Below are 98,049 nucleotides of genomic sequence, written 5' to 3'. Positions count from 1 at the left end.
ATTCTTGGACATCAGAAAGGTGCTTCTTTCTGCCAGGGGGTTAGTGCGTCAACAACACTATTTTCCCAGCTCAGAAGCACCTTTCGTCGTTTAACACGCCCCCAGACAGCCAACCCTCATGAAATCGCCGGGCTAGTCCTCCCCGCTTAAAGCAACGCGGGGTCACTTCCGGCCCATAAATCCCCTCGGGATGGGCCATAAGTGACCCCGCGTTGCTCTTTTAAGCGGGCCAGGTCTGTTGCCGGGAGAGCTGGTCCGTGAATTCCGGTCCGGGAAGAGGGCGTCCGAAGTAATAGCCCTGTCCACTCGTGCACCCGATGCTCCGCAGCGCTTCGGCTTGTTCCGCCGTTTCGATCCCCTCCCAGATACCCTTCAGTCCACACGAGCGGATTACCTGTTGGATCGCGGCGAGGAAGCCCAGCTGCGTACTGTCTTTGCTCAGTTCCTGGACGAATTGCCGGTCCACTTTCACACAGTCCACGGGGAGTTTTCGCAGGTATCCCATGGATGAGTAGCCCGTGCCGAAGTCGTCGATCTCCAGCCCGACGCCCAAACGGTGCAGGCTCGCCAAGGTGTAACGGTCCAGCTCGTTGTTCTGGATAATTGCACTCTCCGTGAGCTCCAAAACCAGTGATTCCGGAGGCAGCCCCGTTTTGGCCAAGGCGTCCCGCACGTCGTCCACGAACTCCAGGCTTTGCAGATCTGCAGCCGAGACATTGATTCGCATCGTGAAATCGTGTTGTGCCGTGACGGGGTTGTCCCGCCACTGGCGCAGTTGCTCCACGGCCGCCCGGAGGACCCAGCGGCCCAGCTCGGCGATCAAGCCTGTGGCCTCTGCGACGGGAATGAAGTGGTCCGGCATGATGAGCCCACGCACAGGGTGGTTCCAGCGGACCAAGGCCTCGCTGCCCTCAATCCGGCCGGTAGCCAGGTCAACGATCGGCTGGTAGAAGAGGACCAACTGATCCGAGCGGATGGCTTCCCGGAGTTCCCCCACGATCTGGCGCTGGAGTTGCCGGGCATGAAGCGTGGAGGGATCGAACAACTTGAGCTTGTTCCGGCCCTCGCTCTTGGACTCCTCCATCGCCATATCGGCCTCCTGGAGAAGGTCCTCGACGCTATGGTGCGGCTCGGCAATCCGAAGGCCCATGCTTGCACCACAGCGGACACTGCTGTTCCCGAGGTCGATGTTGGGTTCCAGCGCCGCAAGGATACGGTTTCCGACGGCGGCCGCCCGGTTTTGCGGCGTGGCGGGCAACAGCACGGCGAATTCGTCGCCGCCAAGGCGGGTAACGACGTCGTTCTCCCTCACCGCCGAGCGGATCCGCATCCCGACAATGACCAGAATCTGGTCCGCCGACGCGTAGCCGGCGGACTTCTTGAGTCCCTTGAAGCCATCCAAGGTGACGAGGAGGAGTGCGGCTGGGAGGGCGCCGCGCGCAGCAGCCTCCTGCGCTTCAATGAAGGCATCCACCAAAGCCAGTCGGTTGCCAAGCCCCGTGAGGGCATCCGTGAAGACTTCCCGCCGCTGTTCGTGGCGTGCTTGGTGGAGCTCCTCCATCAACGCGGTGATATGCCGCTCCAGTTTCCCGATCCGAGCGTCAATGTCAGAGGGAAAGGCGCGGCTGGGCTGGATTCGGCTGGGCTGTGTCGCGCTGGGTGGTGTCCCGCTGGGTGGTGTCCCGCTGGGTGGTGTTCCCCTGGGCTGGGCCCCGCTCACGACGCTTCCATGCGCCGCAGGCTACTGTCCGCTACCGCACTAGGTTTGGCGACAGGATTGCGGCGTTCGTCGAGGAAAAGGCGGTACGAGGCGACATCGAGCCTGCCGTCTCCTTCAATCGGGGTCCCGGCGCGGTACACGTGGGTAATCCAGGACCCTCCCAGGATGGCTTCGATCCACGCATCGCATTCGGCCAATGGAAGGGGTACACGTGTTCCGGTGTTCCGCCGATGCCCGGCGATGGAGACCGTAATGCAACTGCCCAGGAGTCCCTTATCGGCGGTGAACCATGCAAGGCCCTCGACATCGGCCACAATGGTCAGGTTTGCGCTGTCATCACCTACGGACTGGACGGGTTGCATGCGCACGGAACGCCGGGCCACATTCAAGGCTGACGGTGTTCCAGCCTGGTACGGGGCACTGGTGATGTCCTGGCGGAAGGCATTCAGTTCCTGGTTGTGCTGGATCTGGATGCGGGTGGTGAGTGCATTGATGGTCATGATCGTGCCTCGTCAGCGATAGTGGCCGCCTGGAGGCGGTCGGCTCCTACAATCCGGTTTCTTCCCTGTGCTTTGGCGCTGTACAGCGCTGCGTCTGCCACCTCGATCATCGAGGTGAGATCTGAGGCAGCGGGGGTGCTGGCCGTGACTCCGTAACTGATGGTGGGGAAGGCGACGCCCTCCGGAACCTCAGTGGATGCCAGGCGGCGGCTGATCTCGGCTGCGATGTTTTGGGCCCGCTCCTGCGTGGCTCCGGGGAGGAAAAGAACAAATTCTTCCCCACCGTACCTGCCGATGAGGTCCGTTGATCTGACCGATGACGTGCAGGCGTCGGCGAAAGCTTTCAGGGCGACGTCCCCGGCGCGGTGCCCGTGGGCGTCGTTGACCAGCTTGAAGTGGTCCAGATCTGCCAGGACAATCGCAGCACCGGACTCGTTGGCCCGCAGTCGTTTGAGTTCGGTGGATGCCAGGTCCAGGAAGGCTCCCCGGTTGAGCAGGCCTGTCAGATGATCCTTGGTGGCCCGTTCCTTCAGGCCCTTGATCAGTTGGTCGGCACTCAACGTGGTCATGCTGAAGGACACCGTAACCAGGAGGACCAAGGACACCAGGCCCGAGGGCGCAGGACCAAAATAGGTGCGGAATGTGGCACTGTCGGGGCCTTCCAATGCGTAAACTACCCACCGGCCCAGGTAGTAGATCGCCAGGAGTCCGGCAGCCAGGGAAAGGGCTTTGTGCACTTGCGAGTGGGTCGCCTTGATGAACCACAAGTCACGGGCCGCCAATGCGATGCCAAGGGTCATCATTGCCAGGTACACGAAGCCGCCGGACCACACATTGGAGCCGGGACTTTCCAGGACGGAGGCGACCGCCGTGATGACAGGAGCAACGGCGAGCTGCCATGGTGCCGCTTTAAGGTCCCGCAGAGTACGGGCGCCGGCCCAAACGCTGAACGCTCCGGCCACCACCAGAACGTTGCCGAAAGGGTTGGCCCAGTGCTGCGCGGGTGTGCCATTCAGGAGGAACGCCGTGTTTCCCAGCATGAACTGCAGCAAGGCCAGACTCCACCAGCCCGCGTACGGTGACCTCGTGCGGCGGTACGAGGCGAGGAACAGCGCAAAGAGCGTCAACGTGACCACTCCGAGGGCAATCCTCACCGAAAACGAGTCGAGCACCATTGTTCGCTCCTGCCGATTGGTCCCACGCCAATTTCTAACATGTCAGGGTTCCTGTCAACGCGGAACCTCTCCACATGTTGGCCGTGCCGGGAACCTTGTAATACCCGCGGATCTCATAGGTCCAGTTGCCCACGGTTTGGATTCCCGATTTATAGGACTTTCCGGCATTTTTGCTGAGGTCGCCTGTGAATTCCAGGGTCCCCAAAGGGTTGTACAGCTTGATCTCGTGATAGTTCGCGCCCGAAACTTCCGAGAACGAATTCACATCAACGGCAACCTTGGCACCATTCGCCGAACACGTCATGATCACGTCGGCACTCGCAGGGGCAAGGAGACGCATGGCCGAGTACTGCGGGGTGGCATTCCCGGTGTCAGAGAAAGCGGCAAGTGCGGCGGCGGGTCCGGCCATCATGGAAGCAGCGACGGCGGTTACGCCCGCGAGTGCGCGCCAGGTATGGTTCTTGCTCATGCCGCCCGCCCCCTTAGCTGCTTCTGGCCTTGCTGTGGTTCCAGTCTGACCGCGCTGGATCAACCCCGGTGCGACATTTCCTCAAGATTGGCTCAGGATTGGGGGCCGGAGACGTGCTCATAATGAACCATGTGGATCGGTTGGATTGAATTCGATGTGCTCCTGGGCGATGTCCATAGCCTGAAGGAGAAACGCTCGCTCGTGCGCCCCGTCATTGCTGAACTCAAACGCCGCTTCGAGGTGTCCGCAGCCGAGACCGGGTTGCAGGACCAATATCGCCGGACCTTGCTGGGCGCGGCACTGGTGGCGCCTGACCGCGCGCACCTTAAGGAAGTGCTCGACGCCGTTGAACGGTTCGTTGCCGCCCGGCCCGAGCTTGAGCTTCTCAGCGCAAGGCAACGCGAGATGCACAGTGAAGATTAAGTACAGTGAAGATTAAGTACAGCGAAGACTAGGTGTACACAAACCCGGGTTAGTAGCCGATGACCGCGAGCCGGGTTGAATCCAGGTGGGCATCGATCGCTTGGTGTGCAGCGTCCAGGCTCCGGCTGCGCAGGGCATCGACAATCAGCTGATGCTCGCGGAGAACGTCCCCGGCACGGTCTGTCCCCTGCGTGACAGCACGGACACCAATCCTGAGTTGCCGCTGCCGAAGGGAAGCGTAGAAATCGGCCAGGATTGGATTTCCTCCCGCACGGACCACGAGCGTGTGGAATTCGGTGTCCAACTCAATGAACCGAGCGGGGTCGTCCTTCGCTTCGTGCTGCTGGTCGATGATGCGTTGGAACGCGTCGATCTGCCCATCCGGCATGCTGTCCAGTGCTGAGACGGCCCACTTCTCCACCACGGAGCGGGCCTGCAGGATGGCTCGGACATCGGGGTCCGAGATTGGCGGAACGTAAGCGCCTTTGTGTGGGATCCGTTTGACGAAACCCTCGGCTTCGAGGCGCAACAATGCCTCACGGACTGGTGTGCGCGAGGTGCCGGTGGACTTGGCGAGGACCGCCTCGTTGAGGAAGGTCTCCTCGTCTCGCGGCAGGGCAGCGATATAGCTTTTCATCCACTGATAGGCCACTTCGGGCTGGGATTGAGCAGTGGGAGTCATCTGGATCATGAAGAGCCTTTCTCGCGAAGCCCAGTATACGAGTTGCATTCAGGACGGACCCGGACACGCACGAAAAACTTCTTCACTGAATGTAGACGGGTTGTATACAACTAGTCTACAGTGTTGTTCAGTGACTCCGCTCACGCATTTGGAACCCCTCAATTTCCTGGGATCGCTTCGCTTCACCGAAGCCTCCCAACCGCAAAAGGATCCCCACCATGACCGATTTGAAGAAAGCAGAACTGAGGCAGCAGAAGCATTCCAGCCTGCCCGTTGTCGCTGCATCGAGCCTTGCCGGCACGGCCGTCGAATGGTACGACTTCTTTCTCTACGGCACCGCTGCCGCATTGGTTTTCAACAAGCTCTTTTTCCCAACCTCTGACCCGCTTGTGGGCACCATGCTGGCCCTCGGAACATTTGCCGCCGGCTTCCTTGCCCGTCCTTTGGGCGCCATCGTCCTGGGGCACCTCGGCGATAAACATGGCCGTCGCGCCACACTTGTAGCCAGCCTCATGCTCATGGGCGTGGCCACCACACTTATTGCGTTCATCCCTTCCTATGCAGCCATCGGCGTCGCAGCACCGTTGCTGCTCTTGCTGCTGCGCCTGATCCAGGGATTCGCACTGGGTGGCGAATGGGGCGGGGCCGTTCTCCTCGTCTCCGAGCACAGCAATGACAGTGCACGGCGGGCGTTCTGGGCATCCTGGCCCAACATCGGTCCGCCGCTGGGCAACCTCATGGCCGCAGGTGTGCTGGCAATCCTCGCCGCGACCATGCCCGAAAGTGAATTCCTTGCCTGGGGCTGGCGTCTCGCGTTCGGGCTCTCCGCCCTGCTGGTGATCATTGGCCTCGTCCTGCGTCTCTACGTTCAGGAGACTCCCCTGTTCAAGGAAGCACAGCTGAAGCGCGAGGCAGAAGCCATCAAGGAACGGAAATTGCCTCTGGCCATTCTGTTCCGCCGCAACTGGCGCCAACTGCTCATCGCCACCGGCAGCCGCATGGGTGAGAACGCAGGCTTCTACATCTACTCGCTGTTCATCATCACCTACGTCACCCAGATCATGGGCTTGCAGCGGCAGACCGGCCTCACCGCCGTCATGATCGGCCAGGGCGTCGCCGTCGTCGCTATCCCCATCCTGGCGCTTTATGCGGACAAAGTGGGCCGCAAGCCCATCATGATCGGCGCTTCCATCGCCACCGTCATCTGGGCGTTCGCGTTCTTCGCCCTGCTGAACACTGGCCAGGTGTGGGGCATCATTGCTGCCGCCGTCGGTGGCCTGTTGATCTTCGCCGCCTACAGCTCCGTGATCGGTGCGTTCTTCTCCGAACTCTTCCCCACCGATGTCCGGTACAGCGGCACCTCGGTTGCCTACAACCTCGCCTCACTGATCGCCGGCTCGCTGTCCCCCATCATTGCCCTGGCTCTCTACAGCGCCTTCGGCACCGGCTACGCGATCGGCATCTACCTCGCCGCGATGGGCCTGATCTCCATGGTCTCGGTCATGTTCGCCAAGGAGACCAAGGGCCTGCGGCTCAGCGACCTGGACGAACCCGTCAAGTAAGCACCCGCGAGATGGCACTTCACACCCATATTTGCCCCAAACACGGGCGCGAAGTGCCGTCTCGGAACCACCGAAAGTAAGGAAACAACCATGAAAGTCGCACTCGTCCAGGTGGCCAGCCCGGATTCGGAAACCCGTGGTCAGCGGATAGATCGCGTTGAAGCAATTCTTCGCGGCATCGAGGGTGCCGAGCTGATCGTCCTCCCCGAACTGTGGAGTGCCGGATACTTCCACTTCGATGAGTACCAGGCCCTGGCCGAGACCCTCACTGGCCCCACGATGTCCATGTGCTCACGCATGGCGGCAGACCTTGGTGTGTACCTTCACGTCGGGAGCATCATCGAGGCCGGCGAGGACGGACGCCTCAGCAACACGTCCATCCTGCTGGGACCGGACGGGAAAATCCTGCACTCGTACCAGAAGATCCACGTCTTTGGTTACAAGTCCAAGGAAGCCAGCCTCCTCACGGCGGGATCCTCACTGCCGGTGGTGGAACTGCCGTTCGGAGCTACGGCGGGGATCACCTGCTATGACCTCCGGTTCCCGGGATTGTGGATGGAGCTGAGCACCCGGGGCGCAGAAATCGTTATCGTCCCGGCAGCCTGGCCCGGAGCGCGCCGCGAACACTGGCGGCTTCTCACAACCGCCAGGGCACTGGAGCACCAGATCTTCGTCATTGCCTGCAACGCCGCAGGCAGCCAGGAAGGCGTGGAACTTGGCGGACACAGCCGGGTGGTGGACCCGGCCGGCAACGTACTCGCCGAAGCCGGTGCAGGGGAATCCGTGCTCATGGTGGACATCGATCCCGACCAGGTCAATGCAGTGCGTACCGAATTCCCCGTCATTGGCGATCGGCTCGCGGACTACGACGCACTTGCCGTTTGAGGAATCCGGCCGTTTGACCAGTTTGGCGAGACTGACCCACAACGATTTAGGCAGCATTCAAGGAGACGGAATGGAAACAACAAGGCAAGTCCCACTCACCTTCAGGGTGGCGGGCACCGACAAGACCATTGTGGTCTCGGACTTCCACGCAGTAGTGGCCGGCTATACCGGCAGGGATCCGAAGGCCGTGCAGCATCACATCGATGAGCTGGCAGCCATTGGCGTAGCTCCACCGCCGGAAGTGCCCATGTTCTACCGGATGGACTCGCACCTGTTCGATACATCAGGCGAACACGACACCAGCAACAACCTGACCTCCGGCGAGATCGAGCCTCTCTATATTCGCCACAACGGCAAGTTCTACCTCGGCATCGGTTCCGACCACACGGACAGGGATATCGAGGCCCAGGATATTGGCGATTCCAAAAGGGCATGCCCCAAGCCCATCGCAACCGAGGTCATCGAAGTCCCCTCACTCGAGGACCTGGACCTTGACCAGTGCACCGCCCGCTCGTGGGTGGACGGCGAACTGTACCAAGAGGGCTCGTTGGCGGGCCTGCGCAAGCCGGCGGACGTCGTCGAAAAGCTCCTGGCGCGGACAGACATTGGTGACGCCGACTTCATGTGCCTGGGTGGCACTCTTCCACTCCTCAAGGGGAATTTCGTTGACGGAACTTCCTGGAAAGTAGAGCTCTCGTTCCCCGATGGGACGAGAATCGAACACAACTACAAAATCAAGAAAGGCTCACTTCGATGAGAACCGGAAAGCAATACCTGAAGTCCCTGAACGATGGCCGGACGGTGATCCTCGATGGCGAGGTAGTTGGCAACGTGCTGGAACACCCGGCGTTCGCGAAGGTCGCCCAGACCATGGCTGAGCTGTTCGACATCGCAGCCGATCCCAGCAACGGCATGCAGTTCCATTCAGAAGAGATTGATGGACCCGCGAACCGCACCTTCGCTGCTCCGCGCACCCAGGAAGAGCTCGTCCTCCGGCGCCACGCCATTGAAAAGTGGGCCAAGCACACCCATGGCTGGGTAGGCCGCAGCCCCGACCACGTTGGTACCTTCTTCGCCGCTTTCGGCTCCCACGCGGACGTGTTCAAGAATGACGAGCGCGACTTCGCCGGCAACGTGGAGCGGTACTACAAGAAGATCCTTTCCGAGAACCTGTACCTTTCCTACGCGATCATTCCGCCACAGGTTTCCCGCGCAACCACGGCGTCCGGCTGGGAAGGCGAATACCTGCAGGTCGGCGTCGTGCGTGAAACCGAGGAAGGCATCATCGTCCGCGGTTCGCAGATGCTTGCCACGGGCGCAGCGATTGCGGACGAAGTGTTCGTCACCTGCATCAAGCCGCTTGGCCCGGATGATGTGGACTTTGCCGTCAGCTTCGCCGTTCCCGTGGCGACCGACGGGTTGAAGCTGTACTGCCGCCGTCCGTTCGCGCCGGCAGCCACCAGCGACTTCGACTACCCGCTGACCAGCCACTACGACGAGCCCGACGCGTTGGTAGTTTTCGATGACGTGCTCATCCCCTGGGACCGCGTTTTCATCAACCGGAACATCGATACGCTCCGCCGCCAGTTCTTCGATACCGGTGCCCACGCGCTGGGAAACTGGCAGGCGCAGATCAGGTTCTCCACCAAGCTGAAGTTCATTGCTTCTGTTGCCCGCAAGGTCACCCAGGTGAACGGCACGGACAAGATCCCCGGAGTCCAGGAGAAGCTTGGCGAGCTCGCCGCGATCGTCCAGTCTGTTGAATCGGCGGTTCTTGCGGCCGAATACACAGCAACGGTTGACGACGCCGGCATGGTGGTTCCCGGGAAGAGCGCCCTTTACGGGGCCATGGGTCTTCAGTCCGAGACGTACCCGCGCGTGATTTCGATCCTTCGTGACCTGGTGGGTGGTGGCGTGCTTCAGCTGCCCTCCAGCGTTGCCGACATGACCAGCAGTGTGACCCGTCCGGACATGGAACGCTACGTGCAGTCCCCCGGTGTTGCCAGCGAAGAGCGCGTGAAGCTGTTCAAGTTGGCCTGGGACATCATCGGCTCCGAATTCGCCGGCCGCCACCAGCAGTACGAAATGTTCTACGCTGGTGCCCCGTTCGTGGTCCGTGGGGCGTACACCTACCGGAACTACGGCTACGACGCCCTGGTTGCTGAGCTGGACAAGTACCTTGGTTCGTACAGCATCAACGGCCCAGTAGACGGCAGCGTCAACGGCATGGAAGGAGAATAGCCATGGCAAAGCCCGAATTCGAGTTCACCCCCACCTCATCGGTGGACTTCGCACCCTGCAACCCGCACATTGAAGGCCTGTCCGAGGCCATCCTTGCCCGGGATTCAGACAATGACAGTGTCACGCGCATCCTCAAGTTCGAGCCCGGCACCGACACCTCGCCAAACGGCGTCCTGACCCACGATTTCTGGGAAGAGGTCTTCATCTTCGAGGGCTCGTTCGTGGACCAGCGCCTGGGCAAGACCTTCAAAGCCGGCGACTGGGCAACCCGTCCGCCGGGCATGGAACACGGTCCATGGGTTTCCGAAACGGGGGCCAAGATGTTCGAGGTCCGGTACTACGCCGATCCAGTACAAGCCGAACGGAGCAACTGACATGAGCCTCGCACCGCTCTTCACTGTTCCCGATGCCATGGGAATGCGCCGCGCCATGGGCCGCTTCCTCACCGGTGTCGCCGTGGTCACCACCAAGCACGAGGATGAGCTGTACGGGATGACCATCAGCTCGCTGACCTCCATCAGCCTGGAACCGCCCATCCTCATGATCTCGCTGAACTTCGGAACGCGGACGGGTGAGGCATTGATCGAGAGCGGCAAGTTCGCCGTCTCGATCCTTGGGGCCAAGCAAGAGTCGATGGCACGACGCTTTGCGGTGCGAGGCGGCGACCGTTTCGGCGACGGCGAATTCGACATGACCGAGAACGGGCTTCCCGTCATCAAGGGAGCCCTCGCCCAGGCGGATTGCACCGTTGTGCAGCAGTACGACGTCGGAGATCACCAGGTCTTCTTCGGCCAGGTCACCACGTGCCGCGACCGGGACGGCGAAGTGCTCGCGTTCAAGGCGGGCCGCTTCGGCTCATTCTCCGACTTCGGCCACGCGGAGATCCCCTGGATGTTCTAACCCCCTTTTAAAGCAACGCGGGGTCACCTACGGCCCATAAATCCCCTTGGGATGGGCCGTAGGTGACCCCGCGTTGCGTTTACTTGGAGGTGCCCTGCGAGACCGAACCCTGCAGCTGGCGCTGGAAGATGATGTAGACGATCAGGACCGGAACCACCGTGACAGTGACTGCCGCGAAGAGTGCCCCAAAGTCCACGGCGTACCCCATCTGGCCCGCGAAGGCGGCAAGACCCTGGGAAAGAACACGCGGCCCGGCAGCGTTGATGGATACCGGGATGAGGAACTGGTTCCACAGGCCCAGGAAGTTGAAGATGGCAACCGAGGCGAGGCCCGGCTTGGCCATCGGCAGCATGACCTGGAAGAACGTCCGCCACTCCCCTGCGCCGTCAAGTGCTGCTGCTTCAGTGATTTCGTGCGGCAGCGACTTGAAGAAGGAGAACAGGAAGAACACTGTGAACGGTAGCGCGAACCCCACGTACACGATGATCAGGCCTGGCAGGGTGTTCAGCAGTCCGATGTTCTTCAGCACGAAGAACAGCGGGACCATGGCGAGGAAGATCGGGAACGTCAGGCCAGCCAGCATGAGGTAGTAGATCGCCCGGCTGCCCGGGAACGTGTACCTGGCCAGGACGTAGGCGCACATTGCACCGAGCACCATAACGATCACCAGTGCCGAACCAACCACAACCACCGAGTTCAGGAAGTAGTTCCCGATCCCGGCCTCACTCCAGGCCTTCACATAGTTGTCGAACCGCCAAACCGAAGGCAACGCGAACGGCGAGGCAAAGATCTCGCTGGACGTCTTGAAGGACGACATGAACGTCCACAACAACGGCAGGATCACGATGAGCGACCAAATGGTCAGTGCCGTGTGGGAGACAGCCCCCACGAGTTTGTCCCCGGGCGTAGTGGCGGGTTTGCGCGGCTGGAAATGCAGCGACTTCATTTCAGGGGTTGAGACTTTTGTTGTCATTAGATGCTCACGTCCTTGTCGCCACCAGTGAGCCGGTTAATCACGAACACCAGGCCGGAGAAGATCAGCGTGGCCACAGCCAGGACAACGCCCATGGCGCTGGCCAGGCCGAATTGGCCCTTGCTGAACGCCGTGAAGAACAACTGCTGTGCCATCACAAGCGTTGAGTTGTCCGGACCACCGCCGGAGTTCAGTGCCGCCATGTAAACGAACGCATCGAGCGCCAGGATACCCATGTAGATGTAAGCGGTCTGGATGTTGTCCCTGATGAGCGGGATGGTAATGGAGACGGCGGTACGGAGCCTTCCGGCGCCGTCGATCCTTGCGGCCTCGAACAGCTCAGCAGGAATGCCCTTGATACCGGCCACGAAAAGGACCATGTAGAAGCCAACGAAGCCCCACACAATCACGAACATGGTGGCGGTCATGGCCGTGTTCTTATCGCCCAGCCACGCGAAGCTCTTGAACTGGTCAAGGCCCAGGCTGGTGAGGATCCCGTTGAGCAAGCCACCTGAAGGATCGTAGATCTGGCCCCACATGATGCCGATTGCGATGGCGGGGATGGTGTAAGGGAAGAAGGACACAACGCGGTAGAAGCTGGAATTGCGCAGGCCTTTGATCTGGCCCTTGCTGCTCCCGCCAACGGTCACCATGGTGGCCAGCACCAGGCTCAGGATGATGGTGACGATTGGCAGCACGATGACCAGGAGGATGTTGTTCCCCATGGCCTTCATGAAGATGTCGTCCGAGAAGATCCTGGCGTAGTTCTCAAAGCCGATGAAGTTCTGTGTGGGCGAAAAACCCGACCAGTCCGTCAACGAATACCCGAAGGCCTGGATGAACGGCCAGATCACGAACAAGAGATAGATCGCCAACGGCAGGCCAAGGAACACCGCGAAAAAGCTGACTTTGTCCCACGTCAGCGGCTTGCGCCGGCGCCTCACCACAACCGGTGGGGCCATGGCCGGAACGACGGCGGCCAGGCCGTCGTCGTTCCGGCTCTGCTTGGTTTTCACTACGGTCACTTCACTTCAATCTTCTTGACCGAGCTGTCGTTGCGGACCTTGTCGGTGATGTTCTGCAGGGCCGAGGTCAGCGTGGCGACGTCCGACTTGCCATCGAGGAAGGTGTTCCAGACGACGAGCTGGTCCTTGTTGGTGCCGTAAAGGTCGATGAAGTTCCAGGTATAGATGTTCTCGCCTGCGTCGCTGAGCAGCTTTGTCTGCGAGACCAACGCCGTGGAACCGAAGCCATCGGCCGGGACGGTGTCCTTGACGATGGTGGGAGCAAGCTTGGTCTTGGCGAAGTTGGTAGCAGCTTCCTTGGAGAGCATGACGCGGAGCAACTCCTTGCCGCCGGCAACGTTCTTGCCCTGGGAGGGAACCACGTAAGGCTCGCCCGCTGCACTGTGCAGCGATGCGTACGGCTTCTTGGGGCTGGCGCTCACTGAGGGCACGGGGGCGCCCGTCATCTTGAAGTCCGCCTTCGTCTGGTCCTTCATCTCGTTTTCGATCCACGAACCGGACGGGTAGAACACCGCTTCCTGGGCGTTGCTCCACTGGGCCTGGGCTGCGGTGAACTGCGTTCCGGAACCGCCAGGCTTGAAGTACCCCGCCTTGACGATCTTGTCCAAAGCTGTGAAGACGGACTGTATGGCCGGGTGCGACCAGCAGTCTGCCTTGAGGTTCTCCAAAGCCAACCGGACGTCGTCGCCACCTTCCTTGATAGCGGAAGCGACCGCCATTTCCTGGTAATACGTGGCAGCTTCCTTGCCCCAGAGGAACAGGTACTTGCCCTTGGCCTTGGCCTGCTCGCCCAGCGCATACATTTCGTCCCAGGTCTTGGGAACGGTCCAGCCATTTGCCTTGAGCAGGGAGTCCGAGTACCACATGGCGTAGACGGTGAGCACGTAGTTCAGGGCGGCGAGCTTGCCCTCGAACGTCCCGGGAGCGAGCACGCCGGTGTACAGGGTGTCCTTAATAACCTTGCCCTCGAGGTTCTTGGCTTCCACCACGCTGGTGAGGTCCTCGAGCTGGGCAAGGATGGTGCTGAAGCCAATGGCTTTCGCACCGGAGTTGTCGATCAGGTCCGGTGGGTTGCCACCGACGAAGCGCGGCTGGAGCTCCTGCGCGATATCCGTGGACGGGGCAATCTTGGCGGTGGAACCGGAGTGGGCCTTTTCGAAGGCCTTGCCTGCGAAATCGACGTAGTCGATGCCATAGCCACCCTTGAAGATCACGGCATCAACGGTGGACTTGTCCGCCATGCCAAAGGGGTTGGTGTCGGAGACGGCGCCCGTGGGGCCGGCAGTGGTACCGCCACCACCTGCTGCACAGGACGCAATGGTTCCCCCCATGGGGACGAGCACCGCAGCTGCGAGTGCCCCGCGGAGGAATCCGCGGCGGCCAAGGGACTGGTGCTGAACGTTCATTTTCGTAACCCTCCAGTGACTCGTAATGTCGACTGTTGCGGCAGGCGGCCGGAAAGTCGGACAGTCTGGGTTGGCCACTCTGCAGCGCCAACCTTCGTGTGACATACTTCACCACGAATGATCGAAAATCAATATTTCTCGGCAGTTTCGATCAACATTTGTCAAAGTGTGATCTTCCTACGGACCTTCCGCAAGGGCTTTTCCACACTCGGTAATCGCTTCCCGCGCGAGCAGCTTTTGCCGCTCAGTTCCCAGTCGTTCCGCCCATTGTTCGGCCAACTGGAACTCCACCAAGGCCTCGGTGAAGCGCCCGTTACCGTGCAGAAACCACCCGAGACTTGCGTGCAAAGCAATCATCCATCGCTTGGTTCGCTCATGGCGGGCCGTGGAGGCATATTCGAGGGCACTGCGCATCCAGGATTCCGCGTTGGCGACGTCCGCGATGGAGAGCATGTGCAGTGCGTCCACGGCCAGGAATTCCTCACCAAGGTGGTCAGCCAACTCCGCAGCCTGCTCGAGGAGCGGCACTGCCATCTCAGGGTGCCCGCCGGCGTTCAAAACCCGGCCGCGCTCCACGAGCACGCGCACGCCAACGGTGGGTTCGTCGCCGTCGATTCCGTCCAGGAGGGCATCGGCTTCCTCCAACCGGCCCTGCAGACCGATGGCCCGCCCAAGCTGGGTTGCCAGCTCGGCCCGCTCATCGGCGTCGTAAATTTCCTCCAGCATGGCTGCACGAAACCTGGCTTCGGACGCTGCCGGATCGCCAAAGTTCCATAAGTGGTCCAAAGTTCCCTGATCCAGCATCAACCCGCTCCTGACCAGCCCTTAGCTGCGCCCGTTGGCTTGCACTATCAATCTAGCCCCATGTCAGCGGCGTGGGGAGAGGGTGCGGTGCCGTGTCAGAGCCGGGGCAGGCCGGGTTCAGATGCCAGTGCGGTTGACGAGCCGCGCCCAGCCGAGCTGTTCCTGCTGCTTCCGGCTTAGCGAAGCAACCACCAGATCATAGGAGTCCTCCACCATGTCCCGGATCATGTCATCGGGAAGGGCTCCATCCAACCGGACGCCGTTCCAATGGGTCTTGTTCATGTGCCAGGCACCAGTGATCTCGGGATTCGCTGCGCGGAGTTGCTCGGCCAAGGCGGGCTCGCACTTCAGACTCACGGACCAGTTGTCAGGATCCATGGCGGAAAGCGCGAACAACTTGGCCTCGTGCCGTGCTCCACCCGCGACGGCGGCCCGCACCTTGAACACGGAGGTTTCAGGTCCGAACGGGAAGTCTTCAAAGGCCCCGGGAAAGCCCAGGCAGATCTGGCGGAGCTGGGAAACATCCATGGAGGTGAGCTTACCCGGCCCTCCTTTTCGGCGCCCGCTTCGTCCCCGTTTCGATGGACCGCTGCGCACTCGATGGTAGGCGTCGTCTAACGCGCAGCGGATCATCTAAATGGGCCCACGGCAGGCGGCCACGGCAGCCCTACGCCACGCCCAGGAAGTCCTCCAGCAGCACCACTTCCAGGCCCGCGGCCAACTGTGCAGCGCGGAACGCAGCGAAGTCTGCGGCGAACTCGGCGCGGAAATGCATCAGCACGATGTCGCCGGGACGCAGTGAGTTACCGACCTGATAGTCCATCTTCCCGGCGTTCGCCTTAGCCTCCCATGTGATGATCGCCTTCATTCCGGCAGCGGCAACCGCCTGGCGCATGGCGTTGGAGTAGGCTCCGCCCGGGGGCCTAAACAGCGTGGGACGTCGGCCGTAATGCTGAAATGCGTAGTCCTGCATGCCCACGATGTCGTTCAACTGCTGCTGGTATCCCCACTGCTGCACCATGTTGATGTTGTGCGTGACGGTGTGGTTCTCCACGAGGCTGCCTTGCGCCTTGAAGGCGTTGAAGAAGGCGGGGTTGTCCGCGATCGTGTTCTTGGTCAGGAACAGGGAGGCCGGGTAGTCGTAGTCGGTCATGAGCTTGACCGATTCCGGGGTCTTGATATTCCCGTCATCAATCGTCAGGAACACTACCGGGTGTTTGGTCTCGATCTTGGTGATCACCGGCGCCAGCCCGCCAACGATCGGCGGCAGTTGGTAGTCCGGAATGAACGTACGCCGGATCCGTTTCGTTGCGGTGGGCGTGGGCGTTGGTGTTGAAGTGTACGACGGCGGCACCTCACCCCCGGCCGACAGCCCACCGTTCGGGCCCGGCACCTCGGGCGAGGCAGACGCGGAACCAGGCGGCAGCTCCGACGTCGTGCTTTTAGGCGCTGTGCTTTCAGGTGCAGCACAGGCACTCAAACCGGCAACGAGCGAAGCTCCAAATACGCCTAAGATGGCCCGCCGGGCTGGCGTGGAAGCTGGCGTGGCAATGGGCACCGCTGAATGGTCGCCACACATGGCCGTCCCCTATGGCTAAAAGAATGAGTCAGCTGCAGATTAGCAAAGGAATCGACCTGGTGATTACAGGCCGTAATGCCAGCCTTCGCGCGCCGGGCAGGAATTGACCACGACGTCCAAACCTGCATCCCTGGCGCGCTGGACGGCGTCGTCATCAAAGACGCCCAGCTGCAGCCACACAGCCTTGGCACCGATGGCGATTGCCTGATCAATAACAGCGCCCACTCGTTGGGAGTTAACGAAGCAGTCGACCACGTCGATGGGGTGTTTCTCCGCAGGAATATCCATCAGGGACTTGTATCCCTTTTCGCCATGGACGTCCTCGCCCTTGAGGTTTATGGGGATAATCTCCATACCCATGCGGTCTCGAACGTACAGGGAGACGTCGTATGCGGAGCGCCACTCATTGTTGCTGAGGCCAACGATTGCCCAGCATCCTTTTGTTCGCATCAATCGTTCCACCACGGCCGGATCGTTGACATGCATCATGAAGCAAGCTTAGTGTCCCGCGCCCCTCAACCATTGCTTCAGCTTGTCCATGAAGGACTGGAAAGGTTCGTGAGCCGGCTTCTCGTTCAGCAGTGGGAGTGCTTGGCTTGGCTTATTTCCGTGGGCGGGGGCGGGTTTGGCCGTTGTAGTCGGTTCTGCGGTTGGTTTAACAACGTCGGGGAGCGTTGGCTCAAGTCCGGACTGTCCAAGTTTTGCCTCAAGCTTTGCCTCCCGAGGCTCGGCAAGCTTCGCCTGGTCGGTACGGGGAGGCTCGCCGACCGCGCCTGAAGCCGGGACGTTTCCGACGTCGGCCGCCTCAGGCTCTGACTGGTGCTCCGGTGCCTTGACATGCGGCATGGCAGTGCCAGAAGCCTCATCGTCGTGCCCGCCCTGCGCCGTAGGGGATTCGGTAACCAGCGGTACTGCTGCGGGATCCACGGCAGGTGCCGGTTGCGTACTGACCTTCGGAGCATCGGGCGTGGGCAGCGCGGGCGCTGCGGATGAAGGTTGCGGAGCGAAATTTCCCAGCAGTTCATCGACGAACGTGGGCGTACGGGTGAAACCGGAACTGGCAGCAGCCACACCACTCACGCCGAGTCCCATGGCCGCCACCACGGCAACGCTCACCACAGCCGTACGGTGCTTGTGTCGCCAACGACGCTTGCTGAGTTCATCGTGAGGTCCAGCGAACATCGCGGCCAGCGCCTCGCTCGGAGCAGGTGCCGGGCGGTCCGCGAAGGAACGCAGGGAGAGCAGTGCCTGCCGAAGGCCGGGCGCGTCAGTGGGCCCGGCGTCGAGCAGGAGCTCGTCGACGATATCTTCGCGTTCCATATCCCTGTATGTCATGAGGACACGTATTCCTTTACTGCCGAATGCTCACGGAGCGTCATCAAAGCCCTGCGCTGCAGTTGCTTTACTGCGCCGGCGGATTTCCCCATGATGTCGGCTGCCTGCTCCACGGTCAGGCCTGCCACGATCCGGAGTGCCAGGACCTCTCGTTGATCGTCCCCGAGGTAATCCAGGAGCTTCATGACCTCATGGGGAGCCAGCAGGCCCATTGCCTCTGATTCTGCAGAACCTGATTCGCGGGGATCGCGCTCGGGCTCGAACTCGTGGTGTTCCGGGGCCCTGCTTTGCTTCCGGTGCTCGTCTACCATGCGGGCATGGGCGACCGAAAAAACAAAGGTCCGTAATCCGCCCGCTCCTCCCTGGATGTCATCCAATCGGGGCAGGACAGCAAGGAAAACGTCCTGTGTTATGGCCTCGGGATCTGATACGCCTTTAGCCGTCAGGTAGCCAAGAACCGGTCCAGCCCATGCCTGGTAGACGGCGCTGAACAGTTCCGCGTTATTGCCCTTGAGTGCATGAAGCGCTTCGTCGGTCAATGCGTCGGTCACAGTTAAGAGACTTTCGATCGGCGGCAGGTCCGGGCTTGGAGCCAGGTCGTCCGCCTTTGCTCGACGGGCAACCCACCAAGGGTATCTGCTCGACCGGGCGGCCCCAAGGAAGGCCCATCATGTCCCTCAAAATCTCTTCAGGAAAGAGAAGAGCCGAGCTGGAACATGATGGGGGACAAATTCCAGCTCGGCCCTTTCAAAGACGTAATCGTCGGGGTACGCCAAAGGGTTACGCAACGCACGAACTTTTTTTGAAACTTTTTTCGGGAGCCGGTTTCTGGGTGATCCGAGTCGTCACTGTCATCTTCCGAAGCTATCCAAGGGCTACGTCAACACGTACGACTGGACCCAGAATGCGTCTGCGCGCGATGCGGGTACCGTCACCCTCGGCGATCTGCGCTCTATCGGGCAGCATGAGAGAGACGCAGTGATGAGTGCCGACGTTGTCCTAATCCTGCTTCCAGGCGGGAAGGGCACACATGTTGAGCTTGGCATCGCGATTGCTCAAGGCAGAAGGACAATCCTGCATTCGCAGGACGAAGTCATCAACAACGTCGAGATCACCAGCACGTTCTACCACCTGCCGGAGTTGGAGAAGTGCCACGGAAGTCTAGACGACCTTTTAGCTATGATCGTCGCCAAGAAGTGACCGGTGCCGCTGTCTGACTCGACTCGTATCGCAGTGAGGGATCCTTTTACGGGCTGCCCCAAAGGGCTAGCTCGCCTCCGGGCATGGACACGATCCTTAGTCCGTCTGGCCCCGTGAGGTTCCATGATTCGTACGCCGACTCGGGATCCGGCACCACAGTCAGCCGGCAGCCATCCTGCATGACGACTTCAAGACGTCCGTCGTCGAATGCTCTTCCCTCAGCAACAATCTTGGAGCGTGAGAGCGGAAGAACGGGGGCGAGCTGGTCGAAATCGCCGCCGGGTTCGACTACATGTGTAGTGCCATCGGGGTGCTCGAGAACGAAGCTCTCTTCGATGGTGATTCTGAAGTGTTCGAGAACCAGAGTTACTTGGAAATCCAAGACGAGTTGCAGGATGAGTTGGGCGCTCACATCGAGAAGCCAGTAACCCTCGAATCTCTGAGCTCCGCTCAGGGATGCCGGAACATCTACCACTGCCCACCTTCCTCCTGCGTTCAACCCTAGACGTGCCCCAACGGCCATTGCCCGCAGAACGGACCTCTAGCCATACATCTGCCGGTCGCCGCTCAACTGGGTCACGCCAGCACACTGCCTCCGCTGGGGATTACGATTCCGTTCAGAACCGTGCCATTAGGGGATCCTTTACCGAACGGGCGTCTTGTTATTGCTTCCCCTCAGTCTCGGGACCGAAGTCAGTCATCTTCCATGTCGAAGATTGTCACGGAGTAGGCATCGACTGCTTGGGATTCGGTCGAAGTTAGCTTTCGTTGCCCATCAGGTTCCGCGCGAAGGCAAGAAGCTCCGCGGTAGTTTGCTCGCGGCGCTGGGGCATTTCGTCCCAGAGGTCCAAGAGGTATACGAGCTCATTCAGCTCCGCCGGCTGCCTCAGAGGGAACCAGCCGACCCGGTTCATGAGCCTCGACCGGCGAGGATGTCGATCCGTCCTTCGACAGTCTCCTGAGCCCAGTACTTCAGGAGAAACCTCGCCGCTTCCGCTTGGTCTTCGTGCCGGACGCTGAGTTCATCGCGGACTGCATTCCACATATCTGCCGAGTCGGCCCGGTCACCTGTCGGGAGCCCTGCCAGTTCACGAAGTGAAGGGGTGTCATAGCCCAGGACGAGAAGTTCAGTGGCGAAGTCAGGCAGCTCGTGGGGCGGAATCAGCCCCGTCTGCTCGCAAAGGAAGATTGCTCGCGCACTTTCGTTACTATTCACGAGGGAAATATATCCCGGCGGGACACACCTTGTTCCGTGTCCCGGTGAGCCGTCCCCATACGGGCGCTTGAACGCACGTACCGGCTTACGGGCGGCCGTAGACACGAGTGTGACCTTAAGGGGAGTTCCGTCAGAACTTTCCGGTAGATTCTGCATTGCGGCTTATCGTGCCGCCCAAGCAGAGGTAGACATGGGAATTTTTCGGCGCAAGCTCACTCCGGCCCCAGTACATCCGATTAGCGCTTTCTGGGAATGGTGGACCGCTGAGGGAAAAGACCGCATCGGCACCGCAGTGCAGACCGGAGAGTGGGACGACCTTCCCAGCGTCATGACCCAGCAACTCGCCAAGGTGCATCCTGACTTGGCGTGGGACACCGGTCGCGGTCATCGCTCGGACCATCTTCTGGTCGTCAGTGCTGAGGGTGATGCTGCGTTACGCAGAGTCGCAGAACAATGGCTGCGCGCAGCCCCTTCCGCTGACGAGGTTTGGGACTTCGCCTCGGCCCGTCAGCCGGTGCCCGGCGTTATCGAGAATGTCTTGGACATCGAGGGCACTAAGTTCCCACTCCGGGATATCCGGTTCGGCCTCAGCGTGGATGACCTGCGTGAAAGTATCGACGTCGAGGTTTACCACCCTCTGTTCGGTCAAATGCCCGGGAATGAACCTCTTCGGGTCTCCTTCTTGTTTCTTGACTGGCTTCTGGGCGAAGACGGCGTCGAACGGTGGGTGGGAGCTATCAACACAACCACCAGCGCCGATGTAGCCAAGGCTTCAGCAACTGATCTCGTCGAAGCCATCAACAGGATGACTGCACAAGCACAACCGGACAACTGGGCCCTTCTGCAGGGCACGACACCGGCTGGAGAGCGGATGGTTGTCCTGGCCCGTAGGCCGCTACGGTGGATCGATTACCCGGTCTTCGACCTCCATACTGAGGTGAGCCTCGGGTATGCAGACCAACGGGACGATGGTTTGCCAACCGAAACCGCTTTGAACCGTCTCCGCCAAATCGAGGACAACATCACTGCGGCACTCGGGCCGCGAGGGATCCTCGTGGCCCATGAAACAGCGGCTGGAACCAGAGTGCTCCACTATTACACTGATTCCGACGACCAGAACGGACATGCGTCTATCGAAGCAGCTGCCCGCTTAGTTGACGCTGCCACTACCCAAGTACCCGATCCTGGATGGACGGATCTGCGCCAATTCTCATAGGAGCCAGGGTGCTCCGTCCAACAGACCCAGCCCTGCACTTCCTTTGCCGCAGAGCGCCTCGCAAAGTACAGGTTTTCGGGGCACCTGCCCACAGTCGAAATTGTTTGTGGAACGCCGCGCTTGGGGCCTTTAGAGATGAATGTGGTGTTTTCACAGCGCTATTTGGCACACCCCTCAGCCCGGTAAGGGATCGGCTTACGGCCGCTCTGAAGGGACCTGAACGAAGCCTGTGGCAGACCCGCACGTCGCTCTCGGCCGCTGGTTACCGGATGACAGACTGCACGTATGGACCGGATGAACCGCACAGCGCTCCACCACGCAGCCCCTGGAAAATGATGTTGCCACCGCAGAGGCGCACTTGGCTGACGGTGCTTCGCCCGATGCCCAGGACAAGGCCGGATTCACGCCACTACATTTTGCTGCGCAGGAATATGCTGTCGCCGCAGCTGCTGCTTTGCTCCGTGCCGGCGCCACTGTTGACCTGCAAAACGGCTGGGGCAACACTGCGCTCTTTACTGCTGTCGGTAATTCAAACGGCCGTGGCGAACTGATCAAACTCCTGCTTTCGTACGGAGCTGATCCATTCTGCATCAACGGAGGTGGCAAGACCCCCGTTGGGTTTGCACGACTGATCGGCAATTACGACGTCGCACAGTACTTCGCGGACGTAGCTGAATGACCCTCTCGGTGCCACCTTTATCCTGATGCCATGGAAAGAGTGCTGCTCGACCAAGTCATCATGACCGACTACGGCCAGTTCGACCTGCATTGGGCCGGCTATGGCTTCGATGGAATCTTTGAACGCTTCTTCGACGACCAGGTCAATGGCCTGGTCGGGGCGTCCAATGCGGATGGGATCTATCTCCACTTCGGCCGACGGTCGGGAGGGTCTAACGTGCGCATCATGCTCCTGGATGAGGCACCTGAGCTGAACCCCGATTCCCCGTGGGAGGACATCGTCGAGGTGTCCTTCACTCTTCCCGAGGGACATTTCATACGGTGGACTTCCTGGGGCGACGAGGACAGCGGCGAACTACGCGATGTGACGCTCGGCAGCTACCGATTGCGGACCAGTGCCCGAGGCCGCGACGAAGGCCACGACGGGGAATTTTCCGACGAGGTGGTCGATCATTACCTGCTGGAGATGTGGCCAGCTTCGCCGCAGCGGGCGCCATCCTATCCTCCAGCAGCAAGGACGCTGAGTACTGGCACAAGACGTGGGGAAGTCGCCGCTGAACACAGGAGTTGATTCTTCATAAGCGCTGTCCACGCCCACGCTTTGTGGGCGCGCCGATGAGGTGGCCGTTGCCCTCAGGCTGCGGCTGACCTAACAACGACGCTCTCAGAGGAGAGGACCAGAGCGTTCGATAGAGGATCCTTCACCGAACGCCCATGACTTACCTTCCTCCGCCTCCCTGGCTGCGGCTCGGTAGCAATGGGATGGCTAGGATTACTTCACGTCTTCGTAGCCGAAGTTTTGGAAGTGAACTATGCAGCTGGAATTTGATCCTGAGGTACCTGTCGCGGAAGTCAGGCTGACGCTGTCCGCAGATGAGCTTGAAATTTTTTGGTCGTCTCTGCGTGAGACATTGGAAGGTCTCGACGAAAATGAGTTTCATACTCGTGTCGGCTTTCATCGGCAGGAGGTGCGCCGACTGCAGGGTGATCTAGCACTAGCGATGAACACTCTTCCCTATGTGCCAGAGTAAAGGACCCTGGCCATTTCGAGAGCATGGATAGGGGCGGCTTGTCTGGCCGGGGTCTCCCGATTCCCACTGGGTCAAAGCCAACTCCATAATCCGGTGGACCTGCGTCCGTAAGCCGATCCCTTACCGGGCGCTGCGCTTTCAGGTTCCCTCTGCGGTGAGTGTTCGGGCTTTTCCATTGAGGGAAAGGATTGTGCCGGCGATGAGTACTGGTGCAGCGGCTGCGAGGAATCCCCATTGCAGTGAACCGGCGAGGACCAGGCCGAGCAAGGCTATGGATACGGGTTCCAGAATGACTCTGGGCAGTTCAAGGACGGAGCTTACCCGCCCTAGTAGGTGGCTTGGGGTGCGGGTCTGAATGAACGTTGGGAGGGCCACATCTGTGCTGTAGGCGACGCCTACCCCGACCAGGGCCAGGATGGAGGCTGCTACCCATGGTTCGGTGGTCAGGCCTAGGAGGGCAAAGGCGATGCCTTCCACCAGTGTCATGGAAATGATGAGTAGCCCCCAACGCCGGGGCAGGCCGGTCACGGCCGCCGCCACGGTTCCGAGCAGCTGCCCCGCGCCCCAACCGGAGACGAGGATGCTAAGGGCCATCGGCGAGTCACTAAGGGAGGTGGCCAACAGCGGCAGCCCGATGGCGAAGAGCCCGCTGTAGCTCAGCGTGGCAGCACTGATAACCAGAAGGACGATGCGGGTCTCGTGGGACCGTGCCGCGTGCTGAAGACCCAGGCCAATCTCGCGGATGACTTCAGTGGCGCTGCCTGATCCACTCCCGATGGGTCCACGGGGGATGTTCAGTGATGTGAAGGCTGCAACCGTTAGCGTTAGGGCGTTGACGGCAATGGCCAGTCCGGCGCCGCCCAAGCCGGTTAGGACGCCCCCAGCCATGGGGCCGGCGATGAAAGCAGCCTGTGCGACGGCTCCTTGAACTGCGTTTCCTTGCGGTAGGTCCTTTCCGGGGAGCAGGCGTGGGAGCACAGCTTCACTGGCAGGGGCAAAGAACGCCGAAGCAGTTCCCGTGATAGCGGCCAGGACGTACAGTTGCCACAGTTGCACCGTCCCGGTGAAGCTAAGGGTCGACACTAATGCCATCGCACCGGCACGCACCAGGTGACACACGAGCATGACGCGGCCCGGCGAGAACCGGTCCGTCAGCGCACCACCCAGTAGTAGCAGCGCTCCTCGGGGTATCGCTTGTGCCAGCAGCACACCAGCAAGGGCAACAATCGACCCGGTTTCACTAATCACCAGCCAAGCCAGTGCAATGGAGAACGCAGCTTCGCCTGCCATGGCCAAGCCCTCACCGAACAGAACACGACGGAACTTTGGGTACTGGTTCAAAAGGGTAAGAGGGCTGCGCACGTCACTCCTGTCGGTCGAAGGCCGGGGTCACAAGAGCCACTAGCCCGGCCCTGGGTCCCCAGCCCATTCCCGGTTGCAACCCGTCACATAACCCGACGATTGCTGTCCGCAGCGCTGCCAAGCTACCACGAGCTGAAGAGAACCGCCCGAATGTCCCACTCAGGGCAGAGGCACCTGTTGGCCCTAAGTCGATCCTTCAAGGCAACGCTCCTGAAATCAGAAGATCGGAGTGTCAGGCCCGCGCTCCGAATCCCAGAAAGGCACAAGGCGCTCTTTCCAGTGGGCCATCAGGGCGTCCATCCCGTGACGACGCTTATATAGCAGTTCGGATTCGTGCAGGGGCACAGCTTGGAGGAAGTGGACGTGCGACCCATCGGATAGTTGGACAGTTGGAATTATCGCTTCCTGTTCACGGATCAGGAACGCCATCATTTCTGTGCCAGGCCAGAGTGGACCGTCCGACGGGACGGTGTGTCCGTCCGCTACTGTGACTCCGTTCCGTCCGCCGTAGAGCGCCAAAGCCGCGAATGAGCGAGCCACTGCGTCCTGCCCCGGCCGCAAACCCAACAGGAATTCTGCGCGATGCTCTACTGTGCCTGGATCGCCCACAGGTCCACTTGCAGCTCCGACAGTCGCATATATATCGACACCTTCTCCCGTGACCGCAGCATCCCATTTCCATACTTGGATGGAGAATCCTTCGCCTTCGAAATTAGCCTTCCTCGTAGGATCGCCCCATCGGGAGAGCAGGTGCTCTTCGACTGAATCATGCATTATTTATGGACCTCCACATGACCACCATATGTCCCTTGGCCTTGGGCTCTGGCCTTCGATACCACTCCGCCGAGCGCTACTCTCAATGGCTAAGCAGCCAGGCATACGAGTCCGCCATTGCTTAGCCGTTGCCGTAATCCACGACCCAGGGCCGCGTCCGTAAGACGGTAGCTCTCCGAACGCTTCAAAGTGCCCGTTCAGGGATCGGTTTACGGGCGGGTGATTCATGAAGTTGGCTGTAGTTCACCACAAGGCGCACTTGGTTCGGACTTCGTTGCCGGCCCGGCTCAGTCACCTACGGGATTATCAGCGGGAAGTTGACGCCGCGCCGTCATGCGGCTGCGGCCTCACGTAGTGGAGAATGTCGATTATGGGCGTTCTTTTTGACTACTTCTCTGCTGCCTCCGATGAGGAAGCAGCCTCAGTGATCGATCATGTCGGCGGTCCTGGATCCCCGGCGACGATCGCTCCGCCAGCCGAGCCCCGGCGAGGCATCTTCGGCCGCAAACGCCAAGCGGCGGCACCGGCGATCGTGGCTTACCCCGATGGGGCAGTTTTTGACACGGTATCCGGCAACGGTATTGATCCCGTCGTGCAGCTGGGAACACTAGAAGAGCTGCTCACCGGACGGTCCTTTGACGATGTCATGGACGATCCCCGCAGCGGGCACGCCCTCGCGGATCGGGATGGTGGGGAGCGTCTTGTGCTGACCCTAACGGAGCCCCTTTCCACAGCATTGGCCACCGCTTCCGACGAAGCCCTTGAGCAGGTGGCGATCCCATGGTCGGAGACTGAGGAGTTCTGGAACGCAGCTGATTCGGCGCTTCTTGGCGGTTTCCTAAAGGATTTGGCCGGCCTGGCCCGACGATCCAAAGCTTCCGGGCAAGGGCTCTACTGCTGGGTGTGCGTATAGACGGCGCGCCACGCATTTTTCTCCGGGCAGCAACGGAAACTACAGACAACTCCCGTTCGTGTTGGCCAGGAAAGCTTGGCGACCGGTAAAGGATCCACTTGCGTACACGGTTATCAGAGCGCGAGCGGAATCCAACCGTCACCCCTGGTGTGGGTTGATAGAGGCGACTTAGCGGGATTGGAAGGGCTCGGATGCAGAAGGAATTCAGGGGAGGGCTTGCTCTCCCGGGAAAGTTCCGGGCCGGTACCCCGTGGATCCTTCTCGTCCCGACAAAGGAGCGGCTGGAGTTCCGGGCGCGGCATGGATTGGGCAGGTTTTTCGGCCCATGGAGGCTGGAACGGAGTGAGGTCAGGCTCGTATACCGGACGATGAGGGGCCTCGATACATCTCACGGTTTAGGCTTCCTCCGCACGGACGGAACCTGGTGGACATTCTGGACTTACCATCCCAACCAGGTACTTGATTTCCTTGAGGAGCTTGGCTACCCAATTGATCCCAAAACGCGTCACGGGCAAGGTCGATTTGTTGCCCGTTAAGTCACCGACACTGGACCCATAAGGGATCGGCCTACGGGCGGGTGCTAGGGGTAGGGGCCTTGAGGGGCGACGCATGCAGGCCAGCGGTTTGGCCAGTTTCGCGGCCGGCTCAACGGTGGCGGGGGTGGTGCAGCGGGGGTTAGAGGACAATGTTTTGATACCTTGGGTTCGCCGCGACGTTGCTGGCCCCAGAGTGGACAGGCGCGGGAGCTGGCCAGGCTCGGTTGCCACCGGCGTTCGTCGGCGATAGCGCTTGGTGCTGCCCCTTTCCGGCGTATCCTGTTCCACCCCGTAGTGGGCGCGTCCGAAAGAAGAGTACAGGCAAGTGTTGCCCGCGGGTGCGGCTGCATGCGAGCGTAAATGCACCAAAGCAAGGCCACATTTTAGATTGGGGGCAGCTCGTGGAGGAGCAGCACAGCGGGCAGCAAATGAGCGACTACACCCCGGGGCCGAAGGCCCCTTGGCAGCCTCCGTTGCCGCCCTACCCGCCCGCACCCATAGATGAGGCCCCGGCGATGCCGCGGACCCAGCGCAAGCCACGACGGACCCTTGCGATAGTGCTGGCATCTCTCGCGCTGGTCGCCCTGGGAACGGCTGCTGGGACGACCGTTGGTTACAACAACGGGTACGGCACGGCCTCCTCCGAGGCGTCGGCCAGGCCGATTCCGACCGTGACGGCGACCGAGACCGTCACCCAGACCAAGACGGTGGCCCAGACTCCCTACCCATGTACTCAGGCCCTCCAGTATGCCGACCAAATCATGGACTTGGCTATCCAGACCATCAACGCGCTCTCCGATACCAGCAAGGCGCTGAGCACCGGGGACACTGCAGGCATTGTGACCGCCACTGCCCGCATGCAGTCTCTCCAGACTAAGCTCAACGGGCTGGAGGGGCTCCAAACCAGCTATCTGTTAGCCAAGGCCCAGTGCCACTGACGATCCCTTACCGGGCGCATGGGGGGCGCCGGTATTAGAGACTTCTGCGCACCCAGGCAGTAACTTTTGGTGAAACCACTCAGCCAACTCGGGGGATGATGCAGGCCTATGAAGCCTTATCGCATAAATGTCGGCATCGAGTACCGGAAAATCCGCGCCACGACGCCGCTCGTCGAACTAACCGCAACGGAGGAGGATCTCAACTTTCGCTTTCGGTTCGGTCTTGGGCGCATCTTCGGGCCATGGCCCTTCCGCAGGGAACAGGTAATCGAGGTCTTCACTACTCGTGGATTGTTCTCTAAGCGGATCCACATCCGCGGCGGTGGCTTTGAACTCTTCGTCTTTGCGGTTCCTCCCGAACCACTGCTTCTAACTCTCGAGGAACTCGGCTACCCCGTGGACTGGATCTTGCGAGGATGACCGGGGCGAAGTCTGCATGGGGTCGGCTGCCCGCAAGGGCATCCTCGTTGGGCGTCCGGCATCGCCCAGGACCACCTACGGGCGTGGCACGATGAGAGCTGGAGACTGCTTGGGCGAATATGGAGCTGCGACTTGGTAGGCACGGGATCTCGTAGTGGTTTGATCACTGGCAGAACTGCTTTTCAAGTGACACGGTGGCGCCACCGCGCCACGGCCGTCTTAGTAGTCGTTAGTTTGTCGATTGCTTATCTAAGCGCTGCTGGTGTCCCCCAGTCTTTGTTTACTGATCTGCTGATAGGTCTGCTGCTCGTCTCAGGATTTGTCTTGGTCGTTCTTATCAACTGGGCGGGATTCAGGGAGGATGCTGAGAAAAGGGCTGGCTACACAACCATCCGCCTTGGCAATGGTGGTCCACCGGGAGCCTCACTGGCCCGAATGGGGATCCCTCATCGGACGGCCAGTTCGAAAGGACTCTCGTGTTGCCAGATAGCTCGGTGCAGCTCGCGGGCTCAGCATGGAGCCCTGGGCTCACTCAGACCTGGTCCAGCGCTATTTCCAAGGACTTGGGCTGCTCGTTTGTACCAAGCGCCCATTCCCATCCGGGTAGCAGGGCAGCGTTCCTGAAGAAGTCTTCGAGAGCAAAGTCGAAGGACCACAGGCTGCCGCTGCCCATTGCAAGGGTCTCAGGCGTCGGATCCCAGTAGAACGTGCATGACAGCTGCCACGTCAGAGCATCGTCGTCGCCGGCTTCAATGAACTGACGTGTGAGATCCACGTTGAATTCTTGGATGCCCCGCGCCCCATAAGTCCCGAACTGGGCAAGAACGCCATCGCCATCTTCGTCCATCGGGGCGCAGTCGTTGGCCGGCATAGCCGCGAAACGCTCGAAGACGTTCATCACGGCACCGGGATTCCGAGCCCCGATGCGTTCGTCGGCCCCTATCACCGCAAGCAATCTGCTCCAATTGGGCCTTGGACTCTCGAATCAGCATGCCCTGATTATCCAGCAGGAAACCGTCATGGCTGGAAACGGCACCCAGCACCACGTCACCCGACACAGCCGCCACGAATCGCTGAAAGTCACAGTTGCGGCTCAATCCGATCCTGTGTCCCGGTGAAGGATCCCTCACCGGACATCGCTCACTCGTCCTTCTCAGCCTCCGCATGACTCTTAAGTGAGGGGGTCGGCCCGCCCGTCTGCTCCGGCACGTCGCTTCGGGCTTGACCGTCCTGAACGAAAGTAATCCTAATTTGGCTCCCCCGCTCAAGGACCGACCCGGCGGACGGATCTTGGGATGTCACCCAGAACAGCCCTGGCCACGTACGCGAACGGAGCCCCGGCCCGTCAGGGTCCCCGGCGGCGAGACCAAACCCAATGTTCGCCGCCATCTCTTGGGCAATGTGCACAGGCTGCCCAACCAGATCGGGAACAGTCAGCTTCTGACGTTCATCCATCTCGGCAACTCCTTTGAGCCTGACCAGCTAGAACGGTGAAACCAACCTTCTTCCGTCACCAAAATACCGCCGGTTGGTCAGCCGGGCCTGGCCAACCCGATTTGTTGGTTCGAAAAGCGCGCTTTAGTTAGGCCAGCTGGGTGCCCTTTGGAGGATCCCGAACCGGACGCGTGTCTGCAATTGCTCTCGGCTTAAAGGAGCCCCTGCTGAAGCGTCATTCACCGATTTCGATCCCGCTTATCCGCGTGCCAGGAGCGAGATTCATCGTAGCGAGACGGAGCTCACCCATCACTGACCAGTAGGCTTCCATGTCGCTGACCTCAAGGTTGTGGACGTAGTCTTCGCCGCCTAGAAAAAGAGGTACTTTGTAGCCGACGCACTGATCGAAAGCCAAGTCTGCAGGGTTCTCAGACTTCCATTCATTGAAGAAGCTCACGCAGAGGCTTGGTTCCGGATCCCGTACTAACTCGTCGTCGTGATAGGTCGAGAACTTCCTTGGGATCTCTAGCGCCTCACCCGTTCCCGGTTCCAGGAGAAGGATCTCGGGATCAACGTCACCACTTCGCAGGTCAAGGACAAACTGACGGCCCAACCAATCGAACCCGAAAGGAATTAGTGGAAAGCCGAACTCGGGATAGGCCTCGGCACCATTGTCGACGCTTTGCGAAATGATTCCGTTGAATGCACCCGGTACAGGCCGCCATTGAAGGTGCAGCCGCCATAGCGGCTGAATAAGTAGGCGACGTTGTTCCCCACGCTCTCAGGAGATCCGGGGATTCCATGGGTGACGTCGAACCTCTTACCGAAGATCTCAAGCATGGCAACATCATGCCTCACAAATTCAGTGAACGGTCCAGCCCCGGGCCCCATTAGGACAACGTCCTAAGGCGATCCCCTTCCGTGCGGGCTGAAGTCTGCTCGGGGCCCGACTTCTAAGGGGCGTTTTGCATCTAACTTATTGAAAACAGGTCTGTTGCAGTGGAGTAGCGAATGACTGGGGCGCCGCTCGAACCTTCGTCTCTAAGCTCGACATCTCGACGAAGCGTTGTTCCGAGCTTTCGCATCAAATGGGCTAGGCCGTCCATTGCGGCTTGGTTGACGAGCTGCCTTAAGTCGACGTCGAAAAATACGCCATGCGGTCCAGGGAAGAAGTTGACGTGTACTCCGTCGACGGGCCAAACGGCGAAGGTCTCAAATTCGGCAAGACCGTGTCTATCGGGCGGGAGCGACAAATCGCCATCACTGGTTGTCAGTTTCCAGCCGCTGTGGTGCAGCATCGCAAACAGGGCATCCCAGTCGTGTTCTGCGCTCCCGGCCACCTCGCCATCAGGAAGCACGCCGGGGTCCTCCCCGAAAGCCTCATGGAAGCGCGCCCAATCAAGATCCGATGTCATGGGCATAATCATGGCGCAGATTATTTACGGGCAGTTAGTCTCTGCATTGAGACGCTCATTAGCCGCGCGCGAATAGCCAGCGGCTAGGGGCGCCGGCTAGGTGGACTCAAGCAGAAGATTCACGGCAGCGAGTTCCTCAGATGTGAACGCATCCTTGTTCTCAGGAAGTAGGTCGGCGGGTGTGCGTCCCGTACGGCCTCGAGCGGCCCAATTGGCGCCGCCGTGGCAGAGAGCTTCAATGGCTGAGACATTCCCGCGGACGATCGCTTCGTGTAGCGGTGTGGCCCCGTCGTCAGCAGCGGCGTTCACGTCCGCACCGGCCGCGAGAAGAACCTCGACCGCCATAACACCAGCCCCAACGGCGTAGTGCAAAGCCGTGCGTCCGGTGTTGTCGCGCCTCCCTACGTCAGCGCCCGCCGACAGGAGAAGCTGCGTCACAAGGAGTCTGGAATCGTCATAGAACGGCTCAAGCTCGTCGACTGACTCCATCAAGGGCGTGATGTCGGCTGCGGTGTCGGATCCGTAATGGTCAACAGGGGCGCCGGCGTCCAGTAGCTCGCGGACAAGGGCGACGTTGTCGCTCCATACAGCGAATCCCAAGGTGCGTGGGGTGCTCGGCTTAGGGGGCATGTTCTAAGCATCCACCAAGAGTCACGGCTCGTTCGGAGGTGCGCCCCCAATCCGGCAAATAGATCTTGTTCAGATCGTCGGGGAGTTCCGGAAAGGATCCTCCACTGGGCATTCCGCGTCTGTGGCTTCAAAACTCAAACATAATGTGGTGGTCGTCACAGTCTGTCGCACACCCACAACTAGCCGCCCCACGAAGTCCAGAAAATCAACAGGCCCAACCCCAGGATCGATATGACGCCAAAGACGACGGCAAAGGTGAGACCGCGACGTTTACGACGGAAGTTTTGATCAATGCGGTAGTTGTTTATGTCTCTGCCGCCGTCGCGGTACTTCGGCAAGCCGGTCATTCATCCCACCACGTTGTGACTTGGAGATCCGAGATTAGGTGCGAAATGTCAGGAGCTGTCATGACTGGATCCTAAGGTGCTTTGACCGGCTTCTTGGTCCTTGGGCCAACTCCGTAATCCGGTGGACCTGCGTCCGTAAGCCGATCCCTGACCGGACACTTGGAGCGTCCGCTGGACTGCGGCAAACGGGCGTTGGTTCGCGGAAGACGGAGAGGCGAGCCTTCACGCCATCATCGGTTAAACGCTGGGAATAAGGTCGATGCGTAGCTCGTCTGGCGAACTACCACGAACAGCGGCATCGGACGCGACCGTCACAACGAGCTCGTTCCAACCGCGGTGAGCCGGAGTTTCGACGTCACTGTCGGCGTCACCGACTGTGATTCTGCCATTGGCTGACTTTAGCCTTCCACGGAATACTTCGCTTCTGTCCACGCTGGGGAGGTCCGCTTCGGTTAGAAGCCGGACTACCACTTCAGTTTCAGCCCAGTCGAATTCGTCCTCAAATGAGTCGATGTCCTGGGCATGACGGACCAACGCAATAATGCCGTGTTCATTGGACGAGACAGCCTTGTCAGGTTCCACTTCCGGAATTTTGCCGCGAGACTCAGCATCGGCGACGATGACGATTCCCCAGTGAAATGGCCGTCGGATGGACGTGGTCAAGAGTGGCTGCATAGCCAGAATGCTACCGCCAGAATTCCTGAGTCCGTCGATGATTGCAGCTAGCGGTGACAAGTTGGGCGCGGCCGTGTCTCTAAAGGTACGGGTGCCCCGCTGGAGGATCCTTGAACGGGCACTCTCTTGCGAGCGTTGAGAATGTTGGAAAAGTCGCGCTTCGTGGAGAGCAGTAAACTTTCGGGCACACTGCTCATATGGCAATTGAGTACTACCGGAGGCGCTGGATCGAATCCAGGGGTGACGAGTTTTCCTCCTGGGGTCCTGCAATGTATTACTTTGAAGTCGATGGCGATGGCTGGCCGATTCGACAGATGGAGGTTTACGACTCCGGCCCAGCTCTTCGTTATGGTCCTGGGCACGATGAGGACGAATTCGGCTTGTTGGGACAAGCGCTGCTTGATCAGCCGAGAGACTGGCAGCCGTGGGTTATCTCGGAGGCGGAGTTCGAACGGGCATGGCAGGATAAGCGATAGCGCGTGAAGTCGTTCGCTCAACGCTGTCGGGGTCGTTAGATTGCGTATTGGAAGCGAAGCGTTCTGTGCAGATAGCAAGGGTTCCGCGCGACAGGATGGATAGAATTCTGATGAGCGAGACACTTCTGACCGCCGAAGAGTTGCCCGTCGGTTTCGAGTATCCATCGGACTTCATCCGGTTTATGGCCATGGAAATCATTTATCTCGAGCCGTGGTTCGTTCTGACTGGTGAGCGGTTGCGGACGCACTACCGGGGGCTGAAGGGCCGTTATCCAGACCGCAGAATCGTGCCGCTCGCCCGGCGAGAGGACAACGATGACGTGGCGTGCTGGGATCTCTCAACGGGCAAGATCTCGATCGTGCATGACTTCGCCGACCCAGGATGGGAATCACGCGGGGACCGAGGATTTCCTGATTTCGCAGCATGGCTTCATTCAGCCATCGACGACATGCTTGAATTTCGCTGACCGCCCGCCCGATCGCTTAGGAAGTAACTGCAGAAAGCACGAGGCAAATGACTGACTACCCGAAGCTCAGCCGGGCTGTATCGCATGCTTTGCGCCACGAGCCGTGGCTTTACGAACTGGAGCTGGATGACGAAGGGTGGACGTCTGTGGAGGACCTTCTTCGGGCGCTCCGGCGGGAGTCCCCTGATTGGGTGAACCTTGAAGTCACCGATCTCGAGGGTATGCTCCTGTCCTCGCCTAAGCGACGTCATGAACTGAGCGGGGACCGTATTCGAGCTTTCTACGGTCACAGTGTCCCGGCCCGCATAGTGCGGGCACAAGAAAGTCCACCTCAAATACTGTTTCATGGGACGTCCAGGGAAAGCCTTGAAGCTATTCAGTCTGAGGGTTTGCGACCCATGCGACGCCAGTACGTTCACCTATCCGAGGACGTCGAAATGGCCAAGCAGGTAGGACAACGAAAGGATACTGATCCCGTTGTCCTTGTCATTGACAGCGCGGCCGCTCACGGAGAGCACGTCAGCTTTTATCACGGCGGCGATAAGGTATGGCTGGTGGACAGCGTTCCCGCCAGGTACATCTCGGTCCTCCCGGCAGAGAAAGACCGATAGCTTCACTAAGCTTTAGCCCTAGCAAGAGAGACCTGAACGCAACGTGCCGGTCAAGCCTGATACTACAGAGATTACCTGGACAGAGGCGATCAAATGAGAAGCGTCCGATTAAGGGCGGTGGGAATTGCAACTGCATGTGCATCGATTTTCGTCCTCTCAGGATGCAGCACTCAGATGCCCGAAGCCCATCGCGACGACGTGATCGGAACTTGGTCGCACTCTACCGCTGAAAGCACCGTGTGGGGTCCCGATGCCGAGATCGAGCTTCACTCGGACAATTCCGTCGTGGTCAAAGACTTCCCCCTGGATGCTTTGAGTGAATCAGACTTGTACCATGTCCCCATTTCCGGTGCCGGGACATGGGAATTCATTCCGCAGCTACCGGCCGGCGAAGCCATGTATGAGGATCAGTCCGGCATTGAAGTAGTACTGCCAAGCCCGGGGTCGACCGGTGGAACAAAGGTCCTGCGGCGGCTTGTAATTGAGAAGAAAGACGATATACGGCTCCGCTTGGTTATATATGTTGGCTTTCCTCATCTTCTGGATAAGAACTATGTGTTGACTAAACGACAGTAGGGGGAGACAACGCCCGGTAAAGGATCCTTCACCGCGACACTCCTGTACTTAGAACATCGGGGCGTCAGGTCCACGCTCAGAATCCCAGAAAGGCACAAGTCGCTCTTCCCAATGGGCCATCAGGGCATCCATCCCGTGACGGCGCTTGTATAGCAGTTCAGATTCATGCAGTGGCACAGCTTGGTGGAAGTGGACGTGCGACCTATCCGATAGTTGGACAGTCGGAATTATCGCTTCCTGTTCACGGATCCGGAACGCCATCATTTCTGTTCCAGGCCAGAGTGGGCCATCCGACGGGACGGTGTGTCCGTCCGATATGGTGACTCCGTTCCGATGTCCATAGAGCCCTAATGCGGCGAATGGACTGGCCACTGCGTCTTGTCCCGGCCGCAGGCCTAACAGGAACTCGGCACGATGATCTACCGTGCCCGGACTGTGGGTAGGAGCGCCGCCGGCGGCGCCTATGGTCACGTATACGTCGACTCCCTCCCCTGTGGCCGCGGCATCCCATTTCCACACCTGGATGAAAAGCCCTTCGACGTCGAACCTGATTCGCCCAGCTGGGTCACCCCAGCGGGAGAGCAGATACGCTGCGACTGATTCATACATTAATTGTTGACTCCATTGGACCACCGTAGTCGGACGCCGTCTTCATTGCGGTTGTCTGTTTGTAAGTGGATCCCCCAGCGGACGGGCCGCTGCATGCCGTCTGGCAGGATAATTGCAGCTACTATCACCCAGGTCCTACAGGACTTACATCGTGCACTTCGTAAGCGAGCTACAACAACAGAACGGAACTCCCGGCGATGAAGCGACGAAGCAGTGTGGAATTGTCGGCTTTGGCGCTTTCGTTTGCAGTTGCTACCTCCGCGGCATCGTGCTCAGCGCCGATTGCTCCCGTTCCGCGTCATGACCAGGTGGTAGGGACATGGATATTTTCGTCGTCGGAAAGTGACCAGCTGAGAGAGTCCGACCCATCCTCTGCCGTCGTGGATCTTCGGCCCGACGGCACAGCGACCGTCAAGGATTATCCCAATCCTGGCTTTCCTGACTCCGTGATCTTTGGCGAAGGGCGCTCCACTACCGGAAGGTGGGATATAGTCCCGCAGCTGGACAAGTACAGCGGCGCCCAGGGTCGTCCCGGGATCCATTTGAGCCTGATCAATCCCGCCTCGCCAACGAATACTCGCACAGGAGTGGCGTTGGTGGTTGTTGGGGATGAGAAAGACATCCGCATTATGACCAAGCTGAGTGACGGTTCGGATGTGGGCATTCGGTATGTCCTGCGGCGAGACTGACAGCGGGACCAGAATGCCGGGCCGCGGATTTGACCGAACCGTTGGCGGCAGCGTGTGCTCACTTGGTTTCGCGTGCGCCGTTTAGTCGGTGGATCATCCCTCCGGCGTCCGATGGGGGATCCATCACCGTGCACAGCATTATCAGGGTGGGCGTCGCGGCCTATCGACCTGTTGCATGGAAGATGGCCGCTTTGAGGGGTTGGAGCCAAAACTAGACTAGGACCTTATGACCACTTCTGGAGCGGCAACAATGAGAACTGATGCCTGGGGAATCGCTATACCGGGCCTGACCCGCGACAAGGCTATCGAGGTTCGGGAGAAATTCCTTCCAGAGTCTAGATACGGTGTCGTCCTGTTTGACCCAAAAAAGTTCATGATTGATGCTTTTGATAGGTCAACAGTCGAAGTCATGATCAAGTGCATGCAGGCGGGCCTCGCTGCAGGCACATTAGGGCCTGAGGAAAGCTCTGGTGTTCAGAGCCTGCTTGAGGACTACCAAGACTGGCTCGAGCATGCTGACCCCCAGAGTGAGTAACTGAAAGGGACTCCTGTTGCGGATCCGGTAATTTGGACCGCTCAAATCTGGCAAACCGGCATTCCGCTAACTAGTCAACAGACCCCTGAGCGCCTCCACCGCAGCCGTTAGCTCTTCGCCGGGATCCAGATCGAAGTCACCTTTCGTCGTCCAAGGATCCAGCCGCTCGAAGTCGTTCAGCTCGATGGAGAAACGAACGTGCCCGACGTGCTTCGCGACGAGTCGGAATTCTCCTTCCAAAGAGGCGAACAGTTTGTCGCCATCCCAACCCCGCCAACAGGCTTCGAGCTCCTCGAAAAAGGAAAGAAGAAGCGACCACCCATTGAGGTCGTAGACCCTTTTGCGGGCGCAGAGCCCATCGAAGTTCGCTGTGATCAAGAGGTAATCGGAAGTCGCGCCAGGACTACGTTCCCCTGGCTCTGTACGGAGGCGGAGTGTTCCCTTGTGACCGATGAGTACCTCATTCATAGAAAGGTCGCTGGTTGGGAAGTGATCCGAAGGACAGGCTGCTCGAAGCCCGCCAAGTCGCCGACCCAGAGGTCGTCTGCCCTGTAGGTCACGAAGCGGAAGGCAGCCGAGGGGTACTCTTCGTCGGGACCGTAATCCACGGACATCCAGACGTCGACCGGCTTGCCCGCTAGATCAGCGGCAGCTGAAGCGACGCCGCGCCCCAGCAATATGCCCTGGGTCAGACAGCGGGCAGCCCATTCGCTCGTGCCCACGAAGGCCGGCCAAGTAGCCGACCTATCGGCGCGGTCGATCAGGCAATCTAGCGGAAGCTTGTTAATGTAGCCCTCGAATCCGGTGGGCCCACCGAGACTTGCCACACTCGACTGCCGGATGTTGTGCAGTTGCGATACGAGAAGTAGGCACCCGTCCTGAATCATCAGTCCTTTATCGAGTTCAGCCTGTATGTGGGGATCCAGCCTGCCGGACTCAACGAAGGGCTGCGCCAAAAGACGAAGGGGTCGCATGGACTCATTCATCGACTCGATTATCACAAAGACATAGTGCCATGGTCCGAAGCAGAAGCGGGCATGGGTCTGGACGCCAAATGAGACCGTTGTCGCGCGTCCGTTAGCCGGTCCCACACCGGGCAGATCTAACGGGCATCGAGGCCTCCGCCGTTCAAGGGCTACTGGATTCCCGTAAGACCCGCCGGCAAAAATGCCCGGTGAAGGTGCCCTAAACGCTACATTCGGCGTCATGCTTATCGGGGCTACGCCAGTGTCTCCGCCAACACTCAAGACCTAGCCCAACGCGACGCTCTCGCGCCCGCCGGTGTGGATCCCAACGCTATCTACATCGATCACGGATTCACCGGCGCCCAACGCGAAAGGCCCGGCCTTGGCAAGGCCCTCGCCGCCTGCCAGAACGAGAACACCCTCGTTGTGACCAAGCTCGATCGCTCCCCCGCCCACTGCCAGACGCCAGGAACATCCCGGATGAGCTCACCCGCAAAGGCATCGCTTTGAAGTTGGGTGGCAGCATCCACGACCCCCACGCCCTGTGGGAAAACTGCTGCTCAACCAAAGTAGCCCTCTGTACAGAGGACTTCGGACACCAGTGTGTCCATACCCGGCTGCACTAATCCCGCAACCGCAGAGATCTCAATGCAGTCAGCTTCTGACAACGACAGTCACCCACGGCCCCCCAACGATCTTGTCCCGGGTGGGGCACCGCCTTGAAGTGCCGCAAGGAACAGCGCCTCGGCCAGGATCGCGTTCCTCAGTTCCCCAAGATGGACGGACTCGTTTGCCCCGTGAGCCCGGGAATCCGGATCCTCCGCGCCGGTGATGATGATGGGACACTGCGGCTGGGCAGCGGCGAGTGCGGCAACGAACGGGATGGAACCACCAACGCCCATGGACACTGGTTGCGCTCCCCATGCCTGTGCCAGGGACCAGAGTGCCGCCTGAACCACCGGGTGGTTGGAGTCAGCCATGAATGGCACGCTTTTGGACCCGGGGGTGAACGTGACCTCCGCCCCGAAAGGAACGTGTTTCAATGCATGGCGCCGCACGGCTTCCATTGCCTGATTGGGGTGGTTCCCCGGCGGCAAGCGAAGGCTGAACTTCACGGTGGCCTCGGGCAGCAACACGTTCCCGGCTGTGGCGATGCGTTGGGAATCCAGGCCCACGAAGGAGAGTGCAGGCTTGCTCCATAAACGTGAAGCGAGTGATCCGGTTCCAGCCAGCTCAACGCTTTCCGGCACACCCGCGTCCCGCCGGAATGTCTCCTCGTCCATATCAAGGCCCTCGGCCAGGCCCTCAACCAGCCCCTCCACAGCAACGGAACCGTCAGCATTGTGGAAGGTTGCCATCAGGCGCGCCAAGACTGTCAGTGCATCAAGGACCGGGCCCCCGTAGGTCCCGGAATGCAGTGCATGGTCTAGGACGCGGACACGAATTGTCCCGTCCACCAGGCCGCGGAGGCTGGTAGTCAGGCCCGGGATCCCGATCTTCCAGCTGCCCGAATCCGCAACAACGGCAGCGTCGGCAAGGAGTTCTTGTCCGTAATCCTTCATGAAGCCCTGAAGGCTGGGTGAGCCAGCTTCTTCCTCGCCCTCAACGAACACAGTGAGGCCCAGCCCGTGATCCGGCCCAAGAACCGAATCGACGGCGTGGATGGCAGCGAGGTGCATGACGATTCCGGCCTTGTCATCGGCAGCGCCACGTCCCCAAAGACGTCCGTCCTTCTCCATTGCGGAGAAGGGCTCCGAATCCCAGGCGTCCAGCGCCCCTGCTGGCTGAACATCGTGATGAGCGTAGAGCAGGACAGTGGGAAATTCCGGCGCGGCAGGCCTTTTCGCCACCACTCCCGGTGCGCCTTCTACCCCGGTTGGATCCGCAGCCCGGATGATTGATACTTCGGGGAAACCGCGTGCCAGGAACAGATCACGAACGCGGAGAGCACTGAGGTCCAATGCATGGGCATCAAATCCGGCCCAGGCGATGCCGGGAACGCTGACTAAATCGGTCAGGACGGTCACGTAGTGGGCCATGTTTGCATCCACCGCGGCGGCAAGTGCCTCAAGGGTGGCCGGTGGGAGGTGGGCTTGTGGAAGATACTCATTGAACTTCACGCGTGATTCACCTTGCGCCTTGACGGGTACATGGAAGACGAGATCGATGTAAGGAATTGTAAGTTTACTTACCCATCTAGGAGAGCCTCGTGGATCAAAATGAAGCGCCGTTGCTCGATGCGTTGGCCGAGTACCACCGACTGAACCGCTACGGGTACACGCCTCCGGGGCATCGCCAAGGGAGGGGTGCCGACGCGCGAACCCTTGAGGTGCTGGGTGCGGACACGTTCCGCTCCGATGTGCTCTCCACGGCAGGACTGGATGACAGAAAGTCCTCCGGCGGCTTTCTCAGCAAGGCCGAGGAGCTCATGGCCGAAGCCGTCGGAGCTGATAAGGCATTCTTTTCGACCTGCGGCAGCTCACTCTCCGTCAAGGCATCCATCCTTGCCGTCACCCGTGGAAGTGGCGATTTGCTGATTGGCCGGGATGCACACAAATCCGTGGTGGCTGGCATCATCCTTTCCGGACTCCAGCCCAGATGGATCTCCCCGCAGTGGGATCGGGACCTGCACATTGCCCACCCGCCGAGCCCTGAAGAAGTGGAGAAGATGTGGCAAAGGTACCCTGATGCTGCCGCAGCCCTGATCACCAGCCCAACGCCCTATGGCACGTGTGCAGATATCGAGAAAATCGCCGAGATCTGCCACTCCAGGGGCAAGCCGCTGATCATCGACGAAGCATGGGGCGCGCATCTGCCGTTCAATAAGCGGTTGCCTACGTGGGCCATGGATGCGGGTGCAGACATTTGCGTGGTCAGTGTCCACAAGATGGGAATGGGATTCGAGCAAGGATCCATCTACCATCTCCAGGGCAGCCTGGTGGATCCGGTCCGGCTAAGCCAGTGCGCCGATCTGCTCTCCACCACCAGTGCCAACGTCATGATCTATGCGGCGATCGACGGCTGGCGGCGACACATGGTCCAGGATGGCGAGATGCTGCTGGAAAAGACCTTGAACCTGGCCGAGAGCGTCCGCAGCGATATCGATTCCATGACCGGACTCCACGTCCTTGGGCCGGAGCTGGTCCATGCCGAGGCCTCCCATGATTTGGATCCCCTCCACGTGCTGATCGACGTCGCGGGTTTGGGCATCAGTGGCTACCAGGCAGCGGACTGGTTGCGGGCCAACTGTCACCTTGACGTTGGGCTCAATGATCACCGGAGGATAGAAGCCACGTTGTCCCAATCGGACGATGAGGAAACAACCGAACGCTTGCTGACAAGCCTGCAGCAGCTGATCGAAGCCGCGCCCCAGATGCCGGAACCGACGCCCGTTCAGCTCCCGGATCCGGAGGACCTGGAAATGGCAACGGTGATGTTGCCCCGGGATGCCTTCTTCGGACCCGTGGAAAACGTCGCTGCAGAAGAAGCTGCAGGTCGGGTCGCAGCCGAGCAGATCACGCCGTATCCGCCCGGCATCCCGGCAATCCTTCCGGGCGAACGGATCAACCAGGCCGTCGTCGAATATCTCCGCACCGGAGTAGCCGCCGGAATGGTTTTACCGGATCCGGCGGACCCGTCAATGAAAACCATCAGGGTAGTGGCACATCAGCGCGACCAATGAGCTCTGGACTCTCCCCACATAATCACTAGGCTGAGAAAGACCAATTCCGAGTTCCAAAGGAGAGATGATGACGCTTCCTCCGACTCACGAACCTGAGCCGTTCCCGCCGGAACCGGGACCGGTCCAGCCACCACCGGATCCCACTACCCCGTTCCCGCCCAGTCCTATTCCATCTCCAAATCCGACGCCCGGCCCGCTTCCGGTTCCGGATCCTGGTCCCGTTCCACCACATCCACGCTCACCTAACAAGGTGAGCGCCGCCGTCGTTGCCGGTTCCGATCCGCTAACCGACCGCCCTCTTGATCAGCTCGACGATCCTGTCTTCAAGCTCCGGGGTGAGCTCAGTCAGGGCATACGATGTTGGCCACATGCTGCCGTCATCGAGCATCGCATTCTCTTCGAAGCCGAGGGTGGCATACCTGCTCTTGAACTTGTCGGCACTCTTGAAGAACACGATGTTCTTCCCGTCTTTGGCATATGCCGGCATTCCGTACCAAGTCTTCGGGGAAAGCTCCGGCGCATGCTCCCTGATCAGCGCATGGAGTCGCTGCGCAATGGCCTTGTCCGCCGGCGGCATCTCCGCGATCTTCGCCAGGACATCGCTCTCGCCGTCGGCTTGGGAAGCCTTCTTGGTCCTTTTGAGCTCCTGCGAACGCTCCTTCATGGCGGCGCGTTCGTCCTCGGTGAATCCCTCGTAGGACTTGGTAGCTCCGGTCTCAGTCATGGCAGGCCCCTCTCGCTGCTGGAAATCTTTCGGATGTTTCAACGATAGATCCGGGCTGATCGCCGAGCTTCTTCAATACTGCTCAATCAGCAGCTAGGAGAAACGTCCGGGCCGGAACGTTGCCAGCATGGGGTGCTTCTTGCCGGTAAGGATCTCTCCGGATAGCAGTTCACCTGCGATGAGTCCCAACGTGGCACCCGAGTGCGTGAACGCTACGAAGCAGCCAGGCACTTGGCCCAGTTCACCGAAGACCGGCTCTCCATCGCCGGGGATGGGCTTGTAGCCGATCTTCCAGGAGGCCGGCTTGAGTTCGGGGTTGCCTGCAATCAGCTTGGAGGATTCATCGGCCAGTTCCTGGACAACGTCATCAGGAATGCTGAAGGAACCATCTGGGTGTTCGGTAATCCGGTCCTCATACCAGTCGTGGTCCAGCGCGAAAGTGTTACCCGGGTTGGGACGAACGGCGGCACGTGGCGTATTCATCACTGCCTTCACCTGGTGCTCCACAGGCTTGGTGACCACCAGCATGGAAACCGGGGAACCATTGGGGATTTCCACCCCGAGCGGCTTCACGACGGCGGGCGTCGCCGCGCCGCAAGCGACGAGGACGGCGTCGGCTGAATAGGTCTCGCCGGAGGCAGTCTCGACGCCGTTGGCCCGGCCGCCGTCGAGCGTCACTTGGACTTTGCCCGCGTTGAGGACGAGCTGACCGCCGAGGGCATGGAACTCCTCCATGAGGAAGTTGACCAGGTCCGGCAGGCTGACCCAGCCCTCGCCGGGGTTGAAGATGGCGTTCTCGGGAACAGCGCTGGCGTCGATGCCGGGCGTCACCGATGCGATCTCCTCAGGGGCGAGAAGCTTGGAGTCGTAGCCAATCGACTGCTCGTAAGCATGACGGGCCTCGGTCACCTCGCGCTGGCCGGCAGCGTTCCACATGAGGCCTCCGCCGAACTGCAGCCATTCGCGGCTGGGATCCGCAGCGAACAGTGTCCGGTACCGATCAACGCCGGCCAGCCGCAGCTGGTGGTAAGGGGTGGACCTTTCGCCGGCTGAGTTAAGCCAGGAAAGTGAACGGCCCGTGGCCTCGCTGGCCAGGCCTTGCTCGGTCAGCAAGGTCACGGATGCTCCCCCGCGGAGCAGGTGAACGGCGGTGGAAACGCCCAGGATGCCGCCCCCGATGACGGCGACGTGCTTGGTGGAGGACATAGCTCTCCCTTTCTTTCGTGCTTGTGGATGCTTGGGACGCTCTTGCGCTTACGCGAAGGCGTGGATGCTTTCGATGATTTTGAGGGTTTCAAGCGCCTCGGCCGGCGCTACGGGAAGCCGCCCTTGGCCACGAAGCCAGGCTGCCAGTTCTGCGTAGAACTGCGGGTAGGCGCCCTTTTCTGCAGGTACGGGTGTGGTTGAACCGTCAACTCCCAGAAGCCCCCAAGACTCCTGGGGTTCGATGCCATAAGAAGCGTCCGACGGCGTGACACCGGCTGCGAGCGCAGGTTCCTGACCGTCGAGTCCCCACTTGGTATACCCGGCTTTTGATCCGAGGACGTGGAACCGCGGCCCAACCTGGGCCGCCATTCCGTTCATCCATAGCCGGGACCGTACGCCTGACGCGTGGAGCAGGGACACGAAGGCCTCCGTGTCTGCCGCGCCGGGATGCGGGCCATGATTTGCGGTTTCGCCGTAGCTTTCCTCCACAGGTCCGAACAGCTGGATGGCTTGGTCGATCAGGTGGGCGCCCAGGTCGTGAAGGATTCCGCCGCCCTCGGCCAGCGTGGATGTATCGCGCCAGTTCCCGAAGCCTTCGGGCCGCCACCATTCAAAACGCGACTCAAAAGTCCGTACTTCGCCCAGTGCCCCTTCCTGCAGCAGTTTGCGCAGCGTCAGGAAGTCGGCGTCCCACCGGCGGTTCTGGAAGACCGTGAGCTGCACACCGGCGTCGGACGCGCGTGCGGCCAGCTCCTCACCGTGGGCGACGCTGGTGACGAAAGGTTTGTCCACCACAACGTTCAGGCCGCAGGCAATTGCCGTGGCACCGAGTTCGAGGTGAGTGAGGGGCGGCGTTCCCAGCACCACGAGATCGAGGTCGCTGGCACGGGCGAACATTTCCTCCGGAGTGGCCACGATGCCCGCTTGCGGGTAGAGCCGCGCTGCCTCGCTGGCCCGCTCCGGGTCCGCCGTCACGATGACGTCCAGAGAATAGTTCGGATCCGCTGCGATCAGCGGGGCATGGAAGACCTTGCCCGAGACGCCAAACCCGACGACGGCGGTCCGGATGGGTGCCGCTGTTACCTGACCCATTACAGGACCTCCGAAAGGAAGCGCTGCAGGCGTTCGCTGCGCGGGTTGTCGAAGAGCTCGGCAGGGGTGCCGACCTCCACCACTTCGCCTTCATCCATGAAGACCACTTGATCAGCAACTTTGCGGGCAAAGCCCATCTCGTGTGTGACCACCAGCATGGTCATCCCCCGGCGTCCGAGGCCTGCCATGAGGTTCAGGACACCCTTGACGAGCTCCGGGTCCAGCGCGCTGGTGGCTTCATCGAAGAGCATGACTTCCGGTTCCATGGCGAGCGCCCGGGCGATAGCGACGCGCTGCTGCTGACCGCCGGAGAGGTCGCGCGGCCGGTGGTCGGCGCGTTCGGCGAGGCCCACTTCGGCGAGCCGACGCTGAGCGCGTTCCCGGGCCTCCTTCTTGGACATTCCCTTGACGCTCCACAGAGCGAGGGCCACGTTCTCCAGGGCTGTGTGGTCCGGGAAGAGGTTGAAGTGCTGGAACACCATGCCGATGCGGGCGCGGAGGATGTCCGGCTTGACCTTAAGGGCGCTTTCGCCGGCCAGAAGCACGTCGCCGCTCTTGGGTTCGTGCAGGCGGTTGACGCCGCGCAGGAGGGTGGACTTGCCGGAACCGGACGGGCCGATGATGCACGTGGTTGTGCCCGGAGCCACGTTCAGGCTGACGTTGCGGAGTACCTCTACGTCGCCATAGGCCATGGTCAGGTCCCGCAGTTCCAGGCTGGAGCCGTGGAACGTCTGGACGTCGGCTGCGGCTGACTTGTCCTTGGCGGTTGACTTGGCCGCTGACATGTTGGCGCTGGTGCTGCTGCTGGCAGTGTTGCTGCTGCTTGTGAGGTTCACGTGTTGCTCCCGGTGATGAGCGGCGATGCCGCGTCGAGTTCCTTGACTTCCTTCAGCCCGCTGGTTGGGGCTGTTGGACGGCGGCGACCGGTGCGGAACTTGTTGTCGAAGTAGTTGACCAGGTGGGTCAGTGGCACGGTGATCACCAGGTAGAAGATGCCTGCCATGACCAGCGGTGAGAGGTTGCCTGAGAGCACTGCGGCGTCCTGGCCCACACGGAACAGTTCACGCTCGCTGACCAGCAGGCCCAGGAAGTAGACCAATGAAGAGTCTTTGACGATTGCAATGAACTGGTTCACCAGGGCAGGCAGCACCCGGCGTACGCCTTGCGGTACCACCACCAGGGCCATGGACTTTGAGTAGCTCATACCGAGGGCACGGCATGCCTCGCCTTGGCCTTTGTCCACGCTCTGAATGCCGGCACGGAAGATTTCTCCGATGTAGGCGCTGGCGATCAGGCTCAGCGCGATGATGCCCAGCGGGTAGGGCGAGGGTCCAAACACCGACTGGCTGAACCGGGCAAAGCCCTGGCCGATCAGGAGGATGGTGAGGATTGCGGGCAGGCCCCGGAAGAGGTCCGTGTAGATCCGCGCCGGGATACGCAGCCACTTGGACCGCGAGATCCCCATGACGGCCACCACCATGCCCATCACTATACCGAGGATGGTTGCTGCGATGGAGATGATCAGGGTGTTGAGGAGTCCAACTCCCAGGAGTTGGGGCAGTACTTCGATCATCGAATCGAGATCGAAGAACGTGCGGCTGATGGTATTGAGCCAATCCATTTGGTGCTCTCAGACGTTTGTTGGTTTTTCGGGATGGCCGGGCGGGCTACGGGATGTGGCCCGCCCGGCGGTGTTGTTGATTAGGCGGTGTGGCCCGCCCGGCGGTGTTGTTGAGTAGGCGGTGTGGAGTAGGCGGTTGCGCTACTTGGCAGCCGCTACTTGGCAGCCGTTGGCGAAGGGCTGGAGGTCTGCTCCGCCTTGGGCAGGTACTGCTCGGGCATCGGCGAGCCCGGGAACCACTTCTGGTAGAGCTTCTTCCAGGTGCCGTCTTCCATGGCCGCGGCAAGGCCCTTGTTCAAGGCTTCCTTGAAGGCGGGCTTGTTCTTGGCAATGGCAAACCCTGCCGGGGCGTCGAAGGACGGGATGTCAGCTGCACTGACCAGTCCGAACTGCTCCTGGTACGCCTTGGCTGCCTCGTAGTCCAGGAAGTGGGCGTCCACTGCGCCGCTGTTGACGGCGGAGATTGCGGTGTTGTTGTCCGGGAAGCGGACCAGCTGGGCGGAGGTGAAGTTCTTGACCGCGTAGGCTTCCTGGAGCGTGCCTTGGACAACGCCCAGGCGCTTGCCGGACAGTCCGTTGACGTCCTTGATGCCTGACGTCTTGGTGGTGATGACCGTCAAGTAGCCAGCCAGGTAGCCGTCGGAGAAGTCGACGGTTTCCTTGCGCTTGTCCGTGATGCCAATGGCCGCAACGCCGACGTCGAACTGGCCATTGGCCACGGCTGCGAGCAGGCCGGAGAAGTCCTGTCCGGTGAAGACAACCTTGTCCACACCTGCACGGTGTGCCACGTCCTTGAAGAGCTCCACATCGAAGCCGGTGAAGTTGCCCGAGCCGTCCGTGAAGGTGTAGGGCTTCGAGTCGCCAAGGCTGGCGACGCGGATGGTGCCGGGTTCGATCAGGCCGTAAGGATTCTCAGCCGAGCTTGAGGTCCCGGCAGAGGATCCACCACAGCCGGAGAGGGCGAGGATGGCCGCCAGGGCTGCTGCTGCGAGCGCTGCCGGGCGGAAGTTCAGTTTGATCACAGCGTTGTCCAATCGTGGGGAGGGCCAGCGGTGCTGTCTGGGCCGCTTTTGGGGTCTTACTCGATGCGGGGTCTTGTTGAGTCCGGTCTCAGCCCCTAGGATTGAGACCGGACTCACATCGATTGATTGAAAATGTAGCGGAAGTCACAAGCCGCGTCAACACCACTTCTGAAAGGTGAACATGAGTACTGATGGATCCCGACGGCGGGACGTGACAGTTGCCGACGTCGCCAAAGCCGCGCAAGTCTCCAAGGCCCAAGCCGCCCGGGCCCTGGGCAACTATGGCGCAGTCAGCGACGACGTCCGGGAGCGGGTTCTCGCCGCTGCCGAAGGGCTGGGCTACCGCCCCAACGAGCTCGCGCGCAGCATGAACACGGGCAAATCAAACACCATCGGCGTGGTGGTGGGCGATATCGAAAACCCGCACTTCGGCTTGGCCACCAGGGGCATCACAGACACCGCCAAGAAGAGCGGCTACAACGTCATCCTGATCAACACCGATGAAGAACGGGCCGCCGAGGTGGACGCCGTTCAGGTGCTTCTGGACAAGCGCGTTGACGGGCTGATCGTGGCTCCAGCCTCATCCGTGGAAACCTCACACTTGAAGGAGGTCCGCGACTCTGGCCGGCCCCTGGTCCTGCTGGACCGCGCCGCCGAAGGACTCGACGTCGAGACCTTCGCTGTGGACATGGGAACCATCTCCTACGAGTCCACCAAGTACCTCATCCAAGCAGGCCATCGACGCATCGCGTTCGTCTCCACCGTTCGGACAGACGGGCCCTACGTTGCGGGGATGACACTGGATTCCTCGCAAATCTCGGACCGCCTGGAGGGAATCCGCCGCGCCTTCGAAGAGGAAGGCCTCAGCCAGCCGATCGACCTGGTGCGTCTCAATGCCGGTGACGCCGATTCCATTATGCGAATCACCCGTGACCTGCTGAAGGGGCCGGATGCTGCTACGGCCATCATTGCCTCTGACGGCCTCATCGCCTTGAGCGTTGTGGAGGCCATCCAGGAATCGGGGCTCTCCATCCCCTCGGACGTATCCCTCCTCATGTACGACGATTTCGCCTGGACCCGTCTCACCACTCCCCCGCTCACCGTCATTGCGCAGCCTGTCTACGAGATGGGAATGGCCGCCGCCACCGCGTTGATCCGGCTGATTGAGGGCAGGAAATCTTCCGCACCAGCTGGCCCGCCGTTGGAGGCGCGACTCGTGCTCCGCGGCTCAATCGGATCGCCGAAGGACGTCGGCGTGCTCAGCCAGGCGGGCGGTTAACCCCTGCCAAACCCCTTGCACGCCCAACAGAAACGGCCACACTGGAAGCATCAGGTGAGGAAGCTGACATGCCAAAAGTGGAAATGGATCTGGATTCCGTCGTCCCACCGGCGAAAGTACGGGAGGCCTTGCTGGACTTTAGCCCGCGTCGGCCGGAGATCTGGCCAGGCATCTACCCACCCATGTACGAGGTTTACCAGGTGGGCGACACCTTCGCGGACATCAGAGAAGGAAGCAAAGCTCCCGGTGGCGTGATCTGGGCCAAGGAACACTACGACTGGGCAAACCCCGACGAAGTGAAGTGGACTGTCCAGGAGAGTAATTTCTGCGCGCCGGGAAGCTACGTGAATGCGCGAATCACACCCAACGAGTCTGGCGGTTCACGCATTCACGTTACCTGGAACCGTAAGCCCACAAGTTTCATGGGTCGCCTGGCCGCCTTCATGATCGTCGTGACCCGGGGCGCGCCGGTGGCAAGCTCACTGCGAATGGGCCTGAAAAAGTTGGAAGCGAAAGGCGCCACGGAGCCATGATCAAATCTGCAGAGAGCGTTGTCATCGCCCGGACACCGGAAGAGGTCTTCCAGTACGTGGCGGACCTTCGCAACGAACCGAACTGGCACGTTGACATTGCCAGCGTGCCTGACCAAACCGACCCTGTCCCAATCGTCGGCAAGACCTACCCGCTGAACTTCAAACCCTTCATGGGCAAGACCGACGGCACATTCACAGCCGTGGATGTCAGGCCCGGCTCGCGCTTGCAATATCGAGCCGACTTCGCAGGACTGCAGCCACGCATCACTTACACGGTGGAGCCAGCCGGGGAAGGCGCCCGCTTCACTCGAGGCGTGGAGATGCAACCAAGCGGGCTCAAGGTTCTCATGACCCCGATGATGGCGTACATGGTTCCCCGGCGAAACAAGGTCTTTGTCCAGAACCTGAAGCGCGTGCTGGAATCCTGACGGCTGCTTTCGCGGTCCGCTTCGTAAAACCACGACGTCGGCTAGTCACCCACCCGGGGCTGCCATCGCCGTCGTGGTTCATTGCCCTAATCGAATCTGTTGGTGGAAAGCAGGAACAGAGTAAGCGCCAGCGTAAGCCGCACGCGGCCTGACGGTATTCGAATGTCGAAGCCGAGGGCGGACGTGAACTCGCTTGCGCGGTTCTGGACACTCGAGTGATGCAGATTGAGCTGACCGGCCACAGCGCGCAGGCTGCCTGCTTCAGCAATGGCTTCCTCTATCCGCCACGCCTTGGGCTGTTCTGCGATCAGCCGTTTCAAAGCCGTAACGTCAGCCGGTTCGTGGGTGGCCTCGTTTGCCCTTTCAGCAAGCACGATGAGGCTGCCAAGATCGTCCGCGGTGTGAATCGGGCGGTGTGGGCTGGTAAGTCTGAGGGCCAGGAGTGCTGTCTGCCAAGATCTGTCCAGCTCCTGGGGGACGGTGGCCAAGCCGATTCCTGCCCTCGTATCCTGTGGCGCAGTCGCCATGGACGGGCGAATGAATGCCCGGATTGCACCGAATTCCGTGTGAACTACCGCTGACGATCCGGGCATTGGCATCACCGCAGGGATTGTATGAACCCTGTATGAGCCAGTGCGCTCCAAGTGCAGAAGGGCTGCCGCCTCCATGCGTCTTTCCAATGAAGACTCGCTGCTGATGATCGTCTCAATTGCGCGTCGCGTGGCTGCTACGGGACTCGTTCGATCCCAAAAGATGCCCAGTGCAATCGCGAGCCGTTCCAGGATCAATTCATCATTGACGAACCCGGGGCTGGCGCGCTCAATCCATGCCCGCCCGTCGGCACCAAACTCTTTGGAAGGCCACTCACCTTGTTGTTCCGGCATCCTCCGTCCAGATGCATCAACGCACATGGAACGGCCATCCATGGCAAAGCCAACTGAACAGTCACACAGTACCGCCGCCCCGCGGATGAGCATTTCTGCATTCGCCCGGCTGTTGACCAGCGCGTCGAAATACGTGATGACCTTGAGGCTTTCCGAGGCCTGGGGATCGAGCGCTTTGAGGCGCCACACGAGTCCTTGCATAACTATCGCCCGCCACCTTTGGTCTTCGAGAAGTTAATGGTGGCCCAGTCCGGCTGCTGCGGCAATGCATGACGGGCAGCCGGACGTGGGTTCAGGCATCCAGAATGCGTCGAAGCCACTGGGTGCGGGCCTCCCGTGCCATGACGGAGAGCGCTGCTTGGGGAAAGAAAATATCAAACCCGTGGAAACCGCCGGGCCACACGTGAAGCTCCGCGTCACCCCCGCAGGCCCAAATGGTGGAAGCGTAGGCAATGTCTTCGTCGCGGAAAACCTCTGCGGAGGCCACATCGATGAAAGTGGGAGGAAGGTTTGAAAGATCCTCAGCCCGGGCCGGCGCCGCGTAGATGGAAACGTCCTCTGTCTTCCGACGGCCGCCGAGGAGCGCGTCCCAGCCGGTATCGTTGCTCGTCCTGTCCCACACGCCGATGCCATCAATTTGGCGACTCGAGATAGTGTCATTGCGGTCATCGAGCATTGGATAGATCAGGAGCTGACCGGCCAGTTCAGGGCCACCCCTATCGCGTGACAGCAGGGCAACACCGGCAGCAAGCCCTCCACCTGCGCTCGCACCGGCAACAATGAGGCGATCAGGATCAATGCCCAGCTCTGCAGCATTCGCGGCCACCCATTCCAGGCCCGCGTAGCAGTCTTCCACGGGCGCCGGGTCCGGGTTTTCAGGGGCAAGACGATATTCGACAGAGACAGCCACGGCATCCAAAAGCTCGACCCACTCAATGAGCCAATCCGCGCCAAGAAACCGATCGCCCATGACCATTCCGCCGCCGTGAATGTGGAAGATTCCGGGTCCGCCAGGCTCGTGGTCTATCCGCCGAAAAATGGACACGATGAGATCTGGAGCCCCTACGGGGCCTGGAATGGTCCGTTCAAAGTGTTCTACTGGGCGACCGGCCAAGAGATCCTCGATAGGAGTCGCCACGAAGGACTGCCGCATGCCTTCGATCATGTCAGGCGTCAGCGTGGGAGTGATCAGATCACCCAATGCCACAAGTGTCGCCCCAAGCTCCGGATCAAAAGGTGGCGCTTTATGTACCGATTTCATCTTGACCTCCATTAATTCGGCCACTTCGTCGTGACCTGAAGCAAGCCTAGGTGCGCCCGACCACGAAGCTAACCGCCAAAAGCCCTCAAAAGGAACGGCGAGGACCGCCATGTGGCGGTCCTCAGCGACGTGTTTTCACAGCTACCTCAGTCGCCTTGCTCTGGTTCGTCCGCTGAGCGCACACTGCTCTGGATGATGCCGAGTTCCTCGAGCTGCGCTGACATCCCGGCACCGTCCGGAGCATAGATCCAAGGGATTCCCGGCGTCGGTTGTCCCCCGGACTTTGACCTACCGCCGGCGAGCACCGCTTCACCGACGGAGAGCTGCCGGATGGCGATCGCCCTGACGTTCTCCGGGTGGCGATGTGCGAATTCGGAATAGATGGCTTCGTCGTGCTGTCCGTCGTCGCCTACGAGCAGCCACTTGATGCGGGGGAACTCCTCTGCCAGGCGCTCCAGCGAAGTGCGCTTGTGCTCCCTGCCGCTACGGAACCATCGGTCCGGCGTGGGTCCCCAGTCGGTCAACAGCTTGGGCCCTGCGGGGTACAGATTGCGGGACAGGAACCGTGACAGTGTGGGCGCCACATTCCAGGCCCCGGTAGACAGGTAGAGCACCGGCGCCGTGGGTGCCGTCCTGGCGATCCGCTCGTAGAGGACGGCCATGCCTGGAGTCGGCGTCCTCGCATGCTCATTGAGCACAAAGGTGTTCCAGGCAGCCAGGAACGGTCGGGGAAGGGCTGTCACCATGACGGTGTCGTCAATATCGGAAACCACACCGAAGTCTGCGTCGTCCGCCACGACTTCCACGGGAGCCTCGACGATTCTGGAACTCCCGGATTGCAGGGTGATCGTGTGCCAGCCGGGATCCAGGGCTGCCTCAATGCGGACATCGACGACGCCCCCACGGTCGGCTTCGACGTCATGGACGGTGCCTGCAATGGTCACCCGTACGGCTGCATGAGCGACGGGCGCACTAATGAAGTTCCGCCAGCCGCGCATGCTCTCCTGCAAGGGGTTGGCATGGCCGGCGGCATCGCGGGGGTCGCTGCGAACAACTCTGGCCAGCACCCGGACCCAGGAAGTAGTGCCGTATCCGGTGTACGGGATGACCGTTTCCACTCGACCCCTCCGGATGGCGAGGCGCGTCTGGAACCTCAGCCACGCGTCGTCGAGCCTGACAGCCAGATGGTCGCTCTTGGACAAAGTGCGCGGTTTCTCAGGACGGGGAAACATGCGTCCAGTCTGGCATGGCCGGGCGGAAGGCTACCATACGGGCGTGAGCCAGGTGAGGACGGACCCGTCGCCTTCGATGTGATCAGCCAACTCCGCGTTGAACTTTCGGCCGTATTCTGCGCCGATGTGCTCCTGGAAGGCTTGCTCGTCGCGGTAGACCTCGAACACGAAATATTCCCGCGGATTGGTTTCCCGCGTGTAGGGCAGGAACGTGACGTTGCCTGGTTCCTGGCGCACGTGCCCTGCGAGTTCTGTCATCATTTCAGCGACCCTGGTTTCGCTGCCTTCCTTGACGGTGAATTCTGCGTACAAAGTTTTGGTCATGTCCGGTCCTTTGATCGATTGAATCGGGATTGCTTCTGGTTAGTTCTGGGGCAGTATCTCGCCGGAGCCCCTGGGGATGAGTTCCGTCGGGACGATATACGTCTGTGGTGAGCGATTGTCGCCGTCGATCCTTGCAAGGATCCGTTCTGCAGCGAGCTTTCCGATGCGTTCAGGGTGCTGGGCAACCACGGTTACTCCCGGCTCCATCATGTCGGCCAGGGTGAAGTCGTCAAATCCGACCAAAGCAACTTTGTGCTGCTCACCGACGGATTTCAGCGCCCGCATGGCACCGAAAGTTACCAGGTTCTGACTGGAGAATATCGCGGTTGGCGGGTTCTCCGATGTGAGCAATTCGTGCGCAGCCTTGAGGGCCGTTTCCTCGTCGTGAAGATTCTCCCGGACCGCAACGGTGGAGGTCGCGATCCCGGACCTGCCGACCTCGTCCAGGAAACCTGCGCGGCGTTTCACGGCGGTCTGGATATCGGTCCGGTCCCCGAGGTAAGCCAATTTGGTGTGGCCATGCTTGATGAGATGCGCGGCTGCCGCCGCGGCGCCCACCTCATTGTCCGTAACTACCGCATCCGCCTCGATACCCACGGGCTCGCGGTCGATGAACACCAACGGCAGATCACGGGAGTGTTCGGGGATCATGTAGGCCTGGCTCTTCGCGATCGTGGTCAGCACAAGACCATCCACGCGACGCCCCAGGAAAGCCGAAATCAACTTCCTTTCCCGGTCCGGGTCGTCATCCAGGCTCGAGGCGAAGACAGCAATTCCCCGCTCACCGAGGGCATCCTCCATCGCGCGGTGAATCTCACCGCTGAAGGGGTTGGACACGCTCGGAAGCAACAGTCCGATGGATTGGGTCTTGCGGCCGGACCGCTTCAGACTGCCGGCTGTGATGTCCAGGTGGTACTGAAGTTGCTCCGTTGCCCGCAGGACCCGCTGACGGGTTTCCTCCGAAACGCCTGGTTCGTCGTTCACCACCCTTGAGACCGTCTTGATGCCAACCCCGGCAAGATCAGCGACGTTTTTCATCGTGGGGGGCTTGCGCGCAGGGTCGGCTTGGTAACGATTAGACATCGTTGTCAACGAAATGCTCCTCAACTTCAATTAACACTTGACTGCACTGTGTGAGCTTGGTTACATGTTACCTGACAACGTTGTCATGGGGGAATCACTCGCCATGAGCAGCCACAAAAAACAGGAGTTTCAATGTTGAGTTCCAAAGCCTCGAGGTCGGCAAAGACCCGTCTTCTTGCCGCCGGCGCAGTCCTGACGCTGGGCGCACTAAGCCTGACTGCCTGCGGCGGCGGCTCCTCGCCGTCGTCCAGCGCGAGCAGTGACGAAAAGATCGGCGTTTCGTTGATCGTAAAGACCACCTCCAACCCGTTCTTTGTGTCGATGCAGGATGGCGCCAAGAAGGCTGCCGCGGCGGACGGCGTTGATCTCAAGCTTGCCGCAGGCAAGGCCGACGGCGACGAGGACACCCAGATCCAGGCCATTGAAAACGCGATCTCCAAGGGCGACAAGGGAATTCTCATCACCCCCAACGGCCCGTCCGTAGTGGATGCCCTGAAGAAGGCCAAGGACGCTGGCCTGTTCGTTATTGCCCTTGACACCCCGCCGGACCCGGCCGATGCCGCTGACATCACGTTTGCCACGGACAACTTTGCCGCCGGCGAGCTGATCGGCAAGTGGACTGCCCAGCAGTTGGCGGGCAAGAAAGCTGTGATCGCACTTGTGGACCTCTTCGATGACAAGGTGGTGTCCGTTGACTATAACCGTGACCAAGGCTTCCTGACCGGCCTGGGCATCGACACCGCCGATAAGAAGAAGAACGGCGACGAAGCCAAGACGGGCAAGTACACCGGCGGCAAGGGTGGCGAGTACGAAATCGTCGGCAGCCAGGCTTCCCAGGGCGCTGAAGATGGCGGACGTACCGCCATGGAGACCCTGCTGGCCAAGAACCCGAACATCAACGTCGTTTACACGATCAACGAGCCTGCTGCTGCCGGCGCGTTCGAAGCACTGAAATCCGCGGGCAAGGAAAAAGACGCCCTGATCGTCTCCGTTGACGGTGGCTGCTCAGGCGTAAACAACGTCAAGTCCGGTGTGATCGGTGCCACGGCACAGCAGTACCCGGTCAAGATGGCCGAGCTTGGTGTCAAGGCCATTGTTGACCTCGCAAAGACCGGCAAGAAGCCTGCCAACTCCGAGGGCCTGGACTTCTTCAACACCGGAGTGGAGCTCGTCACGGACAAGCCCGTAGACGGCGTGAAGAGCATCACCACCACCGACGCTTCCCAGATCTGCTGGGGCAAGTAAGTTCAGGAGCAACCTAAAGTGACCCAGCAACAGACCGCCGGCCCCCCGAGCGCCGGGCACGCTGACCTGGCCGAGGAATTCCTCGACCGCCAAACACCCCTCAGCAGAATCCGCAACATCCTCCACCGCTACCCCGCCCTCAGCCCGGCCATTGTCCTGCTGATCGCCGTGGTGGTCTTCGGACTCCTCAACGACCGCTTCCTTCGGGTAGAGAACCTTTCCCTGATTACCCAGCAGGTCGCCGTCGTCGGAACCCTGGCCATCGCGCAGACGCTCATCATCCTGACCGCCGGAATCGACCTTTCCGTCGGCGCAGTCATGATCCTGTCCTCGATGGTGATCGCGCAGATGGCTGTCGGCAGTGGCGTCCCAGGTCCATTGGCACTCATCGCAGGTTTGATCGTGGGACTTGCGTCAGGTGCACTGAACGGTTTCCTCGTGACACGTTTCCGGCTCCCGCCGTTCATCGTCACGCTGGGAACCCTGAACATCTTCATCGCCCTGACCCTGCTCTACTCCGGTGGCAGCACCGTCCGCGGATCCGCCATGCCTGGCGTGCTCACCTGGCTGGGAAGCACCTTCCCGATCGGGCCCGTCCGGATCTCCACCGGTGTCGTCATGATGCTCCTGCTCTACATCGTCGTCGCCTTCATCCTGGGCAAAACCGCTTGGGGACGGCACCTCTACGCCGTGGGCGATGACAAGGAAGCGGCCCGCCTGGCGGGCATTCCCGTCAACCGCGTCCTGATGAGTGTCTACCTGGCCGCAGGAGCCGTCCTTGCCGTCGGCGCCTGGATCCAGATCGGCCGTACCAACGCCGCAAGCCCCAACGCCGGCGTCGATCTGAACCTGGACTCCATCACCGCCGTCGTGATTGGCGGAACCAGCCTGTTCGGTGGCCGCGGCTCCATCTGGGGTTCCTTGCTCGGAGCGCTGATCGTCGGTGTCTTCCGCAACGGCCTCTCCCTCGCTGGCCTGGACGTGCTCTACCAGACCCTCGCGGTGGGCATCCTGATCATCATCGCCGTGTCCGTCGATCAGTGGATCCGAAAGGTCAAGTCATGACCATGACTGAATTTACAGCCTCACACACCGAAACCCGCGAGCCCATCCTCAAAGCCAGGAACCTCGTGAAGACCTTCGGCCGCGTGGTTGGCCTCGACGGCGTCAACCTGGATCTCTATCCCGGCGAAGTCCTGGCCATCATCGGCGATAACGGTGCCGGTAAGTCCACGCTCATCAAGTGCCTCACCGGCGCCGAAGTTCCGGACACAGGAGAAATCTTCGTGTCCGGACAGCAGGTCCACTTCAAGCGGCCACAGGACGCCCGCGTCCACGGCATCGAAACGGTCTACCAAAACCTGGCGGTCTCGCCGGCCCTCGATGTCGCTTCGAATCTGTTCCTCGGCCGTGAAGAGCGTCTTCCCGGCCCCCTGGGGAGCATCTTCCGGATGCTCGATACCAAGGGCATGCGCAAAAAGGCCAAGGAAGAGCTGACCCGGTTGGGCATTTCCACCCTGCAGGACGTCACTGTGCCCGTGGAAAACCTTTCCGGCGGCCAGCGCCAGGCAGTCGCCGTCGCCCGTGCGGCGGCCTTCGGATCCAAGGTGGTTGTTCTTGACGAACCGACGGCGGCACTGGGCGTTCGTGAATCCAACCAGGTACTGCAGTTGGTCCGCGACCTTCGCGACCGCGGCCTGCCTGTCATCCTGATCAGCCACAACATGCCCCACGTGTTTGACGTGGCCGACCGGATTCACATCCAGCGCCTGGGCAAATGCGCGGCCACCATCACCCCGCAATCCCACACCATGACCGACGCCGTCGCCATCATGACAGGTGCTGCCAAAGCCTGACAGGCCGCACCTTCCGTGCCAACGGAACCCCCTTCTCCGTCCGCGGACCTGCCCACAGGTCCGCGGACGGATCCACACCCGGCCGTCCAGCCGGTACCGACGAAAGAACCGAGATGCAAAAGCCTCCCCCCGGCACCTCCGCCCATGACCAGCTGGATGTTGTTGTTATCGGCGAAGCCCTTATCGACATAGTTCACACGCCCGAAGGAACCATCAGCTATCCAGGAGGATCCCCGGCGAACGTGGCCTATGGCCTGGGCCGGCTCGGCGTATCCACGGGGCTGCTCACAGCAATCGGCGACGACGAACACGGTACCGCTATCGCCAACCACCTCCAGAGCGCAGGTGTCCGGCTTCTTCCGGGTTCAACATCCCTTGAACGCACGGCCACCGCTACTGCCACCTTGGCGGCAGACGGCTCGGCCAGCTACGAGTTCGACATCGCCTGGGAACTGCCTCCGGTAGCGCCTGCCATGATCCCGAAAGTCCTGCACACCGGATCCATCGCCACATTCCTGGCCCCGGGAGCCTCCACTGTTCGTTCCCTTCTTGAGCAAGGCCACAAGTCGTGCCTGGTCACTTATGACCCCAATATCCGCCCGGCCCTGCTTGGCAGCCATGCTGAAGCAAAGAGTCTCTTCGAGGACCTTCTCCCGCTCACGGACGTCGTTAAACTCAGCGACGAAGATGCCCACTGGCTCTACCCGACGGCGTCTCCGGACGAGGTCACGTCCCGCCTGCTCGCGCTGGGGGCACGCCTGGCCGTCATCACCATGGGCGCTGACGGCACCCTCCTCGCCACGCAAAGTGCGAAGTTCAGCATCCCCTCCGTGAAAACCGAGGTTGCCGACACCATCGGCGCCGGCGATTCCTATATGTCAGCCCTCATCTTCGGCCTTTTGGCAGAGGGCGAAGAAGGATTTGCGCCGGGAGCACTCGAAACCATCGGAAAAACTGCCTCCATGGCCGCGGCCATCACGGTCAGCCGCTCCGGCGCCAACCCGCCCACCGTTTCAGAACTGCAGGCACGGCTGGGCATGTCCCTCAGCGCGAATCTTGCTGTTGCGCCTTAACCAGGGCCTTTCTCCTAATGGCCTGACTTCCTGATCAAATCACGACGGCGGCAGCTCGCCTTTCGGTTCCGACGAACCAACGGTTCTTTGGGTACCGGGGCGATCTGCCGCCGTCGTGCGTTTTTCCGTTGCGTCTCCCTGAACAACTCTTCCGACAACGATCCTTTGACGTATCGCAGGTCACATCGTATGATTAATGAATCGATTCAAGAGTGGGATCACCACAGGTAACCTTCCTCATGCTGAATGAGTACCGCATTGTTCAGTCCTGGATGGGAAGAGTTTTTGTTCCTTGCCAACGGCGACAAAGGAGTTCGGCGAATGACCGTCACGCACCGGAGAGATACCCCTTCAACCCAGGACGACACCATCGGCCGGAAGGACCCGAAGAAAGCCGCAATGAGCGGCTGGATCGGAAGCGCGCTGGAGTACTACGACTTCGCGCTCTATTCACTGGCCGCGACGTTGCTTTTCCCCACTATCTTCTTCCCCACGGAGAACCCCACCGTAGGCATCATCGCTTCCCTGGCCACCTATGCCGTGGGATACGTTTCCCGCCCGCTCGGCGCAGTGGTCCTGGGTGCTTACGGTGACAGGCATGGACGCAAGAAGGTCCTCGTTTTCGCAATGCTGCTCATGGGGTTCGCTACTTTCGCAGTAGGACTCCTGCCAACCTACGGGCAGGTGGGGCTTCTTGCGCCCGTCCTTCTGGTGATTCTCCGTTTGATCCAGGGCTTCGCGGTCGCTGGCGAACTCGGTGGTGCCAGCGCGATGATCGTAGAGCACTCCCCCGATGCAAGGCGCGGCTTCTTCGCTAGCTTCAGCCTTCAAGGCACGCAGGTGGGTTCGATCCTCGCCACTGCTGTCCTCATTCCGCTCGCCGCCCTCCTGCCTGATGATCAGTTCCATTCCTGGGGCTGGCGGGTGCCGTTCCTCCTCAGCGCCGTCGTGATTTTGGCCGGCTACATCATTCGCCGCCGCGTGCAGGAGCCCCCCGCCTACCTGGCGCAGTCGGAAGAGCCAAGCACCAAACGCCGCTTCCCCCTTGCAGACCTCCTGCGCACCCACCCGTGGGTCCTGGTCCGATGCGTTGCGATGACGTTCACGAACGTCATCGGCATGGCCACCCTGATCTTCGGCGTGTCCTTCGCTACCCAGAAGAGCTACGGCAACGGCTTCTCAAGCAGTGAATTCCTCTGGGTGACCATGGCAGCAAACGTAGCCGCAGTGGTAACTATCCCGTTGTTCGGGGCATTGTCAGACCGGATTGGCCGGCGGACACTCATGGTTGCAGGCGGCATAGCTGGCGGCTTGCTGACCATGGTGTACCTGTGGGCGATCGAACAGGGCAGCCTGCCGCTGATCTTCGTCTGCGTTGTCATCGTCCAGGGCATCCTGTTCCAGATGTGGAACGCCACTTTCGCCACGTTCTTCCAGGAGCAGTTCCCTATGCGGATGCGGGTGACGGGCTTCGCAGTTTCACAAAACATCGGCCTCATGATCGCCTCGTTCTTCCCGAGCTTGTTCACGGCCGTCGCTCCCCCAGGATCTGCGAACATCCCCATGGTCATCGGCCTGACCACTCTGGGCATCTGCCTTGTCTCGGCGCTGGCCACCCTTTTGTCTTCGGATACCAAGGGAAAGACGCTGGAGGAGCTTGAGGTCCGCTAGCCTCAAGACACTTGGGTTGCCCGTCTCCGCAGCCATGCACTGCGCACATGTTCACGGAGCGTCTTCTGGCTTCGGCGGCTGACCAGGATCACGCAAGCGACGGCGGTCACCAAGACCACCACCCCGCCTGATGCGACAGCCCAGCGGGCCCCGAATTCCGTGCCGATCCAACCCATGAGGGGTGCTCCAACTGCCGTGCCGCCCTGCAGGATAGCCAGGTACAGGGCGAGGACGCGTCCACGGAATTGGGGCTCAACGGACAACTGGATGGTGGTGTTGCAGCTGTTCAGGAACGTGATGGACGCCAGCCCTACTGGAACAAGGACTGCCGCATAAATCCAGAACGACGGCGAGATGCTCGCCAGGACGGTAAAGGCGCCGAGGCTCAGCGCGCCGCCCAGCATGAAACGGAGCCTCGGGCCGGACCTGCGGGCGGCAAGCAACGCACCCGCGAGCGTTCCCACGGCCATGATGGATCCCAGGAGGCCAAACGCCTCCGGCCCCATGCCAAACTCCGCCGTGGACATCAACGAATTCGTTACCTGGAAGTTCATGCCAAAGGCGCCCAGGAGGCCCACCATCAGCAAAATGAGGACCAGGTCCGGGCGCTGACGCACGTACCGGAGGCCTTCGGCTAATTGGTGCTTGCCGCGGGCCACTGGCGTTGCTGGCTCCAGCTCCGAGGCTTTAACCCGGCACAGGGAAATAATGACGGCCGCAAAGCTCGCTGCGTTGAGAAGGAAGACTGGGCCTGTGCCGATCCATGCAATGAGCACGCCGGCGATGGCAGGCCCGGTCAGCCTGGCGCTGTTGAAGGACGCCGAGTTCAGTGCCACTGCATTGGAAAGCTTGTCCGGACCAACAAGTTCTGACACGAACGCTTGACGGGCCGGACCGTCAATGGCCGCAGCCAACCCCAAGGCGAGGGCGGCGAGATAGACGTGCCACAACTGGGCCACACCCGTTACCACCAGCAGGCCGACGATCAACCCGCAGATTCCCATGGCCGTTTGGGTCCAGAGGAGGATCACGCGCTTTCGGTAGCGATCAGCCAGAACCCCCGCATACGGCCCAAGCAGGAGCATGGGCAGGAATTGCAACGCCGTGGTAATGCCCACTGCCGTTCCGGAGTGATTTGTGAGGACCGTCAGGACCAGCCAGTCCTGGGCCACCCTCTGCATCCAAGTGCCGACGTTGGACACCAGTGCACCACCAGCCCAGAGCCGGTAATTGGGACTCTCGAGGGCACGGAACATGGCACTCACTTGGCGCTCATCTCCTGCATGATGTGTGCGGCCCGGCTGAGTGTCAGCCGATCCTCCTCGCTGAGTCCTGCTACCCGCTGGGCCAGCCAGGCAGTCCGTTGGCTGCGGGCCTCGGCCAGAACTTCCTGGCCAGCGGCAGTGATGCTGATGTGGACCTGCCTGCCGTCTTCGGGGTGGGCCTGCCGTGACACGAAGCCTTGCCCGGACAAGGCGTTTACGATCCGGGTCATCGACGGTGCCTGGACGTGCTCCAGCTCGGCCAATTCCCGCAGCGTCTGCGAACCGGAATTAAGGTGGGCGAGCACCGTGTACTGCCCGGGAGTAATAACCTCGCCAGTGGCTTCGATGCGCAGCCTGCGGGATGTCCGCATCACCGCGGTTCGAAGATCAATGGCAAGAACGTCAGCTTGAATCTCCGCCGGTCCGTCGTTAATAGCTGCGGTCACTGGGAGGCGCCTCCTGAGGTTGGCATAATAGTTAGCAGTGCTAATTAGCTCCGCTAACTATTATGCTCCTCGTCCGGCAGGCTGTCCACGGAATGGTGCAGCACAGCAGGAACGCTCGCTTAAGCTGCAATGGATCTTTTCTACGACACATAAACTTATCTGTCGTACAATTTATCCATGGTCTATCGCAGTCCGCTCATCGACAAGCTCCCCAAGGGCTCTCCCTTCACCGTCAATGAGGCCTCTAGATTGGGGGTACCAAAGGCGAGCTTGTATCGGCTCCGCGACTCGGGCGTTATCGATCAACTAGGACCAGGGCTGTACTTTTTGAGCCGGAGTCTCGATGCCGACTTGGATCTGCTTGAGGCTGCATATAAGGCGCCGTTAGCTACCATCTGCCTCAGCAGCGCACTTGCGAGGCACGGCCTCATCGACGAGATCCCTTCCACAATTGACTTGGCCCTACCGCGCGGTAAGACGCCTCCGAAAATCGCGGGACCAATCACTTGGCATCAGTTCGACAAAGCAACGTTCGATCTCGACCGCACCCTGGTCCCGATTGAAGGCGTGGAAGATGCCCACATAGGCATCTATTCGGCCGAACGATCCATAGTTGACGCCTTCCGCCTTCGAGCCAGCGCCGGATATGAAACGGGCATCGAAGCCTTGAGAAATTGGCTCAAGCGCCCTGGATCACAACCGGCACGACTCATGGAGCTTTCCACGGCTATTCCTCGATCCAAAGGACCCCTTCGCGTGGCCATGGAGGTCCTTCTATGAGCTCCAGCGAGATCTACCGGCAACTGCAAGCCGTTGCGCGCAAAAGGGGTCGGCCATCGGAGGAGATTTTCGTCTTATACGCACTGGAGCGATTTCTTGCGCGGCTCAGCGACACCCGTCATGCTGGTGATTTCTGCCTCAAGGGCGGGGTCCTGCTCTCAGCTCATGCTCTTCGCCGACCCACGCGCGACATCGATATGCAGGCCCTCGACTTCCAGCTCGACGTAACTCGTATCACCGAAGTGGTCAAAACGGTTTCCGACGTCGTCGTCGACGACGGCCTGGTTTTCAACACCGACGATCTGACGACCGAGCAGATTCGGGACGAGGATGAATACAGCGGTCTACGGGTGGCCCTACCTGCGACGTTGTATCGCGCAAATATCGTCATCAAACTCGACATCAGCACAGGCGACCCCATCTGGCCCGCGCCGGAGCTCATCAAAATTCCGTCACTGCTTTCCGGGTTCGTGAAGATGCAGGGCCATCCTCTCCTCACCGTAATTGCTGAGAAAACAGTGACGATGCTCCAGCGCGGAACGGCCAGCACCCGCTGGCGCGATCTACTCGATGTCGCACTCCTCTCTGAGCGATTCGAGTTCAAGGCCCGGGAGGTAAGGCAAGCGGCAATTCAAGTTGCTCAACATCGAGGCGTCGATCTCGCCCCACTCCGCGGCCTGCTCGGTGGCTACGGCCAGGATGGCAGGCAGGCAAAATGGGCGGCGTGGCGCCGGAAACTGAAGCTTGAGGAGATGTGCCAGCGCGACCTGGAGGCCCATGTCGAACTTGTGCTGACGTTTATCGAGCCAGTCCTCAACGGCACGGCGGCCGATCACCACAGCTGGAACCCTGGCACGCGATCATGGTCCTAGGGGTCTGTCGCCCGTCAATCCACCGAAGTGGCGCGCCGCCGTCGTGCGTGCAGCCAGACTGATCAAGCCCCGCCGCCCACGGTGAGCACAATCTTTCCGCGAGTATGCCCCTCCATATTGAGCCGGAACGCATCCGCTGCTTTGGCCAAGGGAAGTGCCTCCGCTACCTCAACCCGGATCTTGTGCTCGTCCACCAGGTCAGCGAGCTGCTGCAGTTCGGCACCAACAGGATTCACCCACATCCAGGTTCCACCGTGCGCCTCCACCTCACTGTCCGCAATGGATGCATGCCGACCTCCCTCGGACAGGACCTTCAGGGTCGCCTCGAGGTTTCCACCCGCAAAATCGGCCACGACATCCACTCCAGCAGGACTCAACGCACGCACACGGTCGGAGAGCCCCTCACCATATGCCACAGCTTCGGCTCCGAGGGACTTGAGGAATTCGTGGTTCCTTTCCGACGCGGTCGCGATGACGCGGGCACCGAGCGCCACTGCGATCTGAACTCCGAGGGATCCGACACCGCCAGAACCGCCATGGATCAAGACCGTCTCGCCTGCCTTGAGCCCGAGACGATTGAGCACCTGGAAAGCCGTGAGCCCGGCCAAAGGAAGCCCGGCCGACTGGTTCCAATCCAGGGAACCCGGCTTCCTGGCAAGAAGCCGCTCCGGGAGGGCAATGTATTCAGCAAAACTTCCGCCGTGAACGTAGTCCTTGCGGCCATAGGAGATAACTTCGTCGCCGGGCTTGAAATGCGGGGCGTCGATTCCCACAGAGTCCACCACTCCCGCCACATCCCACCCCGGAATGGCCGGGAACTGCAGATCCATGAAGGAGTCCAGGTAACCGGCCATAATCTTCCAGTCGACAGGATTTACCGACGCCGCCTTTACCTTCACCAGGACCATGCCCGGGCCAACTTTAGGCATTGGCTGCTCGGTCAGCTCAAGGACGTCCGGGTTTCCATACTCGCTATAGGTAATTGCCTTCATGCTTGCGACAACTGCCCTCCCCGCGAGGCTATTCCGACGCGCGAGGTGAGTCGTGCAGAACTTTCGCGGCAAGCTCTTTAGCCCAGCCCACAGCTTCTGGTTGCGCATCGAGATTTGAATTCGATACAGCTCCGTCGTAGAGCAGCCGGAGCCGGGCGGCCACGCCTGCCGGTTCGAGAAAGCCTGCTTCTTCACAGAGGGAAAGGAACGCGTTGGAAAGCCAATCCCGGAAGGCCCGGAGCGCCTCGGCCTCCACACTTCCGGGAAGTGCCTCTGCGTTGGCATTGGCGAAGGGGCATCCCCTCCATCCGGGAGAGGATACCGTTTCCTGCAGGGCATCAAAGATGGCCAAGACCTTGTCGATAGGATCGTCCAGGCCCTGCTGGAACCTGGCTATGCGATCGCGCCGTTGACGGTCGCGGCCCTCCAGGTAGGCGGCAACGAGATCGTCCTTGCCGGAAAAGTTGTAAAAGAGCGAGCCCTTGGCTACGCCTGCCTCTTCGATAAGGCGGTCAATGCCAACAGTGTGGACACCCTCGGCATAAAACAACTTGTCTGCAGCATCCAGGAGACGCTGACGAGCCGGAAGTTTGGTGGAGGCCATGCAACAAGCATATCAGACAGATCTGTCTAAAATTTCTTGACTTTATTGGACAGAGCTGTCTAACTGGGATTAGACCGTTCTGTCTAAGGAGTCTTCACTTGTCCCGTACATTGTCACCATCCCGCGCTTCGCGCCCGCCCCGAACTTTCCCGGCCAAGGCGGCTTTTCCCGGGCTGGCGTTGGTCTTCGCCGCATTCTTTTTCGCGGCAGGGGCACCCACGCCTTTGCTCTCCCTCCGACAGCAGGAGTGGGGCTTTTCGGCCGCCACCCTTAGCTTCGCCTTCGCCATCTACGCAATAGGCCTGTTGGCAGCCCTGCTGGTGGGAGGCTCACTTTCGGATCACCTGGGCAGGCGCCCCGTCATGCTGCTTGCTCTCTACACCGAGCTGATTTCCATGGTCACGTTCATGGTTGCATCCACCATTACCTGGGTGATCATCGCGCGGGCCCTGCAAGGAATCGCCACTGGCATTGCGACCAGCGCTTTCAATGCAGCTATCGCCGAGCAAGCACCGTCACACCTTAAAAAACTCGCTGGCGGCATTGCCGGCGCGTCGGTTGCTGGTGGTCTGGGCATCGGAGCCCTCGTGACTGGCGCTGCGGTTCAGTTCACAGCTGACGCCAACATGCTCATTTTCGCCATTCTCACGGGCGTCATGCTCCTGGCCATCGTTTTTGTCAGCTTCACAGCCGAAACAACTCCAAAACGCCCCGGGGCAGCCCGATCCCTCACACCCCGACTCAGTCTCCCAGCTGGCATCCGCCGGGAATTTGCTGCAGGTATCCCGGTTCACATTGGGGGATGGATGTTCACGGCCTTATTCCTTGGGCTCTTCCCCACCATTCTCCGGCTGCACTTTGCCTTGGACGGTGGCCTGGTGGCAGGTTTCACCACGTTCCTAGGTCCATTCACCGCGGCGGCTGCAGGATTTGTGTTCGCCCGGCACCCTGCCAGACGTGGCTCGCTCATTGGCGTGTCGCTCATCCTGGTGGGGATAGTGGCGGTCCTCCTGGGGGTCAATGAAAAATGGCTTGCCGTCGTCTGGATCGGCGCAGTGCTTGGAGGTATCGGATTCGGCGGCTCTTTTGGAGGGCAGCTTCGACTGATCGCTCCCCATGTTCAGCCCCATCAACGCGCGGGTGTCTTCTCCGCCATCTATACGGCGACGTATCTGGCGTTCAGCGTGCCGGTCATCATCGCCGGCCTAGTCGCGCCCATTTGGGGGCTCGTGCCCACTCTGCAGGCCTATGGAGTGGCAATCATGGTTTCTGCCGCAGTTGGCATCACCGTCCAGGCCGCGAGGTTGAGGGCGGATGCTACGGAAAAGGCGGTCGCTGTCAACCCGTGACCAAAACGGCGTAACCACAAACGGCGGGCCACCCGCCGGTTCAACATGGAACCGAGGGCGACCCGCCGTCGTCGTAAATTGCAGTAAAACTTAGTCGTTGATCAGATCGTGAACCACGATCGTCTGGTCCCGGTCAGGGCCGACGCCGATGGCCGAGAAGCGCGTGCCGGAGAGTTTTTCCAGGGCCAGCACATAGTTGCGGGCGTTCTCCGGGAGGTCCTCCAGGGTGCGGGCCGCGGTGATGTCCTCGGTCCAGCCGTCAAAGTACTCGAAGATCGGCACTGCGTGGTGGAACTCGGTCTGCGTCATGGGCATTTCGTCGTGACGGACGCCGTCGACGTCATAGGCTACGCAGACCGGGATCTGCTCGATGCCCGTGAGGACGTCCAGCTTGGTCACGAAGTAGTCCGTGAAACCGTTGACGCGGGAAGCATGGCGCGCCAGCACGGCGTCGTACCAACCGCAACGGCGGGGACGGCCGGTGTTTACACCGAACTCGCCACCGGTCTTCTGCAGGTACATACCCATTTCGTCGAACAGTTCAGTGGGGAACGGACCAGCGCCAACACGTGTGGTGTAAGCCTTGATGATGCCGATGGAACGGGAAATACGCGTGGGACCAATACCCGAGCCGACGGACGCGCCGCCCGCCGTCGGGTTGGATGAGGTGACGAACGGGTACGTGCCGTGGTCAACGTCCAGGAACGTTGCCTGGCCGCCCTCCATGAGCACAACCTTGCCCTCGTCCAACGCGTTGTTCAGCTCCAGCGTGCTGTCGATGACCAGCGGCCGCAGTCGCTCAGCGAAGGAGAGGAAGTAGTCCACGATCTCGTCCACCACGATGTCGCGGCGGTTGTAGACCTTGACCAGGAGTTCATTCTTCTGGCGCAGCGAACCCTCCACCTTCTGGCGGAGGATCGATTCATCGAAGACGTCCTGGACGCGGATGCCCAGGCGGGCCACCTTGTCCATGTACGCCGGGCCAATGCCGCGGCCGGTGGTGCCGATGGCGCGGCTGCCGAGGAAGCGCTCCGTGACCTTATCCAGRACCTGGTGGTACGGGGCGACGAGGTGCGCATTGGCCGATACGCGCAGGCGGGAGGTGTCCGCGCCACGGGCCTCAAGGCCGTCGATTTCCTGGAAGAGTGCCTCGAGGTTCACAACGCAGCCGTTGCCAATAATGGGAATTGCGTTGGGGCTCAGAATGCCCGCGGGAAGGAGCTTCAGCTCATACTTCTCACCGCCAACCACCACGGTGTGCCCGGCGTTGTTGCCGCCATTGGGCTTAACCACGTAGTCAACACGGCCACCGAGCAGATCGGTAGCTTTGCCTTTGCCTTCGTCGCCCCACTGGGCTCCGACGATCACGATAGCGGGCATGGGATCCTCCCCCATTCTTTCGGGCGAGACCAAGCCGGATGGCCAGGACTCGACGCCGTACATGAGAATGCCCCGACTTACCGGTGCAGCCTGCCGCGGACGGCAGCGTACGCAAGAGTTCGGGGCTCTTACCAGCCAAGTTTAGCCGATGGGGCCTGAAACTCTGGTGTCAAGGAGCCTTCCAAGGACGTTTTGCCCAACTTTTGGAGCATGCGGGATGACGACTCAGAGATTGGTGCAGGATCCTCCGACGCCCGCGATCAAGCCCGCGTTGGCCCTGGCCGACACGGGCGTGGACGTCCAGCCGGCCGAGGTGATGTAGATATCCACTTGAAACTGTGTGTTGAATCCAAGAATTCCGCCCAGAAGGGTGGCCGGAATGTCCGTGGTGTAGCCGGCGGATGATGACCCCGTGGTATTCGCAGTTCCCGGATATCCCTGGAGTGTGGTCACCACAGATCCTGCCGTGAGCAGGTGAACATCAATCACTGCGTCAGTCAGGTCTGGGTAGCTGGCCGGCGGCTTCCAAAAGACCGTGATGTGAGCGCCTGTGCCGCCGATAGACGTGTACTTGCAGGCGCCATTGAGGGTTGCAGGCGGAATCGTGATCGTCCCGAAGCTACCCGCGCCGAATTCGCTCCGCTGCCAGGAAGCCTCGGTCACCTCTGGCGGGCTTGAGGCGGAGATGAGCAGGGCGAATGCCATCGCTACGCAGCCCAACCAGCCGATCCGCTTCTTCATGCCTGCGCACCCCGCCAACGGGCAAGAGCGAACCCTGCGGCGACCGCCAGCACGCCCAGCATCGCGACGCCACCAAGCCTGGCGCCGGTATCCGCCAAGCCAATCGACGACGGCGGCCCGCCCGGACGTGCGGTGACGGCACCGGGGCTGGGACCTCCAGCCGCGTCCCCCGAACCATGGACACCGAGCACAATTTGCGTGCGGCTCCCTTGGAACTCTGCGGGAACGTCCTCCGCGAGCGCCGCGCTCACAAGGACGTACGATCCGTTGGACCAGGTGCTGCCGTCTTTCATGAGGTCAATCCTCAAGCCCTCGGCAAGGTTTAGGTCCGTGGGCTCAAGCAAGCTCCGCTCACCGCTCGCGCACGTGGTGCCATTCCATGGCTGTTCACAGGAGCGTAATTGCACGCTGAGGAAGTCCCGCAGGCCCCTGGATTCACTATCCGGACCTGCAGTTTCGGTCGGCTGGATCCACACTTCCAGCAAACCGGCACCCTCGCCCCGTGCCTGCACGTCCACCGCCCAATCCGCCCTCCCACCAGGGGTGAGACGATGAACTTCCCCGGCCGGGCCGGCGTCGAGCTCCAACCAACCGGAAGGTCCTTCTTCGGCGTGCGCCGGAATGGCAGCCACCAAAAAGAGAGCAAGCAGCCCGGCCAAGGCCCCCAACCTAGGCAGCAGCATGTTGCCCTCTTTTGCGACGCTGGCGGCGCCCGGATCCGTTTCCGGCTCCGTTTCGGGATCCATTTCGTGGCCAGAGCACCCAGCTCACCAACGCCGCTACGCACACAGTAGTTGCCCCCAACACCACCGGGTTTGCGGCAGCGGCCAAGGGATACGCGAGTCCGGGGACGGACCAGAGGACGATCCGGACCCGCTCCACGACGTAGGGCGCCGGATCAGCCTCGGCGTTGGCGTCTCCTTTCATCGTGATGGTCCGGGCAGTCCCCTCCGCGGGTCCAATGCTCTGGATCCTGTGCGTGATGGGCAGCTTTCCTGGTCGGTCCACGGTGACGACATCGCCTACCTTCATGTCCGCCGCCGGAATCTCGCGAACCACGGCCAGCGAACCTGCCGGGATGGTGGGCGACATGGAGCCGGTTTTGAACAGGATCAAGGTGATGTTGAATGCGACCGCAAGAATGACGGCGATGAGGCAGACAGCGCCGCCCGCGGCAGCAATGTTCAGCAGCGTCTCCCGCAGGCGGCGCTGAAACTGGCCACTCCGTATCCTGGGCGTGCTCATGAGCTTGAGGTGGCAGTGAACTGCCAGGTCGCGGTTGCCGTCTGACCCTGCAACGCATTGTTTGCCCCCGCCGGAAGCGACACTTCAAAGCAGAATTGCGTTGGTGCCCCCGGCAGGGTCGCCGTGGCCGCCGCCAGCGGATTTACGACGCCGACGGCCTGGCCCACGGTCAAGGGCTTAACACCATCGCTTCCCACAACAAAATTCGGGCTCCCCGCGAACGACGACATCTGGCATGTAGCCGATCGGACTACCCGATACCGCAGGGCAGCACCAAGATCTGAGACCCCGGTTCCGCTGCTGGTCACCACTGGAATCCCGAGCACCACCTCGCCGGCAACGGATGTTGCCTTGGTCCTGATGGCAAACGGCGCATAGAAAACGGTGCCCGGGCTCATCGCGCTAGCATCGAACACCAACGTGGCGCCGGGTGAAACGTCGTTGGTGCTCCATGTACCCGAGGCGTCATATGGCTTGGTCACATTGGATTCAGTTTGGAAAACGCTGGCTCCGAATGAACCGCTGGCGAAGTCGCTGTCAGTCCAGGAAGCGAGGGTGACGGAGCCGCCGAGCCCCAATGCCAATGCCCCTGCGAGGAGCGCACGGATCCGAAGGAAAACTACACCGCGCTTGGTTTTTGCTCGTCGATGACCCATGGATCACTGCGACTGTGCGGCGAATTCCCACGTGGTCGACCCGGTTTGGGCTTGGACAACTGCCCCGGCGGTCACCCTGAAGCAGAGGTATACGGGCGCTCCGGGGTCAGTGCCGGCTCCTTGAGTCAAGGGAAAGGTGATGCTTGTCGGCGTCGTCCCCAGCGTTTGCCCGGCCGCCACCAACGTGTCCGTGACAGATTCGGTGCAACCAAAAGCATCAGTCTGTGTGAGCTCGTATGTCAGGCCTGCGACCGACCCCGTGGATCCTTGCGTGGAGATGGTCACCGTGGCGTCGTAGCTTGACGCCGCATCCAACCTGACAGCGAACGGAGCTGCTACGACGTCGCCCGGCGAAAGGTTTGTGGGGTTGGTAGTGAATGCCAACGTGGCTGGCGAGCCCACCGGGTTCTCAGTGAACGCGGTTCCGTTGATGCTGCCCTGGAGATTGAAGGAGCCTGCTGTGAAGGTGCCTTGTGCAAACTCGGAACTGTTCCATGCGGCCAAGGTGATCGCCGCACCCACTCCGAGGACCAAACCACCCGCCAGGATCGCGCGGACTTTTGGAGCCTTGCCGGGACGCTGCCCTGATTCTGGTGACGCTTCTGTTGATGCAACCACGTTTACCCCCGAGGTAGATGATGCGAACGATGCTGTCTAAGACCGGTGCCTGGATTCGGGGGTTCCAGAACAGGTTCCCCCAAAACCAATAGCCCAATTCATCACCTGCGCAAATCAAAGTCAACGGCTTTGACCTGCACAAATGGGTTAATGTTCAGGCTCGACGCCGGCGCGAAGCACGGAAGGTGCTTTACTTGCCTGCGGCGGATTGCAGCGCCGCTTCGGCGAAGGTAGGCCACTGTGACTGTGAGGACAACGGGAGCTCCACCCAGTCTTTGAACGGGCGGTTCATTCCCGAGGGATCGAACAGTTCAGCGCCAGGGAGGGCCAGGGCTCGCGCATGTTCCGGTGTGTCCTTACCCAATTTGAAGGCAACCTTGTCCCCGTTCAGGCAGGCCAGAGCCTTCTTGTTCAGCAACAGTGAGCTGGCACCGAACATCTTGCCCATCACCACACCAGCCGCGGCCAGATCGGCCCCGAGCCCTTCGAAAGCGGAAATAGCGGCAGCGGATGATTCTCGTCTCTCCATAGCCCGAATCATGCCGGAATTCGCGCCCCACGGTCGAGACGTCCGCCACGATGCCGGGCAACACGCCGCGTCTCATTTGGGGGCGCGCCGAAACAGGGTGCTGCAGCGCCCATAGTCCGGTAAGGTTAGTTAGCCCCCAACAGCACCCTTTGAGGTTCGGCAGCGGCATGCCCGCGGCCCCTTGGAAAGGTGCGCGCAGTAACACCTAGGAGACCAAACCCCTGATGCAAGAACTGGCGACTGAATCACCCGAAGAAATCCTCTGGAACCGCCGCTACGAACCGCACATCGCCGAGGTCAACGAGCTGTGCGACTCCATCAAGGAGCAGAAGCCGGGCAGCGAGGTCCTCTACATCGACCCCGCCCACAGCATGGATGACTGCCGCATCGTCAGCCTTTTCTCCAATCAGCGCACCAACTCCGGCGAAGGTTTCATCAACCCGGGTGACGAAGAAGCAGCCACGCGCATGCTCGGCATGCAGTGGCAGCTGGGTCTCCGCCCGGAGCTCATGATGCCGTGGAACGCGTACCCGTGGATCGAGCCCAACGAGGAACCGGGCAAGCTGACGCCGGCCAACATCACCGAAGGCCTGAAGCCGCTCCTGCGCTTGCTCGCGATCCTGCCGCGCACGTCCGCCCTTGTGGCGCACGGCAATGAGGCACACCGCCTCGCCGACCAATTGATGAAGGCCGCCCCTGCCAGCATCGCCCGCCGCGGCTTCAAGACCTTCAAAGTCCGCTCCCTTGGTGGCCGCTCCTTCGCAGGCACACCCGCGCGCCAGCAGGAATACCTGGACGCCATCCACGGCGCCTATGCCGAGGCAATGGCGCGCACGGGCATCCCGCGCAAGGCTTAGTCTCCCCCTTCGTTGCAGTCCGCAACGAGCAAACGACGGCGGCCCTCACCTTTTGGTGAGGGCCGCCGTCGTCGTTCGCTTTAGCAGCGCAGGCCTTAGCTGGCCTCGATCGCTGCCTTGGCCTTCGGGTCTGAGTCGTTCAGGAACTTCTCGATCCGCTCGGGCTCTTCGGGCTCGCCGATTGCAGCGGCGGCACGACCCAGTGCGTAGAGCGCGCGCAGGAAGCCCTGGTTGGGCTCGTGCTCCCACGGGATCGGTCCCACACCGCGCCAGCCGTTGCGGCGCAGCGAGTCCAGTCCCCGGTGGTAGCCCACGCGGGCGTAAGCGTAAGAGTCGATGGTTCGGCCCTCGGCCCAGGCTTCCTCGGCAAGGATTGCCCACAGAAGGGACGACGTGGGGTTTTTCTCCACGAGGTCCAGCGCTTCCTTGCCGAGAGCCAGGTGCTGGTAGATCTCGGTTTCGGCGGGCAGGAGCGTGGGCTCCGGCCCCATCAGGTTCTTCCGGAATTCGTCGGACATTAGAAAGTCTTGCCGACCGATCCGAGCTGCTGTGCGGCTTCGACGATGCGCGCGGCCATGCCGGCTTCGGCGGAAGCGCCCCAGACGCGGGGGTCATAGGTCTTCTTGTTGCCCATTTCGCCGTCGACCTTCAGGACGCCGTCGTAGTTGGAGAACATGTGGCCGGCAACCGGGCGGGTGAACGCGTACTGGGTGTCGGTGTCGATGTTCATCTTGATGACACCGTAGGAAACGGCGTCAGCGATTTCCTGCTCGGAGGAGCCAGAACCGCCGTGGAACACGAGGTCGAACGGGTTATCCTTGCCGATCTTGGCGCCAACCTCGGACTGGATCTGCTTGAGCAGTTCCGGGCGGAGCTTGACGTTGCCCGGCTTGTACACGCCGTGCACGTTGCCGAAGGTCAGGGCGGTGAGGTAACGGCCGTTTTCGCCGGCACCCAGGGCCTCGATGGTTGCGAGAGCGTCTTCGGTGGTGGTGTAGAGCTTCTCGTTGATTTCGTTCTCAACGCCGTCTTCTTCGCCACCGACGGTGCCGATTTCGACCTCGAGGATGATCTTCGCTGCAGCTGCGCGCTCAAGCAGTTCGCGGCCGATGCGCAGGTTCTCGGAGAGGGTCTCGTGCGAGCCGTCCCACATGTGCGAGTTGAAGATCGGGTCCTTGCCGGCCTTTACAGCTTCCTCGGAAGCAGAGAGCAGCGGAAGAACGAAGTCTGCAAGCTTGTCCTGCGGGCAGTGATCCGTGTGCAGGGCGATGTTGACGTTGTAGTTCTTGGCAACTTCGCGGGCGAACGCGGCGAAACCGAGCGAACCGGCAACCATGTCTTTGACCGAAGCGCCGGACCAGTAGGCTGCGCCACCGGTGGAAACCTGGATGATGCCATCGGATTCGGCCTCGGCGAAACCGCGGATCGCAGCGTTCAGAGTCTGCGACGACGTCACGTTGACCGCGGGGAAGGCAAATCCGCCAGCCTTTGCGCGGTCGATCATCTCGGAGTAAATCTCTGGGGTTGCAATGGGCATGGTGACTCCTATGCTGAATTCGTCTGTGGGTTGGTAACCCTGGAGTAGACCGCTTACGGCTAGCTCCCATCCTAGCGATATCCGCCGGGACGCCGTGTTTCGGGTCACTGGGGCTCTTAACACTTCGGCCGGGTTGGCATTTGAACCCCACATTGCGGCACAACATCGGTTTCAAATGTCACCTCGGCGTCCACCCCCGGCTTTGGAGCGCACGACGGACTTTATGTACGACGCCGGGCCGCTCGCCTTGGAGGTCGTGCTTGGAAATCCGGACTTCCAGCCAGCCCAGGGCAAGGGACTTCTCTTGCCGCTCGATGTCCCGCAGGTGCTGTTGACCGTCGCCATGGTGCCGGCCGTCGTACTGCAGGGAAACCTTCCAGTCCTCGTATCCTGCGTCGGGCCATAGGGCAGGGCGTCCCAAAGGATCTGGGACGACGAGGTTGAGCGCGGGTTCTGGCAGGTTGGCGTTGACCAGGGCCAGTCGCATATACGTTTCCGGAGCGGAATCGGCACCAACACGAATCAGGTCCAGGGCAGCCCGGGCAGTCCTCACACCACGCATTCCAGGGTGGCGATCGGTAATCTCCCTCAACTCGTCAATGGTGCATAGGGCTTCTTTCGGAACTGGAAACCGAGGATCGTGGGAACACACAAGGGCGTCGCCTGCTGCAACGAGGTCTTCCATGGCGATCATCGACGCCAAGTCCAACCACGTTCGTGCGGGCGAGGTGACCCTCACGCCGTCGTACTCAATCGTCTCCTCCGGAAGGAAAGTAAGGAGGTGTCCGGACACGTTTACTCTCCGGGGAAAGCTGAACCCCCGCCGCCGCGCCAAGTGAATACGCCAATCTCCGCTACGGCTGGACGGCAACGGCACACCCCAAATCCGTGCGGCCGAGAACGAGACGAGGATGGAGGAATCATCCAAATCCGTATAAGCGCGCAATGCCGAAGCGCCGGAGGCGTCAGACGCGACCGGCACCCTAATTCCACGGGAGACTGTGACCAAGTCCTTTGCGGCTGCCCGCTTTCTGGGCACTCCGGCTTTGTCCGATGCGCGCAAGGAAAACGAACCCGTGGTCAGATACTCCGGAAGACTTGTCCTGCGCATTCCCCATTCTGACCTGTTCACCGGACCGCCTTGGGAGTTATCCACAGGGCCTCCCGTTGGAGCATGCGCGAGTTGGCATTTAAACCCGATGTTGCAGACAAACATGGGGTTTAAATGCCACCTCGGCGGAGAGACTAGGCGACCGGCTGCTGGAACACGTGCCGGCGAACCCATGCGTGCATCGCGATCGCCGCAGCGGAGGCAGCATTCATGGAACGCGTGGAGCCGAACTGCTCAATGGACAACGTAGCAACAGCGGCTTCGTGCACCTCGGGCGTCAGGCCGGGGCCTTCCTGCCCGAAGACCAGGACGCACTTTTCCGGGAGGTCGTAGGTCTCCAGCGGCACGGAATCCGGGAAGATATCGATGCCGATCACGGCTAGCCCCTCCCCCTCCGCCCATTGGACGAATTCCTCAACAGTAGGGTGGTGGCGGACGTGCTGATAGCGGTCGGTGACCATCGCCCCGCGACGGTTCCACCGCCGTCGACCAATGATGTGGACCTCTTTGGCGAGAAAGGCATTCGCGGTACGCACAACCGTGCCGATGTTGAGGTCGTGCTGCCAGTTCTCGATCGCGATATGGAATTCGTGCCGCTTGGAATCCAGGTCCTCGACGATCGCCTCGTGCTTCCAATACCTGTACTGGTCCACCACATTGCGGCGGTCGCCGTCCCTCAGCAGGTCCGGGTCCCAGTGCTCGCCTACCGGCCATTCGCCTTCCCAAGGCCCGACCCCGACCTCCGGCTTCGCTTCAGTCCAGCCTTCTGCCGCGGCTCCGTTAACTTCCACGGTTCCGTCAGCTTCTGCTGCGGTGTGGGCAGGCGTGGGCAGGGCCGTGTTGGGGGGAAGGTCAGTCACCCCTCAACTTTAGCCCTGCCCGGACTTTGCCTCTTTGCCCCAGCGCTTAGACCATCTTCCACTTATTGATGCGGTACGAGTTGGCCAGCTGCTCCATCAGGCCGGGGTGGGCATCCCAGTAGGTCTTGTGCCCGCTAACGCCGAGCATCTGCGGCGTTCCCCACGGGGTCACCGAGAACAGGTTGACTGCCTGGATTTCTTCGCCCCGCGCGTTGGTGCAAGTGAAGCCAATGACCACGGCAGCACCACGGCGGAATTCGCGGATCTCGGGCATCGAGGTCTTGAAGTCCGAGGTGCACTTGTGGCCCACCAGGTTCTGGGGCAGTTCCGTGGCGGTCATCCCCTTGTACCGGGCCTCGATGTCCTCGATGGCGGCCTTGATCTCTTTCGGGTCCTTGCCGAACTTGCCTTCGTCGGACTCGGCGAAGAACGCATACGCGAGGGCAATGCCGTCGCCGTCCGCCTCCACGGTGCCTTGGGCCTTCTTCTGGATTTCTTCACCGGTGGTGGGGTCCTTGGTGATCCCGAAGGATTCGTCGTGCGTCCACTCGGCCAGGTACTGGAAGGAAGATTCGCCCGTGACCCACTTGCTGAACAGTGGATCGCCGTCGGCCGGAACATTCGTCGGGCCGGCAAATTCTTCCCACACGCTGGGCAGCGGGATAGCACCCTCCGGAATCTCCGAGGAAGCGGTTGCCTCGCCAGACGGCTCTGCGGACGGTTCGGACGCTGCGTCGGAGGCTTCGTCCGAGGCACTGGCCGAAGACACCGGACTCGCTACGGCCACGGGTTTGGTCACCGAAGGAATCAACCATGCGAACACGACGACCAGCGCAATAACCACGACGACGGCGATCCCGCCGAGGATCAGGAACAGCGCCTTTTTGTTGTGGTCACCCGGGCCTTGGCTGGGTCCGCCGGGCTGACCAGGGTAACCAGGTTGACCGGGGTAACCAGGCTGGCCGGGGTAGCCGCTGCCCGGTGAGGTGAAACCGGGCTGACCCTGGTGCGTCTGTGGGTAGCGGTGGACCGTTTCGGCGAACTCGCCGTCAGGGTAACCCTGCTGGGTCGGCAATTGTTGCGCGGGGAAAGCCTGGGTCACTTCCGGCTGTGTGGGGAGAGCCTGAGTTTGGCCCTCCTGCCCCTGTGCTTCCGGATGGTACTGCCCTTCCGGCTGGTACTGCGCTTCCGGCTGATACATAGGCTGGGTCTGGCCCGGCTGATACTGCCGATACTGCTCCTGGCCGGTGTCGTAGCGCGGCTGCGGCACGCCGTCGGGATTGTACGGAGGCTGCGGCGCTCCATTGTTGTTGCTCATGACAGGCCCTTTCAAACGTGTTGAGTACCGGCGTATCTGGGGATATCCGGTTGTCGATCCAGTGCTGGGGACCTGCTGAAGTGCGGCGACACAAAAAATCCACCATGTCGTTCCCCCGACCCACGGTGGTGGCACGCCTGCGCCGGGACAAGCGTAGTCGAGGCTGAGCCGCCCGACGCAAGTCAAAGCCGAATATCCGCATGGGCAGAACTACCCACGCAGGCACACCATGGGATGTCTCCCTTCGAACCGCGATTTTATTCGAAGCGTGTAGCCGTCACGGAAGTAGTTCGCCGGATCAGGCCAAAGGTGGCGATGACAGCGCTGAGCGCCAGGAGCAGGCTCAGCGCCAAGGCAATGAAATATCCGGGCTCCGGCCACGTGAGTTGGTATGCGTCGTTGATTGCCGTGGCCATGAGCCAGGCCGTGAGGAACCCGAGGCCTATGGAAAGCAGCAGCACGCTCAGGAGGGGAACTGCAGCTTCCCGGGCAATGATTCGACGCAGAATTGACGCTGGCATCCCCATAAGGCGCATAAGCCCAAGAACCCTTTGCCGGTCCAGGATTGCCGAGGCCGTCCCAACAGCGAGGGAAAGCCCGGCGATGGCGACGGCAACGAACATTCCGAGGTACGCAAGCATGGCAAGGCCCTGGATCAGGCGTTTGGATGATTGCAAGTGAAAGTCAGATGGGGAGGACGCAGGGGTGGCCGTGACTCCCGAGCGGCTCAACGCAGTCCGAGCGCGGTCCATGGCCTCAGGAGTGCCGTCGGTGTCCACCACTATGACAACCGGAACAAGACCCGCGAGTGTCCCATCGGGAGCCGCTGTCAAGGCCAGCGGCTGAGCTGTCCAGAAGTAGAGGAAGGCGCTGTCCACAGCAACCGTTTCTGCTGCTGGAATGTCCTCGAACCCCAAGGCCCGAGCTTCTGAGGCCCGGAAGTAAAGCTCGGGTCCGGCGCCCCGGTCCGAAAGCACAGCCGAGCCATAGCCAATGGTGGCGCTGAGAATTCCGGGCAATTCCTTCGCACCTAAAGCCGCTTTCCCTACCCGGACCTGTGTTTCTCCAGACCCCACAGTTGCGTGGAGGCTGGTGGGCTGCATCAACCCGGGGCGCGGCTGTGGACTCTCGGTGGATTCCAGGATGCTGGATGCGCCGGCGAAAACCGAGACAACAAACACTGCAATCACAAGCCCCGATACGGACCGGAAAGTAGCCGCCGGAGTCTTTTGAATACGGCTTGCGGCAACGATTGCGGCCGCGCTTCGTGCCTGTCGCTGGCCCATCCGGCTCACCATTCGAGTCAGCCACGGGCCGATCACAACGATGCCTGCAAGAACCATCATGAATCCGACCACCAAGAGCGGGGACTCAAGCCATGGCAGCCGAAAATTCAAAACACGGATGAGAACAACCGCCAAAGTCATGAAGGCGAGCCCCATAACCAGCGGCACTGTTCGCCAAATTGTTGGCTTCTTCTCGTGAACCACCCTCGTCACCCCTAGAGGCCCAACGTCTGCGCGTGCGGTCCGAAGGGCGGCGACAAGTGCAGACGCCACCACAACTACAGCCACCACCGCCACATTGGCCGCCAATCCAGTGTGGAGATCAGCAGTAAACATTCTGGTGCCGTTGATCGGTATCTGGGCAGTGGCAGGCTTCAACATCACCGCCAGGGCAAGGCCTATCGCGGCACCGATCAGGCTGGGGATGGCAATTTCCACGGCGGCAATCCGGGAGACTGTGCCGGGTGAGGCCCCAATGAGTCGCAGGGTAGCAAACCGTTCGCGTCGCTGCGCTGCTCCTAAATCTGTGACGATGCTGATCAACAGCAATACGGGAAAGAACACTGCTATCGCTCCGACAAGGAGCACCGTGGTGTAGGAGGCGGCGCTGCCTCCGTACGGGTTGCTGGTGAAGTCCGAAACCAACGAGGCGTTTCCGCTCTTTCGAAGCTCTGCCTCCGAGGCCCCCGTGATGACCACCAGGGAATCGGGCCCCGGCAGGGCAGCGTCGTTGATCACGCCGGCAAACTCCCCAAACCGGTCTCCGAGCTGATCCCGGGGCGTCGATTCGATCAGGCGTTGTAGCGCTGGCGAGGCGTAATAGCTCCCGAATTCCGGCGGGCTACCAATTCCCGGGATGCTCACGGTCGTCGAGGGAAGTGCAGCGAAATCGCGGCGCTCAATGAGTTGGTCCCGGAAGATCTCCAGCCCATTGCTCCGCATGAGCACTGTTTCCTGAGTCAAGGGGATAGGAGCTGCAACGCCCGAAGCATCGATCGAATCCGATACGGACGGATGCCCCGTTTCGCGCAGCCAGGCGCCACGGTCGTCCCGGGCTTGCAATCCGTTGACACCACCCCAGAGCAACGACAAAAGACAGACCCCGACGGCGACTCCTCCAGCGATTCCAGTCAACCTGCCATAGGCGGAGCGGCTGCCGGCCACAGCCAGGCGGAAAAGTCCCCAGTTCACGTGGACACCCGGTATCCGGCGCCCAGAGCACCATCGCGCACAATGACTTCCCGATCTGCATAGGCAGCGGTTCGGGCATCGTGGGTGATCATCACCACGGTCGTGTCGGCTTCGCGGACAAGATCGAGCATCAAGGTCAGTACGTTTTCCGAGGCGAGGGAGTCCAACGAGCCAGTGGGTTCATCTGCGAACAACACCGCAGGGGACGTCACCAAGGCACGGCCAACAGCGACACGTTGGGCTTGGCCGCCAGACAATTCGCCAGGCAGCTTTTCGCCCAGTCCGTCCAAGCCAAGACGTTGCAGCATGTCTCTGGATCGCTCCAGCGCTTCAGGTCGTTTGATCCCCTTAAGCAGCAACGGGATGCTGACGTTATCCACCGCGCTGAGTTCCGGCAGCAACTGCCCGAATTGAAAGACGAATCCAAAGTCCGTCAGCCGCAGCCGGGCCCGCTTGGTCTCCTTGAGTTCGTTGAGGTGCAAGGGCACTTCATCAATGGGGTTGTACGTCACCGTCCCGCTGTCGGGCACGAGGACCCCGGCCAGGCAGTGCAGCAGCGTGGACTTCCCGGATCCGGATGGACCCATGACGGCCAATACTTCCCCGGCATGGACATCCAGGTCTATTCCCCGGAGCGCCTCCGTCGGGCCAAAGGAGTGGTGCAACCCGCGGGCACTGAGGATGGGTGTTTGGATGCTCATGCGCTCTGAAGCTCCTTTTTGAGTTGGGACAGGCGGGCGGCCGTGAGGTCGATCCATCTCAAGTCCGCTTCGATGTGGAACAGACCGTGGTCACACATCAGTACCTGCAGCAGGCCTGCTTCCTTCTTCGCGCGCGTCAGTTCCCGCATCCGGGCCATGTGCTGGCTGCGCTGCACGTCAAGCAACCGCTCGGCATCGTCATCCAGCAGCAGTGCGATGACGGTTTTCGCAAAGAGGTTGCTCTGCAGGGATTCCGAGGGAATGTCGGGAGTGAAGAGCCACTCGCGCACTGTGGCTTCTCCGGCGTCGGTAATCGCATACTTTTTTCGATCAGGACCTCCCCCGGTCTCTTCGCCCAAAGCCCGGATCAACTCATCACGGACCATCCGCGCCAGTGTGGAATACACCTGCCCATAGGCCAGCGCCTTGCCTGCTCCGAAGTATCGGTCGTAAGAGTGCTTGAGGTCGTAGCCGTAGCTGGGCTCGCGATTCAAAAGGCCCAGAAGGGTGAGTGAGTTGTTCACAGCTCCATCTATACACTGAGTTTATAGTTAACGCCATCGAGACCACGGGATGTCACCCCGGCCGAATAATGAAAGACTGGGAGGCAGTGCATGACCAATCCCAGCCGGAGGCAAATATGGCAGAAGAATCCACGCCCCACACGTCCGCATCCGTTTACCGGAACGGCCACGAAATCGAATGCTGGCTCACGGACATGGACGGCGTGCTGGTTCATGAAAACCAGGCGATCCCCGGTGCCGCCGAGCTCATCCAGCGCTGGGTGGATACGTCCAAGCGCTTCCTTGTCCTGACCAACAATTCCATCTTCACCCCACGCGACCTCGCTGCCCGCCTCCGGGCCTCCGGTCTTGAAGTTCCGGAAGAGAACATCTGGACGTCCGCGCTGGCCACGGCCCAGTTCCTCAAGGACCAGGTCCAGTCCTCTGATTCCGGCAACCGCGCCTACACCATCGGCGAGGCCGGCCTCACCACTGCATTGCACGAAGCCGGCTTCATCCTCACGGACACGGAACCTGACTTCGTGGTGCTCGGCGAGACCCGCACTTACTCTTTCGAAGCGATCACCATGGCCGTTCGCCACATCCTTGCCGGCGCCCGTTTCATCGCAACAAACCCTGATGCCACTGGCCCTTCCAAGGACGGCCCCATGCCGGCAACGGGCGCAATCGCGGCAATGATCACCAAGGCCACTGGCCGCGAGCCGTACATCGTGGGCAAGCCGAACCCCATGATGTTCCGCTCGGCCATGAACCAGATCGACGCCCACTCGGAGACCACGGCCATGATTGGCGACCGCATGGACACGGACATCGTGGCAGGTATGGAAGCCGGCCTTCACACGGTTCTGGTGCTCAGCGGCATCACCCAGCGCGAGGAAATCGTGTCCTTCCCGTTCCGCCCCAACCAGATCTTGAGCTCCGTGGCCGACCTCAAGAGCCAGATCTAAGCCAAAGGAGTCCCGTCATGGCTGTGCTCAACCTCCGTCCTCTGGCCGGTGGCCGGATACTGAGGGGGAGCCAGCCGTTTGGTCTGGATGCTGCCGCGACATCGGGGTTCCTGGCGGAGCATGGCATCCAGGCCATCATGGACCTGCGCAACGAGCTCGAGCGGTCTTTGGTTCCGTGGCTGGTTCCGGGCGGCCCCTCTCCTTCGAACGCGTCCAAGCCCGACGGCGGTGGCGGGAGTACCGCCCTCGCTGCACCCGCCGTCGAGCTCATCCATAATCCGCTGGATCCCAACGTGGTGGCGGGGTCGCTGCAGGCAGTGGAGACTCCGGAAGATCTGGGAGATCTGTATTTGGGCTGGATCCGCGTCAGACCCGATTGGGTAGCCGATGCCCTGCGTCCTGTCGCGGAAGGCAAACGCACACTGGTTCATTGTTCGCTGGGCAAGGACAGGACCGGAGTGGTGTCAGCGATCGCGCTCATGGCCGCCGGTGAATCGGACGAGGCCGTGGTGAAGGATTACACGGCCACCACCCGCAACCTTCCGAACCTGCTTCAGGTCATGGCCGAGACATGGCGGCTCCACGTCCCGTCCACGCCCGCGCAATATTTCAGCCCTGACCTCATGATCCTGCAGAGCCCTGAAGCCGCGATCCGGCATTTCCTGGTGGGCTTCGCACGGGAATTCGGGGATGCTCGCAGCTTCCTGCGCGAGGCCGGTCTAACCGCCGTCGAGGTTCAAGCGCTGCGGGGCTGAACCGTTGCGGGGTGATGCAGCGGAAGCCCAGCAACAAAACCTACGCCGGCCGGATAACCCGTCCATTCGGCTCCTGATACGACGGCTCCTCGGGTGCAGGCGGCAGCGGTTCCAGCTCATTCTGGACGCGCTCCAACAGGGGCCGATAAATGTCGGCACTCCACTGCGGGCTGGCATGGGCGGGCCGGGCACCCTCCGTACTCAGCACCGGGAGCTTCATGTTCGCCGCGAAGACCTTGCTCCACGCCGCCCGAGCAGACTCGTAGTTGACGGTCTTGTCCTCGGAGTTGCCCAGGAACGCCATTTTGGCCGAGCCGATTTTGCCGGCGAGACGCAGGCCATCGAAGTGGTAAATGTATGCAGACTCCGTCTGGATCAGCACGCTGGAGGGGGCAATCGGCGAGAGCTGCTCCAGGCTTTGGTCCAGGATTTGCCGCCAGGTGCGTTCGTCCTTGTGCGCCACCCGCTCCCCCAGTTCATAGCCGCCACGCAGGACTGAAGGGATGCGGAAGCCGTTCTCATAAAGGAACACCACGCCGTCGAACCAGCTCTGATCCAGCACATCAGCGCGGCTGAAGGGACTGGAATCCAGGACGATCAGCTGGGTCTCCACACCATGCAGCTCCAGCAGACGGGCGGCAACTTGCGTGGCGAGCATCCCACCGAAGCTGTGGCCGTAGAAATACAGCTTCTCCAGCCCCAGTTCGCGAACGTGAAGAACTAGTTCGCGGACCACCTCATCAACGTCCAGGCCAAGGTTGGAATACCCGACGGCGGCAAGGCGGCCGCGCTGGTGCAGGGCGGGGCGCAGCGAGTTCAGGATCCACTGTGCCTCTTCCCAACTGGTTTTATACCCGGGAAACAGGATCCAGCTGGCCTTGGGAAAGTAGAGATCCGAGTAGGAGTCCGGGACGCGGAGGATCTTGGTGGCCCGCCGTTCCGCCTGCACGTGCCGGGTAAACAGCATGTCTCCGGCCAGTGCCACGGAAACCCCCGCAGTGATAAGGAAGTCGCGGCGCGATATCCGCTTTATCCGGGAAACCTGGGGCAGGATCCTCGCCCAGTCTGCCGGATCGGCAGCATCCCGTGATCCGGATACGGGCAAGGCGGAGCCCCGGCCCGGGAGGTTTTCGTTCACCTCCGGCGGAGCCTGGAGCTTCCCTACTTGAACGTCCACGCAGCTAGCATAGGCTTCGCGGGCACTGCCTTACAGCCCCGTAGTTTGCCTACAAACTCCCTAGTTGAGGCCCAGCTCATCCTTGCCGAAGGCAAAGAGGTAGGGCACGCCGGTTTCGGCTTCGATCTTCTCTTTGGCGCCGGTGTCGCGGTCCACGATGACGGCGACGGCAACCACATTGCCGCCGGCCTTGCGGACACCCTCGACGGCGGTCAGTGCGGACCCGCCGGTGGTGGACGTGTCCTCGAGGACAACCACATTGCGGCCCTCAACCGAGGGACCTTCCACCTGGCGGCCCATGCCGTACGACTTCTGGGCCTTGCGGACGACGAAGGCGTCCACGGCGCGGCCGGCATCCACAGCGGCGTGCATGACAGCGGTACCTACGGGGTCGGCGCCCATGGTGAGTCCGCCAGCGCACTCAACCGGGATCCCGGCGTCGTCGATCATTGCCAACATGACCTGGCCTACCAGCTTGGAGGCCTCGTGATGCAGGGTGATGCGGCGGAGGTCGATGTAGTAGTCAGCTTCCTTGCCGCTGGAGAGGATCACCTTTCCGCGGACCACCGCCAACTCTTTGATGAGCTCGAGAAGGCGGGCACGGGCAGTTGCAGTGTCTGCTGCGGGGGTACTGGTGGAAGTCATGGCTTCTAGTTTAGTGGGGACGGAGCCGGGCGAAGCGCAGGTGCCGCGGTGGTGGAACGGACAACCAACTTGGGATTGACGATCTGTTCCTCACTGCCTGGCTCGTTTTCCAACTGATGGAGTACCGCGGACATGCAACGGCGGCCGAGTTCTTCAAAGTCCTGTTTGATGGTGGTCAGCGGCGGCAGGAAGAACGCAGCTTCAGGCTGATCGTCGTATCCCACCACGCTGATGTCTTCCGGAACTCGCAACCCAGCTTCCTGCAGGGCGCGAAGGACTCCCACCGCCAATTGGTCGTTCGCGACGAAGACGGCGGTGACAGTGGGCTGATCGTCTAGTTTGCGCTGGTCAATGAGCGCCAGGCCTGCTTCGTATCCCGAGGCGGCGTCCCATCCCCCTTGGAGAAGAACGTCGGCCTCCAAGCCGGCGTTGCCGAGCGCCTCCTGCCATCCCTTGATGCGCTCAGCCGCGTCGATCCAGTGGGGCGGACCGGAAATGTGTCCGATGTGGCGGTGTCCGAGCCCGATGAGATGTTCCACCGCCAACCGCGCTCCCAGACGCTGGTTTAGTGAAGCACCCGTCAGCTGGTTCCCGGTTCCGGCACCCACGGCCACCATGGGAAACGGGACGGCGACGTCACGGAGGGCGGCCAGGACATCCGGATGCGGTACCAGAATGACCACCCCCTCCACAGCCTGGTTGCGAAAATGCGTGATGGCGTCGTTGATGCTGTCGCCGGTCACTTCGCGGAGGTTGGCGATGCTGACGAAATAGCCTGCTTCCCGGCCCGCCTGCTCCACGCCCAGCAAGGTATTCGCGGGTCCGTACTGGCCGGTTTCGCAGGCCAGCACGCCTATGGTCCGGGAGCGCCGCGTCACCAGGCTGCGGGCTGCGGTGTTACGCCGGTAGCCAAGGCTGGCGATGGCCGATTCCACGCGCTCCTTCGTCTTCCCGCTAACGTTGGGGTGGTTGTTCAAGACACGGGAAACGGTCTGGTGCGAGACCCCGGCCAACTTGGCTACATCCCCCATAACGGGTGGTCTGCTTGATGGTGCACCGGGAGACATCGCACCTCACTTTATGGATTCGTATGGCGGGCTTGGGCAGGATTGGCCCGCATCCGGCTCTTCACACCGAGCAGGTCAGCTCAGCTGGGAGCAGGATGCAGGCCAATCCCAAGGGTTATTTGCTACTTGGCGTCGACCCGCACAGGTTCAGTCTTGGCAGGTGGCGCAGATTCGGTTGCCGGAGGCGTTGTCTTCCACTTGAAGCGGCGGCTGATTGAGGACCCTCCACCAGCACCGGTCCGGTTCTTGTTGAAGATGTCGAAGCCGACTGCAAGGAGCAGAACCAGGCCCTTGATGAGCTGCTGGTAGTCAGTTCCCAAGCCAAGGATGGACATACCGTTGTTCAGGACACCCATGATGAGGCCACCGATCATTGCTCCCGCAACGGTACCGATACCACCTTGGACGGCCGCGCCACCGATGAATGCGGCAGCGATGGAGTCCAGTTCAAAGCCGGTACCGCCAGCAGGCTGGGCAGAGTTCAGTCGTGCCGTGAACACCAGGCCGGCCAACGCGGCGAGGACGCCCATGTTGACGAACAGCCGGAAGGTTACTTTCTTGGTCTTGATGCCGGAGAGCTCTGCTGCATGCAGGTTGCCACCAATGGCGTAGGTGTGGCGCCCAAAAATGCTGTTGTTCATCAATGCCGAGTACAGGATCACGAGGACTGCCAGGACGATCAGCACAATCGGCGTTCCACGGTAGCTGGCCAGCAGGAACGTGATGATGAGCATCAGTACGGCAATGAAGCCGTTCTTGACGGCAAACCATGCCATCGGCTCATTCTCAAGGTTGAACTTGCGGCGGACCCGGCGTTCCTTGATGGCTTGGAAGAGGATTGCTGCGGTGCCGCCAACGCCCAGGATGACGGTCAACCATTCAAGTACGGATGTGCCGCCGGAGATATCGGGGAGGAAGCCTCCACCGAGGGCCCGCAACTCGTTGGGGAACGGGGTGATCTGCTGGTTCTTCAGGGTGATGAGCGTCAGGCCGCGGAAGATGAGCATGCCGGCCAGGGTGACGATGAAGGCGGGAATGCCCACATAGGCAATCCAGTAACCCTGCCAGGCACCCACCAAGGCACCTACCAGGAGGCAAGCCGGGATGGCCAGCCACCATGCCCAGCCCCAGTGCACGATCATCACGCCGGCAACAGCACCGATGAACCCGGCGATTGATCCGACGGAGAGGTCGATGTGGCCGGCGATGATGACCATCACCATGCCTATGGCAAGGATCAGGATGTAGCTGTTCTGGACCACCAGGTTACTGACGTTCTGCGGTTCAAGCAGGATGCCGTTGGTCAGGACCTGGAACAGGATGACGATAAGGATCAGGGCGACGAAGATGCCAACCTGGCGGAGGCGGCTTGTGAGGAAGCCAAGGGATTCTCGTAGGGCGGACATGTTGGCTATTCCTTCTCTTGAGTCATGAAGTGCATGAGGGTTTCCTGGGTGGCCTCGGCGATGGGGACCTCGCCGGTGATGTGCCCTGCGGACAGCGTGTAGATCCTGTCGCAAATGCCCAGGAGCTCAGGCAGCTCCGAGGAGATCACGATCACGGCTTTCCCGGCGGCCGCGAGTTCATTGATGATCGTGTAGATCTCGAACTTTGCGCCGACGTCGATACCGCGGGTTGGTTCGTCCAGGATCAGCACGTCCGGATCCGAGAACATCCACTTGCTCAGCACCACCTTCTGCTGATTACCACCGGAGAGCTTGCCGGTGATGGCTGCCACGGACGGCGCCTTGATGTTCATGCTCTTCCGGTAGTGGTTGGCAACGGTGGTTTCTTTGTTGCCATCAACCCATCCGCGTTTGGCCAGCTTGTTCAGCGCCGCCATGGAGATGTTCCGCTTGATGTCCTCGATCAGGTTCAGGCCATAGTGCTTGCGGTCCTCGGTGGCGTAGGCAATGCCGTGATCGATCGCGTCCGAAACGGTGGAAGTGTTGATCTCTTCGCCGTACTTGTAGACCTTGCCCGAAACGGCGCGTCCGTACGTCCGGCCGAAAACGCTCATGGCCAACTCGGTGCGGCCCGCGCCCATAAGGCCCGCCAAGCCCACTACTTCGCCCTTGCGGACATTCATGTTGGCATTGTGCACCACGGTGCGGCTGTGGTCCTGGGGATGCTGAACGGTCCAGTCTTCAATGCGGAGGACTTCCTCGCCGATGTTCGGAGTCCGGTCCGGATAGAGGCTTTCAAGGTCACGTCCCACCATTCCGCGGATGATGCGTTCCTGGGTGATCTGGCCCTGGTCCAGCCGCAGGGTCTCGATGGACTTGCCATCGCGGATGATGGTGACGGCATCGGCCACCTTGCGGATCTCGTTGAGTTTGTGGCTGATGATGATGCTGGTGACGCCCTGGCCCTTGAGGTGCAGGATGAGGTCCAGCAGGTGGTCCGAGTCTTCATCGTTCAGCGCAGCAGTTGGCTCGTCCAGGATGAGGAGCTTCACCTCTTTGGAGAGCGCCTTGGCAATCTCCACCAGCTGCTGCTTGCCAACACTGATGTGCTGGATGGGTGTGACGGGGTTTTCGCTCAGACCTACGCGGGCAAGCAGCTTGGCGGCTTCGAGGTTGGTTTTCCGCCAGTCCACCCAGCCGTTGTTTGCCAGTTCGTTGCCGAGGTAAATGTTCTCTGCGATGGAAAGGTACGGGCTAAGGGCCAGTTCCTGGTGGATGATCACGATCCCGCGCTTCTCGCTGTCCGAGATGCTGTTGAATTCGCAGGGTTCGTTCTCAAAAAGAATGTCGCCGTCAAAGGAGTTGTGCGGGTACACCCCGGACAACACCTTCATCAGGGTGGATTTCCCGGCGCCGTTCTCTCCACAGATAGCGTGGACTTCGCCGCGGTTTACATCCAGGGTGACGTCCTGAAGGGCCTTGACCCCGGGGAAGGTCTTGGTTATTCCTCGCATTTGAAGAATGGGTACGTTCATCGTCAATTCCCACTGACTGGTTGGAAACTTTGCCTGGCCGGGGATTCGGCCGGCTCATGGTGGGTTGTGGCCCCGCCCCGCTTCAGAAGCGGGACCACAACCCGAAGGAAATGCTTACTTGACGTCGGATTCCTTGTAGTAGCCCGAGTCGATGAGTTCCTTCTTGTAGTTGTCCTTGGTGATGATGACGGACTTCAGGAGGAAGGCCGGAACAACCTTGACCTTGTTGTTGTAGGTCTTGGTGTCGTTGGTTTCCGGTTCCGTACCCTTGAGCACGGCGTCAACCATCTTCACGGCCTGCGCGCCGAGCTGGCGGGTGTCTTTGAAGATCGTGGAGTACTGCTCGCCGGCGATGATGGACTTCACGGAGCCCTTTTCGGCGTCCTGGCCGGTAACTACCGGCAGCTTTCCGGTGGAGTAGCCACCGGTGCTGGTCAGGGCCGAGATGATGCCGATGGAAAGGCCGTCATACGGGGAGAGCACGCCGTCCAGCTTGGTGCCGGAGCTGTAAGCCGAGGTCAGGATGTCTTCCATGCGCTTCTGGGCAACGGGTGCCTGCCAGCGCAGGATGGCTGCCTGCTCGAACTTGGTCTGGCCGCTGGGAACCTTCAAGGTGCCTGCATCCAGGTAGGGCTTGAGGGTGTCCATGGCGCCAGTCCAGAAGAAGTTGGCGTTGTTGTCATCCGGGCTTCCGGCGAAGAGCTCCACGTTGAACGGGCCCTTGCCATCAACCTTCTTGCCACTTGCGTCCACGAGGCCAAGGCCGGTGAGCAGTGACGTAGCTTGCTGGACACCCACGGTGTAGTTGTCGAAGGTGGTGTAGTAATCGACGTTCGGTGTTCCGTTGATGAGGCGGTCGTAGGCGATGACCTTAACGTTCTGTTCCTTGGCCTTGGCCAGGACGTCGGTCAGCGTGGTGCCATCAATTGCTGCGATGATCAGGGCCTTGGCGCCCTTGGTCAGCATGTTCTCAATCTGGGAGACCTGCGTAGGGATGTCATCGTTGGCGAACTGCAGGTCAGTCTTGTAACCAAGGTCCTTCAAGGACTTCTCAACGTTGGCGCCATCGGCAATCCAACGCTCGGACGTCTGCGTCGGCATCGAAATGCCGACCAGCGAATCGCTGGGCTTGGCGGTGCTGCTGGATTCTGCAGCTCCTCCACGGCTACCGCAGCCCGTGGCTCCCACGGTCAAGGTAAGGACAACCGCTACGGCGCCCAGGAGTTTCTTTAATCTCACGATGCTCTCCTTCCGCGGCAGCTTTGCCGCGAACTCTGATGCAGCCGGAGCATCTGCGCGTCCGGCACGGTGAAGCTGGGTTGGCCTGTGCGCTGGGGGCGGCACAGGCTACTTCAAGGTGATACGACTGCCATTGTGAACGCTAACAATACCGTCGGTCAAGTGGATTGGATCACAAAATGATTGCAGGTGGGAACCTCGTCCGGAAGTCTTGATTTACAACGTTGTTAGCGTTCACACTTTCCCATTTCATGCTTTCGGCACCAAAAAGAAGAGCCCGGCACCGCCTTGTGGGCAGTGCCGGGCGTTCCAGTGCAGCGAGCTAGGACAGTGCTCCTTCGAGTGCTGAGAACGCGTCGTCCACGATCTTCTCCACGGGCTGATCGATGTCCACTACCAAGCCGGCTTCATCGGATTGCAACGGCTCAAGCGTTGCGAGTTGCGAATCCAGCAAGGACGCGGGCATGAAGTGGCCGGGCCGGGCGTTCATGCGCTCACTCAGCAACTCACGCGCGCCCTGCAGGTGCACGAACACCACGGACGGATCGCCACTGCGGATGATGTCGCGATAGGCGCGCTTGAGCGCGCTGCACGCTATGACAAGAGCAGAGTTCGACGCCGCGAATCGCCTCCCGATCTCGGCCAACCAGGGTGCGCGGTCCTCGTCATTGAGAGGAGTACCCGAGGCCATCTTGTCGATGTTCCGCTGAGGGTGCAGCGAATCGCCGTCGAGGAATTCGGCTCCGAGCCGCTCAGCGACGGCTGCGCCCACGGTGCTTTTGCCGCAACCGGCCACGCCCATCACCACAATGTGCGGATGGGCGTTGGCCGCAAAACCGGAATCACCAGTCATGAACGGTTCCGTCCACGAGACGGTTGAACGGCAGGTAAGCCTGCTGGTACGGGAAGGCGGCTGCTGCTTCCTCGTTGAACTCGACGCCGATGCCGGGCTCGTCCCCCGGGTGCAGGTAGCCGTCCTTGAACGTCATGGACTGCTGGAAGACCTCGTTGGTCTTGTCCGAGTGCTGCATGTATTCCTGGATGCCGTAGTTGTGGATGGCCAGGCCAACGTGCAACTGGGCGGCGAAGCCCACCGGGGAGATGTCCGTGGGACCATGGAAGCCTGACTTGATCTGGTACTGGGCCGCGAAGTCCATGACCTTCTTCAAAGGCGAGATCCCACCGAAGTGCGTGGAGGCCGCGCGGACGTAGTCGATCAATTGTTCCTTGATGAGGGTCTGGTAGTCCCACACGGTGTTGAAGATTTCGCCGATGGCTAGGGGCGTGGTGGTGTGCTGGCGGACCAGGCGCAGGCCTTCCTGGTTCTCCGCCGGGGTGCAGTCCTCCAACCAGAACAGGTCATAGGGCTCCAGTGCCTTGCCAAGCTTGGCTGCCTGAATGGGCGTCATGCGGTGGTGGCCATCGTGAAGCAAAGGAATTTCCGGGCCGAACTCATTGCGCACGGCCTCGAAAACCGTGGGCAAATGCCGCAGGTAGGCGCGGGTGTCCCAGTCTTCTTCCAGCGGGAAGTTGCCGCGGCCGGCAGGCTCATAGTCGTAGCGTTCGCCGGATGCCTGGGCCTGCGCGGCAACACCATAGACAGCTTTGATGCCCGGGACCGCGGTCTGGATCCGGATGGACTTGTAGCCCAGTTCCAGGTGCTCACGCACCGAGTCGAACAGCGAGGGAATGTCCGAACCCGAAGCGTGCCCGTAGGCACGCAGCCCGTTCCGGGATGCACCACCGAGCAGCTGATAGACGGGCATGCCGGCAACTTTGCCTTTGATGTCCCACAGCGCCATGTCCACGGCGGCAATCGCGGCCATGGTCACCGGCCCACGGCGCCAGTACGAGCTGCGGTACAGGAACTGCCACGTGTCTTCGATGCGGTGCGGATCCTTCCCGATCAACAGCTGCGCCACATGCTCCTTAAGGTACGCGGCCACGGCGAGTTCCCGGCCGTTGAGCGTCGCGTCACCAATGCCAGTCACCCCGTCTTCGGTGGTGATGCGCAGGGTGACGAAGTTCCGGGAGGGGCTGGTCACGAAGACTTCAGCGGCAATGATTTTCACAGCTTTTCCTTTCGGGATTGGGCTGGGTTGAAAGGGTTCCTATTCGCCTCGATGCGATGTTCACCACAGGTACTGAAATTGATTCTAGAATTGTTTGCAATTTTTGGCAATCGGTTGCCATTGCGGATTGGAAAACCCTACGCTGCAGTTCCTGTCCCGGCACGGGCAGAGGCCCACTCCGAGCTCAGCTCCTGCACCAGCTCTGCCACTCCTGGCTCGTTGGCAAGGTTCCGATCCAAAAACCCCAGCAAAGCTGCGACCCGCGCACTCCCAGAGAGCCCGTTGGCAGCTGCAATGGCTGAAGCCTTGGGATCCTGCAGCTCAGGATTGACGGCGGCGTAGGCGGACCACACCGCGATCATTCTCGCCGCGGCAGTGCCGCTTCGCCCTGCGGCCCGCTCCGCACGAAGCACCGGCAGTGCACGCATTCGGAGCTTAGTGCTGCCGTCCACGGCGATCTGGGCCAGATGGTGTGCGATCCGGGAGTTCCCAAAGCGATCAAGCAAGGCAGTCCGGTATTCGGGGATGCGGAGTTCCTCGCCGGAAAGGTGCCTGGCAGCTTCGTCCCAGAATTCCTCAACAGCTTCACGGCATACGGCGTCACCCAAGGCCTGCGCCACTGTGGTGTGGCCGCGCAACTGCCCGGCATAAGCCAGGATGGAATGCGCGCCATTAAGGAGCCAAAGTTTGCGGTTTTCGTAAGGTTCGATGTCATCCACAAAAACCGCTCCGGCGTCTTCCCAACGTGGACGCCCTGAGGGGAATTGTCCGCTCAGCACCCAGTTGTGGAACGGCTCAGTGACCACGGGCGCTTCGTCCCGGTACCCGCACTGTTCACTGACCAGAGCAACATCGTCAGCTGTAGTGCGGGGCGTAATGCGGTCCACCGACGTGCTGACAAAGCTGACGTTATGGTCGATCCAGGCGGCAAGTCCGGCGTCGAAGCCCAGGGCGATTTCCGCTACGCCCGCACGGGCCACGTTTCCGTTGTCCGAGAGGTTGTCGCAGGAAACCACGGCGAGGGGTCCGGCGTCGGCGTCCCTGCGGGCGGCGAGGCCAAGGACCAAGCGTCCCAACGGCGTCGTGGGTTGCTGCCCCGCCACCAGCCGCGGCAGGTCATCCGCGCCGTGCGCATATGCTGCTTCCGTGATGGTCAGAGTTATCACCGCTGTTTGCGGTGCTGCGACGAGTTCGGTCAATCGTCCAACGTTGGCGCCATCGATGGCTTCTACAACGCTGCCTACAACCTCGAAGGAATCCCCTGCATCGGATCGTTCCACCACGGTAAAAAGGCCGTCCTGTTCCGCCAGAACTGCTGCGGCATCCGGACGACGCCCCGTGAAGGAGGCGATGCCCCAATCCCCTGCGTCGCCAGCATGCTGCGTGTACCAGGCCTGGTGCGAACGGTGAAAGGCCCCGAGTCCGAGGTGCACAATGCGCACGGGAGCCTTTTCCACCGCTTTGACCTCACGGTTCAATCTAGGGAGCCCATCCCCGCTCATAGTTTGAACACCTTGCGTGGCGAGGAATCAACGACGTCGAGAATCAGCTCCTGCGCGCGGGCTTCAGTCACGCGGTGCTCGGCTACGAGACGCGCGAGGAAGGACGCTTCGATCCTGCGGGAGGCATCGTGCCGTGCGGGAATGGAGCAGAACGCGCGGGTGTCATCGATGAAGCCGGAGGACCGCGAGAAACCGGCGGTTTCTGTAACTGCAGAACGGAAGCGCAACATGGCATCCGGTGCATCGAGGAACCACCACGGCGCACCGATGAAGACGGACGGGTAGAAACCAGCCAGCGGCGCCAGTTCACGGGAGAAAACGGTCTCGTCGAGCGTGAAGAGCACCAGGTGGAAATCCTTGGCCGTGCCGAAGTCCTGCAACAACGGGCGGATGGCCTCGGTGTAGTTCACCGCGAACGGAATATCGTGACCGGTGTCGGTGCCAAACTGAGTGAACGTAGGTTCGTGGTGATTGCGGTACGAGCCCGGGTGGATGGTCATGACCAATCCGTCGTCCACCGACATGCGCGCCATTTGGTACATCATGTGGGCCTCGAACGCATCCCGATCCTGCGCGGTAGCCTTGCCGGCACGAGCAAGTTCAAAGAGCGCTTCAGCTTCTGCGGCATCCAGTTTGAGCGTGGCAGGTGCGCGCACGCCGTGGTCGGCGGATACTGCGCCATGCTCCAAAAAGTACCGACGGCGGTTTTCCAGGGCGGCGATGTATCCGGCGTAGCCGGTTGCGCCGTCGCCGGCAGTTTCGATCAAACGGTCAACGTTGGTGCTCCAGCTGGGATGCGCCACATTCAGATAAGCATCCGGTCGGAACGTGGGAAGCACCCGGCCGTTGAAGCTGGGGTCATTGGTGAGGGCCTTGTGGCTGGCGAGGTTGTCCAGGGGATCGTCCGTGGTGGCCAAGACCTCAATGTTGAAATCCTTGAAAAGCTGCCGGGGACGGAAGTCCGGCTCCACCAACTTCGCGGCGATCGCGTCGTAGCTGGCATCGGCCGGCATGTCGCCGAGGTCTGCGCCGAGTTTGAAGACATCGTTGAACTGGGTGCGCAGCCAGTACCCGGAGGCTGTGCCCTCGAACAGCGGCCAGGCCTGAACGAACCGCCTCCAGATCTCCCGTGATTCGGGGGCGGACGCCGTACTTGTCAGCAACTGATCCATCGGAACACCATTGGCGTGGATCAGGCGGGTGACGTAGTGGTCCGGGCTGACGAGGAGCGCTGCAGGATCAGGGAACGGCGTGTTCTGTTCAATAACAGCGGCGTCAACGTGGCCGTGCGGAGAAATGATGGGCAGGTCCTGGACGCGCTCCAGCAAGGATCGCGCGATGCTGCGCGTGCCGGGATCTGCGGGCAGGAGCCTGTCAGGGTGTGCTGCGATGGACTGTGACATAGGTCAATCTTGCGGTTCAGCTTGCCATTTTGTCAACCGGTTGCCAAAAATTGCCAATTCAGTGCAACAGCCAATTTGCCTGAACACCGAGGACTAGCTCAGCAGCCTTCCGCTGGACCCGCGCACCACGAGCTCGGTCTCCACGCTCACGGCTTCGCTGGGGGCATCGTGGCCTTGCAGCATGTCCAACAGAATGGTGACTGCACGGGTTCCGCACTCCCCAAGGGGTGAGCGCACTGTGGTTAAGGCTGGAGTAGTGAAGTCCGCGCCGAAGATATCGTCAAAGCCCACGATGCTGATCTGGTCTGGAACCCGCATCCCACCGGCCTGGAGTTCCTGCATCAAGCCGATGGCAAGGAGGTCGTTGTACGTGATGACCGCGGTCGCTCCGCTTTCCAGGACGTCGCGCGCTACCTGGCGGCCGCCGTCGACTGTGGGTTTGGACGATTCCAGGCGGACTGCACCCAGCTTTGACCAATCGCATGCCGCTTTAACGCCCTCCCAGCGGCGAGCCGTCATCCAGGACTGCTTTGGACCCGCAACATAGGCGAGGTTCTCATGGCCATTGGCGGCGAGGCTTCTGACCGCTTGGCTGATGCCCTTGTTGACGTCCGGCACCACACATGGGACGCCTTGGACCTCGCGGTTGATAACGACTACCGGCTTGTCCTCAGCCAGCGCGCGGATGTGGTCGTCATCCATGCGGGGGCTGGCCAGGATGAGGCCGTCCACGGTGTTCAGCAGGCGACGACCTGCCGTGACTTCCGTCTCTGGCGACTCTGCGGATTCAGCCAGGACCAGGGTGTAATCACGGGCCGAGCCAGTGGTTTCAGCGCCACGGATGATGTCAAAGAAGGTCGGATTGGTGATATCTGCAACGATCAACCCAATGGTCTGCGTCCTTCCTGTTGGAAGCGCGCGGGCGAACGGGTTCACCTGGTAATTCAGTTGCTCGGCTGCATCCTCGATGATCTTCTGCGTCTTGGCACTCACCCTCCCGGGCTTGCTCAAGGCACGGGACACCGTGGAGGGGTTGACGCCTGCAAGCTTGGCGATGTCGTAGATGGTGGGTGAGGACTTCTCCCCCCGGCCGCGTTTGGTGGGGGTAGTGGCTGCTCCGGAGTTCGTCACGTCGGTCACCGCTCCATCGTAGACCTTTTGGCAACAAAATCAGGCCGGTTGCCATTCATTAATCGTGGCAACCGGCCCAGCCTGGTTAAGAACGCTCGGGGAACTTGCCCTCTTCAGCGATGCGCTTGTTGAGTTCCCGGAGGAATTCATCCTCGTCAAAGTCCAGCGAGACTTCCTTGCCGGTCCAACTGGAGAGGTGGATGGCATTGGCCAAGCGGACGCCATTGATTCCGTCCGAGCCCGGAGCAAGCAGAGGAGTGCCATCCAGAATGTTGGCCGCGAAGTTCTCCAGGACGCCGGCGTGCTGGCCGCCCCACGCAGACTCGAACTCGATAACCTCGCTGCTGTACAACTCCTCGCGGTTCAGCTGGCCCATAAAGAGCTTGCGGACATCATCCATGCCCATGGAATCGCTGACTTCCCGCTCCGGCTTGACCAGCCGGGTGACTGTGGCCACCTTGCTGTCCTCCACCACGATCTTGCCCTGGTCACCCAGGATTTCGAATCTGTCGGTTCCCACGATGTCGTGGGTGGCCGTCACGAAAACGCCCGTCGCGCCGTCGCCATAGTCGACCACTGCGGTGACTTCATCCTCGACGGCGATGTCGCGGCGGAAGCCGTACGCCACCTTGGAGTAGACGGACTGCGGGACGCCACAGATCCACTGCCACAGATCCAGCTGGTGCGGTGCCTGGTTGACCAGAACGCCGCCACCCTCGCCGCCCCAAGTAGCGCGCCACTCGCTGGAGTTGTAGTACCCCTGCGGCCGCCACCAGTTGGTGATGATCCAGTTGGAGCGGCGGATCTTGCCAATCTCGCCGTTATCGACGATTTCCTTGAGCTTCTTGTAGAGCGGGTTGTTGCGCTGGTTGAACATGATGCCGAAGGAGAGCTCAGGCTTCGAAGCGGCGAACTCGTTCAGCTCCTTGACCTGCTTGGTGTAGACCCCGGCAGGCTTCTCCACCAGCGCATGGATGTCTCGCTTGAGTGATTCGATGCCCATCTCAGGGTGCAGGAAGTGCGGCACACAGGTGATAACAGCATCAACCGAACCGCTTTCCAGCAGGGCTATGTAGTCGTCGTAGAACGGGACATCCGGGTACTGGGATGGGGCAAGTTCCTTCTTGGCAGGATCGATGTCGCAAATGGCGCCGATCTCCATATTCGGGACCAAGCCGTCGGTGATGAACTTGGCGTAGGCGCCGCCTTGCTGGCCCAGGCCGATGATGCCGAGGCGTACTTTCGTGCTCATGGATGCAATCTCCTGTATTGAAATCTAGAAAAGGTCGGCGTGGCCCATGGCCACCAGGTTGTCGTACGAGGTCTGGAGCGCATCCCAGACGGTCCGTCCATACAGTTCGTCCTGCTCCACCAGGAGATACCGGGCACCAGCCGCCATGGCGGCAGGGATGATGGATGGGAAGTCCAGGTTGCCTTCGCCCACTTCGGCGAACTGCACTACATTCCGGAACTCCGCCATGAAGCCTGGGAAGTCGCCCTTCTCCAGGAGCCCGAAGGACGATTCCGGCATCTGGCCGATCCTGTAGTCCTTGAGGTGCACCATGGCAGTCTTGCCGGCGTACTTTTGGAGGGTGCGGACGGGATCCAGGCCGCCGCGCTGCACCCAGTGGACATCAATCTCCATACCCATGGCCGGGGAGTTTTCGGCGATGATATCCAGCATGTATTTGCCGTCGAACTTCGCGAACTCAATGTGGTGGTTGTGGTAGTAAAGGCTGATGCCATGTTCCTGCAGCCGTTCGGCGTAGCCGTTGGCTTGCTTGGCGAATTCAACCACCGAATCCAAAGACTTCATTGCCCCGAAAGGAAGCATGCCAATGCGCAGCAACGAGGTATCCAGACGCTTGGCATCGTCCACGATCTTGTCGAAGTCGTCTGCCAGTGATTCCACGGGCATGCCCTTGCGGCCTTCAATATTGACCGACAGCGCGGCGATATCCATGCCCAGCTCCGTGCGTGACCGGTCCAACTCGCCCACGTTCTCCGCAGTCATGGGGATCTGGGAAATTTCGACGGCGTTATAGCCGATCGCACTGACCTTGCGGAGCGTTTCGAATGCTCCCACATCAGCAAAACTGTCCTTCAGCATCATGGCTTGGACGCCTATTGTGGCCACTTTTTCCTCCGGGGTTTCCGGGCCCTTCCGGGCCCTGGATGTGTCATGGGATGCCTGGCCGTTCAGGCCACGGCACCTTGCTGTTCGATTTGGCTGTGTTGGTTTGCGAGCAAACGATGGCGGTCTGCCCGCCGTTGTTCCTGGCGGTCAGGATCGGGCACGGGCGAGGCGAGCAACAGTCGCTGGGTGTAGGGGTGATCGGGATCGCGGGTGACCACCTCGGCGGGGCCTTGCTCCACGATTTCGCCGTGGTACATCACGGCTACGCGGTGGCTGATGTGCCGCACCACGTCGAGGTCGTGGGAGACGAACAGGTACGAAACCCCGGTGTCCTTCTGGATCTGCAGGAAGAGGTCCAGAACGCGGGCCTGGGTGGAGAGGTCCAAAGCACTGACCGGTTCGTCGCAGACAATGAGTTTGGGTGACAGCGCCAAAGCCCGGGCAATCGCAACACGCTGGCGCTGGCCGCCACTGAACTCACGCGGTAGTCGGTGGATCGCGTCCGACGGCAAGCCCACCTGGTCCAGCAGTTCCTTGACGCGCTTCTTGGCCGCTGCGGATTC

At 60.9% G+C, this 98,049-nt stretch carries 109 protein-coding genes (1 of these 109 cut by a window edge); 36 read left to right on the top strand and 73 right to left on the bottom strand.

Annotated elements, in window-relative coordinates; genetic code table 11:
* Positions 1–220: 220 nt before the first annotated feature.
* From AC1DCM_RS19025 to AC1DCM_RS19010, 4 genes are read right to left on the bottom strand one after another with little or no spacing between them, the layout of a single operon-like run.
* Positions 221–1,720 (bottom strand): putative bifunctional diguanylate cyclase/phosphodiesterase, encoded by a 1,500-nt coding sequence (locus AC1DCM_RS19025; protein ID WP_477519343.1) that lies wholly within the window; start codon positions 1,718–1,720, stop codon positions 221–223.
* The gene (locus tag AC1DCM_RS19020; protein WP_477519342.1) at positions 1,717–2,220 is read right to left on the bottom strand and encodes a hypothetical protein; all 504 of its coding nucleotides are present in this window, start codon (positions 2,218–2,220) and stop codon (positions 1,717–1,719) included. The genes AC1DCM_RS19025 and AC1DCM_RS19020 overlap by 4 nt, the downstream gene beginning before the upstream one ends.
* Positions 2,217–3,395, bottom strand: coding sequence for a GGDEF domain-containing protein (locus tag AC1DCM_RS19015; RefSeq protein WP_477519341.1), 1,179 nt, complete (start codon positions 3,393–3,395; stop codon positions 2,217–2,219). Before AC1DCM_RS19015 ends, AC1DCM_RS19020 begins: the two co-directional genes overlap by 4 nt.
* 34 nt (positions 3,396–3,429) lie before the next feature.
* A complete protein-coding gene (locus AC1DCM_RS19010; RefSeq protein ID WP_442018641.1) occupies positions 3,430–3,864 on the bottom strand; it encodes a SipW-dependent-type signal peptide-containing protein in 435 nt (144 codons plus the stop codon).
* Between the two features lie 129 nt (positions 3,865–3,993).
* Here AC1DCM_RS19010 and AC1DCM_RS19005 point away from each other — a divergent pair, with 129 nt between their 5' ends.
* Positions 3,994–4,287 (top strand): DUF503 domain-containing protein, encoded by a 294-nt coding sequence (locus AC1DCM_RS19005; protein WP_477519340.1) that lies wholly within the window; start codon positions 3,994–3,996, stop codon positions 4,285–4,287.
* A 49-nt stretch (positions 4,288–4,336) separates the two neighbouring features.
* On the opposite strand, the gene AC1DCM_RS19000 is transcribed toward AC1DCM_RS19005, so the two are convergent.
* Complete coding sequence (locus AC1DCM_RS19000) at positions 4,337–4,978, bottom strand: GntR family transcriptional regulator (protein WP_477519339.1); 642 nt, start codon at positions 4,976–4,978, stop codon at positions 4,337–4,339.
* Positions 4,979–5,187: 209 nt separating this feature from the next.
* Between AC1DCM_RS19000 and AC1DCM_RS18995 the strand changes: the two genes are divergently transcribed.
* From AC1DCM_RS18995 to AC1DCM_RS18970, 6 genes are all read left to right on the top strand, one after another.
* Positions 5,188–6,531: an MFS transporter gene (locus AC1DCM_RS18995; RefSeq protein WP_477519338.1), complete on the top strand. Its 1,344-nt coding sequence runs from the start codon at positions 5,188–5,190 to the stop codon at positions 6,529–6,531.
* A 90-nt stretch (positions 6,532–6,621) separates the two neighbouring features.
* On the top strand, positions 6,622–7,416 hold the full coding sequence (locus tag AC1DCM_RS18990) for a carbon-nitrogen family hydrolase (protein ID WP_477519337.1): 795 nt from the start codon (positions 6,622–6,624) through the stop codon (positions 7,414–7,416).
* 70 nt (positions 7,417–7,486) lie between these two features.
* Positions 7,487–8,173: a DUF2848 family protein gene (locus AC1DCM_RS18985; protein WP_477519336.1), complete on the top strand. Its 687-nt coding sequence runs from the start codon at positions 7,487–7,489 to the stop codon at positions 8,171–8,173.
* Complete coding sequence (locus tag AC1DCM_RS18980; protein WP_477514520.1) at positions 8,170–9,657, top strand: 4-hydroxyphenylacetate 3-hydroxylase family protein; 1,488 nt, start codon at positions 8,170–8,172, stop codon at positions 9,655–9,657. Before AC1DCM_RS18985 ends, AC1DCM_RS18980 begins: the two co-directional genes overlap by 4 nt.
* A 2-nt stretch (positions 9,658–9,659) precedes the next feature.
* Positions 9,660–10,031 carry a cupin domain-containing protein gene (locus AC1DCM_RS18975; RefSeq protein WP_223947844.1) on the top strand — a complete coding sequence of 124 codons (372 nt, stop codon included), beginning with the start codon at positions 9,660–9,662 and terminating at the stop codon, positions 10,029–10,031.
* A 1-nt stretch (position 10,032) separates the two neighbouring features.
* Entirely contained in the window at positions 10,033–10,557 is a 525-nt protein-coding gene (locus AC1DCM_RS18970; protein WP_224094113.1) for a flavin reductase family protein, read from the top strand.
* Between the two features lie 79 nt (positions 10,558–10,636).
* Here the strand turns inward: AC1DCM_RS18970 and AC1DCM_RS18965 are convergent, their stop codons facing one another.
* From AC1DCM_RS18965 to AC1DCM_RS18940, 6 genes are all read right to left on the bottom strand, one after another.
* A complete protein-coding gene (locus AC1DCM_RS18965; protein ID WP_477519335.1) occupies positions 10,637–11,530 on the bottom strand; it encodes a carbohydrate ABC transporter permease in 894 nt (297 codons plus the stop codon).
* Complete coding sequence (locus AC1DCM_RS18960) at positions 11,530–12,555, bottom strand: carbohydrate ABC transporter permease (protein ID WP_442004194.1); 1,026 nt, start codon at positions 12,553–12,555, stop codon at positions 11,530–11,532. Before AC1DCM_RS18960 ends, AC1DCM_RS18965 begins: the two co-directional genes overlap by 1 nt.
* Entirely contained in the window at positions 12,552–13,961 is a 1,410-nt protein-coding gene (gene ngcE, locus AC1DCM_RS18955; RefSeq protein ID WP_477519334.1) for an N-acetylglucosamine/diacetylchitobiose ABC transporter substrate-binding protein, read from the bottom strand. Before ngcE ends, AC1DCM_RS18960 begins: the two co-directional genes overlap by 4 nt.
* Before the next feature lie 177 nt (positions 13,962–14,138).
* The gene (locus AC1DCM_RS18950) at positions 14,139–14,765 is read right to left on the bottom strand and encodes a hypothetical protein (protein WP_477519333.1); all 627 of its coding nucleotides are present in this window, start codon (positions 14,763–14,765) and stop codon (positions 14,139–14,141) included.
* Between the two features lie 117 nt (positions 14,766–14,882).
* On the bottom strand, positions 14,883–15,293 hold the full coding sequence (locus AC1DCM_RS18945; RefSeq protein WP_477519332.1) for an MmcQ/YjbR family DNA-binding protein: 411 nt from the start codon (positions 15,291–15,293) through the stop codon (positions 14,883–14,885).
* Between the two features lie 139 nt (positions 15,294–15,432).
* Positions 15,433–16,005 carry a polysaccharide deacetylase family protein gene (locus AC1DCM_RS18940; protein WP_477519331.1) on the bottom strand — a complete coding sequence of 191 codons (573 nt, stop codon included), beginning with the start codon at positions 16,003–16,005 and terminating at the stop codon, positions 15,433–15,435.
* A 43-nt stretch (positions 16,006–16,048) separates the two neighbouring features.
* Between AC1DCM_RS18940 and AC1DCM_RS18935 the strand changes: the two genes are divergently transcribed.
* Positions 16,049–16,363, top strand: coding sequence for a hypothetical protein (locus AC1DCM_RS18935; protein ID WP_477519330.1), 315 nt, complete (start codon positions 16,049–16,051; stop codon positions 16,361–16,363).
* Between the two features lie 44 nt (positions 16,364–16,407).
* On the opposite strand, the gene AC1DCM_RS18930 is transcribed toward AC1DCM_RS18935, so the two are convergent.
* The 3 genes from AC1DCM_RS18930 to AC1DCM_RS18920 are packed head-to-tail and all read right to left on the bottom strand — an operon-like array spanning position 16,408 to position 18,230.
* On the bottom strand, positions 16,408–16,833 hold the full coding sequence (locus tag AC1DCM_RS18930; RefSeq protein ID WP_477519329.1) for a CoA-binding protein: 426 nt from the start codon (positions 16,831–16,833) through the stop codon (positions 16,408–16,410).
* Positions 16,834–16,842: 9 nt separating this feature from the next.
* A complete protein-coding gene (locus tag AC1DCM_RS18925; RefSeq protein WP_477519328.1) occupies positions 16,843–17,679 on the bottom strand; it encodes a hypothetical protein in 837 nt (278 codons plus the stop codon).
* Positions 17,676–18,230 (bottom strand): RNA polymerase sigma factor, encoded by a 555-nt coding sequence (locus tag AC1DCM_RS18920; protein ID WP_477519327.1) that lies wholly within the window; start codon positions 18,228–18,230, stop codon positions 17,676–17,678. Before AC1DCM_RS18920 ends, AC1DCM_RS18925 begins: the two co-directional genes overlap by 4 nt.
* 430 nt (positions 18,231–18,660) lie before the next feature.
* Here AC1DCM_RS18920 and AC1DCM_RS18915 point away from each other — a divergent pair, with 430 nt between their 5' ends.
* Positions 18,661–18,879, top strand: coding sequence for a hypothetical protein (locus AC1DCM_RS18915; RefSeq protein WP_477519326.1), 219 nt, complete (start codon positions 18,661–18,663; stop codon positions 18,877–18,879).
* A gap of 46 nt (positions 18,880–18,925) precedes the next feature.
* On the opposite strand, the gene AC1DCM_RS18910 is transcribed toward AC1DCM_RS18915, so the two are convergent.
* Both AC1DCM_RS18910 and AC1DCM_RS18905 read right to left on the bottom strand, forming a co-directional pair.
* A complete protein-coding gene (locus AC1DCM_RS18910) occupies positions 18,926–19,354 on the bottom strand; it encodes a DUF6188 family protein (RefSeq protein ID WP_477519325.1) in 429 nt (142 codons plus the stop codon).
* 435 nt (positions 19,355–19,789) lie between these two features.
* The gene (locus AC1DCM_RS18905) at positions 19,790–20,095 is read right to left on the bottom strand and encodes a hypothetical protein (RefSeq protein WP_477519324.1); all 306 of its coding nucleotides are present in this window, start codon (positions 20,093–20,095) and stop codon (positions 19,790–19,792) included.
* A 190-nt stretch (positions 20,096–20,285) separates the two neighbouring features.
* On the opposite strand from AC1DCM_RS18905, the gene AC1DCM_RS18900 reads away from it, so the two are divergent.
* The 4 genes from AC1DCM_RS18900 (at position 20,286) to AC1DCM_RS18885 (ending at position 23,020) form a co-directional block, all read left to right on the top strand.
* Positions 20,286–21,311: a DUF695 domain-containing protein gene (locus tag AC1DCM_RS18900; RefSeq protein ID WP_477519323.1), complete on the top strand. Its 1,026-nt coding sequence runs from the start codon at positions 20,286–20,288 to the stop codon at positions 21,309–21,311.
* Positions 21,312–21,636: 325 nt separating this feature from the next.
* On the top strand, positions 21,637–21,990 hold the full coding sequence (locus tag AC1DCM_RS18895; protein WP_477519346.1) for an ankyrin repeat domain-containing protein: 354 nt from the start codon (positions 21,637–21,639) through the stop codon (positions 21,988–21,990).
* Positions 21,991–22,029: 39 nt separating this feature from the next.
* Positions 22,030–22,560: a hypothetical protein gene (locus AC1DCM_RS18890; protein WP_477519322.1), complete on the top strand. Its 531-nt coding sequence runs from the start codon at positions 22,030–22,032 to the stop codon at positions 22,558–22,560.
* A 241-nt stretch (positions 22,561–22,801) separates the two neighbouring features.
* On the top strand, positions 22,802–23,020 hold the full coding sequence (locus AC1DCM_RS18885) for a hypothetical protein (RefSeq protein WP_477519321.1): 219 nt from the start codon (positions 22,802–22,804) through the stop codon (positions 23,018–23,020).
* 138 nt (positions 23,021–23,158) lie between these two features.
* Here AC1DCM_RS18885 and AC1DCM_RS18880 read toward each other — a convergent pair whose 3' ends face one another.
* Both AC1DCM_RS18880 and AC1DCM_RS18875 read right to left on the bottom strand, forming a co-directional pair.
* Positions 23,159–24,382, bottom strand: coding sequence for an MFS transporter (locus tag AC1DCM_RS18880; RefSeq protein WP_477519320.1), 1,224 nt, complete (start codon positions 24,380–24,382; stop codon positions 23,159–23,161).
* A 216-nt stretch (positions 24,383–24,598) separates the two neighbouring features.
* The gene (locus AC1DCM_RS18875) at positions 24,599–25,156 is read right to left on the bottom strand and encodes a suppressor of fused domain protein (protein WP_477519319.1); all 558 of its coding nucleotides are present in this window, start codon (positions 25,154–25,156) and stop codon (positions 24,599–24,601) included.
* Between the two features lie 370 nt (positions 25,157–25,526).
* Between AC1DCM_RS18875 and AC1DCM_RS18870 the strand changes: the two genes are divergently transcribed.
* The 3 genes from AC1DCM_RS18870 to AC1DCM_RS18860 all read left to right on the top strand — a co-directional run bounded on the left by AC1DCM_RS18870 (position 25,527) and on the right by AC1DCM_RS18860 (position 27,963).
* On the top strand, positions 25,527–26,069 hold the full coding sequence (locus AC1DCM_RS18870; protein ID WP_477519318.1) for a hypothetical protein: 543 nt from the start codon (positions 25,527–25,529) through the stop codon (positions 26,067–26,069).
* Between the two features lie 937 nt (positions 26,070–27,006).
* On the top strand, positions 27,007–27,543 hold the full coding sequence (locus AC1DCM_RS18865) for a hypothetical protein (protein WP_477519317.1): 537 nt from the start codon (positions 27,007–27,009) through the stop codon (positions 27,541–27,543).
* A gap of 108 nt (positions 27,544–27,651) precedes the next feature.
* On the top strand, positions 27,652–27,963 hold the full coding sequence (locus tag AC1DCM_RS18860) for a hypothetical protein (RefSeq protein WP_477519316.1): 312 nt from the start codon (positions 27,652–27,654) through the stop codon (positions 27,961–27,963).
* Between the two features lie 532 nt (positions 27,964–28,495).
* Here the strand turns inward: AC1DCM_RS18860 and AC1DCM_RS18855 are convergent.
* From AC1DCM_RS18855 to AC1DCM_RS18825, 7 genes are all read right to left on the bottom strand, one after another.
* On the bottom strand, positions 28,496–28,918 hold the full coding sequence (locus tag AC1DCM_RS18855) for a hypothetical protein (protein ID WP_477519315.1): 423 nt from the start codon (positions 28,916–28,918) through the stop codon (positions 28,496–28,498).
* A 185-nt stretch (positions 28,919–29,103) separates the two neighbouring features.
* Positions 29,104–29,418, bottom strand: coding sequence for a PASTA domain-containing protein (locus tag AC1DCM_RS18850; RefSeq protein WP_374152854.1), 315 nt, complete (start codon positions 29,416–29,418; stop codon positions 29,104–29,106).
* 214 nt (positions 29,419–29,632) lie between these two features.
* A complete protein-coding gene (locus tag AC1DCM_RS18845) occupies positions 29,633–30,010 on the bottom strand; it encodes a T6SS immunity protein Tdi1 domain-containing protein (protein ID WP_477519314.1) in 378 nt (125 codons plus the stop codon).
* Between the two features lie 358 nt (positions 30,011–30,368).
* A complete protein-coding gene (locus AC1DCM_RS18840; RefSeq protein WP_477519313.1) occupies positions 30,369–30,812 on the bottom strand; it encodes a hypothetical protein in 444 nt (147 codons plus the stop codon).
* A 96-nt stretch (positions 30,813–30,908) separates the two neighbouring features.
* Positions 30,909–31,442, bottom strand: coding sequence for an ankyrin repeat domain-containing protein (locus AC1DCM_RS18835; RefSeq protein ID WP_477519312.1), 534 nt, complete (start codon positions 31,440–31,442; stop codon positions 30,909–30,911).
* A 179-nt stretch (positions 31,443–31,621) separates the two neighbouring features.
* The gene (locus AC1DCM_RS18830; RefSeq protein ID WP_477519311.1) at positions 31,622–31,789 is read right to left on the bottom strand and encodes a hypothetical protein; all 168 of its coding nucleotides are present in this window, start codon (positions 31,787–31,789) and stop codon (positions 31,622–31,624) included.
* Positions 31,790–32,026: 237 nt separating this feature from the next.
* A complete protein-coding gene (locus AC1DCM_RS18825) occupies positions 32,027–32,464 on the bottom strand; it encodes a hypothetical protein (protein WP_477519310.1) in 438 nt (145 codons plus the stop codon).
* Positions 32,465–33,050: 586 nt separating this feature from the next.
* On the opposite strand from AC1DCM_RS18825, the gene AC1DCM_RS18820 reads away from it, so the two are divergent.
* The 3 genes from AC1DCM_RS18820 (at position 33,051) to AC1DCM_RS18810 (ending at position 34,594) form a co-directional block, all read left to right on the top strand.
* The gene (locus AC1DCM_RS18820; RefSeq protein WP_477519309.1) at positions 33,051–33,407 is read left to right on the top strand and encodes a hypothetical protein; all 357 of its coding nucleotides are present in this window, start codon (positions 33,051–33,053) and stop codon (positions 33,405–33,407) included.
* A gap of 47 nt (positions 33,408–33,454) precedes the next feature.
* Positions 33,455–34,018, top strand: a complete 564-nt coding sequence (locus tag AC1DCM_RS18815; RefSeq protein WP_477519308.1) for an RNA 2'-phosphotransferase — start codon at positions 33,455–33,457, stop codon at positions 34,016–34,018.
* A gap of 174 nt (positions 34,019–34,192) precedes the next feature.
* Entirely contained in the window at positions 34,193–34,594 is a 402-nt protein-coding gene (locus tag AC1DCM_RS18810) for a hypothetical protein (RefSeq protein ID WP_477519307.1), read from the top strand.
* Between the two features lie 48 nt (positions 34,595–34,642).
* On the opposite strand, the gene AC1DCM_RS18805 is transcribed toward AC1DCM_RS18810, so the two are convergent.
* Positions 34,643–35,203, bottom strand: a complete 561-nt coding sequence (locus tag AC1DCM_RS18805; protein WP_477519306.1) for a suppressor of fused domain protein — start codon at positions 35,201–35,203, stop codon at positions 34,643–34,645.
* 939 nt (positions 35,204–36,142) lie between these two features.
* Here AC1DCM_RS18805 and AC1DCM_RS18800 point away from each other — a divergent pair.
* Entirely contained in the window at positions 36,143–36,427 is a 285-nt protein-coding gene (locus tag AC1DCM_RS18800; RefSeq protein WP_477519305.1) for a hypothetical protein, read from the top strand.
* Between the two features lie 66 nt (positions 36,428–36,493).
* Here AC1DCM_RS18800 and AC1DCM_RS18795 read toward each other — a convergent pair whose 3' ends face one another.
* Complete coding sequence (locus tag AC1DCM_RS18795; RefSeq protein ID WP_477519304.1) at positions 36,494–36,895, bottom strand: DUF6228 family protein; 402 nt, start codon at positions 36,893–36,895, stop codon at positions 36,494–36,496.
* Positions 36,892–37,401: a hypothetical protein gene (locus AC1DCM_RS18790; RefSeq protein ID WP_477519303.1), complete on the bottom strand. Its 510-nt coding sequence runs from the start codon at positions 37,399–37,401 to the stop codon at positions 36,892–36,894. The genes AC1DCM_RS18795 and AC1DCM_RS18790 overlap by 4 nt, the downstream gene beginning before the upstream one ends.
* A 222-nt stretch (positions 37,402–37,623) precedes the next feature.
* Between AC1DCM_RS18790 and AC1DCM_RS18785 the strand changes: the two genes are divergently transcribed.
* Positions 37,624–37,902: a recombinase family protein gene (locus AC1DCM_RS18785; RefSeq protein WP_477519345.1), complete on the top strand. Its 279-nt coding sequence runs from the start codon at positions 37,624–37,626 to the stop codon at positions 37,900–37,902.
* Between the two features lie 164 nt (positions 37,903–38,066).
* Here AC1DCM_RS18785 and AC1DCM_RS18780 read toward each other — a convergent pair whose 3' ends face one another.
* Entirely contained in the window at positions 38,067–39,512 is a 1,446-nt protein-coding gene (locus tag AC1DCM_RS18780) for a M20/M25/M40 family metallo-hydrolase (protein ID WP_477519302.1), read from the bottom strand.
* Between the two features lie 89 nt (positions 39,513–39,601).
* Here AC1DCM_RS18780 and AC1DCM_RS18775 point away from each other — a divergent pair, with 89 nt between their 5' ends.
* Positions 39,602–41,074 (top strand): aminotransferase class I/II-fold pyridoxal phosphate-dependent enzyme, encoded by a 1,473-nt coding sequence (locus AC1DCM_RS18775; RefSeq protein WP_477519301.1) that lies wholly within the window; start codon positions 39,602–39,604, stop codon positions 41,072–41,074.
* 283 nt (positions 41,075–41,357) lie between these two features.
* Here the strand turns inward: AC1DCM_RS18775 and AC1DCM_RS18770 are convergent, their stop codons facing one another.
* The 6 genes from AC1DCM_RS18770 to AC1DCM_RS18745 all read right to left on the bottom strand — a co-directional run bounded on the left by AC1DCM_RS18770 (position 41,358) and on the right by AC1DCM_RS18745 (position 46,739).
* Positions 41,358–41,798 carry an iron chaperone gene (locus AC1DCM_RS18770; RefSeq protein ID WP_477519300.1) on the bottom strand — a complete coding sequence of 147 codons (441 nt, stop codon included), beginning with the start codon at positions 41,796–41,798 and terminating at the stop codon, positions 41,358–41,360.
* Between the two features lie 93 nt (positions 41,799–41,891).
* Entirely contained in the window at positions 41,892–43,004 is a 1,113-nt protein-coding gene (locus AC1DCM_RS18765; protein WP_477519299.1) for an NAD(P)/FAD-dependent oxidoreductase, read from the bottom strand.
* A gap of 48 nt (positions 43,005–43,052) precedes the next feature.
* Positions 43,053–44,096, bottom strand: a complete 1,044-nt coding sequence (locus AC1DCM_RS18760) for a Gfo/Idh/MocA family protein (protein WP_477519298.1) — start codon at positions 44,094–44,096, stop codon at positions 43,053–43,055.
* Complete coding sequence (locus AC1DCM_RS18755; RefSeq protein WP_477519344.1) at positions 44,096–44,881, bottom strand: amino acid ABC transporter ATP-binding protein; 786 nt, start codon at positions 44,879–44,881, stop codon at positions 44,096–44,098. Before AC1DCM_RS18755 ends, AC1DCM_RS18760 begins: the two co-directional genes overlap by 1 nt.
* Positions 44,882–44,928: 47 nt before the next feature.
* Positions 44,929–45,717: an amino acid ABC transporter permease gene (locus AC1DCM_RS18750; protein WP_477519297.1), complete on the bottom strand. Its 789-nt coding sequence runs from the start codon at positions 45,715–45,717 to the stop codon at positions 44,929–44,931.
* A gap of 155 nt (positions 45,718–45,872) precedes the next feature.
* Positions 45,873–46,739, bottom strand: a complete 867-nt coding sequence (locus AC1DCM_RS18745) for an ABC transporter substrate-binding protein (protein WP_224094096.1) — start codon at positions 46,737–46,739, stop codon at positions 45,873–45,875.
* Positions 46,740–46,920: 181 nt separating this feature from the next.
* On the opposite strand from AC1DCM_RS18745, the gene AC1DCM_RS18740 reads away from it, so the two are divergent.
* The 3 genes from AC1DCM_RS18740 (at position 46,921) to AC1DCM_RS18730 (ending at position 48,979) form a co-directional block, all read left to right on the top strand.
* Complete coding sequence (locus tag AC1DCM_RS18740) at positions 46,921–48,018, top strand: LacI family DNA-binding transcriptional regulator (protein WP_477519296.1); 1,098 nt, start codon at positions 46,921–46,923, stop codon at positions 48,016–48,018.
* Positions 48,019–48,086: 68 nt separating this feature from the next.
* Complete coding sequence (locus tag AC1DCM_RS18735; RefSeq protein WP_477519295.1) at positions 48,087–48,551, top strand: SRPBCC family protein; 465 nt, start codon at positions 48,087–48,089, stop codon at positions 48,549–48,551.
* The gene (locus AC1DCM_RS18730; protein ID WP_477519294.1) at positions 48,548–48,979 is read left to right on the top strand and encodes an SRPBCC family protein; all 432 of its coding nucleotides are present in this window, start codon (positions 48,548–48,550) and stop codon (positions 48,977–48,979) included. Before AC1DCM_RS18735 ends, AC1DCM_RS18730 begins: the two co-directional genes overlap by 4 nt.
* Before the next feature lie 86 nt (positions 48,980–49,065).
* On the opposite strand, the gene AC1DCM_RS18725 is transcribed toward AC1DCM_RS18730, so the two are convergent.
* The 5 genes from AC1DCM_RS18725 to AC1DCM_RS18705 all read right to left on the bottom strand — a co-directional run bounded on the left by AC1DCM_RS18725 (position 49,066) and on the right by AC1DCM_RS18705 (position 53,718).
* Positions 49,066–50,064 carry a helix-turn-helix domain-containing protein gene (locus AC1DCM_RS18725; RefSeq protein WP_477519293.1) on the bottom strand — a complete coding sequence of 333 codons (999 nt, stop codon included), beginning with the start codon at positions 50,062–50,064 and terminating at the stop codon, positions 49,066–49,068.
* Between the two features lie 91 nt (positions 50,065–50,155).
* Positions 50,156–51,124, bottom strand: coding sequence for an alpha/beta hydrolase (locus AC1DCM_RS18720; RefSeq protein ID WP_477519292.1), 969 nt, complete (start codon positions 51,122–51,124; stop codon positions 50,156–50,158).
* 146 nt (positions 51,125–51,270) lie between these two features.
* Entirely contained in the window at positions 51,271–52,356 is a 1,086-nt protein-coding gene (locus AC1DCM_RS18715; RefSeq protein WP_477519291.1) for an App1 family protein, read from the bottom strand.
* 30 nt (positions 52,357–52,386) lie between these two features.
* Positions 52,387–52,680: a putative quinol monooxygenase gene (locus AC1DCM_RS18710; protein ID WP_477519290.1), complete on the bottom strand. Its 294-nt coding sequence runs from the start codon at positions 52,678–52,680 to the stop codon at positions 52,387–52,389.
* Between the two features lie 39 nt (positions 52,681–52,719).
* Entirely contained in the window at positions 52,720–53,718 is a 999-nt protein-coding gene (locus AC1DCM_RS18705) for a LacI family DNA-binding transcriptional regulator (protein ID WP_477519289.1), read from the bottom strand.
* Between the two features lie 177 nt (positions 53,719–53,895).
* On the opposite strand from AC1DCM_RS18705, the gene AC1DCM_RS18700 reads away from it, so the two are divergent.
* From AC1DCM_RS18700 to AC1DCM_RS18680, 5 genes are all read left to right on the top strand, one after another.
* Positions 53,896–55,008 carry a substrate-binding domain-containing protein gene (locus AC1DCM_RS18700; RefSeq protein ID WP_442004170.1) on the top strand — a complete coding sequence of 371 codons (1,113 nt, stop codon included), beginning with the start codon at positions 53,896–53,898 and terminating at the stop codon, positions 55,006–55,008.
* Positions 55,009–55,026: 18 nt separating this feature from the next.
* The gene (locus AC1DCM_RS18695; protein ID WP_477519288.1) at positions 55,027–56,073 is read left to right on the top strand and encodes an ABC transporter permease; all 1,047 of its coding nucleotides are present in this window, start codon (positions 55,027–55,029) and stop codon (positions 56,071–56,073) included.
* Positions 56,070–56,864, top strand: coding sequence for an ATP-binding cassette domain-containing protein (locus tag AC1DCM_RS18690; protein ID WP_442004168.1), 795 nt, complete (start codon positions 56,070–56,072; stop codon positions 56,862–56,864). Before AC1DCM_RS18695 ends, AC1DCM_RS18690 begins: the two co-directional genes overlap by 4 nt.
* Before the next feature lie 113 nt (positions 56,865–56,977).
* On the top strand, positions 56,978–57,937 hold the full coding sequence (locus tag AC1DCM_RS18685; RefSeq protein ID WP_477519287.1) for a carbohydrate kinase family protein: 960 nt from the start codon (positions 56,978–56,980) through the stop codon (positions 57,935–57,937).
* Between the two features lie 321 nt (positions 57,938–58,258).
* A complete protein-coding gene (locus tag AC1DCM_RS18680) occupies positions 58,259–59,608 on the top strand; it encodes an MFS transporter (RefSeq protein ID WP_477519286.1) in 1,350 nt (449 codons plus the stop codon).
* 2 nt (positions 59,609–59,610) lie between these two features.
* Here the strand turns inward: AC1DCM_RS18680 and AC1DCM_RS18675 are convergent, their stop codons facing one another.
* Entirely contained in the window at positions 59,611–60,873 is a 1,263-nt protein-coding gene (locus tag AC1DCM_RS18675) for an MFS transporter (RefSeq protein ID WP_477519285.1), read from the bottom strand.
* Positions 60,870–61,244, bottom strand: a complete 375-nt coding sequence (locus AC1DCM_RS18670) for a MarR family winged helix-turn-helix transcriptional regulator (RefSeq protein ID WP_377654668.1) — start codon at positions 61,242–61,244, stop codon at positions 60,870–60,872. Before AC1DCM_RS18670 ends, AC1DCM_RS18675 begins: the two co-directional genes overlap by 4 nt.
* A gap of 252 nt (positions 61,245–61,496) precedes the next feature.
* Here AC1DCM_RS18670 and AC1DCM_RS18665 point away from each other — a divergent pair, with 252 nt between their 5' ends.
* On the top strand, positions 61,497–62,099 hold the full coding sequence (locus AC1DCM_RS18665; RefSeq protein WP_442018183.1) for a type IV toxin-antitoxin system AbiEi family antitoxin domain-containing protein: 603 nt from the start codon (positions 61,497–61,499) through the stop codon (positions 62,097–62,099).
* The gene (locus AC1DCM_RS18660; protein WP_477519284.1) at positions 62,096–62,971 is read left to right on the top strand and encodes a nucleotidyl transferase AbiEii/AbiGii toxin family protein; all 876 of its coding nucleotides are present in this window, start codon (positions 62,096–62,098) and stop codon (positions 62,969–62,971) included. The genes AC1DCM_RS18665 and AC1DCM_RS18660 overlap by 4 nt, the downstream gene beginning before the upstream one ends.
* 62 nt (positions 62,972–63,033) lie before the next feature.
* Here the strand turns inward: AC1DCM_RS18660 and AC1DCM_RS18655 are convergent, their stop codons facing one another.
* Both AC1DCM_RS18655 and AC1DCM_RS18650 read right to left on the bottom strand, forming a co-directional pair.
* Positions 63,034–63,963 (bottom strand): NADP-dependent oxidoreductase, encoded by a 930-nt coding sequence (locus tag AC1DCM_RS18655; protein ID WP_477519283.1) that lies wholly within the window; start codon positions 63,961–63,963, stop codon positions 63,034–63,036.
* A 28-nt stretch (positions 63,964–63,991) separates the two neighbouring features.
* Positions 63,992–64,567 carry a TetR/AcrR family transcriptional regulator gene (locus AC1DCM_RS18650; protein ID WP_477519282.1) on the bottom strand — a complete coding sequence of 192 codons (576 nt, stop codon included), beginning with the start codon at positions 64,565–64,567 and terminating at the stop codon, positions 63,992–63,994.
* A gap of 98 nt (positions 64,568–64,665) precedes the next feature.
* Here AC1DCM_RS18650 and AC1DCM_RS18645 point away from each other — a divergent pair, with 98 nt between their 5' ends.
* The gene (locus tag AC1DCM_RS18645; protein ID WP_477519281.1) at positions 64,666–65,916 is read left to right on the top strand and encodes an MFS transporter; all 1,251 of its coding nucleotides are present in this window, start codon (positions 64,666–64,668) and stop codon (positions 65,914–65,916) included.
* A gap of 90 nt (positions 65,917–66,006) precedes the next feature.
* On the opposite strand, the gene AC1DCM_RS18640 is transcribed toward AC1DCM_RS18645, so the two are convergent.
* The 7 genes from AC1DCM_RS18640 to AC1DCM_RS18610 form a co-directional block, all read right to left on the bottom strand.
* Positions 66,007–67,296, bottom strand: coding sequence for an adenylosuccinate synthase (locus AC1DCM_RS18640; RefSeq protein WP_442004159.1), 1,290 nt, complete (start codon positions 67,294–67,296; stop codon positions 66,007–66,009).
* Positions 67,297–67,521: 225 nt separating this feature from the next.
* Complete coding sequence (locus AC1DCM_RS18635; protein ID WP_477519280.1) at positions 67,522–68,037, bottom strand: hypothetical protein; 516 nt, start codon at positions 68,035–68,037, stop codon at positions 67,522–67,524.
* Positions 68,034–68,720: a hypothetical protein gene (locus tag AC1DCM_RS18630; protein WP_477519279.1), complete on the bottom strand. Its 687-nt coding sequence runs from the start codon at positions 68,718–68,720 to the stop codon at positions 68,034–68,036. The genes AC1DCM_RS18635 and AC1DCM_RS18630 overlap by 4 nt, the downstream gene beginning before the upstream one ends.
* On the bottom strand, positions 68,707–69,282 hold the full coding sequence (locus AC1DCM_RS18625; protein WP_477519278.1) for a signal peptidase I: 576 nt from the start codon (positions 69,280–69,282) through the stop codon (positions 68,707–68,709). Before AC1DCM_RS18625 ends, AC1DCM_RS18630 begins: the two co-directional genes overlap by 14 nt.
* On the bottom strand, positions 69,279–69,938 hold the full coding sequence (locus AC1DCM_RS18620; protein WP_477519277.1) for a SipW-dependent-type signal peptide-containing protein: 660 nt from the start codon (positions 69,936–69,938) through the stop codon (positions 69,279–69,281). The genes AC1DCM_RS18625 and AC1DCM_RS18620 overlap by 4 nt, the downstream gene beginning before the upstream one ends.
* 3 nt (positions 69,939–69,941) lie before the next feature.
* Positions 69,942–70,556, bottom strand: coding sequence for a SipW-dependent-type signal peptide-containing protein (locus AC1DCM_RS18615; RefSeq protein ID WP_477519276.1), 615 nt, complete (start codon positions 70,554–70,556; stop codon positions 69,942–69,944).
* 190 nt (positions 70,557–70,746) lie between these two features.
* Entirely contained in the window at positions 70,747–71,085 is a 339-nt protein-coding gene (locus tag AC1DCM_RS18610; RefSeq protein WP_477519275.1) for a hypothetical protein, read from the bottom strand.
* A 224-nt stretch (positions 71,086–71,309) separates the two neighbouring features.
* Between AC1DCM_RS18610 and AC1DCM_RS18605 the strand changes: the two genes are divergently transcribed.
* Positions 71,310–71,942, top strand: a complete 633-nt coding sequence (locus AC1DCM_RS18605; protein WP_431117920.1) for a uracil-DNA glycosylase family protein — start codon at positions 71,310–71,312, stop codon at positions 71,940–71,942.
* Positions 71,943–72,037: 95 nt separating this feature from the next.
* Here AC1DCM_RS18605 and AC1DCM_RS18600 read toward each other — a convergent pair whose 3' ends face one another.
* The 8 genes from AC1DCM_RS18600 to AC1DCM_RS18565 all read right to left on the bottom strand — a co-directional run bounded on the left by AC1DCM_RS18600 (position 72,038) and on the right by AC1DCM_RS18565 (position 80,470).
* Positions 72,038–72,460, bottom strand: coding sequence for a DUF3151 domain-containing protein (locus AC1DCM_RS18600; RefSeq protein ID WP_216922107.1), 423 nt, complete (start codon positions 72,458–72,460; stop codon positions 72,038–72,040).
* Positions 72,460–73,479: a class II fructose-bisphosphate aldolase gene (gene fbaA / locus AC1DCM_RS18595; protein ID WP_431117919.1), complete on the bottom strand. Its 1,020-nt coding sequence runs from the start codon at positions 73,477–73,479 to the stop codon at positions 72,460–72,462. Before fbaA ends, AC1DCM_RS18600 begins: the two co-directional genes overlap by 1 nt.
* A gap of 178 nt (positions 73,480–73,657) precedes the next feature.
* Complete coding sequence (locus tag AC1DCM_RS18590) at positions 73,658–74,590, bottom strand: hypothetical protein (protein WP_477519274.1); 933 nt, start codon at positions 74,588–74,590, stop codon at positions 73,658–73,660.
* 134 nt (positions 74,591–74,724) lie between these two features.
* A complete protein-coding gene (locus AC1DCM_RS18585; RefSeq protein WP_477519273.1) occupies positions 74,725–75,450 on the bottom strand; it encodes a TrmH family RNA methyltransferase in 726 nt (241 codons plus the stop codon).
* A 46-nt stretch (positions 75,451–75,496) separates the two neighbouring features.
* Positions 75,497–76,768 (bottom strand): hypothetical protein, encoded by a 1,272-nt coding sequence (locus AC1DCM_RS18580; RefSeq protein WP_477519272.1) that lies wholly within the window; start codon positions 76,766–76,768, stop codon positions 75,497–75,499.
* Between the two features lie 257 nt (positions 76,769–77,025).
* Positions 77,026–79,245: an FtsX-like permease family protein gene (locus AC1DCM_RS18575; protein WP_477519271.1), complete on the bottom strand. Its 2,220-nt coding sequence runs from the start codon at positions 79,243–79,245 to the stop codon at positions 77,026–77,028.
* Positions 79,242–79,946 (bottom strand): ABC transporter ATP-binding protein, encoded by a 705-nt coding sequence (locus AC1DCM_RS18570; protein WP_477519270.1) that lies wholly within the window; start codon positions 79,944–79,946, stop codon positions 79,242–79,244. Before AC1DCM_RS18570 ends, AC1DCM_RS18575 begins: the two co-directional genes overlap by 4 nt.
* Positions 79,943–80,470: a PadR family transcriptional regulator gene (locus AC1DCM_RS18565; protein ID WP_477519269.1), complete on the bottom strand. Its 528-nt coding sequence runs from the start codon at positions 80,468–80,470 to the stop codon at positions 79,943–79,945. The genes AC1DCM_RS18570 and AC1DCM_RS18565 overlap by 4 nt, the downstream gene beginning before the upstream one ends.
* A gap of 116 nt (positions 80,471–80,586) precedes the next feature.
* Here AC1DCM_RS18565 and AC1DCM_RS18560 point away from each other — a divergent pair, with 116 nt between their 5' ends.
* A complete protein-coding gene (locus AC1DCM_RS18560; RefSeq protein WP_223935648.1) occupies positions 80,587–81,417 on the top strand; it encodes an HAD-IIA family hydrolase in 831 nt (276 codons plus the stop codon).
* A 17-nt stretch (positions 81,418–81,434) separates the two neighbouring features.
* Positions 81,435–82,172: a tyrosine-protein phosphatase gene (locus tag AC1DCM_RS18555; RefSeq protein WP_477519268.1), complete on the top strand. Its 738-nt coding sequence runs from the start codon at positions 81,435–81,437 to the stop codon at positions 82,170–82,172.
* 40 nt (positions 82,173–82,212) lie between these two features.
* On the opposite strand, the gene AC1DCM_RS18550 is transcribed toward AC1DCM_RS18555, so the two are convergent.
* From AC1DCM_RS18550 to AC1DCM_RS18485, 14 genes are all read right to left on the bottom strand, one after another.
* On the bottom strand, positions 82,213–83,349 hold the full coding sequence (locus AC1DCM_RS18550) for an alpha/beta fold hydrolase (RefSeq protein ID WP_477519267.1): 1,137 nt from the start codon (positions 83,347–83,349) through the stop codon (positions 82,213–82,215).
* A 60-nt stretch (positions 83,350–83,409) separates the two neighbouring features.
* A complete protein-coding gene (pyrE, locus tag AC1DCM_RS18545) occupies positions 83,410–83,994 on the bottom strand; it encodes an orotate phosphoribosyltransferase (RefSeq protein ID WP_442018201.1) in 585 nt (194 codons plus the stop codon).
* Positions 83,995–83,999: 5 nt separating this feature from the next.
* Positions 84,000–85,025, bottom strand: a complete 1,026-nt coding sequence (locus tag AC1DCM_RS18540) for a LacI family DNA-binding transcriptional regulator (RefSeq protein WP_477519266.1) — start codon at positions 85,023–85,025, stop codon at positions 84,000–84,002.
* A 158-nt stretch (positions 85,026–85,183) separates the two neighbouring features.
* Positions 85,184–86,467: a multiple monosaccharide ABC transporter permease gene (gene mmsB / locus AC1DCM_RS18535; protein ID WP_477519265.1), complete on the bottom strand. Its 1,284-nt coding sequence runs from the start codon at positions 86,465–86,467 to the stop codon at positions 85,184–85,186.
* Between the two features lie 5 nt (positions 86,468–86,472).
* Positions 86,473–88,002 carry a multiple monosaccharide ABC transporter ATP-binding protein gene (mmsA, locus tag AC1DCM_RS18530; RefSeq protein ID WP_431117899.1) on the bottom strand — a complete coding sequence of 510 codons (1,530 nt, stop codon included), beginning with the start codon at positions 88,000–88,002 and terminating at the stop codon, positions 86,473–86,475.
* Positions 88,003–88,116: 114 nt separating this feature from the next.
* Entirely contained in the window at positions 88,117–89,241 is a 1,125-nt protein-coding gene (gene chvE / locus AC1DCM_RS18525) for a multiple monosaccharide ABC transporter substrate-binding protein (protein WP_431117898.1), read from the bottom strand.
* 322 nt (positions 89,242–89,563) lie between these two features.
* Complete coding sequence (locus AC1DCM_RS18520; protein ID WP_477519264.1) at positions 89,564–90,094, bottom strand: gluconokinase; 531 nt, start codon at positions 90,092–90,094, stop codon at positions 89,564–89,566.
* Positions 90,084–91,313: a D-mannonate dehydratase ManD gene (manD, locus tag AC1DCM_RS18515; protein ID WP_477519263.1), complete on the bottom strand. Its 1,230-nt coding sequence runs from the start codon at positions 91,311–91,313 to the stop codon at positions 90,084–90,086. The genes AC1DCM_RS18520 and manD overlap by 11 nt, the downstream gene beginning before the upstream one ends.
* Positions 91,314–91,450: 137 nt before the next feature.
* Complete coding sequence (locus AC1DCM_RS18510; RefSeq protein ID WP_477519262.1) at positions 91,451–92,815, bottom strand: mannitol dehydrogenase family protein; 1,365 nt, start codon at positions 92,813–92,815, stop codon at positions 91,451–91,453.
* Complete coding sequence (uxaC, locus tag AC1DCM_RS18505; RefSeq protein WP_477519261.1) at positions 92,812–94,218, bottom strand: glucuronate isomerase; 1,407 nt, start codon at positions 94,216–94,218, stop codon at positions 92,812–92,814. The genes AC1DCM_RS18510 and uxaC overlap by 4 nt, the downstream gene beginning before the upstream one ends.
* Before the next feature lie 93 nt (positions 94,219–94,311).
* Positions 94,312–95,349: a LacI family DNA-binding transcriptional regulator gene (locus tag AC1DCM_RS18500; RefSeq protein ID WP_477519260.1), complete on the bottom strand. Its 1,038-nt coding sequence runs from the start codon at positions 95,347–95,349 to the stop codon at positions 94,312–94,314.
* Positions 95,350–95,434: 85 nt separating this feature from the next.
* Complete coding sequence (locus AC1DCM_RS18495; RefSeq protein WP_477519259.1) at positions 95,435–96,601, bottom strand: Gfo/Idh/MocA family protein; 1,167 nt, start codon at positions 96,599–96,601, stop codon at positions 95,435–95,437.
* 24 nt (positions 96,602–96,625) lie between these two features.
* Positions 96,626–97,486, bottom strand: coding sequence for a sugar phosphate isomerase/epimerase family protein (locus AC1DCM_RS18490; protein ID WP_477519258.1), 861 nt, complete (start codon positions 97,484–97,486; stop codon positions 96,626–96,628).
* A 62-nt stretch (positions 97,487–97,548) separates the two neighbouring features.
* Positions 97,549–98,049 carry the 3' portion of an ATP-binding cassette domain-containing protein gene (locus tag AC1DCM_RS18485; RefSeq protein ID WP_477519257.1) on the bottom strand. The gene runs 387 nt beyond the window's last position, so only the last 501 of its 888 coding nucleotides appear in the window; the start codon falls outside the window, past its right edge; the stop codon is at positions 97,549–97,551.

The sequence above is a fragment of the Paenarthrobacter sp. 10N417 genome (assembly GCF_056394745.1).
This window is presented reverse-complemented; position numbering and strand designations above follow the sequence as displayed.

What these genes read in the sequence shown, in the direction of transcription:
- AC1DCM_RS18990 (WP_477519337.1), top strand. Translation starts at nt 6,622, where the DNA reads ATGAAAGTCGCACTCGTCCAGGTGGCCAGCCCGGATTCGGAAACCCGT.
- AC1DCM_RS18690 (WP_442004168.1), top strand. Translation starts at nt 56,070, where the DNA reads ATGACCATGACTGAATTTACAGCCTCACACACCGAAACCCGCGAGCCC.
- AC1DCM_RS18610 (WP_477519275.1), bottom strand. Translation starts at nt 71,085, where the DNA reads ATGGAGAGACGAGAATCATCCGCTGCCGCTATTTCCGCTTTCGAAGGG.
- AC1DCM_RS19010 (WP_442018641.1), bottom strand. Translation starts at nt 3,864, where the DNA reads ATGAGCAAGAACCATACCTGGCGCGCACTCGCGGGCGTAACCGCCGTC.
- AC1DCM_RS18630 (WP_477519279.1), bottom strand. Translation starts at nt 68,720, where the DNA reads ATGCTGCTGCCTAGGTTGGGGGCCTTGGCCGGGCTGCTTGCTCTCTTT.
- AC1DCM_RS18580 (WP_477519272.1), bottom strand. Translation starts at nt 76,768, where the DNA reads ATGAGCAACAACAATGGAGCGCCGCAGCCTCCGTACAATCCCGACGGC.
- AC1DCM_RS18975 (WP_223947844.1), top strand. Translation starts at nt 9,660, where the DNA reads ATGGCAAAGCCCGAATTCGAGTTCACCCCCACCTCATCGGTGGACTTC.
- AC1DCM_RS19005 (WP_477519340.1), top strand. Translation starts at nt 3,994, where the DNA reads ATGTGGATCGGTTGGATTGAATTCGATGTGCTCCTGGGCGATGTCCAT.
- AC1DCM_RS18520 (WP_477519264.1), bottom strand. Translation starts at nt 90,094, where the DNA reads ATGACTGGTGATTCCGGTTTTGCGGCCAACGCCCATCCGCACATTGTG.
- AC1DCM_RS18810 (WP_477519307.1), top strand. Translation starts at nt 34,193, where the DNA reads ATGCCCGAAGCCCATCGCGACGACGTGATCGGAACTTGGTCGCACTCT.
- AC1DCM_RS18635 (WP_477519280.1), bottom strand. Translation starts at nt 68,037, where the DNA reads ATGAAGAAGCGGATCGGCTGGTTGGGCTGCGTAGCGATGGCATTCGCC.
- AC1DCM_RS19000 (WP_477519339.1), bottom strand. Translation starts at nt 4,978, where the DNA reads ATGATCCAGATGACTCCCACTGCTCAATCCCAGCCCGAAGTGGCCTAT.
- AC1DCM_RS18950 (WP_477519333.1), bottom strand. Translation starts at nt 14,765, where the DNA reads ATGCTGGATCAGGGAACTTTGGACCACTTATGGAACTTTGGCGATCCG.
- AC1DCM_RS18605 (WP_431117920.1), top strand. Translation starts at nt 71,310, where the DNA reads ATGCAAGAACTGGCGACTGAATCACCCGAAGAAATCCTCTGGAACCGC.
- AC1DCM_RS18660 (WP_477519284.1), top strand. Translation starts at nt 62,096, where the DNA reads ATGAGCTCCAGCGAGATCTACCGGCAACTGCAAGCCGTTGCGCGCAAA.
- AC1DCM_RS18625 (WP_477519278.1), bottom strand. Translation starts at nt 69,282, where the DNA reads ATGAGCACGCCCAGGATACGGAGTGGCCAGTTTCAGCGCCGCCTGCGG.
- AC1DCM_RS18750 (WP_477519297.1), bottom strand. Translation starts at nt 45,717, where the DNA reads ATGGATTGGCTCAATACCATCAGCCGCACGTTCTTCGATCTCGATTCG.
- AC1DCM_RS18725 (WP_477519293.1), bottom strand. Translation starts at nt 50,064, where the DNA reads ATGCAAGGACTCGTGTGGCGCCTCAAAGCGCTCGATCCCCAGGCCTCG.
- fbaA (WP_431117919.1), bottom strand. Translation starts at nt 73,479, where the DNA reads ATGCCCATTGCAACCCCAGAGATTTACTCCGAGATGATCGACCGCGCA.
- AC1DCM_RS18705 (WP_477519289.1), bottom strand. Translation starts at nt 53,718, where the DNA reads ATGAAAAACGTCGCTGATCTTGCCGGGGTTGGCATCAAGACGGTCTCA.
- AC1DCM_RS18840 (WP_477519313.1), bottom strand. Translation starts at nt 30,812, where the DNA reads ATGACATCGGATCTTGATTGGGCGCGCTTCCATGAGGCTTTCGGGGAG.
- AC1DCM_RS18870 (WP_477519318.1), top strand. Translation starts at nt 25,527, where the DNA reads ATGGGCGTTCTTTTTGACTACTTCTCTGCTGCCTCCGATGAGGAAGCA.
- AC1DCM_RS18765 (WP_477519299.1), bottom strand. Translation starts at nt 43,004, where the DNA reads ATGTCCTCCACCAAGCACGTCGCCGTCATCGGGGGCGGCATCCTGGGC.
- AC1DCM_RS18670 (WP_377654668.1), bottom strand. Translation starts at nt 61,244, where the DNA reads ATGCGGACATCCCGCAGGCTGCGCATCGAAGCCACTGGCGAGGTTATT.
- AC1DCM_RS18755 (WP_477519344.1), bottom strand. Translation starts at nt 44,881, where the DNA reads ATGTCAGCGGCCAAGTCAACCGCCAAGGACAAGTCAGCCGCAGCCGAC.
- AC1DCM_RS18830 (WP_477519311.1), bottom strand. Translation starts at nt 31,789, where the DNA reads ATGACCGGCTTGCCGAAGTACCGCGACGGCGGCAGAGACATAAACAAC.
- AC1DCM_RS18555 (WP_477519268.1), top strand. Translation starts at nt 81,435, where the DNA reads ATGGCTGTGCTCAACCTCCGTCCTCTGGCCGGTGGCCGGATACTGAGG.
- AC1DCM_RS18770 (WP_477519300.1), bottom strand. Translation starts at nt 41,798, where the DNA reads ATGACTGAGACCGGAGCTACCAAGTCCTACGAGGGATTCACCGAGGAC.
- AC1DCM_RS18970 (WP_224094113.1), top strand. Translation starts at nt 10,033, where the DNA reads ATGAGCCTCGCACCGCTCTTCACTGTTCCCGATGCCATGGGAATGCGC.
- AC1DCM_RS18815 (WP_477519308.1), top strand. Translation starts at nt 33,455, where the DNA reads ATGACTGACTACCCGAAGCTCAGCCGGGCTGTATCGCATGCTTTGCGC.
- AC1DCM_RS18995 (WP_477519338.1), top strand. Translation starts at nt 5,188, where the DNA reads ATGACCGATTTGAAGAAAGCAGAACTGAGGCAGCAGAAGCATTCCAGC.
- AC1DCM_RS18655 (WP_477519283.1), bottom strand. Translation starts at nt 63,963, where the DNA reads ATGAAGGCAATTACCTATAGCGAGTATGGAAACCCGGACGTCCTTGAG.
- AC1DCM_RS18875 (WP_477519319.1), bottom strand. Translation starts at nt 25,156, where the DNA reads ATGCATGATTCAGTCGAAGAGCACCTGCTCTCCCGATGGGGCGATCCT.
- AC1DCM_RS18790 (WP_477519303.1), bottom strand. Translation starts at nt 37,401, where the DNA reads ATGCGACCCCTTCGTCTTTTGGCGCAGCCCTTCGTTGAGTCCGGCAGG.
- AC1DCM_RS18795 (WP_477519304.1), bottom strand. Translation starts at nt 36,895, where the DNA reads ATGAATGAGGTACTCATCGGTCACAAGGGAACACTCCGCCTCCGTACA.
- AC1DCM_RS18825 (WP_477519310.1), bottom strand. Translation starts at nt 32,464, where the DNA reads ATGCAGCCACTCTTGACCACGTCCATCCGACGGCCATTTCACTGGGGA.
- AC1DCM_RS19020 (WP_477519342.1), bottom strand. Translation starts at nt 2,220, where the DNA reads ATGACCATCAATGCACTCACCACCCGCATCCAGATCCAGCACAACCAG.
- AC1DCM_RS18835 (WP_477519312.1), bottom strand. Translation starts at nt 31,442, where the DNA reads ATGCCCCCTAAGCCGAGCACCCCACGCACCTTGGGATTCGCTGTATGG.
- AC1DCM_RS18710 (WP_477519290.1), bottom strand. Translation starts at nt 52,680, where the DNA reads ATGACCAAAACTTTGTACGCAGAATTCACCGTCAAGGAAGGCAGCGAA.
- AC1DCM_RS18760 (WP_477519298.1), bottom strand. Translation starts at nt 44,096, where the DNA reads ATGGGTCAGGTAACAGCGGCACCCATCCGGACCGCCGTCGTCGGGTTT.
- AC1DCM_RS18620 (WP_477519277.1), bottom strand. Translation starts at nt 69,938, where the DNA reads ATGGGTCATCGACGAGCAAAAACCAAGCGCGGTGTAGTTTTCCTTCGG.
- AC1DCM_RS18925 (WP_477519328.1), bottom strand. Translation starts at nt 17,679, where the DNA reads ATGACATACAGGGATATGGAACGCGAAGATATCGTCGACGAGCTCCTG.
- mmsA (WP_431117899.1), bottom strand. Translation starts at nt 88,002, where the DNA reads ATGAACGTACCCATTCTTCAAATGCGAGGAATAACCAAGACCTTCCCC.
- mmsB (WP_477519265.1), bottom strand. Translation starts at nt 86,467, where the DNA reads ATGTCCGCCCTACGAGAATCCCTTGGCTTCCTCACAAGCCGCCTCCGC.
- AC1DCM_RS18935 (WP_477519330.1), top strand. Translation starts at nt 16,049, where the DNA reads ATGAACGTACGCCGGATCCGTTTCGTTGCGGTGGGCGTGGGCGTTGGT.
- AC1DCM_RS18805 (WP_477519306.1), bottom strand. Translation starts at nt 35,203, where the DNA reads ATGTATGAATCAGTCGCAGCGTATCTGCTCTCCCGCTGGGGTGACCCA.
- AC1DCM_RS18495 (WP_477519259.1), bottom strand. Translation starts at nt 96,601, where the DNA reads ATGAGCACGAAAGTACGCCTCGGCATCATCGGCCTGGGCCAGCAAGGC.
- AC1DCM_RS18985 (WP_477519336.1), top strand. Translation starts at nt 7,487, where the DNA reads ATGGAAACAACAAGGCAAGTCCCACTCACCTTCAGGGTGGCGGGCACC.
- AC1DCM_RS19015 (WP_477519341.1), bottom strand. Translation starts at nt 3,395, where the DNA reads ATGGTGCTCGACTCGTTTTCGGTGAGGATTGCCCTCGGAGTGGTCACG.
- AC1DCM_RS18900 (WP_477519323.1), top strand. Translation starts at nt 20,286, where the DNA reads ATGGGAATTTTTCGGCGCAAGCTCACTCCGGCCCCAGTACATCCGATT.
- AC1DCM_RS18590 (WP_477519274.1), bottom strand. Translation starts at nt 74,590, where the DNA reads ATGCGCAGGACAAGTCTTCCGGAGTATCTGACCACGGGTTCGTTTTCC.
- AC1DCM_RS18715 (WP_477519291.1), bottom strand. Translation starts at nt 52,356, where the DNA reads ATGTTTCCCCGTCCTGAGAAACCGCGCACTTTGTCCAAGAGCGACCAT.
- AC1DCM_RS18680 (WP_477519286.1), top strand. Translation starts at nt 58,259, where the DNA reads ATGACCGTCACGCACCGGAGAGATACCCCTTCAACCCAGGACGACACC.
- AC1DCM_RS18600 (WP_216922107.1), bottom strand. Translation starts at nt 72,460, where the DNA reads ATGTCCGACGAATTCCGGAAGAACCTGATGGGGCCGGAGCCCACGCTC.
- AC1DCM_RS18730 (WP_477519294.1), top strand. Translation starts at nt 48,548, where the DNA reads ATGATCAAATCTGCAGAGAGCGTTGTCATCGCCCGGACACCGGAAGAG.
- AC1DCM_RS18930 (WP_477519329.1), bottom strand. Translation starts at nt 16,833, where the DNA reads ATGATGCATGTCAACGATCCGGCCGTGGTGGAACGATTGATGCGAACA.
- AC1DCM_RS18665 (WP_442018183.1), top strand. Translation starts at nt 61,497, where the DNA reads ATGGTCTATCGCAGTCCGCTCATCGACAAGCTCCCCAAGGGCTCTCCC.
- AC1DCM_RS18570 (WP_477519270.1), bottom strand. Translation starts at nt 79,946, where the DNA reads ATGAGCATCCAAACACCCATCCTCAGTGCCCGCGGGTTGCACCACTCC.
- AC1DCM_RS18980 (WP_477514520.1), top strand. Translation starts at nt 8,170, where the DNA reads ATGAGAACCGGAAAGCAATACCTGAAGTCCCTGAACGATGGCCGGACG.
- AC1DCM_RS18850 (WP_374152854.1), bottom strand. Translation starts at nt 29,418, where the DNA reads ATGGATGAACGTCAGAAGCTGACTGTTCCCGATCTGGTTGGGCAGCCT.
- AC1DCM_RS18915 (WP_477519326.1), top strand. Translation starts at nt 18,661, where the DNA reads ATGAGTGCCGACGTTGTCCTAATCCTGCTTCCAGGCGGGAAGGGCACA.
- uxaC (WP_477519261.1), bottom strand. Translation starts at nt 94,218, where the DNA reads ATGTCACAGTCCATCGCAGCACACCCTGACAGGCTCCTGCCCGCAGAT.
- AC1DCM_RS18685 (WP_477519287.1), top strand. Translation starts at nt 56,978, where the DNA reads ATGCAAAAGCCTCCCCCCGGCACCTCCGCCCATGACCAGCTGGATGTT.
- AC1DCM_RS18965 (WP_477519335.1), bottom strand. Translation starts at nt 11,530, where the DNA reads ATGACAACAAAAGTCTCAACCCCTGAAATGAAGTCGCTGCATTTCCAG.
- pyrE (WP_442018201.1), bottom strand. Translation starts at nt 83,994, where the DNA reads ATGACTTCCACCAGTACCCCCGCAGCAGACACTGCAACTGCCCGTGCC.
- AC1DCM_RS18700 (WP_442004170.1), top strand. Translation starts at nt 53,896, where the DNA reads ATGTTGAGTTCCAAAGCCTCGAGGTCGGCAAAGACCCGTCTTCTTGCC.
- AC1DCM_RS18945 (WP_477519332.1), bottom strand. Translation starts at nt 15,293, where the DNA reads ATGGATGTTTCCCAGCTCCGCCAGATCTGCCTGGGCTTTCCCGGGGCC.
- AC1DCM_RS18820 (WP_477519309.1), top strand. Translation starts at nt 33,051, where the DNA reads ATGAGCGAGACACTTCTGACCGCCGAAGAGTTGCCCGTCGGTTTCGAG.
- AC1DCM_RS18885 (WP_477519321.1), top strand. Translation starts at nt 22,802, where the DNA reads ATGCAGCTGGAATTTGATCCTGAGGTACCTGTCGCGGAAGTCAGGCTG.
- AC1DCM_RS18650 (WP_477519282.1), bottom strand. Translation starts at nt 64,567, where the DNA reads ATGGCCTCCACCAAACTTCCGGCTCGTCAGCGTCTCCTGGATGCTGCA.
- AC1DCM_RS18540 (WP_477519266.1), bottom strand. Translation starts at nt 85,025, where the DNA reads ATGGGGGATGTAGCCAAGTTGGCCGGGGTCTCGCACCAGACCGTTTCC.
- AC1DCM_RS18740 (WP_477519296.1), top strand. Translation starts at nt 46,921, where the DNA reads ATGAGTACTGATGGATCCCGACGGCGGGACGTGACAGTTGCCGACGTC.
- AC1DCM_RS18800 (WP_477519305.1), top strand. Translation starts at nt 36,143, where the DNA reads ATGAGAACTGATGCCTGGGGAATCGCTATACCGGGCCTGACCCGCGAC.
- AC1DCM_RS18510 (WP_477519262.1), bottom strand. Translation starts at nt 92,815, where the DNA reads ATGAGCGGGGATGGGCTCCCTAGATTGAACCGTGAGGTCAAAGCGGTG.
- AC1DCM_RS18720 (WP_477519292.1), bottom strand. Translation starts at nt 51,124, where the DNA reads ATGAAATCGGTACATAAAGCGCCACCTTTTGATCCGGAGCTTGGGGCG.
- ngcE (WP_477519334.1), bottom strand. Translation starts at nt 13,961, where the DNA reads ATGAACGTTCAGCACCAGTCCCTTGGCCGCCGCGGATTCCTCCGCGGG.
- AC1DCM_RS18735 (WP_477519295.1), top strand. Translation starts at nt 48,087, where the DNA reads ATGCCAAAAGTGGAAATGGATCTGGATTCCGTCGTCCCACCGGCGAAA.
- AC1DCM_RS18560 (WP_223935648.1), top strand. Translation starts at nt 80,587, where the DNA reads ATGGCAGAAGAATCCACGCCCCACACGTCCGCATCCGTTTACCGGAAC.
- AC1DCM_RS18860 (WP_477519316.1), top strand. Translation starts at nt 27,652, where the DNA reads ATGAAGCCTTATCGCATAAATGTCGGCATCGAGTACCGGAAAATCCGC.